Source organism: Schauerella aestuarii, from assembly GCF_009866805.1.
Classification (GTDB): Bacteria; Pseudomonadota; Gammaproteobacteria; order Burkholderiales; family Burkholderiaceae_B; genus Schauerella; species Schauerella aestuarii.
Genome location: NZ_SIZW01000039.1, coordinates 171,665 through 287,007, shown reverse-complemented (window position 1 = coordinate 287,007; position 115,343 = coordinate 171,665). Strand labels below are relative to the sequence as shown.

General features: G+C 64.3%; 99 protein-coding genes, 1 tRNA gene and 2 pseudogenes (2 of these 102 running past the window's edge). 64 read left to right on the top strand and 38 right to left on the bottom strand.

Translation table 11 applies throughout. The features are described from left to right. Positions 1-274: the final stretch of a twin-arginine translocase subunit TatC gene (tatC, locus tag EYW45_RS04375; protein WP_161134593.1), read on the top strand. 467 nt of this gene lie to the left of the window's left edge; only the last 274 of its 741 coding nucleotides appear in the window; its start codon lies off the left edge, out of view; its stop codon occupies positions 272-274. A gap of 273 nt (positions 275-547) precedes the next feature. Next, positions 548-1,012 carry a helix-turn-helix domain-containing protein gene (locus tag EYW45_RS24990; protein WP_161134143.1) on the top strand — a complete coding sequence of 155 codons (465 nt, stop codon included), beginning with the start codon at positions 548-550 and terminating at the stop codon, positions 1,010-1,012. A gap of 109 nt (positions 1,013-1,121) precedes the next feature. On the opposite strand, the gene EYW45_RS04365 is transcribed toward EYW45_RS24990, so the two are convergent. Further along, positions 1,122-2,282 (bottom strand): trypsin-like peptidase domain-containing protein, encoded by a 1,161-nt coding sequence (locus tag EYW45_RS04365; RefSeq protein ID WP_161134142.1) that lies wholly within the window; start codon positions 2,280-2,282, stop codon positions 1,122-1,124. A 20-nt stretch (positions 2,283-2,302) separates the two neighbouring features. On the opposite strand from EYW45_RS04365, the gene EYW45_RS04360 reads away from it, so the two are divergent. Beyond that, positions 2,303-3,079, top strand: coding sequence for a Nif3-like dinuclear metal center hexameric protein (locus EYW45_RS04360; protein ID WP_161134141.1), 777 nt, complete (start codon positions 2,303-2,305; stop codon positions 3,077-3,079). Positions 3,080-3,397: 318 nt separating this feature from the next. On the opposite strand, the pseudogene mscL reads toward EYW45_RS04360, so the two are convergent. Continuing rightward, a pseudogene (mscL, locus tag EYW45_RS04355) lies at positions 3,398-3,829 on the bottom strand (large conductance mechanosensitive channel protein MscL); the annotation flags it as partial. Between the two features lie 141 nt (positions 3,830-3,970). On the opposite strand from mscL, the gene petA reads away from it, so the two are divergent. The 6 genes from petA (at position 3,971) to EYW45_RS04325 (ending at position 8,326) form a co-directional block, all read left to right on the top strand. Beyond that, positions 3,971-4,603, top strand: a complete 633-nt coding sequence (gene petA, locus EYW45_RS04350; protein ID WP_161134139.1) for a ubiquinol-cytochrome c reductase iron-sulfur subunit — start codon at positions 3,971-3,973, stop codon at positions 4,601-4,603. A gap of 65 nt (positions 4,604-4,668) precedes the next feature. Beyond that, entirely contained in the window at positions 4,669-6,054 is a 1,386-nt protein-coding gene (locus tag EYW45_RS04345) for a cytochrome b (RefSeq protein ID WP_161134138.1), read from the top strand. Positions 6,055-6,070: 16 nt separating this feature from the next. Next, positions 6,071-6,934 carry a cytochrome c1 gene (locus EYW45_RS04340; RefSeq protein WP_202444578.1) on the top strand — a complete coding sequence of 288 codons (864 nt, stop codon included), beginning with the start codon at positions 6,071-6,073 and terminating at the stop codon, positions 6,932-6,934. A 150-nt stretch (positions 6,935-7,084) separates the two neighbouring features. Beyond that, positions 7,085-7,696, top strand: coding sequence for a glutathione S-transferase N-terminal domain-containing protein (locus EYW45_RS04335; RefSeq protein ID WP_161134137.1), 612 nt, complete (start codon positions 7,085-7,087; stop codon positions 7,694-7,696). A 16-nt stretch (positions 7,697-7,712) separates the two neighbouring features. Continuing rightward, positions 7,713-8,171 carry a ClpXP protease specificity-enhancing factor gene (locus tag EYW45_RS04330; RefSeq protein WP_161134136.1) on the top strand — a complete coding sequence of 153 codons (459 nt, stop codon included), beginning with the start codon at positions 7,713-7,715 and terminating at the stop codon, positions 8,169-8,171. A gap of 79 nt (positions 8,172-8,250) precedes the next feature. Continuing rightward, positions 8,251-8,326: transfer RNA gene (locus EYW45_RS04325), tRNA-Thr, on the top strand. 14 nt (positions 8,327-8,340) lie between these two features. Here EYW45_RS04325 and EYW45_RS04320 read toward each other — a convergent pair. Both EYW45_RS04320 and EYW45_RS04315 read right to left on the bottom strand, forming a co-directional pair. Continuing rightward, positions 8,341-9,249, bottom strand: a complete 909-nt coding sequence (locus EYW45_RS04320) for a spermidine synthase (RefSeq protein ID WP_161134135.1) — start codon at positions 9,247-9,249, stop codon at positions 8,341-8,343. 269 nt (positions 9,250-9,518) lie between these two features. Beyond that, entirely contained in the window at positions 9,519-10,466 is a 948-nt protein-coding gene (locus EYW45_RS04315) for a phytanoyl-CoA dioxygenase family protein (RefSeq protein ID WP_235938840.1), read from the bottom strand. 345 nt (positions 10,467-10,811) lie between these two features. Here EYW45_RS04315 and EYW45_RS04310 point away from each other — a divergent pair, with 345 nt between their 5' ends. Together EYW45_RS04310 and EYW45_RS04305 are read left to right on the top strand one after the other, a co-directional pair. Then, positions 10,812-12,227 carry a DUF2868 domain-containing protein gene (locus EYW45_RS04310; RefSeq protein WP_161134134.1) on the top strand — a complete coding sequence of 472 codons (1,416 nt, stop codon included), beginning with the start codon at positions 10,812-10,814 and terminating at the stop codon, positions 12,225-12,227. Beyond that, a complete protein-coding gene (locus EYW45_RS04305; protein ID WP_235938839.1) occupies positions 12,214-13,614 on the top strand; it encodes a GTPase/DUF3482 domain-containing protein in 1,401 nt (466 codons plus the stop codon). Before EYW45_RS04310 ends, EYW45_RS04305 begins: the two co-directional genes overlap by 14 nt. A 149-nt stretch (positions 13,615-13,763) precedes the next feature. Here EYW45_RS04305 and EYW45_RS04300 read toward each other — a convergent pair whose 3' ends face one another. From EYW45_RS04300 to EYW45_RS04290, 3 genes are all read right to left on the bottom strand, one after another. After that, complete coding sequence (locus tag EYW45_RS04300; RefSeq protein ID WP_235938838.1) at positions 13,764-14,972, bottom strand: TPM domain-containing protein; 1,209 nt, start codon at positions 14,970-14,972, stop codon at positions 13,764-13,766. A 42-nt stretch (positions 14,973-15,014) separates the two neighbouring features. Then, positions 15,015-15,632, bottom strand: a complete 618-nt coding sequence (locus EYW45_RS04295; RefSeq protein ID WP_161134588.1) for a LemA family protein — start codon at positions 15,630-15,632, stop codon at positions 15,015-15,017. A 62-nt stretch (positions 15,633-15,694) separates the two neighbouring features. After that, complete coding sequence (locus EYW45_RS04290) at positions 15,695-17,299, bottom strand: YdgA family protein (RefSeq protein ID WP_161134133.1); 1,605 nt, start codon at positions 17,297-17,299, stop codon at positions 15,695-15,697. A gap of 450 nt (positions 17,300-17,749) precedes the next feature. Here EYW45_RS04290 and EYW45_RS04285 point away from each other — a divergent pair, with 450 nt between their 5' ends. Genes EYW45_RS04285 through EYW45_RS04270 form a run of 4 tightly spaced genes read left to right on the top strand, consistent with a single transcriptional unit; the run spans position 17,750 to position 22,273 of the window. Further along, positions 17,750-19,261 carry a DEAD/DEAH box helicase gene (locus EYW45_RS04285; protein ID WP_161134132.1) on the top strand — a complete coding sequence of 504 codons (1,512 nt, stop codon included), beginning with the start codon at positions 17,750-17,752 and terminating at the stop codon, positions 19,259-19,261. Positions 19,262-19,276: 15 nt separating this feature from the next. After that, positions 19,277-19,906: a LysE family transporter gene (locus EYW45_RS04280; RefSeq protein ID WP_161134131.1), complete on the top strand. Its 630-nt coding sequence runs from the start codon at positions 19,277-19,279 to the stop codon at positions 19,904-19,906. 28 nt (positions 19,907-19,934) lie between these two features. Further along, on the top strand, positions 19,935-21,548 hold the full coding sequence (locus tag EYW45_RS04275) for a peptide chain release factor 3 (RefSeq protein ID WP_161134130.1): 1,614 nt from the start codon (positions 19,935-19,937) through the stop codon (positions 21,546-21,548). A 29-nt stretch (positions 21,549-21,577) separates the two neighbouring features. Then, positions 21,578-22,273: a hypothetical protein gene (locus tag EYW45_RS04270; protein ID WP_161134129.1), complete on the top strand. Its 696-nt coding sequence runs from the start codon at positions 21,578-21,580 to the stop codon at positions 22,271-22,273. Positions 22,274-22,360: 87 nt separating this feature from the next. Here the strand turns inward: EYW45_RS04270 and bfr are convergent, their stop codons facing one another. The 3 genes from bfr to rpoN all read right to left on the bottom strand — a co-directional run bounded on the left by bfr (position 22,361) and on the right by rpoN (position 25,020). Beyond that, a complete protein-coding gene (bfr, locus tag EYW45_RS04265) occupies positions 22,361-22,840 on the bottom strand; it encodes a bacterioferritin (RefSeq protein ID WP_161134128.1) in 480 nt (159 codons plus the stop codon). Between the two features lie 363 nt (positions 22,841-23,203). Beyond that, positions 23,204-23,485 (bottom strand): (2Fe-2S)-binding protein, encoded by a 282-nt coding sequence (locus EYW45_RS04260; RefSeq protein ID WP_161134127.1) that lies wholly within the window; start codon positions 23,483-23,485, stop codon positions 23,204-23,206. A gap of 71 nt (positions 23,486-23,556) precedes the next feature. Next, complete coding sequence (gene rpoN, locus EYW45_RS04255; RefSeq protein ID WP_161134126.1) at positions 23,557-25,020, bottom strand: RNA polymerase factor sigma-54; 1,464 nt, start codon at positions 25,018-25,020, stop codon at positions 23,557-23,559. Positions 25,021-25,035: 15 nt separating this feature from the next. Between rpoN and EYW45_RS04250 the strand changes: the two genes are divergently transcribed. Next, entirely contained in the window at positions 25,036-25,764 is a 729-nt protein-coding gene (locus EYW45_RS04250; RefSeq protein ID WP_161134125.1) for a hypothetical protein, read from the top strand. Here EYW45_RS04250 and EYW45_RS04245 read toward each other — a convergent pair. Further along, positions 25,754-25,975: a hypothetical protein gene (locus EYW45_RS04245; protein ID WP_161134124.1), complete on the bottom strand. Its 222-nt coding sequence runs from the start codon at positions 25,973-25,975 to the stop codon at positions 25,754-25,756. The two genes, EYW45_RS04250 and EYW45_RS04245, sit on opposite strands and share 11 nt — an antisense overlap. Positions 25,976-26,228: 253 nt before the next feature. Here EYW45_RS04245 and leuA point away from each other — a divergent pair, with 253 nt between their 5' ends. After that, positions 26,229-27,944, top strand: coding sequence for a 2-isopropylmalate synthase (leuA, locus tag EYW45_RS04240; protein WP_161134123.1), 1,716 nt, complete (start codon positions 26,229-26,231; stop codon positions 27,942-27,944). A gap of 213 nt (positions 27,945-28,157) precedes the next feature. On the opposite strand, the gene EYW45_RS04235 is transcribed toward leuA, so the two are convergent. Genes EYW45_RS04235 through EYW45_RS04225 form a run of 3 tightly spaced genes read right to left on the bottom strand, consistent with a single transcriptional unit; the run spans position 28,158 to position 30,174 of the window. Then, positions 28,158-29,450, bottom strand: a complete 1,293-nt coding sequence (locus EYW45_RS04235) for an amidase (RefSeq protein WP_161134122.1) — start codon at positions 29,448-29,450, stop codon at positions 28,158-28,160. A 31-nt stretch (positions 29,451-29,481) separates the two neighbouring features. Beyond that, on the bottom strand, positions 29,482-29,799 hold the full coding sequence (locus EYW45_RS04230; protein WP_161134121.1) for a hypothetical protein: 318 nt from the start codon (positions 29,797-29,799) through the stop codon (positions 29,482-29,484). Between the two features lie 33 nt (positions 29,800-29,832). Next, positions 29,833-30,174, bottom strand: coding sequence for a DUF1840 domain-containing protein (locus tag EYW45_RS04225; protein ID WP_161134587.1), 342 nt, complete (start codon positions 30,172-30,174; stop codon positions 29,833-29,835). Between the two features lie 127 nt (positions 30,175-30,301). Here EYW45_RS04225 and EYW45_RS04220 point away from each other — a divergent pair, with 127 nt between their 5' ends. The 4 genes from EYW45_RS04220 (at position 30,302) to EYW45_RS04205 (ending at position 37,343) form a co-directional block, all read left to right on the top strand. Continuing rightward, positions 30,302-34,084: a phospholipase effector Tle1 domain-containing protein gene (locus EYW45_RS04220; RefSeq protein WP_161134120.1), complete on the top strand. Its 3,783-nt coding sequence runs from the start codon at positions 30,302-30,304 to the stop codon at positions 34,082-34,084. 130 nt (positions 34,085-34,214) lie between these two features. Then, a complete protein-coding gene (argS, locus tag EYW45_RS04215; protein WP_161134119.1) occupies positions 34,215-35,900 on the top strand; it encodes an arginine--tRNA ligase in 1,686 nt (561 codons plus the stop codon). Positions 35,901-35,909: 9 nt separating this feature from the next. Further along, a complete protein-coding gene (locus tag EYW45_RS04210) occupies positions 35,910-36,602 on the top strand; it encodes an SPOR domain-containing protein (RefSeq protein WP_161134118.1) in 693 nt (230 codons plus the stop codon). A 105-nt stretch (positions 36,603-36,707) separates the two neighbouring features. Next, positions 36,708-37,343, top strand: coding sequence for a thiol:disulfide interchange protein DsbA/DsbL (locus EYW45_RS04205; protein ID WP_161134117.1), 636 nt, complete (start codon positions 36,708-36,710; stop codon positions 37,341-37,343). Positions 37,344-37,530: 187 nt separating this feature from the next. Here EYW45_RS04205 and metC read toward each other — a convergent pair whose 3' ends face one another. Both metC and EYW45_RS04195 read right to left on the bottom strand, forming a co-directional pair. Next, positions 37,531-38,724 carry a cystathionine beta-lyase gene (gene metC, locus EYW45_RS04200; protein ID WP_161134116.1) on the bottom strand — a complete coding sequence of 398 codons (1,194 nt, stop codon included), beginning with the start codon at positions 38,722-38,724 and terminating at the stop codon, positions 37,531-37,533. Positions 38,725-38,858: 134 nt separating this feature from the next. After that, positions 38,859-39,545, bottom strand: a complete 687-nt coding sequence (locus tag EYW45_RS04195) for a nitroreductase (protein ID WP_161134115.1) — start codon at positions 39,543-39,545, stop codon at positions 38,859-38,861. Positions 39,546-39,678: 133 nt separating this feature from the next. Here EYW45_RS04195 and EYW45_RS04190 point away from each other — a divergent pair, with 133 nt between their 5' ends. After that, the gene (locus EYW45_RS04190; protein WP_161134114.1) at positions 39,679-40,305 is read left to right on the top strand and encodes a LysE family translocator; all 627 of its coding nucleotides are present in this window, start codon (positions 39,679-39,681) and stop codon (positions 40,303-40,305) included. Between the two features lie 90 nt (positions 40,306-40,395). Here EYW45_RS04190 and EYW45_RS04185 read toward each other — a convergent pair whose 3' ends face one another. After that, positions 40,396-41,460, bottom strand: a complete 1,065-nt coding sequence (locus EYW45_RS04185) for an MBL fold metallo-hydrolase (protein ID WP_161134113.1) — start codon at positions 41,458-41,460, stop codon at positions 40,396-40,398. 76 nt (positions 41,461-41,536) lie between these two features. On the opposite strand from EYW45_RS04185, the gene EYW45_RS04180 reads away from it, so the two are divergent. From EYW45_RS04180 to EYW45_RS04155, 6 genes are all read left to right on the top strand, one after another. Beyond that, positions 41,537-41,926 (top strand): MerR family transcriptional regulator, encoded by a 390-nt coding sequence (locus EYW45_RS04180; RefSeq protein ID WP_161134112.1) that lies wholly within the window; start codon positions 41,537-41,539, stop codon positions 41,924-41,926. 137 nt (positions 41,927-42,063) lie between these two features. After that, positions 42,064-43,242, top strand: a complete 1,179-nt coding sequence (locus tag EYW45_RS04175; protein WP_161134111.1) for an isovaleryl-CoA dehydrogenase — start codon at positions 42,064-42,066, stop codon at positions 43,240-43,242. Between the two features lie 126 nt (positions 43,243-43,368). Beyond that, positions 43,369-44,550 (top strand): acetyl-CoA C-acetyltransferase, encoded by a 1,182-nt coding sequence (locus EYW45_RS04170; RefSeq protein ID WP_161134110.1) that lies wholly within the window; start codon positions 43,369-43,371, stop codon positions 44,548-44,550. 10 nt (positions 44,551-44,560) lie between these two features. Beyond that, the gene (locus tag EYW45_RS04165; protein ID WP_161134109.1) at positions 44,561-46,171 is read left to right on the top strand and encodes a carboxyl transferase domain-containing protein; all 1,611 of its coding nucleotides are present in this window, start codon (positions 44,561-44,563) and stop codon (positions 46,169-46,171) included. Between the two features lie 28 nt (positions 46,172-46,199). Beyond that, positions 46,200-48,323: an acetyl/propionyl/methylcrotonyl-CoA carboxylase subunit alpha gene (locus EYW45_RS04160; protein ID WP_161134108.1), complete on the top strand. Its 2,124-nt coding sequence runs from the start codon at positions 46,200-46,202 to the stop codon at positions 48,321-48,323. 210 nt (positions 48,324-48,533) lie between these two features. Continuing rightward, positions 48,534-49,781 carry an MFS transporter gene (locus EYW45_RS04155; protein WP_161134107.1) on the top strand — a complete coding sequence of 416 codons (1,248 nt, stop codon included), beginning with the start codon at positions 48,534-48,536 and terminating at the stop codon, positions 49,779-49,781. Positions 49,782-49,954: 173 nt separating this feature from the next. On the opposite strand, the gene EYW45_RS04150 is transcribed toward EYW45_RS04155, so the two are convergent. Further along, entirely contained in the window at positions 49,955-51,148 is a 1,194-nt protein-coding gene (locus tag EYW45_RS04150) for an acetylornithine transaminase (protein WP_161134106.1), read from the bottom strand. Positions 51,149-51,380: 232 nt separating this feature from the next. Here EYW45_RS04150 and EYW45_RS04145 point away from each other — a divergent pair, with 232 nt between their 5' ends. Further along, positions 51,381-52,334, top strand: coding sequence for a Bug family tripartite tricarboxylate transporter substrate binding protein (locus EYW45_RS04145; RefSeq protein ID WP_161134105.1), 954 nt, complete (start codon positions 51,381-51,383; stop codon positions 52,332-52,334). 132 nt (positions 52,335-52,466) lie between these two features. Here EYW45_RS04145 and EYW45_RS04140 read toward each other — a convergent pair whose 3' ends face one another. Continuing rightward, positions 52,467-53,597 carry a DSD1 family PLP-dependent enzyme gene (locus tag EYW45_RS04140; RefSeq protein ID WP_161134586.1) on the bottom strand — a complete coding sequence of 377 codons (1,131 nt, stop codon included), beginning with the start codon at positions 53,595-53,597 and terminating at the stop codon, positions 52,467-52,469. Positions 53,598-53,823: 226 nt separating this feature from the next. Between EYW45_RS04140 and EYW45_RS04135 the strand changes: the two genes are divergently transcribed. The 4 genes from EYW45_RS04135 to gluQRS all read left to right on the top strand — a co-directional run bounded on the left by EYW45_RS04135 (position 53,824) and on the right by gluQRS (position 58,649). Next, positions 53,824-54,786, top strand: a complete 963-nt coding sequence (locus EYW45_RS04135; RefSeq protein ID WP_161134104.1) for a TAXI family TRAP transporter solute-binding subunit — start codon at positions 53,824-53,826, stop codon at positions 54,784-54,786. 84 nt (positions 54,787-54,870) lie between these two features. After that, positions 54,871-56,901, top strand: coding sequence for a TRAP transporter permease (locus EYW45_RS04130; protein WP_161134103.1), 2,031 nt, complete (start codon positions 54,871-54,873; stop codon positions 56,899-56,901). A 245-nt stretch (positions 56,902-57,146) separates the two neighbouring features. Next, positions 57,147-57,605: a DUF494 family protein gene (locus EYW45_RS04125; RefSeq protein WP_161134102.1), complete on the top strand. Its 459-nt coding sequence runs from the start codon at positions 57,147-57,149 to the stop codon at positions 57,603-57,605. Positions 57,606-57,614: 9 nt separating this feature from the next. After that, on the top strand, positions 57,615-58,649 hold the full coding sequence (gluQRS, locus tag EYW45_RS04120; RefSeq protein WP_328703591.1) for a tRNA glutamyl-Q(34) synthetase GluQRS: 1,035 nt from the start codon (positions 57,615-57,617) through the stop codon (positions 58,647-58,649). Between the two features lie 59 nt (positions 58,650-58,708). Here the strand turns inward: gluQRS and EYW45_RS04115 are convergent, their stop codons facing one another. Continuing rightward, positions 58,709-61,360, bottom strand: coding sequence for a GDYXXLXY domain-containing protein (locus EYW45_RS04115; RefSeq protein ID WP_161134101.1), 2,652 nt, complete (start codon positions 61,358-61,360; stop codon positions 58,709-58,711). 61 nt (positions 61,361-61,421) lie between these two features. On the opposite strand from EYW45_RS04115, the gene EYW45_RS04110 reads away from it, so the two are divergent. From EYW45_RS04110 to EYW45_RS04100, 3 genes are all read left to right on the top strand, one after another. Continuing rightward, a complete protein-coding gene (locus tag EYW45_RS04110) occupies positions 61,422-64,079 on the top strand; it encodes a DNA topoisomerase III (protein ID WP_161134100.1) in 2,658 nt (885 codons plus the stop codon). A 195-nt stretch (positions 64,080-64,274) separates the two neighbouring features. After that, positions 64,275-65,060, top strand: a complete 786-nt coding sequence (locus tag EYW45_RS04105) for an SDR family oxidoreductase (RefSeq protein WP_161134099.1) — start codon at positions 64,275-64,277, stop codon at positions 65,058-65,060. A 193-nt stretch (positions 65,061-65,253) separates the two neighbouring features. Next, positions 65,254-66,687, top strand: coding sequence for an aldehyde dehydrogenase family protein (locus EYW45_RS04100; protein WP_161134098.1), 1,434 nt, complete (start codon positions 65,254-65,256; stop codon positions 66,685-66,687). A 278-nt stretch (positions 66,688-66,965) separates the two neighbouring features. On the opposite strand, the gene ilvB is transcribed toward EYW45_RS04100, so the two are convergent. Beyond that, positions 66,966-68,828 carry a biosynthetic-type acetolactate synthase large subunit gene (gene ilvB, locus EYW45_RS04095; protein WP_161134097.1) on the bottom strand — a complete coding sequence of 621 codons (1,863 nt, stop codon included), beginning with the start codon at positions 68,826-68,828 and terminating at the stop codon, positions 66,966-66,968. A gap of 94 nt (positions 68,829-68,922) precedes the next feature. Between ilvB and EYW45_RS04090 the strand changes: the two genes are divergently transcribed. Together EYW45_RS04090 and EYW45_RS04085 are read left to right on the top strand one after the other, a co-directional pair. Further along, positions 68,923-69,390 carry an Lrp/AsnC family transcriptional regulator gene (locus EYW45_RS04090; RefSeq protein ID WP_161134096.1) on the top strand — a complete coding sequence of 156 codons (468 nt, stop codon included), beginning with the start codon at positions 68,923-68,925 and terminating at the stop codon, positions 69,388-69,390. A 138-nt stretch (positions 69,391-69,528) separates the two neighbouring features. Further along, a complete protein-coding gene (locus EYW45_RS04085; protein ID WP_161134095.1) occupies positions 69,529-70,029 on the top strand; it encodes an SET domain-containing protein in 501 nt (166 codons plus the stop codon). Between the two features lie 112 nt (positions 70,030-70,141). Here EYW45_RS04085 and EYW45_RS04080 read toward each other — a convergent pair whose 3' ends face one another. Further along, on the bottom strand, positions 70,142-70,711 hold the full coding sequence (locus tag EYW45_RS04080; RefSeq protein WP_161134094.1) for a nucleoside 2-deoxyribosyltransferase: 570 nt from the start codon (positions 70,709-70,711) through the stop codon (positions 70,142-70,144). A 25-nt stretch (positions 70,712-70,736) separates the two neighbouring features. Beyond that, a complete protein-coding gene (gene panE / locus EYW45_RS04075; protein WP_161134093.1) occupies positions 70,737-71,687 on the bottom strand; it encodes a 2-dehydropantoate 2-reductase in 951 nt (316 codons plus the stop codon). Positions 71,688-72,039: 352 nt separating this feature from the next. Between panE and EYW45_RS04070 the strand changes: the two genes are divergently transcribed. The 9 genes and pseudogenes from EYW45_RS04070 (at position 72,040) to EYW45_RS04030 (ending at position 82,251) form a co-directional block, all read left to right on the top strand. Continuing rightward, positions 72,040-73,065: a BMP family protein gene (locus EYW45_RS04070; protein WP_161134092.1), complete on the top strand. Its 1,026-nt coding sequence runs from the start codon at positions 72,040-72,042 to the stop codon at positions 73,063-73,065. Further along, complete coding sequence (locus tag EYW45_RS04065; protein WP_161134091.1) at positions 73,062-74,648, top strand: ABC transporter ATP-binding protein; 1,587 nt, start codon at positions 73,062-73,064, stop codon at positions 74,646-74,648. Before EYW45_RS04070 ends, EYW45_RS04065 begins: the two co-directional genes overlap by 4 nt. Then, positions 74,645-75,712, top strand: coding sequence for an ABC transporter permease (locus EYW45_RS04060; protein WP_161134090.1), 1,068 nt, complete (start codon positions 74,645-74,647; stop codon positions 75,710-75,712). The genes EYW45_RS04065 and EYW45_RS04060 overlap by 4 nt, the downstream gene beginning before the upstream one ends. A gap of 18 nt (positions 75,713-75,730) precedes the next feature. Continuing rightward, entirely contained in the window at positions 75,731-76,681 is a 951-nt protein-coding gene (locus EYW45_RS04055; RefSeq protein WP_202444576.1) for an ABC transporter permease, read from the top strand. Between the two features lie 63 nt (positions 76,682-76,744). Then, complete coding sequence (locus tag EYW45_RS04050; RefSeq protein WP_161134089.1) at positions 76,745-78,031, top strand: amidohydrolase family protein; 1,287 nt, start codon at positions 76,745-76,747, stop codon at positions 78,029-78,031. A 93-nt stretch (positions 78,032-78,124) separates the two neighbouring features. After that, positions 78,125-78,517 carry a hypothetical protein gene (locus EYW45_RS04045; RefSeq protein ID WP_161134088.1) on the top strand — a complete coding sequence of 131 codons (393 nt, stop codon included), beginning with the start codon at positions 78,125-78,127 and terminating at the stop codon, positions 78,515-78,517. A 180-nt stretch (positions 78,518-78,697) separates the two neighbouring features. Then, positions 78,698-79,972, top strand: a pseudogene (locus EYW45_RS04040) (putative DNA modification/repair radical SAM protein); the annotation flags it as partial. A gap of 273 nt (positions 79,973-80,245) precedes the next feature. Next, positions 80,246-81,766, top strand: a complete 1,521-nt coding sequence (locus EYW45_RS04035) for a UdgX family uracil-DNA binding protein (RefSeq protein WP_235938834.1) — start codon at positions 80,246-80,248, stop codon at positions 81,764-81,766. Between the two features lie 89 nt (positions 81,767-81,855). Further along, positions 81,856-82,251, top strand: coding sequence for a response regulator (locus tag EYW45_RS04030; protein WP_161134086.1), 396 nt, complete (start codon positions 81,856-81,858; stop codon positions 82,249-82,251). Positions 82,252-82,303: 52 nt separating this feature from the next. Here EYW45_RS04030 and EYW45_RS04025 read toward each other — a convergent pair whose 3' ends face one another. The 6 genes from EYW45_RS04025 to EYW45_RS04000 form a co-directional block, all read right to left on the bottom strand. Beyond that, on the bottom strand, positions 82,304-83,641 hold the full coding sequence (locus EYW45_RS04025; RefSeq protein ID WP_161134085.1) for an NUDIX domain-containing protein: 1,338 nt from the start codon (positions 83,639-83,641) through the stop codon (positions 82,304-82,306). 20 nt (positions 83,642-83,661) lie between these two features. Next, positions 83,662-84,372 carry an ABC transporter ATP-binding protein gene (locus EYW45_RS04020; RefSeq protein ID WP_161134084.1) on the bottom strand — a complete coding sequence of 237 codons (711 nt, stop codon included), beginning with the start codon at positions 84,370-84,372 and terminating at the stop codon, positions 83,662-83,664. Continuing rightward, positions 84,369-85,157 carry an ABC transporter ATP-binding protein gene (locus EYW45_RS04015; protein WP_161134083.1) on the bottom strand — a complete coding sequence of 263 codons (789 nt, stop codon included), beginning with the start codon at positions 85,155-85,157 and terminating at the stop codon, positions 84,369-84,371. Before EYW45_RS04015 ends, EYW45_RS04020 begins: the two co-directional genes overlap by 4 nt. Next, a complete protein-coding gene (locus tag EYW45_RS04010) occupies positions 85,150-86,016 on the bottom strand; it encodes a branched-chain amino acid ABC transporter permease (protein ID WP_161134082.1) in 867 nt (288 codons plus the stop codon). Before EYW45_RS04010 ends, EYW45_RS04015 begins: the two co-directional genes overlap by 8 nt. Positions 86,017-86,019: 3 nt before the next feature. Continuing rightward, entirely contained in the window at positions 86,020-86,901 is an 882-nt protein-coding gene (locus tag EYW45_RS04005; protein ID WP_161134081.1) for a branched-chain amino acid ABC transporter permease, read from the bottom strand. A gap of 98 nt (positions 86,902-86,999) precedes the next feature. Continuing rightward, positions 87,000-88,154: an ABC transporter substrate-binding protein gene (locus EYW45_RS04000; protein WP_161134080.1), complete on the bottom strand. Its 1,155-nt coding sequence runs from the start codon at positions 88,152-88,154 to the stop codon at positions 87,000-87,002. Between the two features lie 319 nt (positions 88,155-88,473). On the opposite strand from EYW45_RS04000, the gene EYW45_RS03995 reads away from it, so the two are divergent. The 3 genes from EYW45_RS03995 to EYW45_RS03985 are packed head-to-tail and all read left to right on the top strand — an operon-like array spanning position 88,474 to position 89,881. After that, positions 88,474-88,764: an acylphosphatase gene (locus EYW45_RS03995; protein ID WP_161134079.1), complete on the top strand. Its 291-nt coding sequence runs from the start codon at positions 88,474-88,476 to the stop codon at positions 88,762-88,764. Between the two features lie 29 nt (positions 88,765-88,793). Next, entirely contained in the window at positions 88,794-89,462 is a 669-nt protein-coding gene (locus tag EYW45_RS03990; RefSeq protein WP_161134078.1) for a biliverdin-producing heme oxygenase, read from the top strand. After that, positions 89,459-89,881 carry a YbaN family protein gene (locus tag EYW45_RS03985; RefSeq protein ID WP_161134077.1) on the top strand — a complete coding sequence of 141 codons (423 nt, stop codon included), beginning with the start codon at positions 89,459-89,461 and terminating at the stop codon, positions 89,879-89,881. Before EYW45_RS03990 ends, EYW45_RS03985 begins: the two co-directional genes overlap by 4 nt. A 2-nt stretch (positions 89,882-89,883) precedes the next feature. Here the strand turns inward: EYW45_RS03985 and EYW45_RS03980 are convergent, their stop codons facing one another. The 5 genes from EYW45_RS03980 to EYW45_RS03960 form a co-directional block, all read right to left on the bottom strand. Next, positions 89,884-90,885: an Ldh family oxidoreductase gene (locus EYW45_RS03980; RefSeq protein WP_161134076.1), complete on the bottom strand. Its 1,002-nt coding sequence runs from the start codon at positions 90,883-90,885 to the stop codon at positions 89,884-89,886. Positions 90,886-91,063: 178 nt separating this feature from the next. Next, the gene (locus EYW45_RS03975; RefSeq protein ID WP_161134075.1) at positions 91,064-92,008 is read right to left on the bottom strand and encodes a hydroxyacid dehydrogenase; all 945 of its coding nucleotides are present in this window, start codon (positions 92,006-92,008) and stop codon (positions 91,064-91,066) included. Positions 92,009-92,216: 208 nt separating this feature from the next. Next, on the bottom strand, positions 92,217-93,248 hold the full coding sequence (locus tag EYW45_RS03970; protein ID WP_161134074.1) for a Bug family tripartite tricarboxylate transporter substrate binding protein: 1,032 nt from the start codon (positions 93,246-93,248) through the stop codon (positions 92,217-92,219). 221 nt (positions 93,249-93,469) lie between these two features. Then, positions 93,470-94,645, bottom strand: a complete 1,176-nt coding sequence (locus EYW45_RS03965; RefSeq protein ID WP_161134073.1) for a UxaA family hydrolase — start codon at positions 94,643-94,645, stop codon at positions 93,470-93,472. 37 nt (positions 94,646-94,682) lie between these two features. Next, complete coding sequence (locus tag EYW45_RS03960) at positions 94,683-94,964, bottom strand: UxaA family hydrolase (protein WP_161134072.1); 282 nt, start codon at positions 94,962-94,964, stop codon at positions 94,683-94,685. A gap of 150 nt (positions 94,965-95,114) precedes the next feature. Between EYW45_RS03960 and EYW45_RS03955 the strand changes: the two genes are divergently transcribed. The 11 genes from EYW45_RS03955 to EYW45_RS03905 all read left to right on the top strand — a co-directional run bounded on the left by EYW45_RS03955 (position 95,115) and on the right by EYW45_RS03905 (position 108,482). Further along, entirely contained in the window at positions 95,115-95,879 is a 765-nt protein-coding gene (locus tag EYW45_RS03955) for a GntR family transcriptional regulator (RefSeq protein WP_161134071.1), read from the top strand. A 172-nt stretch (positions 95,880-96,051) separates the two neighbouring features. Then, positions 96,052-96,606 (top strand): GNAT family N-acetyltransferase, encoded by a 555-nt coding sequence (locus tag EYW45_RS03950; protein ID WP_161134070.1) that lies wholly within the window; start codon positions 96,052-96,054, stop codon positions 96,604-96,606. A 33-nt stretch (positions 96,607-96,639) separates the two neighbouring features. Then, a complete protein-coding gene (locus EYW45_RS03945; protein ID WP_161134069.1) occupies positions 96,640-98,949 on the top strand; it encodes an FdhF/YdeP family oxidoreductase in 2,310 nt (769 codons plus the stop codon). After that, complete coding sequence (locus EYW45_RS03940) at positions 98,942-99,847, top strand: pirin family protein (protein WP_161134068.1); 906 nt, start codon at positions 98,942-98,944, stop codon at positions 99,845-99,847. Before EYW45_RS03945 ends, EYW45_RS03940 begins: the two co-directional genes overlap by 8 nt. 121 nt (positions 99,848-99,968) lie before the next feature. Then, a complete protein-coding gene (locus EYW45_RS03935; protein ID WP_161134067.1) occupies positions 99,969-101,402 on the top strand; it encodes a phospholipase D family protein in 1,434 nt (477 codons plus the stop codon). Positions 101,403-101,431: 29 nt separating this feature from the next. Further along, the gene (locus EYW45_RS24805) at positions 101,432-102,529 is read left to right on the top strand and encodes a DUF481 domain-containing protein (RefSeq protein WP_202444575.1); all 1,098 of its coding nucleotides are present in this window, start codon (positions 101,432-101,434) and stop codon (positions 102,527-102,529) included. Between the two features lie 159 nt (positions 102,530-102,688). Then, positions 102,689-103,633 carry an NAD(P)-dependent oxidoreductase gene (locus tag EYW45_RS03925; RefSeq protein ID WP_235938832.1) on the top strand — a complete coding sequence of 315 codons (945 nt, stop codon included), beginning with the start codon at positions 102,689-102,691 and terminating at the stop codon, positions 103,631-103,633. A gap of 31 nt (positions 103,634-103,664) precedes the next feature. Continuing rightward, the gene (locus EYW45_RS03920; protein ID WP_161134066.1) at positions 103,665-104,897 is read left to right on the top strand and encodes a pyridoxal phosphate-dependent aminotransferase; all 1,233 of its coding nucleotides are present in this window, start codon (positions 103,665-103,667) and stop codon (positions 104,895-104,897) included. Beyond that, complete coding sequence (locus EYW45_RS03915; protein WP_161134065.1) at positions 104,894-106,594, top strand: thiamine pyrophosphate-binding protein; 1,701 nt, start codon at positions 104,894-104,896, stop codon at positions 106,592-106,594. The genes EYW45_RS03920 and EYW45_RS03915 overlap by 4 nt, the downstream gene beginning before the upstream one ends. Beyond that, positions 106,591-107,298 (top strand): GntR family transcriptional regulator, encoded by a 708-nt coding sequence (locus EYW45_RS03910; protein ID WP_161134064.1) that lies wholly within the window; start codon positions 106,591-106,593, stop codon positions 107,296-107,298. The genes EYW45_RS03915 and EYW45_RS03910 overlap by 4 nt, the downstream gene beginning before the upstream one ends. 251 nt (positions 107,299-107,549) lie before the next feature. Continuing rightward, a complete protein-coding gene (locus EYW45_RS03905; RefSeq protein WP_161134063.1) occupies positions 107,550-108,482 on the top strand; it encodes an alpha/beta hydrolase in 933 nt (310 codons plus the stop codon). 512 nt (positions 108,483-108,994) lie between these two features. Here EYW45_RS03905 and EYW45_RS03900 read toward each other — a convergent pair. From EYW45_RS03900 to EYW45_RS03890, 3 genes are all read right to left on the bottom strand, one after another. After that, positions 108,995-109,549, bottom strand: coding sequence for a fasciclin domain-containing protein (locus EYW45_RS03900; RefSeq protein ID WP_161134062.1), 555 nt, complete (start codon positions 109,547-109,549; stop codon positions 108,995-108,997). Positions 109,550-109,735: 186 nt separating this feature from the next. After that, positions 109,736-110,413, bottom strand: a complete 678-nt coding sequence (locus EYW45_RS03895) for an anti-sigma factor (RefSeq protein WP_161134061.1) — start codon at positions 110,411-110,413, stop codon at positions 109,736-109,738. Beyond that, complete coding sequence (locus EYW45_RS03890) at positions 110,410-110,955, bottom strand: RNA polymerase sigma factor (RefSeq protein WP_161134060.1); 546 nt, start codon at positions 110,953-110,955, stop codon at positions 110,410-110,412. Before EYW45_RS03890 ends, EYW45_RS03895 begins: the two co-directional genes overlap by 4 nt. A 228-nt stretch (positions 110,956-111,183) precedes the next feature. Between EYW45_RS03890 and EYW45_RS03885 the strand changes: the two genes are divergently transcribed. From EYW45_RS03885 to EYW45_RS03870, 3 genes are read left to right on the top strand one after another with little or no spacing between them, the layout of a single operon-like run. Then, positions 111,184-111,807 (top strand): glutathione S-transferase family protein, encoded by a 624-nt coding sequence (locus EYW45_RS03885; RefSeq protein ID WP_235938830.1) that lies wholly within the window; start codon positions 111,184-111,186, stop codon positions 111,805-111,807. Between the two features lie 10 nt (positions 111,808-111,817). After that, a complete protein-coding gene (locus EYW45_RS24800) occupies positions 111,818-113,395 on the top strand; it encodes an amidohydrolase family protein (protein WP_328703590.1) in 1,578 nt (525 codons plus the stop codon). 12 nt (positions 113,396-113,407) lie between these two features. After that, positions 113,408-114,637, top strand: a complete 1,230-nt coding sequence (locus EYW45_RS03870; RefSeq protein WP_161134059.1) for a CaiB/BaiF CoA transferase family protein — start codon at positions 113,408-113,410, stop codon at positions 114,635-114,637. A gap of 103 nt (positions 114,638-114,740) precedes the next feature. Here the strand turns inward: EYW45_RS03870 and EYW45_RS03865 are convergent, their stop codons facing one another. Further along, positions 114,741-115,343 carry the 3' portion of a LysR family transcriptional regulator gene (locus EYW45_RS03865; RefSeq protein ID WP_161134058.1) on the bottom strand. Its footprint extends 375 nt past the window's final position, so the window shows 603 of its 978 coding nt (coding positions 376-978); the start codon falls outside the window, past its right edge; the stop codon is at positions 114,741-114,743.

Sequence of the window (115,343 nt, the reverse complement as noted above, 5' to 3'; positions counted from 1 at the left end):
TGCCTTCGGCATCACGTTCGAAGTGCCGGTGGTGGTGGTGCTGCTGGTGCGCACCGGGCTGGTGACGGTTGAAAAGCTGGCGGCGTCGCGCGGCTACGTGATCGTGGGCGCCTTCGTGATCGCCGCGGTGGTCACCCCGCCGGACGTAGTGAGCCAGTTCATGCTGGCCGTGCCGCTGTGCCTGCTGTTTGAAGTGGGCCTGATCTTTGGGCGCATGATCAAACCGCGCAGTCGCAGCGACGCGGACGCCGCCGAGATCGCAAAACGCGACTAGTCCAGTTGCGGGAGCGACCGTGACAATTTTGGCAACGGGATCACCGCAGCTTGCGGTTGCACTCCTGGCAACCGAATAGCCGTCTGCCGCAACCGCGATCGAATGTTCCTCGTGAAAACGCCGCCTGAGGGCGGCGTTTCGCATGCCAGCGGGTGCCCCGCCGCAGGCCAGCCACATGCGCGCTATATGCGCGCCACATGCATGCCACGTACGAGCCATATACGGGACTGATTCACCCTTGAGTCCATGGGCGATGTAATCCTACATTGCCGTATGACCTTAGCAACTCGCTTGCGCGCCCGAATGCGTTGGCGCGGTATCACCAGCCAGCAGGAACTGTCCCGAATCTCGGGCGTGGCGCAATCCTGCATCCATCGGATTCTCACGCGTGGGGAGGGCTACAGCCCCAAACGCAACACGTTGATCGCCCTGGCACGCGCGCTGGATACCACGGCAGTCTGGCTCAGTGACGGCATCGAGTTCGCCAATCCCATGCCACAACCGTCGCGCACGAACGTGGCGTTGAACGATGTGGATGGCGGCGCAGGATACGCACACATTGCCTGCACGACTGCGGCATCGGCCGATGCACTGCCCCTTACCCCCCGCGATCGGGAGCATGCAGAAATCGATCGATTGGTGCGCACGCTTGCGCCCGCTGAGCGCAGTGCGTTGCTGGCCATCGTGCGGCTGATCGCCAGAGGGCGAACGCACAATGCGACGCCCGCATCGTCGTGACGATCACTGCCCGCATCGCCATCTTCACCCGCCGAGGCGGCCGTATGCCGCACCGGCAACCACGCTCGAATGGCTCAGGCGTGATCCCCAGGCCTCGCTCCCCAAACCGTCAATTGGGACGTGCGGGCCGCGTACCGACCTTCACGCGAATGGTGCGTTCCTTGCCCGCACGAATCACGGCAAGCTCGGCGGTGTAGCCAGGCGGCAATGCCGCGATCATCGACAGCATCGACGTGGTGTCGCGCACTCGCGTGTTTTCGATCGCGATCACGATATCGCCCACTCGCACACCTGCCCGGCCGGCCGGGCCGTCGCGGATGACGCCGGCGATGATCACGCCCTGGCGATCCGCCAACTTGAACGAGCGCATGAGTTCGGCAGTGATGTCCTGCGGCTCCACGCCCAGCCAACCGCGCTTGACCGAGCCGTTGGTCACGATCTCTTCCATGATGCTGTGCGCCGCATCGATGGGGATGGCGAACCCGATGCCCAGCGATCCACCCGAAGGCGAGTAGATGGCAGTATTGATGCCGATCACGCGCCCTTGCGTGTCGACGAGCGCGCCGCCAGAGTTGCCGGGATTGATGGCGGCATCGGTCTGAATGAAATTCTCGTACGTGTTGATGCCCAGCCGATTGCGCCCGAGCGCCGAAATGATCCCTTGCGTGGTGGTCTGGCCCACGCCGAACGGATTGCCGATGGCCAGCACGACATCGCCCACGCGCGACTCACGGTTGCGCGCCAGCGTGGCCAGGGGCAAGGGTGCGTCGGTTTCCGGCAGCTTGAGCACCGCCAGATCGGTTTCAGGATCGGCGCCCACCACGGTCGCGCTCAAGGCGCGGCCGTCGGCCAACGCCACCTCGATCGAATCGGCCGCTTCCACCACGTGATAATTGGTGAGCACGTAACCGTCGGCATTGATGATCACGCCCGACCCCAGGCTGGTCGACGAGTGATGCCGCGGCGCATCCGGCATCTGACCCAGGAACTGGCGCAGGATCGGATCCCCGGGCAGCGGCGTGCTCGGCAAATTGACCGTTTTGGTGGTGTAGACGTTGACCACCGAGGGTGCGGCCAGTGCCACCGCGTTTGCATAAGACGTGACATTGACGGCGCCCGCAGGTGCGACGAGCGGCGCAGGCGACACCTGCGTCTCGGGCAAGGCAGCCACTTGCGGCCCGACCCACTGCGGCCGCAAGGTCGAGACCACGAATAGAATGGCAAGACACACGGTGACCGCTTGCGCAAAGATCAACCAATAGCGGCGCATGTTTCCAACCGGGCAGGAAGATGAAAGACGTTACCGCACAAGACCTCGCGCATTGGCTCGACGCCACGCTCGCCACCGCGCGTTTTAAGGATTACTGTCCCAACGGCTTGCAGGTCGAGGGCACGCCCACGATCCGCCGTATCGTGACCGGCGTGACCGCCAGCGAAGCACTGCTGCGCGAAGCGATTGCGCGCGACGCCGATGCGGTGCTGGTGCACCACGGCTGGTTCTGGAAAAACGAGGACCCCCGCGTACGCGGCCCGCGCCGCACCCGACTGGCGCTGACGTTGGCGCATGATCTGAATCTGTTCGCCTATCATCTTCCCCTCGATGCCCACCCCACACTGGGCAACAATGCTCAACTGGCACGCATACTGGGCTTGGAGCCGCTGCGCGACGATGCGGGCAAGCCGCTGTTATGTGGTCCCGACAATCTGATCTGGCTGGGTAGCGCACCCGGCCTGAACACGCTCGCCGACCTGCAGCAGCGCGTGACCCAAACACTCGCCCGCACCCCCCTGGTGATAGGCGATCCCACACTGCCGCTCGGCCGCATCGCCTGGTGCACGGGCGGCGCGCAAAACATGATGGCCGACGCCCTGGATGCCGGCGCAACGGTCTACATCACCGGTGAGGCGTCTGAACAGACCACTCACCTTGCACGTGAAACCGGAACGGGCTTCATCGGCGCCGGCCACCATGCCACGGAACGTTATGGCGCCCAGGCGTTAGGTGAAGCCGTCGCCGCGCAATTCGGAATCGACGTGATCTTCGTGGACATCGACAACCCAGTCTGACGGGCCGCGCCGGAACGTCGCGATCGACCAGCGCGTTCCAACAGGTTGCCGTCTCTCAACCCACCGACAAGCACGTCATGCAATTGGTCTGCCGCCCAAACGCCCGAACGCAGGTGCCGTCAGGCGATCGATCGACCTTCAAAACGACGTCAAAGCAGCCCAGACAGCGCGCGGCGCCGCCCGGAACGGGTGAACGGGCATGTCACTGTGGCAATCAGACAACAGCGGCATGCCCTGCAGGGCCCGTTAAGGCGTCAGCGGACGACCGGCAACCGGGGTGGCGGGCGTACCCGTAGCCGGTGCCGACACGACCGTATTGCGGTTCTGCAACGAATCGCGGATCTCACGCAGCAGCACGACGTCTTCAGCCGGGGCCTTCGGCGGCGCTTCGACTTCCGACTTGCGGCGCGCGGAATTCACGAGCTTCACCATCCAGAAAATGATGAAGGCGAGCAGCACGAAGTTGATGAGGATCGTGACGAAGTTGCCCCATGCAAAGAGCACCGCACCCGCTTTGGTGAGGTCGTCATAGGTCATGGCGCCCGAATATCCCTCAGGCATTCGCAACACAATGAACTTGTTCGAGAAATCGACGGCTCCCCCGATCAAAAAGTTGACGACCGGCATGACAACGTCTTTCACCAATGAATTGACGATCTGTCCAAAAGCGGCGCCGATGATGACACCGACGGCGAGATCGATCACATTGCCTTTGACGGCAAAGTCGCGGAATTCCTTAACGAAGGCCATAAGTGCTCCTGTGTATGACGTTACCCACGGCGGGCTCAAGCTATAATACGCGGTTGTAGAGTAGTTAAAAATCCCAGCAAAACGGATGCAGTACGCCGGAAGCACCTAGCATCTTGGCCGCATCGCAAAGGAAAGAGGATGATGAGACAAGATACTCTGGTGCACGACGACGACGGAGCGGTTGCCCTTAACCTGCCGCCCGATCCCTCTCGACGCTTTTGGCTGACCACGACCTGTGCGATCGGCGGTGTCGCCGGGGTAGCAACAGTCGTGCCCTTCGTCAGCACCTTTGCCCCGTCCGCCAAGGCCCGCGCGGCCGGCGCACCGGTCGAAGTCGACGTCGGCGATCTTGCTCCCGGGCAGATGCGCACCGTCGAATGGCGCGGCAAACCGGTGTGGATCCTGCGCCGCACCGAAGCCCAACTCGCCGGCATCAAAAAAGGCGACGCATTGATGGCCGACCCGCAGTCGAATCGGCCTGGGTATACCCCCGAATACGCCAAAAACGAATACCGCTCGCGCAAGTCCGACCTGTTCGTCTGCGTCGGCATCTGTACCCATCTGGGCTGTTCGCCCACAGCCGACCTCGGCGGCAGTCCGGCCCTCCCAGGCGGCACCGGCGGCTTCGTCTGCCCCTGCCACGGCTCCACGTTCGATCTCGCAGGGCGCGTGTACGCAAATAAACCCGCGCCCGACAACCTTGAAGTTCCGCCATACGAGTATCTCAGCGACACCCGCATCATTGTGGGCGTCGATGAGAACAACAAGGCCTGACGCGGATCCGCGCAGACTCCATACGAGACTTAGAGCTTTACGCCGAGAATAAGAGGAGCCGTTTCATGGCTGGCGAGAAAACCGTCGAGACGACAGGGCTGATGGGTTGGCTGGACCGGCGCTTTCCGGTGACATCCACCTACAAAGCGCATCTGTCCGAGTATTACGCCCCTAAGAATTTCAATTTTTGGTATTTCTTCGGATCGCTCGCACTACTCGTGCTCGTGCTCCAGATCGTGACCGGCATTTTTCTGGTCATGCATTACAAGCCCGATGCCGAACGCGCGTTCCAGTCGGTCGAATACATCATGCGCGAAGTGCCATGGGGCTGGCTGGTCCGCTACATGCACTCCACGGGCGCCTCGATGTTCTTCGTCGTCGTGTACATGCACATGCTGCGCGGGCTGTTCTACGGCTCGTACCGCAAGCCGCGCGAACTGGTCTGGATCTTCGGCGTCGCGATCTTCCTCTGTTTGATGGGCGAGGCCTTCTTCGGCTACCTGCTGCCCTGGGGCCAGATGTCGTATTGGGGCGCACAGGTGATCGTGAACCTGTTTTCGGCCATTCCGTTCATCGGTCCCGAGCTCTCCATATGGATTCGCGGCGACTATGTCGTGTCGGATGCCACGCTCAATCGCTTCTTCGCTTTCCACGTCATCGCCATTCCGCTGGTCTTGGTCGGTCTGGTCGCCGCGCACCTGGTGGCTTTGCATGAAGTGGGATCGAACAATCCCGACGGCGTCGACATCAAGAAACACAAGGACCGATTCGGCCGTCCGCTCGACGGTATTCCGTTTCATCCGTTCTACACCGTGCACGACATCATGGGCGTCGCAGGCTTCCTGCTGATCTTCGCGGCCATCGTGTTCTTCGGACCCGAAATGGGCGGATATTTCCTCGAGTACAACAACTTCCTGCCGGCCGATCCGCTCAAGACGCCGCCGCACATCGCGCCGGTGTGGTACTTCACGCCGTTCTATTCGATGCTGCGGGCGACCACCGATCAGTTCACGTGGGTGCTGGCAGGGGCGGCCGTGCTGGGCGCGATCTTCGTTGCACTCAAGAGCAAGCTGCCCACGCTGTGGCGCATCTTCTTTACCGTGGTGCTCGTGGGCACCGCTGTGCTGTTGCGCCTGATCGACGCCAAGTTCTGGGGCGTCGTGGCCATGGGCGGCGCGGTCGTCATCCTGTTCTTCCTGCCGTGGCTCGATCATTGCCCCGTCAAGTCGATCCGCTACCGCCCAACGTGGCACAAGGCGTTCTACGGCATTTTCATCGTCAACTTTCTCATCCTGGGTTTCCTGGGTACGCAACCGCCCAGCGATGCGTACAACCTGACCTCCCAGATCGGCACCCTCATCTACCTGGGCTTCTTCTTCGTGATGCCGGTGTGGAGCCGTCTGGGCACCTTCAAGCCCGTGCCGGAACGCGTGACGTTCCATCCCCACTGAGCCCTGGATGCCGACAATGATCATGATCAAAAAGCTGATGGGAGCCGCCGCAATGTTGCTGGCGTGCTCCGCCGTTCTGGCCGCTGAAGGCGGTGCGCCGCTGGACCGCGCGCCCAACCATGTCACCGATATGGCCTCGTTGCAAAACGGCGCCAAACTCTTCGTCAACCACTGCCTGAACTGTCACAGCGCCGTGGCCATGCGCTACAACAAGCTGGCCGAAATCGGCCTGACCGACGCGCAGATCAAGGAAAACCTGCTGTTTACCGGCGAAAAGGTGGGCGATCTGATGACGATCGCGATGAAACCGGCCGACGCCAAGAAATGGCTAGGCGTGGCGCCGCCCGACCTGTCGCTCATTACGCGCGCCAAGTCGGTCAACGCCGGCCCGTCAGGCGTGGATTACGTGTACACCTACATGCGCACGTTCTATCGCGATGCAGGCCGGTCGACCGGATGGAACAACCTGGTTTATCCCAACGTGGGCATGCCGCACGTCATGTGGGAAGACCAGGGTCCGCGCGAGTTGACTACCGTGGCCACCCGTCCGCTGGCGGCCAAGGAAGGCGATACCGGCCATCCCGGCTGGGAAAAGGTCACCACGGTGTATGACGCCCAGGGGTATGCGACCGTCAAACGCGAACCTTTGGCCGAATACCACGGCCACGCCACCTCCGAATCGAAGTTCAAGGCGCTGGACCCCGCCCGGGCCACCGCCTACGAAAGACAGATCGCCGACCTGACCAATTTCATGTCCTGGATGGCCGAGCCGGTGCAGCAACAGCGCAAGACCCTGGGGGTGTTCGTCCTGCTTTTCCTGGGTATTTTCTTCCTGGTCGCATGGCGTTTGAACGCTTCTTACTGGAAACACGTCCGCTGATGTGATAGCTCTCGTGGTCCCCGGCCTCGCTTTTTAGGGGTCGGGTCGGTTACGATAGACGTCTTGCCTCATCGGCCCTGACACTTGGGCCAGCGCCCAGCCTATTGGCCGCCGCTGGCCTTTCGCTTTTTATACTAAGGAATCTCCGCCATGATGGTGCTCTATTCCGGGACCACGTGCCCTTTTTCGCAACGCTGCCGCTTCGTGTTGTTCGAGAAAGGCATGGATTTCGAAATTCGCGACATTGATCTGTACAACAAGCCGGAAGATATTTCGGTCATGAACCCGTATGGACAGGTGCCCATCCTGGTCGAGCGCGATCTGGTTCTGTACGAATCCAACATCATCAACGAATACATCGACGAGCGCTTTCCGCACCCGCAATTGATGCCGGCCGATCCGGTGATGCGTGCGCGCACCCGCCTGTTCCTGTACAACTTCGAGAAGGAACTGTTCGTTCACGTTTCCACGCTCGAAGATCGTAACGGCAAGCCCGACGAAAAGCGCCTCGAACGCGCCCGTCAGAACATCCGCGACCGCTTGGCCCAATTGGCGCCCATGCTGTTGAAGAACAAGTTCATGCTGGGTGAAGAGTTCTCGATGCTTGACGTGGCGGTTGCCCCGTTGTTGTGGCGTCTGGATCACTACGGCATCGAACTGCCCAAGAACGCCGCACCCCTGCAAAAATACGCCGAACGCATTTTCTCGCGCCCGGCCTATATCGAAGCATTGACGCCTTCCGAGAAAGTGATGCGTCGATAATCTGGAGGTCAGATCGATGGGTGAGACATCAACCAAACCGTATTTGATCCGCGCACTGCATGAATGGTGCACCGATAACGGCTACACGCCGTATATCGTGGTGCAAGTCGATCACCACACGATGGTGCCAATGGGTCACGTTCAGGAAGGTCAGATCACCTTGAACGTTGGCACGTTGGCCACCAACAGCCTGGTGCTCGGCAACGAAGCGATCGAGTTTCAGGCGCGCTTCGGTGGCGTCACCGAAAACGTGTACGTGCCGGTGGGTGCCGTCAGCGCGATCTACGCGCGCGAAACGGGCGCCGGCATGGGATTCGAAGTCGAGCCCTACGAGCCTGCGGCTCAGGATGAGAACGATGCGGGTCTGGCGGTAGCCGACGACGGCAACGCCGTGGCAGCCGAAGCGCCCGTCGTGGCCGACACCACGACTGCCGACGCCGATGGCAAGCGCCCGCACCTGACGATCGTGAAGTAAACCGGATCTGGGTGGACAATCCGCCCAGATTCACTACAATTCAGTCCCCCGCTCGCCACGTTCTGTGTGCGAGCATCGTGCCGGTGTAGCTCAGTTGGTAGAGCAGCTCACTTGTAATGAGAAGGTCGAGGGTTCGATTCCTTTCTCCGGCACCATCTCCCCTGACGTCTCAATCCTTCAATACCTGCGCGGTCGTCGACCAATCGCTTTGGCGTGAAAAGCGTGCCAATTGCGTCGCCACGTCGATGCCGTAGGGGCTGAGTTTTGGTGCCCATGCGCGGGCATTCGCGGCCAGCTGGGCATCGTCGGGCAGCGGCCCATTCACCGCGAGGATCACGCGATTATTGGCGCGCAGGTTGAAGAACGTGCCGAACACATCCGCGTACGTCACCGACTCGCTGTCGTAGCGATCGCTGGACGTGAAGGTGTTGGCCGCCAGCACGCCACCGGGCGGCAACAGCTGGCGAACCGTTTGCACGAACTCGCGCGTCATGAGGTGCTTGGGGATGTAGTCGATATCGAACGCATCGAGCATGACGATGTCGTAGCGTTTGCCTTCCCGCAGCGCCGCCTCGACGTACGCGCGACCGTCGGCGGTGATGATGTGCTGCTGCGGGCCGGTGCGAAATCCAAAGTATTGCCTGGCCACGTTCACCACCGCGGGGTCGATCTCGACGGTGTCGATATTGGCTTGCGGCAATACCTCGGCCAGTGCCTTGGGCAATGTGCCGCCCCCCAAACCCACGATCAGGATGTTGCGCGGCGCCGGTTGCACGAAGAGCGCACTCATCATCATGGGCGTGTAGTTGAACACCATGCGCTGCGGCGCGGCCAGGTCGATGCACGACTGCCGGCCAAGCGCCTGCACGCTGCCGAACGTCATGCACCGCTGGTTGTCGTTTTCATACACGACGACGGGTGAGAACGCAGATGCTTCGGTATGGATGATGTTCGCGGCAAGCGCCGCCGCCGGCGCGAGTACCGCGCTCGCAAGCAAGGCCGGCAGGAGCGCCGCAAGTCGGGACGCAAAGGACCGGGAGGCGGCAAGACGGCTGAAAAAAGCGGGCGAGGGTTTCATGAATCGAGTGTATCGCCAATGGCAAGACACAGCCGAAGGCTGAGCGCCCTTTGCATTGGCAGGCAGAGCGGCGCGCGCTCGACACAGATTGCAGCCGCGCTCGTAAGAATCGGCGACACGCTCAGCGCATTCAGCCGCCACCTTGAGCCAGGCACCTTCAGCCGGGCACCTTAAGCCACGCCCGAATCCACGCCCCCGCGCCATAACGACAAAAGACGGCACAGGAGGGACTGTACCGTCTTTCATTCAGCCCGCGCAGGCGTTGAGCTTTACTGCTGCGCGCGACCTCGGCTGAAGAGTTTGCTCCATGCGCGAATGAACGCCCATGAGAGCCAGCGGCCGCTGGTGAGACGCGCACGCGGCAAGCGGCGCTTCACTTCCACCATCCACCCGCCTTGACGATGCCAGACCTTCTTGCGGTTCTGACTATCGGTACGGCGGCCGATCAGCCACGGGAACGTGCGCAGACCGGGTTTGTACACGGGCGGCACGTTGAAGATCAGGATGTAGGCCAGGCGCGTCGAATCCGACGTGTTGGGCCCTGTATGGTGCAACGTGCGCATGTCGTGCACCGTGCAGTCGCCGGCTTGCAAAGGCACCGGGATCGCCTGGCTGCGGTCGAAGTCGCCGATGCATTCGAGGGGGTGCAGCGTCTTGTCGCCACCGGGCGATTGATGCTCCAGCACGGGTCCCACTTGCGAGCCCGAGATGAACTGCATGCAACCGCTTTCTTCCGTCACGGGTTGCAGCGCCAGCCAGATGCTGAGCTCGCGGTATTCAAAATCGGGCGAGCGGAAAGCTTCGTCCTGATGCCAGGGCGTGGGAGGCCCCACGCGTGCCGGCTTGAGCAACGCATGCTCGCCGTAGCACGCGGCGTCTTCGCCGAGAAGCTGGCGCGCCACAGCGGTCGCGCGAGCGAAGAATTGCGTCTGCGTGAGCTCCGGCGCGTAGTGGCTGGGGTCGTGCAGGCTCGGGAACGATGCGGGTTTGCCTTCTTCGTCGCGTTGCGCAAAGTCGTACTGGGCACCTTCGTCGTAACCCGTGCGCTGCTCGAACATTTTGAGCAGGGTGCGACGAATCATGGCCACCTCGTCGGGTGGGCAAAGCGAACCCAGCGCCACATAGCCCTGGGAACGATAGGTGCTCTCCGCCAAAGGCGAAATCAGCATTTCATCCGATCGCGCAGAACTCGTGCGCAACAACGCTGTAAGGGACATGGCAAATCTCCCGCGGGGGTATGCCCGTAAGGGCAGCAAATGGGGTGAGACGTATGAGGGGTCTGGTTGAACGCTCTATGGCGTGCTGTGACATAAAGTATCCTGGCGCCCGTCCTGCCGGAATCCGCCCGACGCACTACGGCGCGACGGCATCCTAAATCGCATTTCGTAGACCTTGCAGGTGTCGAAGTAGGGAGATTCGGTTGAGCGGATGAGATAAGCATTAGGTCGATGCGTGGGTACCTTTCGCTGCCATCCCTCCTCCCCGATCGGCCCACTACAATGCACATCCACCGATGACGCCGCCCTTCCCATGTTCATCCCGCCCCACATGACGATCCCAGCATGACGCCGACGCAACATCAAGCGCCGCTGCGCGACTACTGGCTGGCCGAGGCCATCCGCTTGCGCGAGGCACATTGGGGTCCGCTGGCCGACGCCGATGCCGTGCGCGCTGCCCGGCAAGGCCCCGACGATTTCGAGCAACGCATTCTGCTGCGCGCGCAAGCGTTGGCGGTCGTGACGCCATTGCCGCGCATGATCGAACGCTGGCGTCAGGGGGCGCTCGCCGCGCTGACCGGGCTGCTGTTGCTGGCCGCGATGACGGGCGCGCTCACGGCGCTGGGCGCATTGGGCGACGGCACACGTGCCGTAAACATCCTGTGGGCGCTGGGGGCGTTGCTGGGTTTGCATGTGGTGATGGGCGTGCTCTGGCTGCTGAGCTTTTTCATCCGCGCACCCGACGGAGCTGGCGGGCTGGGCCGGGTCTGGCTATGGCTCAGCCGCAAGTTCGCACGCGGCCCCGACGCCGCGCTTGTGCCCCATGCCTTGTTCAATCTGCTCGCGCAACGCGGTGCCCTGCGCGCCTTGCTGGGCGCGGTCACGCACGCCATCTGGTTTACCGCCCTGACCGTGGCGCTGATCACGCTGCTGGTGGTGCTGTCCACCGCCAGCTACCGTTTCATTTGGGCGACCACGTTGCTGGCGCCCGACACCTTCGTCGCCCTCACCCGCGCCATCGGCTGGCTGCCGGCGCAGTTCGGCTTCAACCTGCCCGATGCCGCGTTCGTGCGGGCCAGCGACGGCACGCAAGCGTTGCCGGTAGAGGCGCAGATCCAATGGTCGATCTGGCTGATGGGCACCGTTGCCGTTTATGGCGTGTTGCCTCGATTGCTTGCCCTGGTGGGCTGCGCGTTCGTGGCGCTGCGCGGCATGCGGCGCCCGGCGCTGGATCTGACCCTGCCCGGCTATGCAGGGTTACATGACAAACTGCTGCCACGCACGGAGACCATCGGGATCGATCGACCCGCCGACGCTGCTGCGGTCACGCCGATCGCGGCCCACACGGCCGCCCACCGCACGGCCGATCTCGGGGGCCGAGCCGTGATCGTCGCGCTCGAAGTACCCGCCGATATCGCCTGGCCTCCGGTACCGCTGCCCACTGCTGTGCACGATGGCGGCGCGCTCGATACGCGCCAGGATCGCAACCGGATGCTCGACGCTCTGGCGCGCACGCCTGCAGCGCGCCTGTTGATCGCCTGCGATGCCCGGCAGACGCCGGATCGCGGCACGTTGTCGCTGATCGCTTCACTGGCCAAGCACGCGGCGCACACCGCCGTCTGGCTCTTGCCATCCGAAGCGGCGCCGCGCCGCCAGGCGTGGGTCGACACCCTGCGTGATGCCGGACTGGATGGCCAAGCGATCGTCGTCGACGCCAGCGACGCCGCCCGGTGGTTGGAGACCGAGCATGCCGATGCCTGACCTTGCTGCCGCCCTTCCCGATGCCCCCATCCGCATTGCCGTGGTCGGACATACGAACACCGGCAAGACCTCGCTGCTGCGCACCCTCACGCGCAACAGCCGCTTCGGCGTGGTGGCGGACCGGCCTGGCACCACCCGGCATGTGGAAGGCGCCCGCCTGCTGCTCGATGGCAAGCCTGCGATCGCCTGGTACGACACGCCCGGTATCGAAGACAGCATTGCATTGCTCGAGTATCTGGACGACCTGGCGCGCGATGAACGGCTCGACGGCCCCGCGCGGATCCGGCGGTTTCTCGACACGCCCGAGGCGCGCGGAAGGTTCGAGCAGGAAGCCCGAGTACTGGCGCGCATGCTCGACTGTGACGCCGCGTTGTATGTGATCGATGCGCGCGATCCCGTGCTGGCCAAGCATCGCGACGAGCTCGAGATTCTCAATGCTTGCGGCCGGCCGCTGTTGCCGGTGCTCAATTTCGTCAACGCGCCCGACCACCGCGTGGCGGAATGGCGCGACGCCATGTCGCGCCTGGGACTGCACGCCACGGCCGAATTCGATACGGTGTTGCCCGCACTCGACGGCGAGGCACAGCTTTATGCCCGCCTGGCGCTGCTGCTGGATCGAGAGGCCGATCTGCTGCGTCGGTTGGCCGAAGATCTTGCGCAACAGCGCCGCGAGCGGCACGAGGCGGCTTACCGCATTGGCGCCGAAGTGCTGGTCGACGTGGCGGCGCTCCATGTGCAAAGCGGCAACGATGCGGCGGCACTGGCTGCCAGCGGCGAGCGCTTGCAGACGAGCGTGCGGGTGCGCGAGCAAAGCGGGATCGATGCATTGCTTGCGCTCTACAACTTCAGCCGTGACGATTACGCCGCCGAGCTGTTGCCGCTGGAGGGCACGCGCTGGGGCATGGATCTGTTTCACCCCCAGACAATCAAGGACATGGGTGTGCAATTGGGGGCTGGCGTGGCCGCCGGCGCGATGGCGGGCGCGGCCGTGGATGTGTTGACGGCGGGTTTGAGCCTGGGCACCGGCATGCTGATCGGCGCGGCCGCAGGCGGCATGTGGCAAGGCGTGGAGCGCTTCGGCAAGCGTTTGGCGGGCCGCGTACGCGGTTACCGCGAGTTGAGCGTGGACGATGCCGTGCTGCGTGTTTTGGCGTTGCGTCAGCGCGCGCTCATTCACGCGCTCGAGCGCCGCGGGCATGCCGCGACCGCCCCCCTGGAACTGGCGGCGGCGCAAGATGAAAAATGGCGCAAGGCGGCGTTGCCGGACGGGTTGAAGGAGGCGCGCAGCCGGCCGGAGTGGTCAGCGCTGGCGCCGGGTCATGATGATGACGCCCGCCGCAAAACAGTGGTGAAGCAGTTGGCGCAGGATCTCGCACGCGCCGAATGATTATCGAGGCGGATGAGGGGCCTGCGGGTCGAAGGCCGCAGCCCGCCGCTGCCGTACGTGCGCCCCGAGCCTTAACCGCTTGTGTCGTCGGACACAGTGGGCGATGGCGAAACGTGTGCGCGCATGGCCGTCGCCACGGCCACCGGCCGCTACCAGCGCCCGGACGCGCCGCCCCCGCCGCTGCGTCCGCCGCCACCGCCGAAACCGCCTCCGAATCCACCGCCACTGCTGCGTCCGCCGCCCATCGAGCCGCCGCGCAACCCGCCGAGGCCGCCCAATATGGCGCCGGCGCGACGACCACCGCCCCCGCCGCCGCCCTTACCGCCCCCTTTGCCACCGCCGCCCTTGCCCCCGCCCTTGATACCCAAGGCGTGAAGCACCACCGTCAGCACAAGCGCCAGTACGGCGGCCACGCCCGCCACCCAGAGCATGCCCGTGGCGGTGTACGCCGCCACGGCGACAGCCGCCACGCCTACCAGGGTGGGCAACACCAGCACCATGATGACGCCGACGATAAGCGACGTGGTCAAGGTGGGAAGATTCACCGACATCTCGTTGGGCGCCCCTCGCGAAGCCGGTGGCGGCAACGGCTCGCCGTCCACCAATGCCGCGATGCTTTTCACGCCCGCATCGATGCCGCCGGCGAAATCGCCGGACGCGAAGCGCGGCACGATCTGTTCATTGATGATCTGCGAGGCCCGTGAATCGGGAATCGCACCTTCAAGGCCGTATCCCACCTCGATACGCAGGGTGCGATCGTCCTTGGCCACCAGCAACAACACGCCGTCGTCGGTATTTTTCCGGCCCAGCTTCCACTGGTCGAATGCCCGCGTTGCATACTGCTCGATGGATTCAGGCTGGGTCGTGGGCACGATCAGCACCGCGACCTGCGCGCCTTTGCGGGCTTCGAGCGCCGCGAGTTGCGATGTGAGTGCACTGCGCGTTGCCGCATCCAGCGTGTTTGTACGGTCGGTAACCCGTTCCTGCAATGCCGGCACGGCCGCGTCCCCGGTATCGGGGGACGGCGCACGCGGCGCGGACGATGGCGGCGCAGGCGCCGGTGCGCGCGGCGTCGACGGGGGCGTGGCCGACGAAGGCACCGACGGCGTGGGCGCGGCGGGTGACGCCGAGGGCGGCACATCGGCGGGCGGCGCGGGATTGATCGTGATGTAGCCGGGCGCAGGTTCGCTGGCCGCCAACAGCACGGGTCGCGCATGACGTCCCTGGCGCGCCGGCCCGTCGGCAAATGCGGACACGCCAGCCCCATGCCGCGCGCCGGCGTCGTCGTTCATCTCAAGCGCCTTCGCACGCAACGGCGCCGCTGCGAAGGCCGTCGCCGTCAACAAAACGGCGAGCATCGCTGCTCGCCGGAGGTCATTCATCACAGACATGTCGGAAACCTAGCGTGCTGCGGGCACAGGAGCGGGCGCAGCCGGCGGCGTTGCGCCGCGCGTGTTGCTGAACTCGATCGCCGGCGCACGCGAGATGGCGGCTTCGTTTTCAACGCTGAAATTCGCCTTGGGCGCATAGCCCATGATCTTGGCGGTGATCACGCCCGGAAACTGCCGGATGAGCGTGTTGTAGGCCTCCACCTGCTGCACGTATCGGCCCCGCGCCACCGCGATGCGGTTTTCGGTACCGGCAAGCTCAGCCTGCAGATCGCGAAACAGCGCATCGGCTTTCAAGGTGGGATAGTTTTCGGTCACGACCAGCAAGCGCGACAACGCCGACGACAGCGAGCCTTGTGCTTGCTGGAAGCGTTCCATGGCTTGCGGATCTTCGAGTTTATCGGTGCTCATCTGCGCGCTGCCCACGCGGGCGCGGGCCTCGGTCACTTCCTTGAGCACGGCACGCTCGTTGGTCATGTAGGCATCCACCGACTTGACCAGCGCAGGGATCAGGTCAGCGCGGCGTTGGTACTGGTTGAGCACCTCCGACCACGCCGCCTTCACCTGCTCGTCGCCGGCCTGCATGGCGTTATAGCCGCAGCCTGCCAGCAACGTCACCCCGAGCGTCATGACCACGAGGCGGCCGAGACGGCTCACACTGCGCGAGAACAGGTCGCTCAGGGAGGCTGTCATTACGGCTTGACCCGGGTGGCCGGTTCGGCGGGAACGGCTTCGTCGGCAGGCGCTTCTTCCAGCTCGTCCTCGTTCTCTTCCTCGTCGTCCATGTCGCCGCCGGAGAGGCCCATGTTCGCGCCGGAGCCGAGCACCATGCTGAAGACTTCGCCTGCAAACTCTTCCACCGGCATCTTCTTGCCGTTGAAATCGACCTGACCGGCTGCGTAGTTCAGCGTCGAGGTGATCTTGTCGCCTTCCACCTTCACCACGCCGGCCTGTGCACCCATGCCGGCCACGAGCTCGGACTGCATCGTTGCCATTTGCGCGGCTTGCGCGGGATCGGCGCCTTCCTGCGTGGCGGCGATCGTGAAGATCTCGGCCAGCATGCCCTTGGAGACGACCAGCTTCGCGTCGAGCGTCTTGATGGTCTCAAGGATCATCGCGTCGATCGAAGCGGCCTTGTCGGAGGGCTTGGTCAGGCTCAGATTCAGATTGAACGTGCTTTCGCCCTTGGACGTCTTGATCAGCAACGGATCGATCGACAACGTGGGGTTGCCGGCCAGCAGCGCCAGCATCGCACCCTGCATCGCCTGGGCTTGCTCGGGCGTCATCTCGGGCAGTTCTTCCTCGCCCTTGGATCCCATGCTCTTGAGCGCGCGCACGTACATGTCGCGGTAAAGATCGTTCAAGGTTTTCAGGGCGACCGGATCGAGATTGCCGCCCTTCATGACGAACTGGCCGCCCCCGACGTCCTTGCCCTTGAAGTTGACACCGCCGACTTCATAGCCAACCACCACATTGAGCTTCTGATTCTGCTCCCCCAGATCGGCGCGCTGCACCAGATCGCGCAACACGATCATCGGCTTGTCCTGTGCTTCGGCGATCGTGAGCGACTTGGTCGTCATCGAGTACTTGCCCAGGTACATATCGGCAATGCCTTTCGACATGTCGCTATCGAACGACACACCCTTGAAGTCCAGCGCCAGCGGCTTGCCGTCGGCCTTGCTCAAGGTGGTGGCCACGATCGACTCGATCAAGCCCGAAACCTTGACCGATTCGCCGTTCTTGCCCACATCGGCGTTGACGTCCAGACCGGAGAAGTTAAGCTTGCTGTCGCCTTCGGCGTATTCGGCCGGCGCCAGGCGCACGACGCCCGTGGACGAGCCACCGTAGCCGAGGCTGAACGTGGACGACACCGGCGGCACATCCTTCGTCGCCACGAACCAGGCGTCGAGCGTGCCGTTCTTTTCGAGCTTGGCATTGCTGGTGGCCATCATGGGCGCCAGCTTGCCGGTCTTCACGCGCGACCAGGGAAAAGGACCGTGTTCGATATGGTCCGACACCAACACTTCAATTGGCGCGGGAGCAGGCTTGCCTTCCTGGGCGGGCAGGCTCAACGTGGCGGTGTAACGCGCATCCGAAGAGAACACGCCACGCTCGAAGGATGCCAAGGCGAACTTGATGCCGGGAACCGGCATGACCTTCGCAAGCTCGACGTTGGCTTTGTCGATCGAGGCGATCAGTTCCTTCTCAACCTTGGTGCCCGTGTAATACGCTGCACCTGTCCAAGCGATCCCTGCGACCACGACGACGCCGACTACCGTGCCGACAACCTTGCTCATAATTGATTCCTATCCTGAATTGGGCGTTAAGCCGGGCGATTATAGAGAGCGCGCACTGTCGCTGTTACGATTTTGGGTGCGAAACCATTGCCAATTGTGACAAGTTATCGGGTAACCCAGCCGACGCTTGGATCGGTGGTATAGCAGCGGCGCACGGTCCCGGGGCGGGCCGACGTTATAGCAATATCAGCCATTCCAGATGTGTGCGATGCCCATTTGCCGCGGCATCTCGCGCAGATTCGGGGTTTTTTGCAGCTTTTCCCCGGAGATCGGCCTTCATCGGATACAATCTTTCGCTTGGGCTGTACCAATCCGCCCAAGCGTCCCTGTGACGGCGCCGCCGTCACCTCGCAGGGCTGGTCCGCTACGACCCGCCTTCTTTTCTCCTGACGCGTCTGCCTCGATTGGAGTCCTCTGACCTAGAGCGACAGGCTGCCGCTGGAGCTGTACTTGACTTCCCCCATTACATTTGCCGACCTTGGCTTGGCCGAGTCGTTGCTGCGCGCTATTGCAGATACCGGTTACACCGCCCCTACCCCGATTCAAGCGAAAGCCATTCCCCTGGTGCTCAAGGGCGGCGACCTGCTCGCCGCAGCCCAAACGGGCACCGGCAAGACCGCCGGCTTTACGCTTCCCATCCTGCATTTGCTGGAAACCCGCCCCGCCCCCGATACGCGCAAGCCGGGCCGCCCGCGTTGCCTGATTCTCACGCCCACGCGTGAACTCGCCGCTCAGATCGAGGAATCGGTCCAGACGTACGGCAAGTACTCCAAGCAGAAAGCGATGGTGATGTTCGGCGGTGTGAACATCAACCCGCAGATCGGCGCGCTGAAGCGCCCGCTCGACATCTTGGTCGCCACGCCGGGCCGTCTGCTCGACCATGCCGGTCAACGCACAGTGGATCTGTCGGGCGTCGAAATCCTGGTGCTCGACGAGGCGGACCGCATGCTCGACATGGGCTTCATCCGCGACGTGCGCAAGATCCTGGCTTTGCTGCCCAAGCAACGCCAGAATCTGCTGTTCTCGGCCACCTTCTCCGAAGAAATCCGTGCGCTGGCGCGCGGGGTGCTCAACAACCCCGGCGAAGTGTCGGTCACGCCGCGCAATACGGCCACCGAACTCGTGCACCAGACGGCGCACATGGTCGACCAGGCCCACAAGCGCGACTTGATCAGCCACATCATCAATGAAAGCGGCTGGCATCAAGTGCTGGTGTTCACCCGCACCAAGCACGGCGCCAACCGCCTTGCTGAAAAGCTGGTGAAAGACGGCTTGTCGGCTGCTGCGATTCACGGCAATAAGAGTCAGGCCGCACGCACGCGTGCCCTGGCCGGCTTCAAGGACGGCTCGGTCGCCGTGCTGGTTGCAACGGATATCGCTGCGCGCGGGATCGACATCGATCAATTGCCGCAGGTTGTGAACTTCGAACTGCCCAACGTGCCCGAAGACTACGTGCACCGTATCGGCCGCACCGGCCGCGCGGGCTCGACGGGCTCGGCCGTGTCGCTGGTGGATGCCAGCGAGGTCAAGCTGCTCAAGGCCATCGAACGCCTGATCGGCAAGACGATCGAACGTGTGCCGGTAACGTCCGACTGGACGCCTCCCGTGGGTGCCGCACTGGACGTGGATGCTCGCGAAGAGCGCACCGAACAGCGTCGCTTCGGCAACAGCAACCGCGGCGGCAACGGTGGCGGCGGCAATGCCGGTCACAGCAAGAGTCGCAACAACGGCACGGGTCCCACGCGTGGATCGCCCGTGCGTGCCGGCGGTAACGGCAACGGCCGTCCCGCCAGCGCCGGCGCTGCCAAGCGCCCGGAAGGCGACGCGGCCCGCCGCCACAGCGAGCCGCGCGGCGATCGTCCGGCTGCAGCCCGTCCGGCAGCACCGCGTTCGGGTGATGCACCCCGCTCGGCCGCTCGCGGCAACGACGGCCGCCGCAGTGGCGTGCTGTTGGGCAAATAATCCGGAGCACAGGCGATGAGTGTGTCCACCTGGCTGACGTTCATGCTGGCTTCCTGGGCCATTTCGTTCTCGCCTGGCGCCGGCGCGATCTCCGCCATGTCGGCTGGGCTCAAGCACGGCTTTCGCCGCGGGTACTGGAACACGGCCGGCTTGATCGCCGGCATCCTGTTCCAGTTTGTCGTGGTCGGCGTCGGACTGGGCGCGCTCTTGGCCACGTCTGAAACGGCCTTCACGGTCGTGAAGATGCTGGGCGTGGCGTACCTCGTTTATCTGGGCGTGAAGCAATTCCGCACCGACGCCACGCCGGTTGCCGTGGAAACGGGCAATCTGGCGCTGGAGCCGATTCGCACGTTGATCCTGCGCGGCTTTTTGATCAATGCCAGCAATCCCAAGGGCACGGTGTTTCTGCTCGCCGTGGTGCCGCAGTTTGTGGACCCCGCGGCAGCGCTCGCACCGCAGTACGCCGCCATGGCATTCACGCTGGCATTTACCGATACCGTTGCCATGGGGGTGTATACCCTTTTGGCGGCCAAGGTGCTGCGCCTGTTGCGCAGCCCGCACCACATCCGCTGGATGAACCGCAGCTTCGGCGCACTTTTCGTACTCGCCGGGGCCTTTCTGGCCACTTTCCGGCGCGGCGTCTGAAGGCGCGCGGCTGTAGAATTCGCACATCATGACGATCAAAGAAGAAGTTGCGCGTCGCCGCACATTTGCCATCATTTCCCACCCCGATGCGGGTAAAACCACGCTGACCGAAAAGCTGCTGCTGTTCGCGGGCGCGATTCAGATCGCCGGCAGCGTGAAGGCGCGCAAGGCGACTCGCCACGCGTCGTCGGACTGGATGGAAATCGAAAAACAACGGGGCATTTCGGTCGCCTCGTCCGTGATGCAGATGGAATATCGCGATTGCGTGATCAATCTGCTCGATACCCCGGGCCACGCCGACTTCTCCGAAGACACCTATCGCGTGCTGACGGCGGTAGACGCCGCATTGATGGTGATCGACGCCGCCAATGGTGTCGAACCGCAAACCATCCGCTTGCTTCAGGTGTGCCGGGCCCGCAACACCCCCATCATCGCGTTCATCAACAAGATGGACCGTGAAGTGCGCGATCCGCTCGATCTGCTCTCCGAGATGGAGGCTCATCTCGGGATGGATGCCGTACCCTTCTCATGGCCGGTAGGCATGGGCAAGTCGTTTGGCGGCGTCTTCGATATCCGCCGCGACCGTATGCGCATTTTCCGCGCGGGCCAGGAGCGCCGCGGCGCGGACGACGACATCATCGACGGGCTGCAGAACCCCGAAATCGCCAAGCGATTCGGATCGGCCTTCGAGCAGGCCAGTTCGGAAATCGAACTCATCACCGCCGCCTCGCCCGCCTTCGACCACGACGCGTTTCTCGCCGCAAAGCAGGCCCCGGTCTTTTTCGGATCGGCGGTCAATAACTTCGGCGTGCAGGAAGTGCTCGACGCCCTGGTCGATCTGGCCCCGCAGCCGGGCGCCCGCCAGGCGCTGCAACGCGAGGTCAAGCCCGACGAGCCCAAGTTCACGGGCGTGGTGTTCAAGGTGCAGGCGAATATGGACCCGTCGCACCGCGATCGTGTGGCGTTCGTGCGCGTAAGTTCGGGCAAATTCGATCGTGGCATGCGTTTGAAGGTGTGCCGCACCAATAAGGAAATGCGTCCGAACAACGTCGTGTCGTTTCTGTCGCAACGGCGCGAGTTGCTGGACGAAGCCTACGCGGGCGACGTGATCGGCATTCCCAATCATGGCGTGTTGCAGTTGGGCGACGTACTGACCGAAGGCGAAATCCTGCAGTTCACCGGCCTGCCCTTTTTCGCGCCCGAGCTGTTCCAGGCCGTTGAAGTGAAAGATCCCCTGCGCATGAAGCAGTTGCGTACCGGTTTGGCCCAGTTGGGCGAGGAAGGCGCCATTCAGGTTTTCCGGCCCGTGGCCGCCGGCGGCGCGTTGCTGCTGGGCGCGGTCGGTCAGCTGCAGTTCGAAGTGGTGGCTCATCGCCTGAAAACGGAATATGGTGCCGACGCGCGCCTGATGCCGTCACGCTACACAATGGCCCGCTGGATCACCTCGGATGACCCGAAAGCACTACGCAAGTTCATGGATGCCAACGCTGCCCATATCGCCTATGATGTGGTGGATGCTGCGGCCTTCTTGATCGGCTCGTCGGCGCAGCTCCGGGTGGCTGAGGAGTTGTACCCGGACGTGAAGTTCCACGCGATGCGTGAGCATGGCGGACAGGTGTTTAGCGAAAAGATGCGCGCCTGAGCGGATCTCACAGGTATACGAGGTTAGGGATGTCTTGGCGGTTCTTGTTAGTCGTACTTTTACTGGCGCTTGGCGCATCCGCATTCGGCGGCATGCGGCTGGGCGACTGGCTGGTCGAACACGCGCCGCCGGCCACGCCGGCACCGGGCCAGGACGAAAACGGCGCGCAGCCGGTTCTCGACGCGAACGGCCGCGCCTTTGTGGCACAACCGCCGCAACCTCGCGTCGATGGCACGCTGGGTATTCCCGACAAACCGGCCGACCTGAAATGGAACGTGCAGATGGTGTCGTTGTTCGACACCGTCAAGGATCCTTCGATTTTGCTGTCGAAATCCGGCATGACGGCCGAGCAAGCGCGTGAAGTTGCGGCTGCCGCCCAAACGACGTTGCCGGGCGGCTCGGATGTCAGCACCCTCGATCTGATGCCACCCGTACCTGCCGCACCGGTCGCACCGCCCATTCGTGGGCAGATTTCGGTGTCGAGCGGTTATGGTGGTGCCGAGATGGTGCAGCAAGCGCCGCAAATGGCTTACGCGCAGGCCCGTCCGGCTCCCGCCACGGGTGCCAATGGCTGGCAAGGGGCCTTGCGCCAGGAACTCGCGCAGTGCGCCAATGCAGGCTTCTTCGAACGCCCCACGTGCTCGTGGAACGCGCGCAACAAATACTGTGCGCCCAATCAAGCGTGGGGCTCGATCCCCGAGTGCCCGCGTCGGCCGGGCGAATAGGCCTAGCTCAGTGCATCGCACGTGATGCGACGCGCAGAATGAAAAAGGCACCCGAGGGTGCCTTTTCTACGTCCGTCGATACGCGACTCAGCCGCTATAGACTTCCATCTGCGATTGCAGGTAATTTTGCACGCCGACCTTGTCGATCAGATCGATCTGGGTTTCCAGATAGTCGATGTGCTCTTCGGTGTCGTCCAGGATGTCCTGAAACAAGTCGCGCGACACGTAATCGCGCACCGATTCGCAATGCGCGATCGCTTCCTTCACAGTGGCTTGGGCACCTTGCTCGACCTTCAAATCACAGGCCAGCAACTCGGGCACGTCCTCGCCGATCAGCAACTTGTGGAGGTCTTGCAGATTGGGCAGGCCGTCGAGCATGAAAATGCGTTCGATCAAACGATCCGCATGCTTCATCTCGCCGATGGACTCTTCGTACTCGTGCTTGCCGAGCTTCGTGAAGCCCCAATGGTTCAGCATGCGGGCATGCAAGAAATACTGGTTGATGGCCGTCAGCTCGTTGGTGAGCTGCTTGTTCAGAAACTGAACAACGATGGGATCGCCTTTCATGGGGTGTACTCCTGATGGGTCTGGCAAGCGCCGCCAGAACACCGCATGAACGAAGCGGTTGGGCGCTGCAACCCGCAGAGGCTAACACCGAGCACAGGGCGCGCACCAGCCTGTGACTGCATTTGGTTAACCGCTACGCGAGCGCGAGCCGAAAGCGTCAGGATAATGAGTATGAATATCGATGGCAAAGCGGCTTGAGGGCACGTCGCGCTATGCGGTGCTCTTGGCGGGTTTGCTGCTGCGAAAACACGGCTGCGGCGCCCGAAGAACGGGACGCAAATGCTGCCATGAACCGGCAAACGCCACCTGACGCCATGCACGCTCGAAATAGACGCCGTTGCAGTCATGCAACGTGCGCGCTACTCAAGCGGCGGCGACCAGGCGAATCGGGAACGTATTGGCGGCGTGCGTGGGCGGCAGTGCGGGGCGGGTATGCGGCACTGGGTGGCCTATCGCGCTATCGTGACCAGCGCAGACACTGGAGCAGCGTCCGCCGGGCAGATATTCCAATGCCGTATCTGCACAGCGACCGCAGCAGCTCGCAACGCCCAGCTCGAATTGAAGATCTTCGAGGGACGTCGCACCGCGGTCCACGCTGGCGCGGACCTGACGTTCGGTGATTGCATTACATACGCAAATGTACATGAGAATAATTATCGAAAATTATTCGCATTAGCGCAAGCGCCCTTTTGTGACAGCGGCCTCGGCCTGATAGCCTAGGCCGGCCGGCTCATGGAAGCCTGCGCGCGGCGCAACGAAGCCGGTGCGATGCGTAGCGATTCGCGGTACTTGGCAACCGTTCGACGTGCGATAACGATTCCCTGCTCAGCCAGCTTTTGCGTGATCTGGTTGTCGGACAGCGGTTTGCTCCGATTTTCTTCCGCCACAAGTTGGCGAATGTGCGCCTGAACAGCGGTGGCCGATGCCGAATCGCCGTCGTCGGTCGCCACGCCTGCGCCAAAGAAAAACTTGAGCTCCAGGGTGCCAAATGGGGTGAGCATGAACTTTTGCGTGGTGGCGCGAGAGATCGTCGATTCGTGCAAGCCGAGTTCGCCGGCGATGTCCTTGAGGATCAGCGGCCGCATGGCAGCGGGCCCTTTGCTGAAAAAGCCGCTCTGGCGATCGACGATGGCTTGAGAAACGCGAAGGATCGTGTCGAACCGCTGCTCGACGTTCTTGATCATCCAGCGCGCCTGCTGCAATTGCGATTGCAACCCGGCGTGGTGCGACTCGCGTTGATTGCCCAGCATCTGGGCATAAAGCGCATTGATGCGCAGTCGCGGCATGGCCGCCGTGTTCAGCGAGACCTGCCACCCTTTGCGCGTACGGCGCACGATTACATCAGGCACCGCAAAATCGGCCGCCGGCACGGACCATCGTCGGCCCGGACGGGGGTCGAGCTTCAGGATCAAGCCGTGTGCGGCCCGCAACGTCGCGTCATCGCAACGCAAGAGCTCTTTCAAGCGCGGCGCATTGCCCGCCCCCAAGAGAAGCAGGTGGTCGGCACAGATGGCGCGCGCGCATTGCAGCACCACGGGCCGCGCGGCATCCGGCATGGTTGTCAGGTCGGGTTGTCGCAACTGCAACAGCAAACAGTCCGCCAGCGTGGTGGCCCCCACGCCTGCCGGATCGAAGGACTGCAGAAAGGTGAGTGCGGCGCGCAGTTCATCGAGATCTGCATCGATCTCGGGCGGCAACCAGCTCAGCACCTCCTCGAGCGGCGAACCGAGGTAGCCGTTTTCGTCGAGTTCGTCGATCAACAGACCGATGAGCGCCATGTCGCGCGCACTGACGCGCGTGACACCCAACTGATTGAGGAGATGCTCACGCAAGGTTTCCTGCCGCGTCGACTCCGGCGGGCCGCTGTCCTCGTCATCGCCTTGTCCGCCGCCGCTGCCGTACGACTCGCCGCTGAAGTCCTCGCCGCCCGCGGCACCATCGTCGTGCTCACGCTCATCTGCAGGCGCATCGGCGGCCTCGCCCGGCTCGTCGCCGGCCGCCACAGGCTCGTCGCCCGGAAAGTCGTCTTCGCGCTCGAGCAAGGGGTTGTCCGAGAGGGCTTGCGAGATCTCCAATTCGAGTTCGAGCGTCGACAATTGCAACAATCGGATCGACTGCTGCAACTGCGGAGTCAGCGTAAGATGCTGACCAGGACGAAGTTCTAACGCTGGACGACTCATAGGACGCTATTTTGCATGAAGACGCTCACTTCACCTGACCGCATTAAGCAGGATTGCCGGTCGATCAACCAGACGGTGCTCAAATTATCCGGTCCGCGCTTCATCATGCGCGCGGTGGTGCTCGTCATTGCCTTCGTGGTGTGGCTGTTCGTGTCCTCCCGCCTGTTGGCATTTGGACGAACGCTGGATTACAGCGCATTTGCCGCGATGGGACAGCAAGCTGTCGACTTAATGGTGCGCATCAATCCTTACCTCTGGTGGGTGGTCGTGGCCATCTGGACGCTGATCGTCTTTTTCGGCGTTCGATCATGGCTTAACGGCAGTATCGCCGCTGGGCGTGCCACGCCGGTCGCCGCCGACGTGCTCGCGGATCTCGTGGCCGGCCTCTCCGAAGGTGTCGTCGACGTCATGCAATGGGTGTGGAACCCGCGCGACGAACCCCTCACGATCGGCGACCTGCGTCGTACAGTACAAGAAACCCGCCACGGACGCATCGAGAAGATCGAACTGGTCCGTGAACAGGAAGCGGTATTGCGCGATGAAGCGCGGCCCGCAGCCGCCCTGCGCCGCAAGACTGCCGGCGGACCCGTCGACGTCGCGCCCACGCCTGACCGCGGCCGCACGACGCGTCCGGCGATTGCGCCTGCCGTCGATCCCACCGGCCGTCACGATCAGGAACCCACGCTGGGCGGCAAGCCGCGCAGCGTCAATGCGGGTCGCGCCGAACCGGGCATCACCCGCTAAACCGTTTTCGGCGCCCCCCAAGGTCGAGCCGCTCGACAAAAATAATTTGCGCGGCGCCCGAAAATGTGTTCGACTTACATCCTATGTCCACCGCCCACATGTCCATTTCCTCGACAGTCGGTTGCGATTCCATCGCAACCGGGGCGGTCGCGTCTGCTTCCATCGCATCGGCTTCGTTCGATGGCTCGCGTGCCTTCTCCGGGCGCGCCATGGTCGCACAAGCTGCTGCGCAACGTTCGGCCGCACGCGCCGCACTACTGCTATCGCTACCGATCGGTCGCCGAGCCTAGCGCTCCGTGGTAGCTCGGCAACCACGCTTGCCACACGTAGATCTCCGCAGTTTCTGTCTTACCCCTGACTAACGCTTTTGTCTCACCGATCGGCTGAGCCCGCGACGTATCCGTCGACTGTGTGCTCGCCTGAAAGACGACCCGCGTTGGCTGCACCCCTAAGGACACATCGACATGTTTGCCAATCCCGCTCAAAAATACATTCCGTTCAAACCGTTCACCGCCGACTTCGCCGAACGCACCTGGCCCAGCCGCCGCATCACGACGCCGCCGATCTGGATGAGCACCGACCTGCGCGACGGCAATCAGTCGTTGATCGAGCCGATGAGCGTGGACCGCAAGATCCGCTTTTTCGACCAGTTGATCAAGATCGGCTTCAAAGAAATCGAGGTGGGTTTCCCTTCGGCCTCGCAGACGGACTTCGACTTCGTCCGCAAGCTCATCGACGAAAACCGTATTCCCGACGACGTCACCATCATTGTGCTTACCCAGGCCCGCGAGGATCTGATTTCGCGCACCGTTGAATCGGCGGCTGGCGCAAAGCAGGCCATCGTGCATCTGTACAGCGCGTGCGCGCCCGCATTCCGCAAGATCGTGTTCAACATGACCTGCGACGAAATCAAGAACCTGGCCGTATCGTCGACGCACATCATCAAGAAGACGATGGCGAAATACCCGAAAACCGAGTGGCACTACGAGTACTCGCCGGAAGTCTTCAGCACGACCGAGCCCGAGTTTGCGCTGGACGTGTCCAATGCGGTGGCCGAAGCCTGGGGTGCCACGCCCGACAACAAGATCATTCTGAACTTGCCGGCGACGATCGAAGCGACGACGCCCAACATGTACGCCGACCAGATCGAATGGATGCACACGCATCTCGACCGTCGCGACAGCATCGTATTGAGCGTGCATCCCCACAACGATCGCGGCACCGCCGTCGCGGCGGCCGAGCTTGCCGTGATGGCCGGCGCCGATCGCGTCGAGGGTTGCTTGTTCGGCAGCGGTGAGCGTACCGGCAACGTCGATCTGGTGACATTGGCCTTGAACCTCTACACGCAGGGCGTGCACCCGGGCCTGGACTTCTCCGATATCGACGAAGTGCGCCGTTGCGTGGAGTACTGCAATCAGTTGCCGGTTCATCCGCGCCACCCGTATGTGGGCGACCTCGTCTTCACCGCGTTTTCGGGTTCGCACCAGGACGCGATCAAGAAAGGCTTTGCGCAGCAGAAGGCCGATCAACCGTGGGAAGTGCCGTACTTGCCGATCGACCCGGCCGATCTCGGCCGCAGCTACGATGCCGTCATCCGCGTGAACAGCCAATCAGGCAAGGGCGGCGTGTCGTACCTGCTCGAACAGGAACACGGCCTGGTCTTGCCGCGCCGGTTGCAGATCGAATTCAGCCGCGCCATTCAGCGCCACACCGACGAAACGGGCCGCGAAGTCACGGCGAGCGATGTGTTCGATATTTTCAATAGCGAGTATTTGACGCAACGTACGCCCTGGTCGCTGGTGCGCCACCGCATCGAGGGCGATCCCGCTGCCGGTGAAGGCCGTCACTTCGCGATCACGGCCGACGTGATGCATGAAGGCGACAAGCGCACGGTGACCGGCGTGGGCGACGGCGCCATTTCCGCCTTCGTCGACGCCATGGCCTTGCCTGTACGCATCATGGATTATCACGAGCATGCCATCGGTACGGGTACCGACACGCGCGCTGCCTGCTACGTGGAAGTGCGGTTGGGCGACTCGGCCACCGGCTTCGGCGTGGGCATCGACCGCGACATCGTGACGGCCTCGTTCCAGGCACTTCTGAGCGCCATCAATCGCCACGCCAAGAACGGTGTGGAAAGCGATCCGCAAGCCATCGAATCGGAAACGACGCCGGCGTAAAACGTCGCGGCAATACACACGGCGTGCCGTGTGTGTTGGCCCCTATGCAGTGCATGCCGGGCAGTTGCGGATGCCATTGCGACGAAAGCGATAAAGGGTGGCCCTCAGCCGAGGGCCACCCTTTTTCTATGTCGCGAACATCGATCGCGCGCGGTCGCGGCGAGAGCATTACCTGGTGGATCGGAGAATGACGGCGCCTTCGTCTTCAGCGCATCACGCGGCCTGGTCCTGCAGCAACGGATGCACCCAGCGGGCGGCCGCCATCAGGTCGACGTCATGACCGATGCGGCCGATCGCCTGCAATCCCACCGGCAATCCTTGCGGGCCCTTGGCGAACGGCAAGTGAACGCACGGCACACCCAAGAGTGTCCACAGGCGGCAGAAGAGCGGGTCGCCTGTGCCCTGATCGGCGAACGGGGCTTCTCCCGTTGCGCTGGGCGTCAAGAGCACATCGCACTCGCCGAACAAGCGCTCGACGCGTCCGCGAATGTCGGCCGCCTGCGCCAGATTGGCCAGATGCTGCGCACGCGTGATACGCGCACCGCCATCCAGGATCGCGGCCAACGCCGGACTCAGGCGGTCGGCATGACGCCACCGCTCGAAAGCCAATGCGCCCACGGATTCGTAGGCCATGATGTCGGCCTGCAACTGCATCAGTGCACAGTGGGCATCGGGCAGCGGCGTGTCCACCACCTCCACCCCCGCGGCCTTCAGCCGTTCGGCGGCCGTCGTGAATGCCTCGCGCGTTTCCGGCGCGGCATGACGCCAATGCAGACTGCGATACATGCCCACGCGCGGTGCGGCGTCGCGGCGCGCGGTCAGCATTGCCGGCTCGCGCATCAATACCGAGGCCAGGAGCGCCACGTCATCGATGCTGCGGCCAAAGCCGCCCAAGGTGTCGAGCGAATCGGCCAAAGCTTTGCATCCGGCGCGCGGTACCGCGCCAAAGCTGGGTTTGAAGCCGACGATGCCGCAGTAGGCTGCCGGGCGAATGATGGAGCCGGCCGTTTGGGTGCCCAAGGCGAGCGGCGTCATGGCGTCGGCCACCGAAGCGGCCGAACCGCTCGACGACCCGCCCGGCGTATACGCCGTATGCCAGGGGTTGCGCGTCGGCGGCCGTTGATAACTGGCGAACTCGGTCGTTACGGTTTTGCCCAGAACGACGGCACCCGCCGCGCGGCACAGTGCGACGGCTGCGGCATCCTGCGCCGGTCGATTGCCTTCGTAGATCGGCGATCCGTAGCTCGTGGGCAGATCGGCCGTGTCGAAAATATCCTTCACCCCCAGCGGCACGCCATGCAAGGGCCCGAGAATGGGCCCGGCATCCAGGCTGCGCGCCTGCGCCAGGGCGTAATCGGGATCGATGTGCGCCCAGGCGTGAATCTCGCCGTCGCGCTGCGCAATGCGCGCCAGACACGCACGCGTCACCTGCTCGGCAGTAAGCGCACGGCTTTGCAACTGCGCGGCCAGGTCGACGGCGCTCAAACGATTCAAATCGGCAGTCATGGCAACCGGCGCAAAGGAAAGGATGAAGGCGTCAATAACCGACCGTGAGGCCGGGCAGATCGACGGTGATGCGCGGCTTGCCGAGCGCGAGCGCTGCGTGCTCCGCAAAGGTCTGCGCCTGGGCCGCGTCGGTCGAGAGCACGTCGTACCCGAGCGCATCGGCGACGCCCATGATGCGATCGAGCAGCAGCACTTTGCCGCTGGGCCGCAACGGCTCGCAGCCGAGCGTGTCCCAGGCGGTATCGAACCACTGGCGGGCCGCATCGGCGCTGGTTTGCGTGGGTTCGACTTGCGCCGCCAGATCCAACCGGCGGCGGGCATCGAAAATGATCGTGACGTCGCTGCGCATGAGCACTGATCTCCAGATGGAATAAAGTCGCCGTCAATAGGGCGAAGCGGATTCCCACATGACGTTGTCGCCCGACGCTTGCGCACGGCGCATCAGGTCGATCAGCGGAAAGGCGCGCTGGCGAAGGCTGACGGCGCGCTCCATGGCCGGTACCGGCGGCGCATCGTCGTCTTCGTCCTCATCGGCCAATGCCGGCGCACCGCGCACCAGGGTTTCGAGGCCTTCGATGGCGCTGGGCAGTTGCTCTTTGGTGAAGACCCCGCGATCGGGCAAGCTCCCGTCGAAATGCTTGCCGGCGGCATGCAGCAGAGGCAAGGCATGCTCCGACAGCATCAGAACATCGGCAGCGGCGTTGGAGCTGAACGTGATCAACATATTGTTATATCCCTCAATAGATAGGTTCATACACTACCCGATCGTCAGACGCATGCCAACTTGCATCATGCCCCGAGCGTGGCGATGGACGCCACCTAGGTAACCGCCGACAGGCGACGGGGATGCGATGCAAGGGTACGACGCGATCGTGGTGGCTGGAACGACCGCCACGGCCATGGGCCTGCGGTGGGGGCTGCGGTGGGCGATGTTGTGGACGCTGGCGCTCGGGGCCACGGGCGGTGTTGCAAACGCGCAGGCCGCGGGATGCGGCCCCAGTGAGATCGGCGCACCCTGTCCCGATCGCGCCGATGGGCCGGCGCCGAATGTGGGCATCGGCAACCCGGTGCATGCCGTCACAGGCAACAAATACCAGCGGGAAACCGACCTGCCGAGGCTACCAGGCACGGGAGGGCTGGCGCTCATCCGCCACTTCAATAGCCGCGATCCTCGGCCCGGGACGCTGGGGCGCGGCTGGGCACTGGATCTGGACGACCGCCTCTATCTCAGTGGCACCCGGGCACAGATCGTCGCAGCCGATGGCACGCGGCACACCTTCGATTGCCCCCTGCAGAGCGGCGACTGCCTTGCGGTACGCGGGGCGGCCGGTACGCTGCAACGCGCAGGCCCGACCTCGCACTGGCAACCGCTGCCCGGCAGCGTCATCCGCTTCGACGCGGGCGGGCGTACCGTGGCGATGGCTGGAAACGGCCGGGCCCTGACGATCGAACGGGAGATCGGCGCCGGCGCATTGCGCGGCGAGATCCTGGCGGTGCGAGGCGCCGATGGCGCTTCGCTCATCTTTCACTATGATCTGCACGCCCGCGAGGCACGTCTTGCCGCCATCGACACCCCGCATGGGCAATTGACCTACGAATATGCCGGTGGCACCGGCGCGCGCGCGCCTGACCGTCTGGAAACGATGACGCGTCCCGATGGCATGCAACGGCGCTATCACTACGAGTCTGCCTTTCAAGCCGGCGATGCACACCGCTTGACCGGGATCAGCATTGTCACCGCCGAGGGCGTCGCGTGGCGCCAACGCAGTTGGCGATACGACCGCTACGGACGGGTGATCCGTGCCACGCGTGGCGCGCCCGACGACGCCGCCACCGCAACCGCGATCGCCTATGTCCGCACGCCCCTGGGCGATGGCGACGTCGGCCTCACCGAGGTACGGGAGCCCAGCGGCGCCACGCAGGTGCATACCGCGCAGGTGGGCGACCGCTTCGTGGTGACGCAAGTCGAGGGCGCAGGCTGTACCGGCTGTGCACCACCCGGGCTGCGACTGGCCTACGACCGAGATGGCCGGCTCGCACGGGCGAACGACGTGACCTTGACGCGTGACGCAGCCGGCCGCATCCGCGACATCGCCGTCGACCATCCCGGCTGGCCCGGCCTGCGGCAAACCTTCGATACCCATGGACGGCTGACGGCGTGGTACAGCACGGCCACCGGCCGCGAAACGCGCCGCTACGACGTGGCAGGCCGATTGGCCGGCCGGCTTTTCGCCAACGGCGACCGGCTGCAGATATCGCGCGATGCTGCAGGTCAGACGATCGATCTGCTGGCCACGACGCCGCGCTCACCGTACGCCCTGCGCACGCGCATCGCGTGGCGCGACGGATTGCCAGCCTACATCGGCCATCCGTATGAAACGGAATACCGCGAGTACGACGCCCGCGGCAGACTGACGGCGCGCACGGCCATTCGGCCGGCAACGCTCGCTCAGGTGCTCGGCAAGCCGCCAACGCCGCCGGCGCCACCCGGTATCGGTGCCGCCACCCGCATCCGTGCGGGCAAGGGTGCCAAGCTTTCGACCGTCGGGCAAGCCCGTACCGTGCAGTATCGCGATGGGTATGTGTGGGACGATGCAGGGCGATTGATCCGCCACGATCTGCCCGAAGGCGGGGCGCTGCATTACACGTGGATGGGTGACTCGCAAACCGCCGCCACCATTACCTGGACCGATGCCGAGGGCACCACATGGCCGGTGTGGCCAGCGACCGATCCTGCCGCATTGGACGCAAGTGCAAACGCGCAGGTTCATCTGGATGATGCGGGCCGCGTCATGCGCGAAACGCACCGCCTGCGGCCCGGCTGGGGCCGCGCCTACGTGTACGACGCCGCCTCGCGTCTGGTGGGCGCGCGAGTCACGGCGCACTCGTCTACGAACACGACAGCAGCGGGCGCAGTCGCAGGGCTAACGGACCCCGGCGCCGGCCAGTACTGGTATGCCTGGCAACGCACGGGGGCAGCCGCAGGCACGCTCGATCCTGCGGGCAACGCGCTTGCCGCCATCGCGCGCGACGCCAGCGGACTTCCCTTGCACGTGGGCCCGCGCACGTTGATCTACGGCCCCGATCGCCGTCTACAACGGGTACAGGTGGGACAACACACCGAAGCCACCTACGCACACAATGCATTCGGCGAACAGATCCTGGCGCGGTTCGGCGATCGCACGGCGCATCGCCTCTATCACGGCAATCGCTGGGTGGCCGATGCGCAAGCCACGCCGGCGGGCCTGCGTGTGCTGCGGCGTGCCATTCATGCCGGTAGCCAACCTGTGGGCTGGATCGTGTACGACATCACGTCAACGGGCACGCCTGCAGCAGGGCGCCTGATGCGCGTCGAGGCCGACGCGGTCGGTGTGCCATGGCGATTGACCGACCGCGCGGGCCGCGTCGCCTGGGAGGGCGACCACAGCCCCACGGGCGCGTTGATCGCCGCCGCCGGAGCCCTCGACATGCCGCTGCGCATGCCCGGCCAGCGGGCCGATGCCGTCACCGGATGGCATGACAACTATCTGCGCACCTACGATCCGGCGGCGGGTCACTATCTCGAACCGGACCCCATGGGACCGCTTCCGGGCAACAGCGTTTACGGCTACGCGGCACAGCAACCCCGGCGCTTCGTCGACCCCCTTGGATTGCTGTTGTTTGCGTTCGATGGCACGCGCAACGATCCCGTCACGCAGACCAACGTCATGCTGTTCGCCCAACATTACACAGGCGGCGACGTGTTCTATCACCGGGGCCCCGGGCGGCGCGACCGCATCGACTGGGACGGTATCGCCGCCTCGTCGGCCAGCGAAATTCTGGAAAAACAATGGAATCACCTGCTCGATGCCCTGAGCGCCCACCAGGATGCCGGCGGCGCAGGCGCCTTGGCGATCGATCTGGTGGGCTATTCTCGCGGCGCGGCACTGGCGCGGGAGTTCGCCAACCGCATTGCCGCGCGCGTGCGCGACGGCCGGTTTTTCCTCGACGACGGCGAGCGCGGCATCATCTCGGCATGCGTCGACCTGCGGTTCATCGGCCTCTTCGACAGCGTGATGCAGTTCGGTCTGCTGGGTGCCGACGACCGCGACTTCAATATGGCAATCAAAACCGCATGGCGCTGGGTGGCGCATGCCGTCGCCCTGCACGAGCGTCGCATGATCTTCCCCGTGACGTCACTCATCGGCGCGGGCGGCAATACCGTCGAAGCGCCGTTCCTGGGTGCGCACAGCGATGTGGGTGGCGGCACCCGGACGGCAACGGGCGGCGATATCTCCAACGTGGCATTGCAATGGATGGCCTGGCAGGCGCGCGTAGGCGGCGTCGACCTCGCCCCCCTGGCGCACCAGCTGCGCCAGGTGAGCACCCCCTTGCTGCACGACAATCGTGTGCCCCGCCCGGTGTTTCAGGATTTCGACAGCGGCGACCGAACCGTGCAGGATACCCATGGCCTGCCCCTCTACCAGCAAGAGCGGGATCCCCTGCTGGGCGGCGTGCAGCGCCGCGAGGTCGAACCGTATATCGACCGTCGGGCACCCGGCACCGATCGGGACGGGCCGGTGGCCGGCACGGTCGACATGCGCGGCTACCGGCTCTGGCTGCGCGACACGCTGGGCTTGCAGATCGGACGATGACCCCGCTCGCGCAAGGTGCGGATCGGCTATGATGCAGGGCACATTTCGGGCCATTCCCGACAGCCGCCGCCGCACCCACGGCCCGAGCGCGCGCCTCCTTTTTCCACTTCAGACTTTTCCCGACCGCCTCATGCTCCTCGAGCAACAAGACTCCCTTATCGCCCTGATTTCCGCCGCCGTCCGGCAGGTTTTGCCCGACGCGGCGCCCACCATTGCGCTGGAGCGCCCGAAGGTCGCCGCGCACGGCGATCTGGCCTGCAACGTCGCCATGCAGTTGGCCAAGCCCGCCCGGCGCAACCCGCGCGAACTGGCGCAGGAAATCGCCGATGCGCTGCTGGCGCAGCCCGGCGCACGCGACGTGCTGGCAGCGGTCGAGATCGCCGGTCCCGGATTCCTCAATTTCCGCGTAACGCCTGCCGCCCGCCAGGCCGTGCTTGGCGCCATCGCCGCGCAAGGCGGCGCGTTCGGCCGCGCGGCACCGCGCACCGACAAGGTCCTGGTCGAGTTCGTGTCGGCCAACCCCACCGGCCCGCTGCACGTCGGCCATGCCCGCCAGGCGGCGCTGGGTGACGCACTGTGCCGCCTGTTCGACGCGCGCGGCTTCGATGTCACGCGCGAGTTCTATTACAACGACGCCGGCAATCAGATCGCCAATCTCGCGATCAGCGTGCAGGCGCGCGGCCGCGGCATCACGCCCGATTCGCCCGACTATCCCGCCGACGGCTACAAGGGCGAATACATCGGCGATATCGCACGCGATTATCTGGCTTGCGCCACGGTGCAATGCGCCGACGGCGAGCCGGTGCCGGCCAAAGGCGACATCGACGACCTCGATGCCATCCGGCGTTTTGCAGTGGCCTATCTGCGCCGGGAGCAGGATCTCGATCTTCAAGCCTTCGGTCTGAAGTTCGATAATTACTATCTCGAAAGCTCGCTCTACACCTCAGGCCGCGTCGAAGATACGGTGACCAAGCTGGTCGCCAGCGGTCACACGTACGAGCTCGACGATGCGCTGTGGCTGCGCACCACCGAACTCGGTACCGGTGACGACAAAGACCGCGTCATGCGCAAGCGCGAGGGCGGCTACACCTATTTCGTACCCGATGTGGCGTATCACATCGCCAAATGGGAACGGGGCTTTCATCACGCCATCAACATCCAGGGCAGCGACCACCACGGCACGGTGGCGCGCGTGCGCGCCGGCTTGCAGGCGCTGAACGTCGGCATCCCCAAGGATTTCCCGGCCTACATCCTGCACAAGATGGTCAAGGTGGTGCGCGGTGGCGAAGAGGTCAAGATTTCCAAGCGCGCCGGCAGCTACGTCACCCTGCGCGACCTGGTCGACTGGGTGGGCCAGGACGCCGCCCGCTTCTTCCTGATCCAGCGCCGCGCCGATACCGAGTTCGTGTTCGATGTCGATCTGGCCTTGTCGAAGAGCGACGAAAACCCCGTCTATTACATTCAGTACGCCCATGCGCGCATCTGCACCATGGTGTCGCAAGCCGGCGAAACCGAGGCTGCGATCGCAGCAGGCGACGTGTCGCTTTTGACGGCGCCCACTGAGTTCGCGCTGATGCAGCGGCTCTCGGGCTTCCCGGCGGTCGTGGCGCTGGCTGCCGACGAATTGTCGCCTCACCTGATCGCGTTCTGGCTGCGTGATTGCGCGGCCGATTTCCATGCCTGGTACAACGCCGAGCGCGTGCGCATCGACGACGTCGCATTGATGCGCGCCCGCCTGCAATTGGCCACGGCCACCCGTCAGGTGATCGCCAATGGCCTGGCCCTGCTGGGCGTAAGCGCTCCGGAACGGATGTAACATCACTCTATGGCAACAAAGCGAAAACCCGTCAAACGCAAAAGCGAACGCGGCAGCACGCTTTACGGCGTTCTTGCCGGACTGCTGATCGGCCTGGTGGTGGCGGCCGGCGTGGCGTTTTACGTCACGCAAGCGCCCATGCCCTTCGTCGATCGCGCCTCGCGCGAGAAGCAGCAAGCGCAACTGCCCGATCCGCGTCAGGCGCCGGACCCCAATGTGGCGCTGTACGGCCGCGATGGTCCCGCCGGCACGGCGCCCAGCGGCCCCACCGATACCGCACCTGCCCCGCTGCCGGGCGTGCAACCTGCCGCACCGCCCCCGGCCGCTGCCGGCACGCCACCGCCCTCCACCGGCGACGATCTGGGCGCGCTGATCGCCAGCCTGCCCAATCCGCCCAGCGCTGCGGCAAACGCCAAGGCGCAGGCCACGCCGCGTGCGCCCGCGCCGCCCGCAGGCGCACCCGCACCCCCCGGATCGTATTTCCTGCAAGCCGGCGCCTACCGTGGGCTCGAGGATGCAGAGTCGCTGCGTGCCCGCATTCTGCTCATCGGATTGCCGGTGGCCATTCAACGCGCCGAGGTCAACGGTGTGCAGATCAATCGCGTGCGCGTCGGGCCATTCGCCCGGCTCGACGACATGAACCGCGCGCGTTCGCAACTGGGCGAAAGCAAGATCGACTCGGCCGTGGTGCGCCAGCAGTAGCGATCGCCGGCCTGTTCATCGGGCCGGCCGGTTGAACTCTTGCCTCGCCCCGCTGTCCGTACCTTATCTTTTTTGTACTTCCTTTTTCTGATTGGAACTTCACCAATGAACTCGACGTTTACCCGCGCACTGGCCGCCCTGGCTTTGGCGGCTTCGACTTTCCTGATGCCGGCGGCACACGCGCAAAGCGGCCAGCCCTACCTCGAACTGAACCCGCCGATGCCCTCGGACACCCCGGGCAAGATCGAAGTGCTCGAGTTTTTCGCCTACACCTGCCCGCATTGCGCCGCCATGGAGCCGATGCTCGAAGAGTGGGAGAAGAAGGCTCCGCAAGACGTGCAACTCAAGCGTGTGCCGATCGCGTTCAACGCCAGCATGCAGCCGCTGCAGCAAATGTTCTACGCCTTGGCCGCCATGAATCGCCTGGATCTGCATCCCAAGGTGTTCCTGGCCATCCATAACGAGAAGAAGCGTCTGTTCGACAAGAAGGCGCTGGTGCAGTGGGCCGCCGACCAAGGCGTGGACAAGACGCAATTCGAATCGGTGTTCGATTCGTTCAGCGTGCAAAGTCAGGTTCAACGTGCCAACCAGCTCGCACAAGCGTATCGCGTCGAAGGCACGCCGTCGCTGTCCGTGGGCGGCAAGTACCTGACCTCGCCCGTGATGGCCGGCAACAGCTACGCCGGCGCGATCCAGGAAGTGGACAAGCTGATCCCGATGGTGCGCAACGCCGCCAAATAAGCGACTGCGCATAAGCAAAAAAGGCCACTTCGAAAGTGGCCTTTTTTTTTACGTCTCGACTGCGTTGATTCGCGGCCCGCCTGTTCTCCGCCAGCGTGTTCTCGATGCGCGCCCTCTCGGCGGCGCCGCTTCTCGATCGCGCTTCGTCTACCGCCTCACAACGGGATTCGGCGCTTTCAACCGGTTCCTAGGCCGACGCGCGATCCAGGGCCTGCGTGAGATCGTCGATGATGTCCTGCGTGGCCTCCAGGCCGATATGCAGGCGCACGAGCGTCTCGGTGGCGTGATTCCAGTACCGGTGCGGCGTGAGCGTGGAAGGCTCCACGTACTGCACCAGGCTCTCGTACCCGCCCCACGAAAAGCCGATGCCGAAAAGCGTGAGCGCATCCACGAACCTGCGCGCGCGTTCGGCATCGAGCTTGAGCGCCACGGCCAGCATGCCGTTGGACCCCGTGCAATCGCGCTGCCACAGCGCATGTCCGGGATCCTTGGCCCAGGCCGGATGATGAATACGTGCCACTTCGGGCCGCGACTCAAGGAACGTGCATACCGTCAACGCACTTGCCGCGTGATGCGTCATGCGGATCGGCAAGGTACGCACGCCGCGCAAGGCCAGCCAGGCATCGTCGGCACTGACCGCATAGCCCATGGCGTATTGGGTTTGATTGAGCTTCTTCGCGATCGCTTCATTGGTCGTGACGACGGCACCGAGCATCAGATCGGAGTGGCCGCCCACGTACTTGGTGCCTGCAATCACGGACACATGCGCGCCCAATTCGAGCGGCCGGTAGATGTAACCCGAGCCCCAGGTGTTGTCGGCCGCCAGCACCAGACCGTGCCGATTGGCGAACGTGGCCAGCGCCGGGATATCGAGCATCTCGAACAGCAGCGATCCTGGCGACTCGACGTACAGGAGCTTCGTATTGTCCTGACGCAACGCCTCAAGGTCGTCCTGCGACGAAAAATACGTGATCGAAATGTTGAGACGCTGCAGCACCGTCTGATCGAGATAACGCACCGGTCCATAGACGTTGTCGGACACCAGCGCATGATCGCCGGCGGACAGCAACGCGAGCATCGTCATCGTCACCGCCGATAGACCGGACGGCGCCAGATAGCAATGCGTGCCGCCTTCGAGTTGCTTGAACACATCCTCGAGCGCCGCGTTGGTATCCATTCCCATGCGGCCGTACGTCACCACGCGGTCACCCGCCGCCTTGCGCTTCTGCGCCACGTCGAGTGCTGCCAGATCCTTGAAGCGCACCGTGCTGGTGCGCATCGGCGGCAACGCCACCGGCGCGGCGCCCGACACCTCGTCGAAGGCTGCGGTGCCAGTGTGCTGCAAAAGCGTGTCGATATGCGTGCGGGTCGAAGAAGCCATGAAACGGATCGCCGAAAAAAGAGTCGAGCGTTATGTTAACGGCTGCGCACCATGCACGTCGCGGATGTGGGCGCAACGCCGCAGCGATGTACCCGCTCGTTCAACGCGCAGCGGGCTTGAGCCATGCCATCTGGCTACTCGTCCTGCCAAGTGACGACCTCGGACAATGGCGCGCGGGTGGTGCGATACGTGGCCGAGGCGTGCGTGGGATCTTCGAAGCCGAACGAGATGGCGCAGACGACCTTGCGGTCTTCTGCCAGGTTCAACTGCTCGCGCAACACCTCCGGATAACTGGCCAGCGCGGCCTGGGCGATCGTGGCGACACCATTGGCCTGCGCGGCCAGCATGAAGGTCGACACATACCCACCGCAATCGATGGCACCGTAGATACCCAGGTCGGCTGGCGAGGTGACGATCGCCACATGCGGCGCGCCGAAGAGATGAAAGTTCTGCAACGACTGCTGGCGATAAGCGGCCTTGTCGCCGCGCACCACGCCCACCGCGTCATACAACTGAAAACCGCATTCGCGCCGGCGCGCCAGATACTGGTCGCGATAAGCGGCGGGCCACGCAAAATCGGGCTGGGCCGGTAGATCGCTCTCGGCGCGTGCGACCAGGGCCGCGCGCAACCTGTCGCACGCCGCACCGGAGGCGATCGTGACCTCCCAGGGCTGCACGTTGTTCCAGGATGCGGTGCGCTGGGCAAGGGTGAGGATGCGTTCGATCGAAGCGCGCGGCACCGGATCGGGCGTGAACGCGCGGCAACTGCGGCGGCCGCGCAGCCAGGTCTCGAGCAGCGTATCGTCTTGGGCAATCGTCATGCGGGGTCTCCTTCAAACAATCGTCGTATCATGCCGCAACGACGGGCCCGCCCCACTGCAGGGGGCACGCAAGCGCCGTCTACGGACGGTTCAGAGGTTGGGGACAAACAATGCATCATCAGGCCGCACACATATGATCAGTCTGGATACGGCACTGGCCTTTTTCGGTCTTTCGGTCTTGCTCGCGCTTGCGCCCGGGCCGGACAATATCTTCGTGTTGCTGCAATCGGCCCGCTGGGGACCGCGCGCCGGATTGGCGGCGGTTTCCGGATTGTGTTCGGGGCTGGTGGTGCATACCGCAGCCGTCGCGCTGGGCGTGGCCGCCGTGATTGCTGCGTCGGCCACGGCGTTTACGGTGCTCAAAGTACTGGGCGCGATGTACTTGCTGTATCTCGCGTGGCAAGCCTGGCGTGCGTCGGGCAACAGCACCCTCCAGGCGGCACCGGCCGCCGCCCCGCTGGGCGCCCTGTACCGTCGCGGCATCCTGATGAGCGTCAGCAATCCCAAACTGTCCATCTTCTTCCTCGCCTTCCTGCCGCAGTTCATTCGCCCTGAGCAGGGATCGGTTGTGATGCAAACGGTCGAGCTGGGACTGCTGTTCATGCTGGCGGCATTCATGGTGTTCAGCGTGATCGCGTTCTGCGCCGGCAGCCTGGGCCGCGCAATGGCGCGTTCGCCACGCGCCGAGCGCAACCTGAATCGCATCGCCAGCCTCGTTTTCCTGGGGCTGGCAATCAAGCTGGTGACGGCGTCGCGATAGCGTATCAGTAGCTGTGGCTGTGGCTGTGGCTGTAACTATGGGCGGTCAGGCGCATCGCACACGGCATGGCGCCCGCCAAACCGCCGTGCCTCACACCGCCGAGAACCGCAGCACGCCGTCATCGCCCATGGCACGCGTGAGCTTGCCTTGATGCATCAGCATGTTCAAGTGCGCCAGCGCCTCGCCCATGGCAAACGTCATCTGATGCATGTCGAGCTTGCGCAAAAACATGATCGGCACGATATCGCTGGTGGAACGCGGGGCTTCGCGGCAAGCCACCATCACTTCTTCGAGGCGCGCAGCGTGATGCTCATGTTGCTGCCGGATGCGCTCGTGCAGGCCCTTGAAGGGGCGGCCGTGTGACGGCAGCACGAGCGTCGTTTCCGGAATGCCTTCATAGCGGTCGAGCGAGTTGAGGTATAGCTGCAGCGAGTTGGCATCAGGCTCGTAGTCGAACACGCTGATGTTGGTGGAAATGCGCGGCAACACCATGTCGCCCGAAATCAGCACACCCAGGTCATCGCATTGCAAGGAAATATGCTCGGGTGCATGGCCGTATCCCACGATGGCGCGCCAATCGCGCCCGCCGATGCGCACGCGATCGCCGTCCACGATGCGGTGATAGGTGGACGGCACGGCGGGCACCAGATCGGGGTAATACTTTGCGCGCTCGCGCAAAAATGCCTGCGATTCGGGATCGGTCAATCCATGACGCATGAAGTGCTGCACCGCGGCTTCGCCGGCCGGCCCACCGCCTTCGGTTGAGGGCTGCGAAAAGTACCGCGCGACGAAGTAGTCGGTCATCGTCATCCACAAAGGCGCCTGCCAGCGGTCGCAGATCCAGTGCGCCAGCCCGATGTGGTCGGGGTGCATGTGGGTGACTAGCACGCGTACCACTGGCAAGCCTTCCAGCGCATGTTCGAACACCTGCTCCCACTGCGCCTTGAGGTTGTCGCGCGTCACGCCGCAATCGACCACCGTCCAGCCGTCGCGCCCGTTGAAGGTGTCGCGCAGCAGCCAGACGTTGACGTGATCCAGCGCGAACGGCAACGGCAGCCGCACCCACTTCACGCCCTCCGCCACATCCAGGGCCTGACCGGGCTCCGGCAGCGTGTCGCCCCAGGGGTATTGCAGTTTCTGCTCGTTCGGATTCATTTTTGCCATCACTCCACACTTGACGTTGCTTTGATGTCATCATAACTTTACGTTTACGTAAACTGCTAATCGCCGCATGCCTACCAAGAACTGGACCATTTCCGATCTCGCCCGCGAGTTCGACGTCACGCCCCGCACGATCCGGTTTTATGAGGATCAGGGCATCGTCAGCCCGAGCCGCGACGGTCGCAATCGTGTCTATGCCACACGGGATCGCACGCGTTTGAAACTCGCGTTGCGAGGCAAGCGGCTGGGTCTGCAGTTATCGGAAATTCGTACGCTCATCGACATGTATGACGGTCCGGGCGATACCGAACCGCAGTTGCGGCAGTATTTGAGCGTGCTGCACCAGCATCGCGAAACGCTGGCGCAACAACGTCGGGATATCGATGATGCACTCAGTGAAATTGAAGTTCAGGAGCGTCAGTGCGAGGTGCTGTTGCAGCAGTTGCAACGGTCGACGTAGCGCGCACACGATAAGCGTCTGCCCGATGAGGACCCGAAGTAAGCGCCGGCACGAGACCCGCAATTGATCATGCAGGCGGCACGCCAGAAGCCCTATCCCGAATAACGAAAAGCCAAGCAGTACGTCAGGAGACAAACATGGACATTCCCGGTCTGAATTTCGATCTGGGCGAAGACCTCGATATGCTGCGCCGCGCTGTGCAGGACTTCGCGCAAGCCGAAGTCGCCCCGCGCGCACAGGAGCTCGATCGTACCGATCAATTCCCGATGGATCTGTGGAAGAAATTCGGCGACCTGGGCGTGCTGGGTATGACGGCCAGCGAGGAATACGGCGGCACCAATATGGGCTATCTCGCCCATATGATCGTGATGGAAGAACTGTCGCGCGCCAGCGCCTCGGTGGCCTTGTCTTATGGTGCGCATTCGAACCTGTGCGTGAACCAGATCAATCGCAACGGTACGCCGGCGCAGAAAGAAAAATATCTGCCCAAGCTGATTTCGGGCGACCACGTCGGCGCCCTGGCGATGAGCGAGCCGGGTGCGGGATCCGATGTGGTGAGCATGAAGTTGCGCGCCGACAAGAAGGGCGACCGCTACGTGCTCAACGGCACCAAGATGTGGATCACCAACGGCCCCGATGCCGACACGCTCGTGGTGTACGCCAAAACCGACGTACAGGCCCACCAGCGCGGCATCACGGCGTTCATCGTCGAGAAATCGTTTGCCGGTTTCTCGGTGGCGCAAAAGCTCGACAAGCTGGGCATGCGCGGCAGCCATACCGGCGAGCTCGTTTTCCAGGACTGCGAAGTGCCGGAAGAAAACGTGCTCGGCCAGGTGAACGGCGGCGTCAAAGTGCTGATGAGCGGTCTGGACTACGAACGCGCCGTGCTCGCCGGCGGGCCCCTGGGCATCATGCAGGCCGTGATGGATGTAGCCGTGCCGTACGTGCATGAACGCAAGCAATTCGGCCAGGCCATCGGTGAATTCCAGCTCATTCAGGGCAAGATGGCCGACCTCTACACCACCATGCAGGCCAGCCGCGCGTTCTGCTATGCGGTCGGCAAGCAGCTCGACAAACTGGGTGCGGGCCATGCGCGCGAAGTGCGCAAGGATTGCGCTGCGCTCATCCTGTATTGCGCCGAAAAGGCCACGTGGATGGCGGGCGAAGGCATCCAGCTCCTGGGCGGCAACGGCTATATCAACGATTACCCCACCGGACGCCTGTGGCGCGACGCCAAGCTGTATGAAATCGGTGCCGGCACCAGCGAAATCCGCCGCATGCTGATCGGCCGCGAGCTCTTCAACGAAACGGCTTGAGGGCCGAGTCCGGCAGGACTTGCTAGGCACCAGTCTTATTTTTCGAACGCTCGCGGCGCCCCCTAAGGGCCCTGCCTGCGTTCGCCGTACATTCAATCTTCCTTCTATCGATTCAGGAGTGTCACCATGTCCGATCCCGTCGTCATCGTTTCCGTTGCCCGCACGCCCATCGGCGCCATGCTCGGCAACTTGTCGGGGCTGGCCGCGCACGAGCTCGGCGCCATTGCCATCAAAGCCGCCGTCGAGCGCGCCGGTCTGAAACCCGAGCAGGTGCAGGAAGTGATCATGGGTAACGTGCTGCAGGCCGGTCAAGGCCAGGCGCCTGCCCGTCAGGCCGCACTCGGCGCGGGTTTGCCGCTGGGCGTGTCGTGCACCACGATTCACAAGGTGTGCGGATCGGGCTTGAAGGCCGCGATGTTCGGCCACGACATGATCCTGGCAGGCACGAGCGAGGTCGTCGTGGCCGGCGGCCAGGAGAGCATGAGCAACGCGCCGTACCTGCTCTTGCGCGGTCGCCAGGGCTACCGCTATGGCCACAGCACCGTGTATGACCACATGGCACTTGATGGCCTGGAAGACGCCTACGACAAGGGCAAGGCCATGGGCGTCTTCGCCGAAGACTGCGCCTCGAAATACAGCTTTACCCGCGAAGAACAAGACAACTTCGCGCTCGAATCGTTGAAGCGCGCGCGCGCCGCCAGCGACGACGGCAGCTTCGAGTGGGAAATTGCCCCCGTGACCGTGGCCGGCCGCAAAGGCGATACCGTGATCGACAAGGACGAAACGCCCACCAAGGCGATGCCGGAAAAAGTGCCCACGCTCAAGCCCGCGTTCAAGAAGGACGGTACGGTTACTGCGGCCACCTCGGCTTCGATTTCCGACGGCGCGGCGGCAATGGTGCTGATGCGCGAATCCACCGCCAAGAAGCTGGGCGTGACGCCGCTTGCCCGCATCGTCGGCCACAGCCAGCACTCGCAAGAGCCGGGCTGGTTCACGACGGCCCCCATCGGCGCCATGAAAACCCTGTTCACCAAAACCGGCTGGCGCGCTGAAGACGTCGATCTGTACGAGATCAACGAGGCGTTTGCCGTGGTCACGATGGCCGCCATGAAGGACTTCAATCTGCCGCATGAGAAGGTCAACGTGCACGGCGGCTCCACCGCCCTCGGCCACCCCATCGGCGCTTCGGGCGCACGCTTGATGACCACGCTGATCGGCGCCTTGCGCAAGTCCGGCGGCAAGAAAGGCGTCGCGACGTTGTGCATCGGCGGCGGCGAAGCCGTGGCGATGGCTGTCGAAATGATCTGAGGCCAATCCCATGCCCATTATCGAGACCCGCATCAACGCGCGTTCGCAAGGCTTCGCCGATAACGCGCAAGCCATGCAAGCGCAGCTTGACGACCTGGCGCAGCACATCGGGCGTACAGCGCTTGGCGGTGGCCAGGCAGCACGCGACAAGCATCTCGCACGCGGCAAGCTGTTGCCGCGCGACCGCGTCGAGCAACTGCTCGATCCGGGCACGCCCTTTCTCGAGTTCTCGCCGCTTGCCGCGCAAGACATGTACGAGGGCGCAGCACCGGGCGCGGGTCTCATTACGGGCATCGGCCGGGTGGCCGGCGTCGAATGCGTGATCGTCTGCAACGACGCCACGGTCAAAGGCGGCACGTACTATCCGCTCACCGTCAAAAAGCACCTGCGGGCGCAGGAAATCGCGCTCGAAAACCGGCTGCCGTGCATTTATCTGGTCGACTCGGGCGGCGCCAACCTGCCGCAGCAGGATGAGGTGTTTCCGGATCGCGATCACTTCGGTCGCATCTTCTACAACCAGGCAGTGATGTCTTCGCAAGGCATCGCGCAGATTGCGGTGGTGATGGGATCCTGCACCGCAGGCGGCGCATATGTGCCGGCCATGAGCGATGAGTCGATCATCGTGCGCAACCAGGGCACCATCTTTCTGGGCGGCCCGCCGCTCGTCAAGGCCGCCACTGGTGAGGAAGTCACGGCCGAGGATCTGGGCGGCGGCGACGTGCACACGCGCCTCTCCGGCGTGGTGGATCATCTGGCCGCCAACGACACGCATGCACTGCGGCTGGCACGACAATCGGTCGCCCGCTTGAATCGCAGCAAACCCGATCACGGCATGGCCTGCGTCGCACCGCGCGAGCCCCTTTACGATCCTGCCGAGCTCAATGGCATCATCCCGGCCGATACCCGCAAGCCTTACGACGTGCGCGAAGTGATTGCACGCATCGTGGACGGCTCGGATTTCGACGAGTTCAAGGCCCGCTTCGGCACCACGCTCGTCACGGGCTTTGCGCATATCCACGGCATGCCGGTGGGCATCGTGGCCAATAACGGCATCCTGTTTTCCGAATCGGCACAGAAGGGCGCTCACTTCATCGAGTTGTGTGCGCAGCGCAAGATACCGCTAGTGTTCCTGCAGAACATCACCGGCTTCATGGTGGGCCGCAAATACGAAAACGAGGGCATCGCGCGCCACGGCGCCAAGATGGTCACGGCGGTCGCCACGGCGGCCGTTCCGAAGTTCACGATCATCATCGGCGGTTCGTTCGGCGCCGGTAACTACGGCATGTGCGGCCGGGCGTACTCGCCGCGCATGTTGTTCATGTGGCCCAATGCCCGCATTTCGGTGATGGGCGGCGAACAAGCGGCCAGCGTGCTCGCCACCGTGCGCCGCGACGGTCTCGAAGCCCGCGGGCAGACGTGGTCCGACGCAGACGAACAGGCGTTCAAAACGCCAATCCGCGAACAATACGAACGCGAGGGGCATCCCTACTACGCGACCGCTCGGCTGTGGGACGACGGCATCATCGCGCCGGCCGATACCCGCCGCGTGCTGGCCCTGGGATTGTCCGCCGCCCTGAACGCGCCTATTGGCGATACACGCTTCGGCGTGTTCCGCATGTGATCGGGCAACCGGTTCGAGAGGAGACACTGTGTTTTCGACCATATTGATTGCCAACCGCGGCGAAATCGCCTGCCGCGTCGCCGCCACCGCGCGTCGCATGGGACTGCGCACCGTCGCCGTCTATTCGGATGCGGATGCCGATTCGCGCCATGTCGCAGCGTGCGACACCGCGATTCACATTGGCGGCTCCGAACCCCGTCAAAGCTATCTGCGCGGCGATGTCGTGCTGGCGGCTGCGCTCGCAGCGGGTGCCGACGCCATCCATCCCGGGTATGGATTTCTGTCGGAGAACGAAGCCTTCGCCCAAAGCGTGGCAGATGCGGGCTTGATCTTCGTCGGGCCGCCCCCCTCTGCCATCGCCGCCATGGGCAGCAAATCGGCGGCCAAATCGCTGATGGAAAAAGCGGGTGTGCCTTTGGTGCCGGGCTATCACGGCGACGACCAGGATCCCGCACTGTTGCATCGTGAGGCCGATCGCATCGGATATCCCGTACTCATCAAAGCCAGCGCGGGCGGCGGCGGCAAAGGCATGCGGGTGGTGGAAAACACGGCTGCATTCGCCGATGCGCTCACGTCGTGCAAACGCGAGGCGCAGGCCAGCTTCGGCGACGACCGCGTACTGATCGAACGCTATCTGCAAAAGCCGCGTCACATCGAAATCCAGGTATTTGCCGACACGCACGGCAACTGCGTGCACTTGTTCGAACGCGATTGCTCGGTACAGCGGCGCCACCAGAAGGTGATCGAAGAGGCGCCCGCGCCCGGCATGACGGATGAGCGCCGCAAGGCCATGGGCGATGCCGCCGTGGCCGCTGCGCGCGCCGTCAACTACGTGGGCGCCGGGACGGTGGAGTTCATCGTCGAGCCCGATGGCCGGTTCTACTTCATGGAAATGAATACGCGGCTGCAGGTCGAGCATCCGGTCACCGAGTTCATCACCGGTACCGACCTGGTCGAGTGGCAACTGCGAGTGGCCGCAGGCGAACCCTTGCCCGCCACCCAGGAGATGCTGCAGATCCACGGCCACGCCATCGAAGCGCGGCTGTACGCCGAGAATCCAGACAACGGGTTTCTACCCTCCATCGGCACCCTGGCGCACCTGGCCCTGCCGCCGCATACCGCCTTTACCCTGGGCGAGCTGCGGGTGGACGGCGGCGTGCGTGCAGGCGACACGATCTCGCCCTTCTACGATCCCATGATCGCCAAGATCATCGTGGCCGGCGCCGACCGTGATCAGGCGCGCCAGCGCATGATTCAGGCGCTCGCCGCCACCCAGGTGGTGGGCGTGCAAACCAACGCTGCATTCTTGCTGCGCCTCATGCGCGACGAAGCCTTTGCCGCTGCCGATCTCGACACGGGCTTGATCGAACGCCGCCGCGCCACGTTGCTGCCCGAAGCGGGCACGGTGGCCACCAGCCAGGACGATCTGCTGCTGGCCGCGATCAGCCAGATCGCGGCGCCCTTGCGCGACGGCGCGGCCGCTGCACCCACAGGCACGGCCGTGCACGCGGGCGGCCATGCCGCCACGGGCGCCGCCTCGACGACGCCCCAGCGCGGTGCCTGGGCCGATCCCTGGGGTGCCAGCGACGGCTGGCGCGGTCAATCGGCGTATCGCCGCAGCTTTACGTTCGTGGACCGCGATCACCCCACCACCGTTATCGCCACCCGTCATCATGGGCAGTGGCGCATCGGCGCGGACAATGTGACGGACGGCGCCGCAGTTGCGGTGACGTTCACCACCGAAGCCGCAGCCGACGCGGCCGATCCGCGCAGCATGACGGTACACGCGCATTTGCCGGATCGGCGAGTACGCGGCACCGTGATCTGGCAAGGCGAGCGCGTGGTGGTGTTTCGTGAGGGCAACACAACGGCGCTTACGTGGCGCGATCCGCTTGCGCATGCCGACGACGACGCGGGCGACCATGCCGGCAGCCTTACGGCGCCCATGCCCGGCAAGATCATTGCGGTCCACGTGAATGCAGGCGACACCGTCGAGCGCGGGCAGGCACTGCTGGTGATGGAAGCCATGAAGATGGAGCACACGATCACCGCGCCCGAAGCGGGCCAGGTGGGTGAGGTGTTCTTCAGCATCGGCGACCAGGTCACCGATGGCGCCGTGCTGCTGGCGATCGAGGCCAAAGCGGCCGCATAACAGCGCGGTCGTTGCTGCGGTAGCGCCGTTGGGCTGCCGCAGCAACCGTGGCAGCCACCGTACCTGCAGCAAAGGTGGCAGTAACCGTGGCAGCCACTGCAGCAGCCGCAGCAGCCGCAGCAACCATAGCTGCCGCAGCAGGTGTCGGGGCCGCGCCTCTGGTCGCCCGACTTCAAGCAGTCGTAAGCCCGCCCCAGGTACGATCCGCCGATGCCTCCTTCCGCTCCCACTCTGTTTGCTGCGCACCCGGCGTTTGCGCGCTTTCTCGTTGCGCGCTTCGCCTCATCGCTGGCCTTTCAAATCGTGTCGGTGGCCGTCGGCTGGCAGGTCTATGACATGACCGGGAGCGCGTTCGATCTGGGCATGATCGGGCTGGCGCAGTTTGCACCGATGGTGATCCTCACCTTGGTGGTCGGCCATGCGGCCGACAAATTCGATCGGCGCAAGATCGTGGCCTGCTGCCTGGCGCTCGAAGCCATCGCCACCACCGTGCTGGCCGTGGCGTCGCTTACCGGGCATGCCGACAAGCTGCTGGTGTACGCCACCATCATCGCCCTGAGCGCCGCGCGCGCCTTCGAGGCGCCCACGCTTTCCACCCTCATTCCGGCTGTCGTGGCGCGCGAGTGGATTCCGCGCGCCACGGCATTCGCGGCATCGAGCAATCAGGTTGCGCAGATTGCCGGGCCTGCTCTGGGCGGGATCGGCTATGGTTTTGGCGCAGGCGGCATCTACCTGGCCGCTGCGGCCATGCACCTGACGGCATTGGCGGCGATCGTGTCGCTGCCCATCCAGCGCGCGCCGGCCAAGCGCGCTGCCACGACCTGGCGCACCATCTTTGCCGGCCTGTCGTTCATCGCGCGCCGCCGCATCCTGCTGGGCACACTCTCGCTGGATCTATTCGCCGTGCTGCTGGGCGGTGCCACGGCATTGCTCCCCGTGTTTGCCAAGGATATTCTGCATGCCGGCCCCTGGGCGCTGGGCTTTTTACGCGCGGCACCGGCGTGTGGCGCGGTGCTGATGTCGTTGGCCTTGGCGCGCAGCGGCGGGCTGGAAGGCAATATCGGCCACAAACTGTTTGCCGCGCTGGGGATGTTCGGCCTGGCGACGGTGGTGTTCGGCCTGTCCACCTCGATTCCGATCTCGGTGGCGGCCCTGGTGGTACTGGGCGCCGCCGATGCCATCAGCGTCGTGGTGCGCTCGTCGCTGGTGCAACTCAATACGCCTGACGAGATGCTTGGGCGGGTGAGCGCCGTCAACACCCTCTTCATCGGCACGTCCAATCAATTGGGCGAGTTCGAATCGGGCGTGGTGGCGGCCCTCGTCGGCGCCGCACCGGCCGTCGTGATTGGCGGACTGGGCACGATTGCCGTCGCAGGGATATGGATGTGGCTGTTTCCGGAGTTGCGCAACCTCAAGTCGCTGCACCCCGACGAAGAGCCGGTCGCGCGGCCGGCCTGACGCTGGCGTTGTCGGAAGTGCCAACCTGACGTCTGCAATGTCGGCGCTGCCAGCGTCCAACATGGAACGTCGAGCGACACCGACCCTGCCGCCGAGGTGGCTATGCGCTTCCGATCGCCTCACGTCGTCGTTTGGCGACATGACGAAATGAGGCGATCTCGGTCGCGCGGCGATCAACCCTTGCGAACCGCCGTAATCAGCTCGTCGAGCTGCTTGAGCATCGTGGCCACTTCCTGCTCGGTCACGTTCAGGGCCGGCATGAAGCGCAGCAGATTGGGACGCGGCGCATTCAGCAGCAGACCTTCGGGTGCACGGGTGCGCGCCGCCTCCACGATGGCAGGACCGTCGTCGCGATCAAGGATCAACGCACGCAAGAGACCATGCCCGCGTTCGCCACCCATGCCATGCTTGCCGGAAATCGTCATCAGGCCCTTCTGCAACTGCTGGGCACGTGCCTTGACGCCGTCCAGGAAGCCCGGGGCCGCCAACGCATCGAACACCGCCACGCCCACCGCCGTCGACAACGGATTGCCGTTGTACGTGCCGCCCTGGTCGCCATGCGAAAACACGCACACGTCCTGGCGCGCCAGGAGCGCGGCCAGCGGCACACCGCCGCCGATGCCTTTGCCCAGCGTCATGATGTCCGGCACCACGTCCGACAATTGATACGCGAACATCGTGCCGCAACGGCCCATGCCGGTTTGCACTTCGTCCACGATCAACAGCAGATTGTGCGTGTCGGCCAGACGGCGCAGGCCTTGCATGAATGCCTTGGTGGCGGGGATCACGCCCCCCTCGCCCTGTACCGGTTCGAGCATGATGGCGACCGTCTGGTCGTCGATCAACGCCTCGACGGAGGCCAGGTCGTTCAGATCGGCCTTCGGGAATCCGTCCACCTGCGGGGCGAACATCGTGCCCCAGCCCGGTTTGCCCGACGCCGACATGGTGGCGAGCGTACGGCCGTGGAAGCCGTGGTCCATCGTGATGATCTTGTAGGCGCCGTTGCGCTTGACGCGGCCCCATTTGCGGGCGAGCTTGATCGCGCCTTCATTGGCTTCGGCGCCGCTGTTGGCGAAGAACACGCGATCGAAACACGACGCCTGCGTGAGACGCAGCGACAGCGCGATCGACGGCTCGTTGTAGAACGCCGGCGACGGATTCATGAGCTTATCGGCTTGCGCGACGAGGGCCTGCTTCATCTCGGGCGCGCTATGGCCCAGGCAGTTCACGGCCCAGCCCTGAATGAAATCCAGATATCGCTTGCCGCTGTTGTCTTCCAGCCAGGAGCCCTGGCCCTTGACGAAAACGAGGTCGGGACGCGAGGTGATGTCCATCAAAGACGAGACATCGTATTCATTCAAGGCCATGTGCAGTTCCTGAAACGGCAAGAGTAAGACCACCGATGTGGCGTAACCACACAATTTAGCATCGCAGGGGGATGGTATTGTGACGCCCGTCGTCAAAAATGCTCGCGGCATGCCCACAAGGTGCGTCAGACGAGTCGACAGGGGCCTGACTCGCGGCCCCTGCAATGCCGTCTTCGCCCCTTGTACCGATTTCCGCCGGCATCGCCCGCGCTTATATTTTCGAGACCTTGCAATGAAACGTCTTCTTCTCGGCCTGTGCCTGGCCGTGGCCAGCACTGCTGCACTCGCAGCGTATCCCGACCGCCCCATCCGCCTGATCGTGCCGTTCCCGCCGGGACAGGCGACCGATATCTTCGCGCGCGCCATGGCCGAGCGCCTGGGTCCGATCATCAAGCAGCCGATCATCATCGAAAACAAGGCCGGCGCCGGCAGCAATATCGGCCTGGAACAGGCCGCGCGCGCCGATGCCGACGGCTACACCTTCGTGATGCCCGCCAGCGCCGCAGCCGTCAACCGCACGCTGTACACGTCGCTGCGCTACGACCTGAAGACGGACTTCACGCCGGTGGCCAGCGTGTTTTCGGTGCCGCTCGTGTTTCTCGCCAATCCCCAGTCGGGCATCAATTCGATCGCCGATCTGGTCAAGGACGCGCGCGCGCATCCCGACGAACTGGCGTACGCCAGCGCCGGCGTGGGCGGCACGCAGCATCTGTCGGCCGAGATGTTCAAGGCGGCCGCGCAAATTCAGATCCGCCACATTCCCTATCGCGGCAGCGGCCCGGCACAAGCGGATTTCCTGGGTCACCAGGTGCCTTTGATGGTGGATTCGGTGACGGCGGCGATGACCAGCTTGCAGTCCAAACGCGCCATCGCTCTCGCGGTGACGTCGGCGCAGCGCATTTCGCAATTGCCCGACGTGCCCACCGTGGCGGAGTCCGGCTATCCCGGCTTCGAGGCGATCGGCTGGGCCGTGGTGCTCGCGCCGGCCGGCACGCCGCCCGAAGCGGTGACGTATATGAACGAGGCCATCGGCCGCGTGCTTCAGCAACCGGACATGGCGCAGTTCCTGCGGGATCGCGGCGCCGAGCCGATGATCAAGACGCCGGCCGAAACCGGCGCGTATATCGACAGCGAAATCGTCAAATGGGGCGATGCCGTCAAGCGTTCCGGCGCGCAGCTCGACTGATGCAGATCATCGAGGCGGCGGCCGCAGCGCCGCTCGCCTTTCAATTGCTGGCCTTGCTGGATGACTGATCCCGTTCGTTGCTGACCCTGCCAGCCGCTCGCCACGGCGTCGGCGAGCCTCAATCGGGCGCAACTAGCGGCTCAATCCCCGAGCCGCGATCGCCCACAAGCCTTCGACCCGACCGCCGCGCACGGCCACGACCGTATCGTGCAGATTGAAGGCCGGGTCCACGTGGGGCACCACGAGCGCCAGCTTGTCGCCCAACGCGGGCGCGGCACCCGACTCGACCGCCACCACGGCATGTTCATCGTTGACCTGCGCCACGCGCAAGCCCGCGCGGCCCAGCACGCGGGGCAGGCCCGACTCGATCGTCATCGATTTCAGTCCGGCATCCAGCACCGCGCGGCCCGGCGTGGCCACGCTCATTACCGTGCTCAACAGCGTGAGGCTCACGTCGAACGCCAGTACCTCGTCCCACGCGTTGCTGCCGTAATCCACATCCATGAAGGCGTAGCTGCCGGCCTGCAGTTCGGTATAGAGGCCATTGCCCGCATCGAATTGCGCCGAGCCCGTGCCGGCGCCGCTGATGTCGGCGCACGCGAGCCCGCGTTCGTTCAAATGCGCGACCACCGCCTGGATACGCGCGGCGACCTCCCTGCAAATGGCCGCGCGTGCCGCCGGCTCGCGTACGTGCTGTACCGACCCGTGATAAGCCTGCAAGCCGCGAAACCGCAGGCCCGGCGTGGTGGCGGCATACTGCGCCAGGGTCCATGCGCCCGCCGCATCGGGTACGCCGCAACGCCCCTGCCCCACATCGATCTCGACCAGGATATCGATGGTGGTACCGGCATGCTGCATGGCCGCTGCGATATCGGCAAGATTGCCCGCATCGTCCACGCAAACGGCCATGCGGGCTTGCGACGCGAGCCGGGCCAGCAACGCCAACTTCGGCGCGCCCACCACCTGGTTGCTGATCAGAATATCTTCCACGCCAGCTTGCACGAACGGCACGGCTTCAGTCACTTTCTGACAGCAGATGCCCACTGCCCCCAGCGCGATCTGCCGCAAGGCCACCTCGGGACATTTGTGCGCCTTGGCGTGCGCGCGCAAGCCCACCCCGTGCTTTGTGGCCCACGCCTGCATGCGTGCCAGATTGGCGTCGAAAACATCCAGGTCCAGCACCAGCGACGGCGTGTCGATGTCCGAGGCCGCATCGCCCACGCGCGCGGGGGGCGGCACCTCGATGTCGATAAACGCATGCATGGCGGCATCATCGGTAACGTCGAAAGTCATGAATCCGTTTCTCCTAGTTGGGGCAAACCATGATGCCGTAAGCGTTGGCTTGAGATACATCGCGTGCCAAACTGACACAGGCAAGCCATTATCACACCGCATCACAGACGGTTCATGGCTTGCGCTGCATCGTGCGCCTGTCTGAGGGGACAGGTGCTCACGTCACGTCATCAAGCAGTCCTTTGGAGAAGCCGTCATGTCGTTGAATACCTGGGTCAAAACACTGTCGCTTGCCGCCATGCTCGCCACCGCGGCCACCGGCGCGCAGGCACAACAGTTCTTCCGCATCGGCACGGGCGGCACGGCCGGCACGTACTACCCGGTGGGCGGCATGATCGCCAACTCGGTCTCGGTGCCGGGCAAACTCATCGCCACAGCCGTCGCATCCAATGGCTCGGTGGCCAACATCAACGGCATCCAGGGCGGTTCGCTCGAAGCCGGCTTCACGCAGTCCGATGTGGCCTATTGGGCCTTCACCGGCACCGGCACCTTCGAAGGCCGGCCAAAGGCGGAAGGGCTACGCCTGATTTCCACCCTATATCCCGAAAGTATTCATCTGGTGACGCGCAAAGGCGCGGGCATCAAATCGGTGGCCGACCTGAAAGGCAAACGCGTGTCGATGGACGAACCCGGATCGGGCACGCTCGTCGACGTACGGTTGATCCTGGGCGCGTACGGCATTACCGAAAAGGACATCAAAGCGGAATACCTCAAGCCCAACCAGGCGGGCGACAAGCTCAAGGACGGCGGGCTGGATGCGTTCTTCTTCGTGGGCGGCGCGCCGGCCGGGGCCATCGCCGAGCTCGCATCGAGCGGCGGCGGCATCGAACTCGTACCGTTGGTCGGCCCCGAGATCGACGGCCTGCGCCAGAAGCAGGAGTTCTTCACGCCCGACACGATTGCGGCGAATACGTATCAGGGCGTGGGCGAGACGAAGACCATCTCGGTCAATGCGCAGATGGTGACGTCGGCCAAGATCCCGACGGACGTGATCTACGAAATGACCAAAACGCTCTACAACGATGCGACGCGCAAAACGCTCGATAGCGGTCACGCCAAAGGCAAGATGATCACGCGCGAAAACGCCGTCAAAGGTGCCGGCATTCCGTTTCATCCCGGCGCCGAGAAGTACTACAAGGAAGTCGGCCTGTTGAAGTAAGGCAGGCGCCACGCGGCTTTTCCTTTACCGGCGGTCTCGTGCATATCGAGGCCGCCGCGATGCGTTCTTGCGATGGTGCTTCTCATGCAAATCGATCTAGAAAAATCCCAGCAACTCGCCGAAAAATTCGATCCCGAGATCCGCTTTCGTCCATTGCATCGATCGGCCGCCATGCTGGTTTCGTTCCTGCTGGTGATGTTGTCAATCTTCCACTACTACACGGCGGGCTTCGGCTTGCTGCGTGAAGCCACTCACCGAGGCGTTCACCTTGCCTTCGTCCTGAGTCTGATTTTCCTGGTGTTCGGATTCAGCAAGGCCCATTACGAACGCGAGCCGCGCAACACATGGTGGACACCCGGCGGCGTGCCGCTCTACGACTGGGCCATCGCCATCGCGCTCGCGCTGACGGTCCTCTACATCCCCTATATCTTCGATGACCTCGCCTTTCGCGTCGGCAATCCCGATACGCTGGACGTGGTCATGGGTACGATCCTGATCATCGGGCTGCTCGAAGCCACCCGCCGCGCGATGGGCTGGCCGCTCACTATCATCGCATTGGTGTTCATGGCCTACGCCATGTTCGGGCAGTTCTTCCCCGGCTTGTTCCAGCATGCGGGCAACACGTGGTCGCAGTTGGTCAACCACCTGTATCTCACAAGTCAGGGCGTCTATGGCATCGCCGTGGGCGTGGTGGCCACCTACGTGTTCCACTTCGTGCTGTTCGGCGTGCTCGCCACGCGCATCGGGCTCGGTCAGCTCTTTCTGGATGTGGCCTCCACCGTTGCCGGGCGGTATGCCGGCGGGCCGGCCAAAGTGTCGGTATTCGGCTCGGCGATGTTCGGCATGCTGTCGGGATCGTCGGTGGCCAACGCCGTCACGGTGGGTTCACTCACCATTCCCGCCATGATCCGCACCGGCTATCCGCGTCACTTCGCCGCGGCGGTCGAAGCGGCCTCGAGCACCGGCGGGCAGATCACGCCGCCCATCATGGGCGCGGCTGCGTTCCTGATGATCGAGTTCCTGGGCATCCCCTACCAACAAATCGCCATCGCCGCGATCTGCCCGGCCGCGCTGTACTTCTTCGGCATGTTCATGCAGGTGCACTTCGAAGCCAAGCGCCAGGGCCTGCGCGGCATGACGGCCGAAGAAATGCCGCACCTGGTGCAGTCGTTCAAGCAACGCTGGCCCACCCTGATTCCGCTCATCATGCTGGTGGGCGTGCTCGCCAGCGGCCGCACGCCTTATCTCGCCGCTTTCGCCGGCATCACCGGCTGCATCGTCGTGGGGATGCTCAACCCGGCGCAGCGGCTGAAGTGGCGCGATCTCTACGACGCCTTCGAAACCGGCGCCAAGTACGCGCTGGCCGTGGGCGCGGCCGCCGGTTGTGTGGGCATCGTGATCGGTGTGGTCACGCTTACAGGCGTGGGCTTCAAGATCTCCAGCATCGTGATCAGCGCGTCGCAAGCGCTGGCCTTGGGATTTCAAGCCATCACGCCCGACTTCCTGGCCGCCCTCACGGATACGCAGTCGATCACGCTGTTGATGGCCCTCATCATGACGGGCTTCGTGTGCGTGTTGATGGGCTGCGGCATTCCGACCACGGCCAACTACATCATCATGGTCACCGTGGCCGCGCCCACACTGGTGCAGTTGGGGGTGCAGCCGATCGCCGCACACTTCTTCGTGTTCTATTTCGGGTTGCTGGCCGATATCACGCCGCCGGTGGCCCTTGCGGCGTATGCCGCGGCAGGCCTGGCGGGCAGCGATCCCATGGCCACCGCCAACACCGCCTTCAGGCTGGGCATCACCAAACTCATCGTGCCGTTCGTATTCGTGTTTTCGCCCGCACTGTTGATCTCGGTGCAAGGCTTTACGTGGCCCGACTTTTTCGTGACCTTCATCGGCTGCGCAATCGGACTCGTGCTGCTATCGGGCGCGCTCTCGAAGTACCTGCTGACCGCCATGACGACATGGGAACGGGTGCTGTGCGTGGTCGGCGCATTGCTCATCATCAAGCCGGGCATCACCAGCGGTGTGATCGGCGTGCTGATCGCCCTGCCCGCCGTCTTCAGCCAAATGGCGCGCATGCGCCGGCAGACGGCGCTGGCGGTATAGGACCGAGGGAGGATGCCACCGCACCCAAGCCCGCTAATTGAACGAAGCCATCGAGGCCGTTTGATTCGCTGGCGCTTCTGCCGCACAATAGGGTCTCAGTTCGTTTAACCGTTAACCTGAATATCGCCACCGTCTGTTTGTTACGCAGTTGCCGCTCGCTTCAGATGAGCGTAACTTGAATTTCGTGTCTGCTGGTTTGCCGATACGCGGGCCAACTGTGCAGGCAGGCTCACTTACTGCGACTTATGTTCGATATCCTGGTTTACCTGTTCGAGAATTACTACACGCCGCAAGCATGTCCCGCGGCAGATGTCCTCGCAAAGCGTCTGGCTGCGGCCGGCTTCGAGCACGAGGACATCGACGATGCCCTGGGCTGGCTCTACGGCCTGGCGGAAACCACTGAGCGCTGCGTCGATCTGGCGCACGTGCCCAGCTCGGGCACCCGCATCTACACCGATAGCGAGTACCAGCAAGTGGGCACCGAAGCCATCGGCTTCGTCGCTTTCCTCGAGTCCGCCGGCATCCTGCCCGCTCCCCTGCGTGAGATCGTGCTTGAACGCGCCTACGCGTCGCCGGAATCGCCGGTGCCGCTGGCCAAGATCAAGATCATCGCGTTGATGGTGCTCTGGAGCCAGGAAGCCGAGATCGACAACCTCGTTCTCGAAGAGCTGCTGGACGACGAGGGCGTGCGCCGCCTGCACTAAGGCGTCGTGGTGTCGCTTATCGTCGGGGGCCCGCCCCCTGCCTACGTCGGCCGATTCGCGCCCAGCCCCAGCGGCCCGCTGCACGCGGGATCGCTGGTGGCGGCCATGGCCAGTTTTCTCGATGCTCGCGCCCATGCGGGCCGGTGGTTGCTGCGCATCGAAGATGTCGACCTCCCTCGCACCGTACCGGGCGCGGATGCGGTCATTCAACGTCAACTGCACAACTTGCACATGCACTGGGATGGCCCGGTGATGCGGCAATCGCAGCGCGATGCGCGCTACGAGGCGGTGATGGCCAAACTCGCCGAACGTGGATTGATCTACGGCTGTGGCTGCACCCGCCGTGAAATCGCCGAGGCCGCGGCCAGGCGCAGCGCCACACCCAAGGTGAACGGCAGCGGCACGGTCGCCGGTAGCGGTAACGGCAACGTTAACGGTAATGCGACCAGCAACGGCAAGGTCAACGTCAACGCCCCTGCAGCCCCCAACACTACCGACAGCACCGAACGGCCCTACACCGGCACCTGCAGTCACGGCCTGGCGCCCGGACGTGCTGCGCGCGCCTGGCGCGTTCGCGTGCCGCCGGGCGTCGACCGGTACAACGACCGTTGGCTCGGCCCGCAATCGCAGGATGTGGCCCATGAAGTGGGCGATTTCGTGATCAAGCGGGCCGACGGACTCTGGGCATACCAGTTTGCCGTGGTGGTGGACGATGCCGATCAGGGCGTGACGGATATCGTACGCGGCGCAGACCTGCTCACGTCCACGTCCCGTCAGCGCGCCCTGCAGCGGCTGCTGGACGTGCCGAACCCGCGGATGATGCATGTGCCGCTGATCGTGGACGCCGCAACCGGGTTCAAGCTCTCCAAACAAAACAACGCGCCGGCGCTGGAGGTGTCCGCACCGGTGGCCACGCTCAATGCCGCCTGGCAGGCCTTGGGCTTCGCCTCGCTGCCCGCGCGCGACGCGGCGGATTTCTGGGTGCGCGCGGTGCCGATATGGTCGGCACGTTTTGTGGCAAAGCGGTCGGCGCCGATGGTCTGACGTCGTCGGCATCGCACCATTTTCAGACTGCATCGTCGGCAAACCATGATCATCTTCGTCTAAAGCGGGTTCAAATCGCCGTCCCGCAGCTTGACCAGCAAGCCGGTGCCTTCGGCGCTGACGCGCAATTCGCCAAAGCGCGCCGCCTCGAAATGCTTGGCCTCGCCCTCTGGGAAGAAGAATGCATTCGTGACGATATAGGTTTGGTCGTTGCGGATGCGATAGCGCAGCAACGTTTCGCCGGTATTCAGTGGGGTACGTGCAGGCTGGATGCGCACCAACTGCGCAATGCCGTCGCGATCGAGTTCCAGCACCAGATACCCATCCAGGGCGGGCCGTTCCCCAGGCGGTGTGCCCGGATTGGCCGACGCTGCCTCGGCGCGCGCCTTGTAGCGCGCGCGCTCGACCTGACGCGCGACGTCAAACCGCAGCGCCATGTAGTCGCCTTGCAGCAACGCCCGCGGATCCACGGGCGCCAACTGGAGCATCACCGTACGGCCCGTGGCCAGGATGGTTTCGTAGCGATAGATGCTGGCGTTGGCCAGCGTCAGGATGACGCCCAGACCGCCCAACACCGCCACGCGCCAGTAGCGGTCGACGATATCGGCAGGCGCGGCTGCCGTGCCGCGCGCCGCCCGCCGTGCTCGCATCCACCGCCACAGCGTGGGCGCGGCGCCCACCAGCCATATGGCGGCCCCCGTCGCAAGCAGCAGATGCGACTTGGCGAGCAGCGGCATGCCCAGATCGTAATAGAACATCCACAGGAAGGTCGCCATCATCGCAGCGCCGAACGCCTGCCATATCGGGCGGCCCCAGGCGAATCCGGCCAGAATCCATGTCACGGCCAGTGCCGCGCCCGGTACGAATGACAACGGCCATGCAAACGCCAGCATGATCGTCGGCAAGGCGATGGCAAGCCGCCGGTCGAACGCACGTCCAGGTTGCGTCACGATCACCAGCGCCATCAGCGTCGGCAATAGCGCAATGGCGTAATACGCGCCCATCATCCATTTGACCCACGCCATGGCGCGATCGCTTTCCAAATAGACAAACCCTTGGCTGTAGTCGCCGAACGCCACCACCACGTGCGCCCCGATCGCCAGGGCCCATGCCACCGGCAGGACTTTTACATAGCCGAATCGCAAGGCGGCGATCAACAACAGCCCGGCACTCACGCCGAGCGCGAGCACGGCCAATATCGGCACGCCGTTGTCAAACACGACGAACACCGTGATGCCTGCGGCCAGCACCAGCCCGCTCACGAATCGCCACACCGGGTCGTCCGCCAGCACGATCAGGACGACCGCCACCACGGTCATGATCAGCCCGGTAGCGACGGGCCCCTGGGTCATGACCAAACCCGTGGTCAATAACGCCTGCCCTGCCACCCCGAATGAAATGGCCGCCTGCCGCATGAAGGCGCCAGGATTGCCTTTCAGCACCAACAGACCCAACAGGGCGGCAATGGCACCCACCGTGATCGACGTTGCCTCGCTGTCCACCAACCCGCTGAATACCAGTACGGCGGCAATCAGCCCCATCGATAACCAGGCACTTACGCCGAGCACGGCCTGCACGATCCCATTGGTGTGAGCGTCGTGGTTTGCCGGTTGGGAGGCCGTGCCAGCATGGATTGCCGACGTAGGCGCCGATCCGTTTTTGCCTGTTTCGAGCGAGGCATTCGTACGCACGGCATCGTCGGCCGATAGCCCGTGGGCGGGCAATGACGATTCCGCAGACGACGCCGCAGCGGACGGCGTTGGCGTCGCTGCCGGCGCAGGCCGTGACACGGGCAGCGCTTTCAACCACCGCGCAATGAGCACCGACTGACCGATCACTATCACGGCCAGCACGAGCAGCATGAGCACTTCGTCCATCCGCGGCCCGAGCAGATCGAACAGAATGCGCAGCGACATGGCCATGGCGCCCAGTGCCAGGAGGGCCAGAATCGAACGATCGAGACGCTGATAACGGTAGTAAGCACCAGCACCCAGGGTGACGAATACCCACAGCGTGATCGAGAATCGGCCTTCGCCGCTATAGAGATGACTGCTGGTGAGCGCGCCGGAGGATGCGCTCACGATGCAAACGGCCGCCACCATCGCGATCATGGCGTGGGTGGCCGGGGTAGGCCGCGCCATTTTGCTGCGCAGCGCGAACTCCCAGCCGGCCACCAGCACCAGATTGACGCCCGCCAGGAAAATCCCCGGCACGCTGGAATCGAGCAGGCTGAGCGGCCCGTTATCGCGCGTGCCCCACCACATGATCGCCGCCACGTTGACGATTGCGCACCACAAAAGCCACACGCCTGGGGCTCGCGCGGCGGCCGCCCAGGGCAGCAGCAGGACGGCCCAGCCGGCGAACAACATCCAGGAATCCGCGCCTGTCTGATACGCTTGTCCGATGACAGCCAGCAAACCCCCGATCGCCACGCCGCCCAAACCGAGCAAAATCGCCGGCACCGCCTGGCGTACGCCAGCCGCCCGCGCGCATCGCGGATAAGCCGCCAGCGCTGCCCCCACCAACAAGAGCAAAACGACTTGCACGCCCCCCAACCGCATGGTTTTCGTCATCTGGGCCCAGTTGGCCGCGATGAAGCAAACCAGGCCGCTTGCGAGCAACACGGCGCCCAGGGTCAGCGCGAATCGCGCCAGAAATGTCACCCAACTGTGTTGTTCCGATCCGCCTTCAATAGCGACTTGGACTTGCATCTCACGAAACTCCGCTCGTATCATCCGCGCTATTGCGGCTGACCGCCGCCACTGGATTCCGATGAATAAAACGCTGATTATTGCCGAGAAGCCCTCGGTCGCTCTCGATATCTCCCGTGCTTTGGGGGGATTCGCGCGCGAAGGCGACTATTTTGAAAGCGAACGTTACGTACTGGCATCGAGTATCGGTCATTTGCTCAGCCTTGTCGCCCCCAATGATCCGGTCAAGGGCAAATGGAGCTTTACCCACCTGCCCGTGATCCCGCCCGAATTCGAGCTTGGCCCTACCGACAAGAAGTCGGCCGAGCGGCTGAAGCTGCTGGTTCGGCTGGCCAAGCGCAAGGATGTGGATGCCATCATCAATGCCTGTGACGCGGGCCGCGAAGGTGAACTGATCTTCCGCTACATCGTGCAATACGCCGCGGTGAAGAAACCGATCCAGCGCCTGTGGCTGCAGTCGATGACGCAGCAGGCCATTCGCGACGCGTTCGACAACCTGCGCGACGACAGCGTGCTCAAGCCGCTCGAAGCCGCCGCCCGGTCGCGCGCCGAAGCCGACTGGCTGGTGGGGATCAACGGCACGCGCGCCATGACGGCGTTCAACAGCAAGGATGGCGGGTTCTTCAAGACGCCGGTGGGCCGCGTGCAAACGCCGACGCTGGCGATCGTGGCCGAGCGTGAAGAACGCATCCGCCGCTTCGTATCGCGCGACTACTGGGAAGTGCGCGGCACCTTCGTCGCCGCCCAAGGTCTGTACGAAGGCCGCTGGATCGACCCCGAACACAAGAAAGACGAGCGCGATCCCGAAAAACGCGAAACCCGCCTGTGGTCGCACGCCGCCGCCTTGAGTGTGGTGGCAGCCTGCCGCGATCAGCCGGGCACCGTCACCGAAGAGTCCAAGCCGTCCACCCAGGCCGCACCGGCGCTCTACGACCTGACGTCGTTGCAGCGCGAGGCCAACGGCCGTTTCGGATTCTCGGCCAAGACCACGCTTTCCCTGGCGCAAACGCTGTACGAGCGCCACAAGGCGCTGACGTATCCACGAACCGATTCGCGCTACCTGCCGGAAGACTATGTGCCCACGGTAGGCGAAACGATGAAAGTGCTGTCCGGCAGCCGCACCGGCCCGGCCGGTGCCTTGGCGCGCCATGCCGCGAAAGTCGTCGAACAAGGCTGGGTCAAACCGAACCGTCGGATTTTCGACAACAAAAAGGTCTCGGATCACTTTGCCATCATCCCCACGCTGCAAGTGCCCGAAAACCTCAGCGAGGCCGAAGCCAAGCTGTATGACCTGGTGCTCAAGCGCTTCCTGGCCGTGTTCTTCCCATCGGCCGAATATCGCATCACGACCCGCATGACGGCGGTGTCGGGGCACCGCTTCCGTACCGACGGCAAAGTGCTGGTCGTGCCGGGCTGGCTGGCCGTGTACGGTAAGGATGCCCAGGACGACGACGCCAATCTGGTCGCCGTGGCCGATGGCGAAACGGTGCGCACGGAGGACGTGGAAGCCGTCGGCCTGGCGACCAAGCCGCCGGCCCGCTTCAACGAAGGCACGTTGCTGTCGGCGATGGAAAGCGCCGGCAAGCTGGTCGAAGACGAAGAGCTGCGCGAAGCGATGTCCGAGCGTGGATTGGGCACGCCGGCCACACGCGCATCCATCATCGAAGGCCTGATCAACGAGACCTACCTGCGCCGCGAAGGGCGCGATCTGGTGCCCACGGCCAAGGCGCGCCAGTTGATGACGTTGCTGTCGGGTCTGGACGTAAAAGAGCTCACCTCGCCCGAACTTACTGGCGGCTGGGAACACAAGCTCAAGCAGATCGAACAGGGCGGGCTGGATCGCGCGGCCTTCATGCGCGAGATCGCGCAGATGACCCAGATCATCGTCAAGCGCGCCAAGGAATACGAACGCGACACGGTGCCCGGCGACTATGCCACCCTGACCACGCCGTGCCCCAAATGCGGTGGCGTCGTGAAGGAGAACTACCGCCGCTACGCCTGCACCAATTGCGACTTCTCGATCGGCAAGCACCCGGGCGGCCGCACGTTCGAACTGCCGGAAGTGGAAGAGCTGCTGGCCAAGCGTGAGATCGGCCCGCTGCAAGGCTTCATCAGCAAGATGGGCCGGCCGTTTGCCGCCATCCTGCGCATCACGGCCGAGGACAAGCTCGAGTTCGACTTCGGTCAGAACGACGAGGACGACAACGAACCGGTCGATTTCTCCGCCCAGACCACGTTGGGGCCCTGCCCCAAGTGCCAATCGCGGGTGTTCGAGCATGGCATGAGCTTCGTGTGCGAGAAGTCGGTCGGCCCTGAAAAAACCTGCGATTTCCGCTCGGGCAAGGTCATCCTGCAGCAGGAAATCTCGCGCGAGCAGATGTCGAAGCTGCTGAACGAAGGCCGGACCGATCTACTGGACGGTTTCGTCTCCAGCCGCACGAACCGCAAGTTCAAGGCGTTCCTGTCACGACAGGAGAACGGCAAGGTCGGCTTCGAGTTCGAACCGCGTCCCGAAAAGCCCGGCCGCAAAACGGCAGGCGCACCGGCCAAGGCCGCCACCAAGACGGCGGCGAAGAAAGCCCCGGCGAAGAAAGCAGCCGTCAAGAAAGCGGCGACCAAAACGCCGGCAGTGAAAAAAGCGGCCGTCAAAAAGGCCGCGGCCAAAAAGGCGCCGGCCAAAAAAGCGGCTGCCAAGAAGGCCACCACCACGGCCGAGTGATTGGCCAAGTCAGCGGTCTGCTCATTGGCGGACCGATCGGCTCGGCGGCATGAGCTGCTGCGCCATCCATCGCGATCCGCGTGCCCTGCATGCCGGATCGCGAGCCGCCCCACCCTCCGGGCGGCGTGCTGCGCTATCCTGTACGGCTAATACGCACGCGCGCATCCCGACGCGCACGGCACAGGAGATCGCAGCATGGCCGGCGGCCCCCCGCACATTCTCGATGGCTTCGCGTTGCAAGGACGCGTGGCGCTCATTACCGGTTCAACCCGCGGTCTGGGACTGTGCATGGCACGCGCGCTCGCGCAGTGCGGGGCACGGGTGCTGATCAACGGCCGCCGCGAGGATGTGGTGCAGGCCACCGTCACGCAGCTGCGTGAAGAAGGCCTCGCAGCCGATCCCCTGGTCTTCGACGTGGCCGACGACGCCGCACGCGATGCCGCGTTCTGCGCTATCGACGCCGATGTCGGCCGCCTGGATATCCTGGTCAACAACGTCGGCGCGCGGCATCGGGCACGCTTGCGCGATATCGATCTGGGCGCCATCCGCGCATTGATCGATACCGACCTCATTGCAGGCATTGCCCTTTCGAAGCTGGCTGCCGAACGCATGCGCAAACACGGCTGGGGCCGCCTGATCGCGGTCACCTCCATCGTGGGCGAACTGGCACGCGACGGCGATGCCGTCTATCCCGCGGCCAAGCAAGGATTGACCGGACTGATGCGGGCGCTCGCCACCGAATACGCCACGTTCGGCATCACCAGCAACGCCATCGCGCCGGGCACGTTCGCCACCGAGGCGAATGCGCAGATGGTGGCCGACCCCGCCATCGGTCCGCAGATCGCCGCCCGCAATCCGTTGCGGCGCTGGGGCGAACCGCACGAGATCGCGGCCGCCGCGGTATTTCTGGCGTCGCCTGCCGCCTCTTACGTCAACGGCCACGTGCTGGTGGTCGACGGCGGCCTGTCGGTGCAGTTCTGATGCCGCATCGCCGTCAGCGCCTGTGGTCTCGTCACAGCCTGCCGCTTGCCGCACGTCGTTCGCACCCGTCGGTCTGCATCTTTTGGTGCACGTTCGCCTGCATCCTTTCGCGCACGTTGGCCTGCCGCTTTTTTTCGTCTGAATCTCTCTTCCTTCCGAACCCCCGCCAGATTTTGAGGAGCGTTGCTTCGTCATGAAAACGCATTTCATCGCCAACCAGTCCGTGTCGCCTGCCAGCGGCGAATCGATTGCCGTCGTCGATCCTTCCGACGGCCAGACGTTCGAGCACATCGCCCGCGGCAGTGCGCAGGATATCGACCGCGCCGTACGCGCCGCCCGGACCGCTTTCGAAGGCGACTGGGGCCGCCTCACCGCCGCCGAGCGCGGCCGCCTGCTCCTGAAGCTGTCGCTGGCCGTGTTGGATAACGTGGACGAGCTCACCGCGCTCGAATCGCGCGATTGCGGCAAGCCCACCCGCCAGGCGCGCGCCGACGTGATCGCCATCGCCCGCTACTTCGAGTTCTACGGCGGCGCCGCCGACAAGCTGCACGGCACCACGATCCCTTATCAGAACGGCTACACCGTGCTCACGATCCGCGAGCCTCACGGCGTGACCGGCCACATCGTGCCCTGGAACTATCCGCTGCAAATTTTCGGCCGCAGCGTGGGCGGCGCGTTGGCGGCGGGCAATGCCTGCGTGGTCAAACCCGCCGAAGACGCCTGCCTTTCGCTCCTGCGCATCGCCGAGATCGCCGCCGAAGTGGGCTTCCCCGCCGGCGCGATCAACATCGTCACCGGTTACGGCCATGAAGCGGGCGACGATCTGGTGCGCCATCGCGGCATCGATCACATCTCGTTCACCGGTTCGCCGCGCGTGGGCGTGCTCGTCACGCAAGCCGCCGCCGAAAACCACACGCCGGTCACGCTCGAGTTGGGCGGCAAGTCGCCGCAGATCGTCTTCGCGGATGCCGACATCGATGCGCTGCTGCCTGTGGCGGTCAACGCCATCATCCAGAACGCCGGTCAGACCTGCTCGGCCGGCAGCCGTTTGCTCATCGAGCGCAGTGCCTACGATCAGGTACTTGAACGCCTGGGCGCCGCGTTCGCCGCCCTGCGCACGGGACCGGCAACGATGGATCTGGATTGCGGTCCGCTGATTCGCCAGACACAGCAGACGCGCGTGGCGGGCTTCCTGGAAGACGCCAAAAAAGCCAACATCGGCACTGTGGCACAAGGCAAGCTGGCCGACGGTTCACCGGCGTCCGGTTTCTATCAGGTGCCGACGCTGCTGCGCGACGTGCCGGTCGATCATCGCCTGGCTCAGGAAGAAGTATTCGGTCCGGTGCTGGCCGCCATGCCCTTCGATGACGAAGCCGATGCCGTACGGATCGCCAACGCCACCGAATACGGCCTGGCAGCAAGCATCTGGACGCGCGACGGCGGCCGCCAACTGCGACTGGCGCGCAAGGTGCGCAGCGGCCAGGTATTCATCAACAACTACGGCGCAGGTGGGGGCATCGAATTGCCGTTCGGCGGCGTGAAAGCCAGCGGCCATGGCCGCGAGAAAGGGTTCGAGGCGTTGTACGGGTTTACGGTGCTGAAGACGATCTCGATCAAGCACGACTGATCGGTGCGAAGGTGGCGCAGCAGACCTGCGACGCCACCGATCGATAACAAAACGGCGACTGTGCATCAGTCGCCGTTTTTACTTATCGCTGCAACGTCGCTGTCTACTTATCGCTGCAGCTTCGCCGTCTACTTATCGCTGCAACGTCGCCGTCTACTTATCGCAGCAACGTCGCCGTCTACTTATCGCTGCAACGTCGCCCTACTTATCGGTGCAACTCGCCGCTACCGGTTACTGCGGCACCGTCACCGCTATTGCGTGCTGCGGCACGCTGGCGCTCAATCCGACGTGGTCACATCCTCGTACCACTCGCCGGCCGACAGCATGATGCGGTGATGGCCCACACCAGCCGGCATCATCGGAAAGCAGTTCTCCTGCTCCGCCACCGACACATCCAGGAAGAACGGCCCCTCGTAATCGAGGCACGCCTGCAATGCCGCATCGAGCTGGTCGGGGTGCTCGACACGTGCCGCGCCCCAGCCGAAAGCTTTCGCCAAGGCCACGAAATCCGGCAGCGATTCGTTATAGCTGTGGCTGTAGCGCCCGCCGTGGATCAGCTCCTGCCATTGCCGCACCATGCCCATGTAGCCGTTGTTGCACAGCACGACCTTCACGGGCACACGATGCTGCATCGCGGTGGACAGTTCCTGAATATTCATCAGCACCGATGCGTCGCCGCTCACGCACACCACCGTGCGCTCCGGATGGGCGATCTGCGCGCCGATCGCAGCCGGTACGCCGTAGCCCATCGTGCCGGCGCCGCCCGAGGTCAGCCAACGGCCGGGTTGGTCGAAGCGAAGGTGTTGCGCGGCCCACATCTGATGCTGGCCCACGTCGGTGGACACGACCGCATCGCGGTCCTGCAGCAGCGCGTTCAGGCGCTTCATCAGATCCTGCGGCAGGATGCGGTCGGCCTCAGGCGTGACGCTCAAGCAGTCGCGCTCGCGCCAGCGCGCCACCCGCGCCCACCACGCATCCAGACGAGCGGGATCGAAACCGTCCGGGCCCACCTGCTCGTGCACCGCTTCGCGCAGCGCCGTCACCATCGGCAGGCAGTCACCCACCAGCGCCACGTCCACGCGGATCACCTTGTTGATCGACGACGGATCGATATCGATATGGATCTTTTTGGCATGCGGGCAGAAATCGGCGATCCGACCAGTGATGCGATCGTCGAAACGCGCCCCCACGCAGACGACCAGATCGGCGTTGTGCATGGCGAGATTGGCCTCGAGCGTGCCGTGCATCCCCAACATGCCTACGAATTGCGGATCCGAGGCCGGAAACGCGCCCAGGCCCATCAGGGTAAGCGTGCACGGCGCGCCGGTATCGCGCACAAGCTGGGTGAACACGGCGCAGGCCTCGGCCCCGGCATTGATCAACCCGCCACCGCCATAAAACACGGGCCGCCTGGCCTGGGCGATCAACGCGGCCGCATTGCGCAGCGCGCCTGCCGGCAGGCGTGACGGGCTGCGGTCGGCCTGGCGGCGCGCACGCAGGGCGGCGCGGCTGGTGACGGCAGCCGCCGCCTCTTCGGATTCGGGGTCGACCGACGGCAACGGTGCAAGCTGCACATCCTTGGGGAAATCGATCAGCACGGGGCCCGGACGGCCGGAGCGCGTGAGCGCCAGCGCACGGTGCACGATATCGCCCACATCGCCGATATTATGGATTTGCGCGTTCCACTTGGTCACCGGGCGCGAGATGCCGATGGCATCGCATTCCTGGAACGCATCGGTGCCGATCGCCGACGTCGCCACCTGTCCGCTGATGCACAGCACCGGAATCGAATCGCACATGGCATCGAGCAGACCGGAGGTCGTATTGGCCACCCCAGGTCCGGATGTCACGATCACGACGCCGGTACGTCCGGTGGAACGCGCATAGCCTTCGGCGGCATGCACGGCAGCCTGTTCGTGGCGCACCAGTACGTGGCGCAACCGCGGCTCGGCGTGCAGCGCGTCATACAGCGGCAGCACGGCCCCACCGGGATAACCGAAGACGGTGTCCACACCTTGCGCAATCAGGGTGTCGAGCAGCAGCGAGGCGCCATTGCGGGGCGCGCGGTCGGGTTGCGTATCGGGGCGAGCGTCGAGCTCGGTGACGGCTTGGGCGTGGAGTCGGTCATTCATGCTGACCATATTAAGGGGATTTGTCGAGAATATTTGTCCTATTTTTCTGGAAAATAGGCACGCTTGGAGTAAATTTATCTTCATATCCCCGAAGGCGAAGAAAATGAATCTCGACAAGTTCGATCTGGCCATTTTGCAGGTCCTGCAACGCAATGCGCGCGCGAGTCTGGCCGAGATCGGCGCTGCCGTCGGGCTATCGTCCACACCCTGCTGGAATCGCATCAAACGCATGGAAGGCGCCGGGGTCATCCGCGGCTACACGGTCGACATCGATCCGGCGAGCCTGGGATTCATGGATACGGTGATCGTGCATGTGACGCTCGAGAGCCACAGCGACGAAACGCTATATGAATTCGGCAAGGCCTTGTCGGCCATCCCTGAAGTGCTGGAGGCGTTCCTGGTGTCGGGCGACTACGACTACTACATTCGGATCGCCGTGCGCGATACACGCGACTACGAACGCATGCTGCGCGAGCAGCTTTATCGCATCCCGGGCATTCGGCACAGCAAATCCTGCTTCGTCTTGCGGCGGCTGAAGGAAACCTTGCTGCCGATCGCGCACAGCGGTTAGACGTGCATGCGGAGTTGCCTGCCTAAGTGCCGGCGCGTGTGCGATTGGCGCACGCCACACATGCGCTTTCGCGCTGCGCCGATATAATCCGGTCTCTGCGGCGCGTCGCGCCCACTGTCGCAACACCGCCCACACGCAATGACCCTCGTCACCGAAAAGCCCTGGTACACCGTGCGCCGCTCCAAGCTGCATGGCAACGGCGTCTTCGCCGCCCGCAAGATCCCCGAAGGCACCCGCATCATCGAATACGGTGGCGCACGCATTTCACCCGAGGAAGCGGATCGGCGGCATCCCACCAATCCGGACGATCCTTTTCACACGTTTTTCTTCGCATTGAGCAGCGGTCAGGTGATCGATGGCGGCGACCAAGGCAACGATGCCCGCTGGATCAATCATGCGTGCGCCCCCAATTGCCAGACTGAAGAAGGCCGGCACGGCAAGCGCGTGTATGTGGTCGCCTTGCGCGATATCCCGCGCGGCGAAGAGCTGTTTTACGACTACGGCCTGGTGATGGAAGACAAGATCACCAAGCAGATGAAGCGCGACTACCTGTGCCTGTGCGGCGCGGCCACCTGCCGCGGCACCATGCTGGCCTTGCCCGAAAAGAAAAAGAAAAAGGCGAAGACCGCCGAGGCTTGATCGCGGGCGATCGACCCGTCAGCTGACGGGCGAAGCGCCGCGCAACGTCGATCGACCTGTACGACGGCTACGCTCGCGCATCGCTTGCGAGGCCGTCGTCACCGCCGGTCGATCAACGTCCCAACGTTCCCCGACGCACCATGGCGGCCAGGCAATCGAAGACATCGCCGGGCACGATGCGCCCCGCACACGCGAGCATCAGATTGCGTGGCAATCCGAAGTCTTCGATCGTATAGCCTTCAGCGTCCACCTTGCGGTGAGCGTCGTGTGGGTCCGATTGCCCCGGTACCTGATCCACGATGGCGGCGTCGCCGTCCATATACATCCACACCGGTTTGCCAAGCGCGGTCGCATAGCCGATCTCGAACGCGGTGCCCGAATCGGGTTCGTAACCGCGAAACGCGTTGACGTTGGCCAGCACGGCATCGGCGCGGCGGATCAGCGCCACATTGCCTTCGTAGATCCACTCGGCCAATGCCGGCCCGCTCACGTCAGCGGGCGCGGCATTGTCCAGCGGATACAAGCCCTCGAAACCGTGCTCGGCGCACGCCGCCTTCAGCCGCTCGCCCCACGCCACCGCATCGGCGCGAAACACGTCGAACCCCGCGAGGTACAACGTGGGCCGCGCAGACGCCGGTGCGCCGGCGCCAATGGAAGCCTGTGAGCTTGCGGAGTCGTTCATCGTGGCACCCTTTCTCGCATGCGGATCAAGCCGTTTTCTCGGCAGCCTGCGCCTGCTTCGCGCGCCGGTTCTGGTACACCTGCAAATGGCAATACGCCGTGCGCAGATACGGTGTTTCGATGCCCAGCGTGCGCGCCCGGGCCGCCATGTCGCCCACGATGTGATCGGCCTCGACTTGCTGGCCGCCCTGCAGATCGCGGAACATCGAGGCCGTCATCGGCGAATTCGGATCGAGCATCATTTTGCTGGTGCGCGCGTCGGCTTCGGCGCTTACCGGATGCGTCATGGCGGTGGCCACCGCTTGCGTTTCGGCGATCAGGCCGCGCAGGATGTCCAGGCCATCTTGCGTAGAGGCGATCTCGCCCACCGTACCGCGCATCAGGCAGGTCGCCGCCGCGAGTGAGGTCAGAAACGTGAACTTCTCCCAGATCGCCTGGTAGATATTCGCGCTGTTGGTGAGGTCGAAGCCCGCCTGGCCGAGCGCGGCCACGATGGCCTGGCTGCGCGCGCTGTTGTGGTCGCCGGTGCGCTCGCCAAAGGTCATGGCCGCGCCCTTGTTCAGATGACGCACCACCCCACCTTCGCCCAGCGTGGCACTGATCTGACACAGGCCGCCCAGCACGCGATGGGCGCCGAATCGCGTATCGAGCACCTCGTAATGCGCCACGCCGTTCATGATCGGCAAAATGGTGGTGTGCTCGCCGACAGCCGGTGCGATGGCTTCGATGGCGGCATCCAGGTCGTAGGCCTTGCAGCTCAGCACCACAAGATCGTAATCCTCCTTGAGTTCGTTCTGCGTCACGATCTTGGGATGAACCACGGCATCACCCAGCGGGCTCTCGATGCGCAAGCCTTCTGCACGCAACGCCTGCGCACGCTTTTCGCGCACGAGGAATGTGACGTCGGCGCCGGCCTGTGCCGCCCGTCCGCCGAAATAGCCGCCCGTGCCGCCGGCACCCAGGAACAACATACGCATCGCTCAATCTCCAGGAGTGACCGCTGGACGCACGCCTGTTGCAGGCGACGGCAGCGATCTTATGTGAAGCGTCATTATGCGCGCGTCGGCCGACACGCCGAACGCCCTATAATGGCGCGCTTTGCAACGCTCATGCCCCAACTTGGGGCGCGTTGTGCAACCTTGCATCAAAAGAGTGCAACGTCCTCCGCCTTCCATCTCGGAGTGCGAATAGACGTTGTAATGGCATACATTTTGCATGATCGTAAGCCCTGCGCGCGCCATCCTTGACGTGCCGAAGACATCCGCGGTATGCCACCCCTGGCGCTGCTTGCTCATTCCTAGCTTTCGATCCGAAAAGGACCTTGTCACCATGTCATTCGTCTCCCGCTTTCCGGCCACCCTCGCCGCACGACGCCACGCCCTCAAGCTCGGCGTGGGCGTGATTGCCGCCTTCGCCCTGAGCGGTCCGGTCCATGCGCAAGCGGCCAAGACGCGCGTTGCCGCCGTCTACACCGTGCCCGTCGAGCAACAGTGGGTGTCGCGGATTCACACGGCCCTTAACGCCGCCAAGGCGCGGGGCGAGATCGACTATGTGTATTCGGAAAACGTGACCAATGCCGACTATGAACGTGTGGTGCGCCAGTACGCCGAGCAAGGCAACAAGCTGATCGTGGGCGAAGCGTTCGCCGTGGAAGCGGCTGCCCGCAAGGTGGCGCGCGACTACCCCGATACCGGCTTCCTGATGGGTTCGTCGGGCAAGCCGCAGAAGCCCAACTTCTCGGTGTTCGACAACTACATCCAGGAACCTGCGTATCTCACCGGCATGATCGCAGGCGGCATGACCAAGACCGGCAAGATCGGCTTGGTGGGGGGCTATCCCATCCCCGAAGTGAACCGATTGATGAACGCCTTCATCGCCGGCGCGCGGGAGACGCGACCCGACGCCACCTTTACCGTGAGCTTCATCGGCTCGTGGTTCGATCCCCCGAAGGCCAAGGAAGCCGCATTCGCCATGATCGACCAGGGCGCGGATGTGCTGTACGCCGAGCGCTTCGGCGTGTCGGACGCGGCCAAGGAACGCGGCAAGCTGGCCATCGGCAACGTGGTCAATACGCAAAGCCAGTATCCGGATACCGTGGTGGCCTCGGCCTTGTGGGACATGCAGCCCACGATCGACCTCGCGCTCAAGCAAGTGCGCGAAGGCACGTTCAAGCCGGCCGAATTCGGCGAGTACTCGATGATGAAATACAAGGGTTCTTCGCTGGCGCCGTTGGGCACATTCGAATCCAAAATCCCGGCTGAATTGAAGGCCCGCGTCGACGCCAAGCAAAAAGCCATTCTGGATGGCTCGTTCGAAGTCAAGGTTGTGGACAGCGAGCCCAAGCCCGCAAAATGAACGCCGCTTCGCCTGCCGCCGTCGCACCGGCACTCGCCCTGCGCGGCATCACCAAACGCTTCGGCACCCTGACCGCCAACGACGATGTGTCGCTGACGGTGGCACCCGGCGAAGTGCTGGCGCTGCTGGGCGAAAACGGCGCGGGCAAATCGACGCTCGTGTCTATCCTGTTCGGCCACTACATGGCCGACGCAGGCGAGATCGAGGTGTTCGGCCAGCCGCTTGCGCCCGGCAAACCCGAAGCGGCGCTGGCCGCCGGTGTGGGCATGGTGCATCAGCATTTCACGCTGGCCGATAACCTGACGGTGCTGGACAACGTGATGGTGGGCACCGAATCGCTGTGGCGGCTCGCCTCGCGCCGCCGCCAGGCCAGCAAAAAGCTGGTCGCACTCGGTGCACGGTTCGGTCTGGCCGTGGACCCGAAAGCGCGCGTCGCCGATCTCTCGGTAGGCGAAAAGCAGCGGGTCGAAATACTGAAGGCGCTGTATCGCGGCGCCCGAATTCTGATTCTGGATGAACCCACGGCGGTGCTCACCCCGCAGGAAGTCGATGGCCTCTTCGCCACCTTGCGCGGCTTCATCGCCGAGGGGCTGGCCGTAGTGTTCATCTCGCACAAGCTCGATGAAGTGATGGCGGTGTCGCACCGCGTGGCGGTGCTGCGCCGGGGCAAGCTGGTGGCCGAACGCGATACGCGCGCCACCTCGCCCGCCGAACTGGCCGAGCTGATGGTGGGCCGCAAAGTGGTCCTGCCTCGGGCGCAAGCGACGATGCGCGCCGAACAGGCCAGCCCTGTCGTCACGCTGTCGCAAGTGACCGTGCGCGGCGGCCGCGGTGCCGCACCCAAGCTCGACGCCGTGGATCTCACCGTGCACCGGCATGAAATCGTGGCGATCGCCGGTGTGGCGGGCAACGGCCAGCATGCGCTGGTGTCGGTGCTGACCGGCATGGCACGTCCGCATGACGGCACGATCCGTCTTGGCCCTGAGCATGCCCCCGCGCCGCAGACACCGGCGCAATGGACGGCCGCCGGCGTAGGCCGCATCCCCGAAGACCGTCACCATGAAGGTCTGATCGGCGATAACCCGTTATGGGAGAACGCCATCGTCGAAGACCTGCACGAATCCCGCTTCGCCCGCTTCGGCCTGATACGCGCCGGTGCCGGCCGCGCCTTTGCGCAATCTTTGGTTGAGCAGTTCGACGTGCGCGCCGCCTCGCTGGACGTGCGCTCGCGCAGCCTGTCCGGCGGCAATATGCAGAAACTGATCCTTGGCCGTGCCTTGTCGCGCGAGCCGCGCCTGATCGTCGCCGACCAGCCCACGTGGGGCCTGGATGTGGGTGCGGTCGCTTATGTGCGTGAGCGCTTGCTCGCTGCGCGCGAACGCGGCGCCGGGATTCTGCTCGTCTCTGAAGATCTGGACGAGATCTTTGCCCTGGCGGATCGAATCGCCGTGCTGTGCGCCGGCCGACTGGTGGCCGATCGCCCGGTGGGCGACTGGACGCCCGCTACCGTCGGCCTGGCCATGACGGGTGCCCTGCCCGACTTCGCCGCCGTTTCTCATTCCGACCTGACTGCCGCCGTATGAAGTACTCGCTCGAGCGCCGCCCCGAACCCAGCCGGGTTGCCATGGCCATTGCCCCGTTGGCTGCCGTGGCGTGCACCCTCATCATCTGCGCCCTGCTCGTCGCCTGGGCCGGCGCCCCCGTGGGCCGCACGTATGTGCTGCTGTTCGAGGGCGCATTCGGATCGCGTTTCGCCTGGGCCGAGACGCTCACGCGCGCCACGCCCATCATGCTCACCGGTCTCGCCTGCGCCGTGGCCTTTCGCGCCCGGTTCTACAACATCGGCGCCGAAGGCCAACTCTACCTGGGTGCCTTGGCAGCCGTGGCCGTGGGCGGCATGCATGGCGGCGTAGGGCTGGATGTGCCCCTGCCCGTATTGGCCGTGGGCATGATGCTGGCGGCCGCGCTCGCCGGCGCGCTATTGCTGTTGATCCCGGCTTTATTGAAGACGCGTCTGGGTGTGGACGAAGTCGTCACCACACTCCTGGGCAACTTCATCGTGCTGCTGTTCGTGTCGATGCTGCTGGATGGCGCCATGAAAGATCCGATGGCCATGGGCTGGCCGCAGTCGGTCGCGCTCAACCCCGATCTGGAGTTCAGCAAGCTCATCGCACGCACGCGGGCCCACACCGGGCTGCTATGGGCTGTGGGCCTGGCGATCGCGCTGTGGCTCATCAATCGCTACACCGTGTTTGGATTCAAGATGCGGTCGGTAGGCGCCAATGCGCATGCCTCGCGGTTTCTGGGATTGCCGGTCACGCGCGTGATGCTCGGCACGGCCATGCTGTCGGGCGCGCTCGCCGGCCTGGCAGGTGCCATCGAGGTGGCGGGCCGCACCAGCTACGTCACGCTCGATATGTCGCCCGGCTACGGCTACACCGGTGTCGTGGTGGCCATGCTGGCCGGCCTGCATCCGCTGGGCGTCATTGCCGCGAGCGTGTTCGTGGCGGGCATGCTCGTGGGTGCCGACAGCATGAGCCGCGCGATCGCGGTGCCCAATTACATTGCCGACGTCATCGTGGCGGTATCGCTCCTCACGATGCTGGTCGCCACCCTGTTCGCGCAATACCGCGTGCGGCGCGGCTAACGGCCAAGGACGAACATCATGGAATGGATGGATCTACTGGGCTCGAGCGCATTCTGGATTGCCGTCCTGCGCCTGGCCACGCCACTGATTCTGGGCACCCTGGGCGTGCTTCTGTGCGAGCGCGCCGGCGTGCTAAACCTGGGGATAGAGGGCATCATGGTGGCGGGCGCCTTCACCGGCTGGCTCGCCGTGTATCTGGGCGCACCGCTCTGGCTGGGCGTGCTGGCCGCTGCGTTCACGGGGGCAATATTCGGGCTGTTGCATGCGATTCTGACGGTGCCCCTGGGCCTGTCCCAACACGTGTCGGGGCTTGGCATCACGCTGCTGGCCACCAGCCTCTCCGCATTCGCTTATCGCGTCAGCCTGCCCAGCGTCACCACGCCGCCCACCATCACACCGTTTGGCGAAATGCATTTTTTCGACGCCATCCCGGTCATCGGTCCCATCCTCGGCGCGCAGACGCCGTTGACCTTGCTGGCGCTGCTCGCGGTGCCGCTCATCGCCTGGATGCTCAACCGCACACCGGTGGGCCTGGCGCTGCGTATGGTGGGCGAGAATCCGGCCGCCGCTGAAGGCCAGGGCTTATCGGTCACGCGCCTGCGCATGGGTGCCATCGTTGCCGGCTCGAGCCTCATGGGCATCGCCGGCAGCTTTCTCACCCTGGCGGCCTTCAACGCGTTCTTCTTCAATATGGTCAATGGCCGCGGCTGGGTGTGCGTGGCGCTGGTGGTGTTTGCCTCGTGGCGGCCGGGCAAAGCCTTGCTGGGCGCCCTGATTTTTGCGTTTTTCGACGCGCTCCAGCTGCGCGTGCAGCAGGGCGCGGGAAGCCTGCCCGGCATTCCCGAACTGCCGTACCAGGTGTACCTGATGCTGCCCTATGTGCTGTCGATTCTGGCCCTGGTGGTGATGGCACGCCGTGCGGCTTACCCGCAGGCACTGATGAAACCCTATCGCAAAGGTGAGCGCTAGCGCGCCGCCCAGCCGGCCGCGCCCTCTGCGCACGGCCGGCGTCCCGTTCAAGGTGATGAAACGATGTTCGATCTGCTTCTGAAACACTGCGTGCTGCCCGACGGCCGCACCGATATCGATATCGGCGTGCGCGATGGCCGCATCGTGGCCATCGACCGCAACATCGCCGCGCAAGCCGGCGAGATCGTCGATGCCGCCGGCTGCCTGCTGAGCGCGCCGTTCATCGACGCGCATTTCCATATGGACTCCACGCTCTCCTATGGACTGCCGCGGGTCAATCAATCGGGCACCCTGCTCGAAGGCATCGCGCTGTGGGGCGAACTCAAACCCCTGCTCACGCAAGACGCGTTGGTCGAACGTGCGCTGGCCTACTGTGATTGGGCGGTATCGCGGGGCCTGCTGGCCGTGCGCTCGCATGTGGACGTTTGCGATCCGCGCCTGCTCGCCACCGAGGCCTTGCTGCACGTGCGCGAAAAAGTGAAGCCGTATCTCGATCTGCAATTGGTCGCGTTTCCGCAAGACGGCATCTTGCGCGCGCCCGGTGCCATGGCCAATCTGGTGCGCGCGCTGGACATGGGGGTGGACGTGGTGGGCGGCATCCCGCACTTTGAGCGCACGATGGCCGATGGTGCCGAATCGGTACGCCTGCTGTGCGAGCTGGCCGCCGAACGCGGCCTGCGCGTGGACATGCATTGCGACGAGTCTGACGATCCGATGTCGCGACATATCGAGACGCTGGCGTTTCACACGCAACGTCTGGGATTGCAGGGCCGTGTCGTGGGCTCGCATCTGACGTCAATGCATTCGATGGACAACTACTACGTCTCCAAGCTGATTCCGCTGATCCGCGAAGCAGGCGTGGCCGCCATCGCCAATCCGCTCATCAACATCACATTGCAAGGCCGCCACGACACGTACCCGAAGCGTCGCGGCATGACGCGCGTGCCCGAACTGCTGGCGGCCGGCGTACCGGTGGCCTTCGGTCAGGACTGTGCGATGGATCCCTGGTACAGCCTGGGATCGGGCGACATGCTGGAAGTGGCGCACATGGGCTTGCACGTGGGCCAGATGACGAGCCGCGATGCGATGCTCAGTTGCTTCGAGGCCGTCACCACGACGCCGGCCACCATCATGGGGCTCACCGAAACGGGTCTGGAGGTCGGCCGCCGCGCCGACTTCGTGTTGCTGCATGCCCGCGATCCGATCGAAGCGATTCGCCTGCGCGCAACGCGCCTGGGCGTGTGGCGTGCCGGCCGCCGCATCGCGTCGACGCCCGCGCCTGTCGCGAAATTGGACCTACAGGGCCGCCCGGCAAACGTCGACTTATTGGCACCACAACGACCCGTCTAAATGCTGCTTACGCGGGGATTAGAAGGACAATCCTAGCAAAGCGACTAGACCCGGTCGCTAGATTGAATCTTTCCGTTGAAAAAGGAGACGCTCATGACGGCGATGATGGTGTTGGAAGCAAATAGCAAAGTTATACGCTCTGAAGTCAAAACCGCGCTGGAACTGGCAGGTGTGCCGCATATTGCGGAAGATGATGAAGGCTTGTTTGGCGAGTTTGCTGCTTCCAAACTGTACGTTGCAGTCAATGATGTAATTTGGCGACCTGAGCTTTCAATGCTCGACAACCGGCCCCCGTGGCCAGTCGCGCTGCAGATGGTGTGCCATTTCGCTCCCGGTCAGCTCGAAGCCGGCATGAAGGATATTCGTGCCTTCGTCGAAGCCCTCGCACCGGCGACTCACGGCGCATTCGTCGTCCATTACGGCCGCGAACATATTTGCGCATGCTCCAACGACGAGACCGGACTGCACTGGTACGGATTGGCGTAGCACCGCAACGCAGGCCGCCCGTGCAAGGCGCCTGCGGTGGCGGCTGCCCCACTGCACGCTCTGGTCACGACCTGGTGACGCCCTGGTGATGCTCTCCCAGCCCGGCCTGCAAGCCATGTCCTGCCGCATCCAGGATGGACCAGGCCTGCTTGCTTTTCCGATTTACTGTATATTTGTACAGTGACTTTAAATCGAAAGTTAGCCATTCTTGCCGACGCGGCCAAATACGACGCGTCGTGCGCCTCCAGCGGGTCGTCCAAGCGGGATTCAGTGGGCGGCCGGGGGATCGGCTCGACTGAAGGAATGGGTATCTGCCACAGCTATGCGCCCGATGGCCGATGCATTTCGCTGCTCAAGATCTTGCTCACCAACTATTGCCTGTACGACTGCCAGTACTGCGTGAACCGCGTGAGCAGCAATGTGCAGCGCGCGCGCTTCACGGTTGAAGAAGTGGTGCAGCTCACGCTGGATTTTTACCGGCGCAATTGCATCGAAGGATTGTTCCTCAGCTCCGGCATCATCCGCGATTCCGATTACACGATGGAGCAGGTGGTCGAAGTGGCGCGCAGCCTGCGGGAAGATCACGATTTCCGCGGCTACATCCATCTCAAAACCATTCCCGACGCCAGCGACGATCTGCTGGCGCGCGCCGGTAAATATGCGGATCGGTTGAGCATCAACGTCGAGCTGCCCACCACGCAAAGCCTGCACGCGTTGGCCCCCGAAAAAGACAGCGCCGGGATTCGGCGCAGCATGGCGCGATTGCGCGTGCATATCGATAATGCACGCGATGACGCCCGCAGTGCCGCCCAGCCGGCCACCGCGTCCACCTCGCGCCCGCAAACGCCACCCCGGCGCGCCGCCGCGCCGCGCTTCGCACCGGGCGGCCAGAGCACGCAGATGATCGTCGGTGCCGACGCGACCGACGATCGCACGATCCTGACGGCAAGTGCCACGCTTTACGGGTCGTACCGCTTGCGGCGGGTGTACTACTCCGCGTTCAGCCCGATTCCGGATGCCGCGCGGGCGTTGCCACTGGCGGCGCCGCCGATGATGCGCGAGCACCGGCTGTATCAAGCCGACTGGCTGATGCGTTTCTACGGCTTCGAACATCACGAAATCGTGTCGGCCGGCGACGGCATGCTCGATCTCGATATCGATCCCAAGCTGGCCTGGGCACTGGCGCATCGCGAGAAATTTCCAGTCGATCTCAACCGCGCGCCGAAGGAATTGCTTTTGCGCGTGCCGGGCCTTGGGGTCAAAACGATCGAGCGGCTGGTGCAAACGCGCCGGGTGCGACGCTTGCGCCTGGATGATCTGTCCCGGCTTCATGTGTCGCTGAAGAAGATCATGCCCTTCATCTGTGTGCTCGATCACCATCCCGGCCGCACCCTCGATGCGGCCGATCTGGCGCAGCGGTTGCGTCCGCCACCGGCACAAGGCGGGTTGTTCGACGAGCGGGAAGCGGCGCCGGTGTCCGGGTCGGATGGCGACGGCGGGCCGGAACCCGATGCCGGTCTGTGGGCCGCGCTCCCTGAAGAAAAACGCGTGCCGTTCGCGGCGGTTGATCGGCCTGCCCCGCGCGCCGAGTTTCGAACGGCGCAACAGGCGACTGGCCCGGCGTCCCTGGCCCCGCGCGTAGCGACGACGCCGGCTCCTGCCCAGCGCGGCCTGTTTGACGACGTGCCGGCGCGGCGCGAGGCCGTCACCGCTTAGCGTTGAGTCGAGATGTCCCAGGCCCCGTTACCCATCCCCTCACCCTCGATGCGCACGGCCGTGCTCGAGAGTGCCACCGATCTTGCCGGCTTTCGGACCCAAGCCCGCGCGTTGCTCATCGCCGAAGTGCCGCCGCAGCAGGTAACGTGGATGCTTGCCGAGGGCCGCACTGGCGATCTGTTTGCCGCCGGGCCCGACACCCTGCCCGCCGTGCCGGCCGATAGCCCCGTGCCTGCAAACGCGCCCCGCGTGCCGGCATTCTTTCTGCAATGGTGCGAGACCGTGATTCTGCATCGCGAACCGCATCGTTTCGCCTTGCTGTACCGGATGTTATGGCGGCTCGTGCACCAGCCTTCCCTGCGCGAAGACACGCTCGACCCCGACCGGCTGCGCCTCGAAGACATGGCTCGCGAAGTGCGCCGCGACCTGCACAAGATGAAAGCTTTCGTGCGCTTTCGCCCGATCGCCGATCCCGATGGCGGCGAACCGGTGCATGTGGCGTGGTTCGAACCCTTGCATCACATCGTGGACGCGGTCACGCCGTTCTTCCAGAAGCGTTTCACCAGTATGCGGTGGGCCATCATGACGCCCGAGCGTTGTGTGCAATGGGACACGCATACGCTGTCGTTCACGGGCGGCGCACGGCGCGATCAAGCACCGGAGGCCGACGCCGGCGAGCAGTTGTGGCTCACCTATTACAAGCACATCTTCAATCCTGCGCGCTTGAAGGTGAAAATGATGGAAAAGGAAATGCCGCGCCGGTATTGGGCCAATCTGCCCGAGGCCGTGCTGATCGCACCGCTCACCGCCGAGGCCGCCCACCGCACGCAGGACATGATCGACCGCGACGCCACCGTGCCCGCCAAACGCCGACCGCGCAACGGTCCGGCGATCGCCGATGCCTCGACGATCCACACGCAGCCGTTGGGCGATGACGTGGTGATCGAAACGCTCGCGGCCTTGCGCCATGCCGCCGAACGTTGCCGAGCCTGTCCCATCGGCGAGCACGCGACTCAGGCGGTCTGCGGGGAAGGACCCGATCAGGCACGGCTGATGATCGTGGGCGAACAGCCGGGCGACCAGGAGGATCTGCAGGGCCGCCCGTTCGTGGGACCGGCGGGCAAGCTCTTCGATCGCGCGCTGGGCGAGCTGGGTTGGGATCGCAGCGTGATGTACGTCACCAATGCGGTCAAGCACTTCAAATTCGAACCCCGCGGCAAGCGGCGGATTCACAAAACCCCCACCCAGCACGAAGCCGCCGTGTGCGCCGACAATTGGCTCGAACGTGAAATCGCGCTGGTCAAGCCCGCCGCCATCATTGCCATGGGGGCCACGGCCGCGCGCGCCGTCGTCGGCCGGGCGGTGGCGGTCACCCGCGAGCGCGGCACATGGATGACGCGGCCCGATGGCGTGCCGGTGCTCATCACGTTTCATCCTTCCGCACTGCTGCGAGCGCCTGAGGAATCCAAGCCCGACGCCTACGCCGCCTGGGTACAGGATATTGCGCTCGCAAGCGAATACGCAACAACGTAACCGGGCGCATCAACCCTCTCGTTCCGGCTCGCCGATTGCTATGCTGTCGTTCTCCTGCAATCCGCACCCCGCATTCGATAGGCGTCTCAATGAGTCAGATTACCCCCACGAAAACGATTACCGTCCTGGCTGTCGAGGACGAAGATGCGGTTCGCGAGCTGCTGGCTGAATTCCTGCAGGAACTGGGCCACGCCTCGATCCAGGCTGCCAGTGGCGAGGAAGCGATCACCCACCTGGGCGACAAAGCCGGTGTCGACCTATTGGTGACCGACGTGCGCATGCCGGGCATGAGCGGCCTGGACATTGCCTGGCTGGCGCGCAAGAAGCGTCCAGACCTGCCGATCGTGTTCGTGACGGGGTATGCGCCGGAGCTCAACGATACGGGCCTGGCGCAAGAGCCGTTCACCGCCGTGCTGACCAAGCCATTTACGCTCGACCGCCTGCGCGGCGCAGTGGAAAAGGCGCTGGGCAGCAACCGAGCCTGAGCGATTCAGGGCACCGGCCGATCGCCGCGCCCATCGTCTCTGGAGCGCCGCGCTAGCCGAATACCGCCAGCGGCGCCCACACCGGCGCCGGTCGCGGCATTGCCAGGAAATGCTCCAGGATCAGATAATGGTCGTCGAGAAAGCGATCGGCATGGCCCGCGAGGTCGGCGATCGGCGTCCAGTGCGCGGCCATCGCATCGTCGGCGCCCTCCACTTGCGGCAGGGGCCCATCGCCTAGATCGAAGTAGTGCGCGTGCGTGACCGTGCGCCCCCGTTGGCTGCGATCGGGCCGATCGAAGACCGCAACGCCACGATAGATCGCGTCGACCGCCGCCATGTCGAGCGTCAAGCCGGTCTCTTCGCAAAGCTCGCGCACCGCAGCGTCAAACACCGTTTCCGAAGGCTCCAGAAACCCGCCCGGTACGGCATAGAGTCCCTTGCCGGGATGTTGGCCGCGTTCGACGAGCAACACGTGACCCGCGCAATGCACCACCGTGTCCACCGTCACGAAGATGGGCGGATAAGGCGCCACCGACCAGGCCTCACGATATCCGCGCAAGACACGCCACTCATCGGCGATCGCGGCGAAGGCCGGCGTCTGCATCCAGTGCGTCAGCGGCAAGTGTAACGGCGCGGGCACGTCGGCCACGACCGCATCGGGCAAGGTGGCAGGTGCAGTACACCCTCGAGGAACTGGATCTGCGTCGAAGAGCACATCGCGTAGCGCTGCTTCGATCGTGGCCTCGACGATGCCGGCGTTCGATGCACCCCTGGTTGCAGCGGAATCCGGCGCGACGGGCACATGCTCGGCATGCAACGCCACCGCCAGCTTGCCGATATCGTGCAGCGTCGCGATCTCGGCGGACGTTACCAGCACCGGGCGCGTATCGTCGTGCCACAGGTCCAAGTCTGCCAAGGTGCGCTGCAACGCGGCGCGCCACAAGCTATCGGTGTCTTCATCGCGCAGCGGCAGCACGCTCAAGCATGCCCGCTCTTCTGCCGAGAGCCCTTGCGCCAGCAGGGCCGCCACCATGGGCCAGTCGAACGGCTGGCGCGGCGATGGCGCCTGGTGGCTGCCGGCCAGCACCACGATGCCGCCCGCGCCCCGCGCTGCCATGCGCCGCAGAACGGCGAAGTCTGCTTGCGTGGGCGGCTGAAAGCGGCCGATGTAAATAGCAGGGGTGTTTACGGCAATGGCAGAGGGGTTTGCCGCGATGGCAGGCGTATTCACTACGGTGTTCTCGGAAGTCGGGGCAAGAGGGGATTCTGATTCGCTGGCAGGCCCGCTGCCGGACGAACGCCCTGCGGCGTTGGCCGCCGGAATTGAAAAATCGCCTGCGGGCGACAGCACCACAGGCGATTCGAGAATAACGGAACGATGAGGCGTCATGCCGCCAAGGATACCCGGGATCAACCGCCCAGATAGGCCTCGAGCACGCGCGGATGACCCAGCAAACTGCGGCCTTCGCCCGACAGCGCCATTTCGCCGTTTTCGAGCACGTAGCCTTGCTGTGCGATCTTGAGCGCCTGACGCACGTTTTGTTCAACGAGGAATAAGGTGAGTCCGTCGCCATTGATGGCGCGCAGCGAGCGGAAGATGTCCTGCACGACGATCGGCGCCAGGCCCATCGACGGTTCGTCGAGCAACAGCAAACGCGGTTTGGCCATCAGCGCACGGCCGATGGCCAGCATCTGTTGCTCACCGCCCGACAGGTTGCCGGCGATGCCGTCCAACCGCTCTTTCAAGCGCGGAAACAGATGAAACACGTATTCGAGATCGGTGCCGGCGTTCTTCAAGCCGCGGCGATACGCGCCCAGCTCCAGATTCTCACGCACGGTCATCGTGGTCAGGATCGCGCGGCCTTCGGCCACTTGTACGATGCCACGCGCCACGATCTGGTGCGGTGCCAGCTTGGTGATGTCTTCGCCTTCGAACAGCACCTTGCCGCGCGCCTTGGGCAACAGGCCCGATAACGCCAGCAGCGTGGTCGATTTGCCCGCGCCGTTGGCGCCCACCAGCGCCGTAATGGCATTGGCGTTCAGATCCAGGTCGATGCCGCGCACCGCTTCGATGTGGCCGTAATTGACTTCCAGCCCACGAACTTCCAGCATCGCGCTCATGCCTGGGCTCCCGTTGTTTCCATATCGTCTTCATCTTCTCGGCCCAGATAGGCCTCGATGACTTCCTCGTTGCTGCGGATGGCATCGGGGCCGCCACACGCGATGATCTTGCCGAAGTTGAGCACGGCGATCTGCTCGCACAGGCCCATCACGAACCGCATGTCGTGCTCGATCATCAGGATCGTGTAGCCGCGCTCGCGGATCGCGATGATTTCGCGCATCAGTTCGGCGCGTTCGCCGGTGTTCATGCCGGCCACCGGCTCGTCGAGCAACAGCAGCTTGGGCTCGGTCGCCAGGGCACGCGCGATTTCGAGACGGCGCTGTTCACCGTACGAGAGGTTGTCGGCCAGGTCGTTGGCCTTGTGCTCCAGACGCATCCACGTCAGCAGCTCAAGCGCACGCTCGCGCGCCCGGCGCTCTTGCTCGCGATAGCCCGGCAGGCTCAGCAGCAGGCCGGCGATCCCGTAATTCATGTGCCGGTAGGCACCCACGACCACGTTCTCGAGCAGCGTCATTTCCTTGAACAGGCGAATGTTCTGGAACGTGCGCGCCACGCCCGATCGCGTGATGCGGTGCGGCCGCTGACCCAGCAAACTCGTGCCTTGAAACTCGATCGATCCTGCCGTGGGGGCCAGCAGCCCGGTGATCAGGTTGAACACCGTGGTCTTGCCCGCGCCATTTGGGCCGATCAGGCCGAAGATCGAGCCTTCCGGCACCGACAGGTTCACATCGCGCAGCACGTGCAACCCGCCAAAACTCTTAGAGACGCCTTTCAACTCAAGCATGGCCTTTGCCTCCCTTGCGCATCCAGCGCTTGAAGCGCACCGGATCCCAGATACCTTGCGGCAAGAACAACACGATGAGAACGAGGATCACGCCGTTGACTACCAGGCGGATATCGCCGAAACCGCGCAGCATTTCGGGCAGCACCGTGACGATGGCACTGCCGAGTATGGGGCCGGTGAGGCCGCCGATACCGCCCAAAATTGCCATCGTCAAGATTTCCACGCCGCGGTCGAAACCGTATTCGCTGGGGCCGATGAAGAACGTCAGATGCGCATTGAGCGCGCCTGCCAGACCGGCGATGGCGCCGCCCAGTACGAACGCGGCCATCTTATTGGCGCGCACGTCGATGCCCATCAGGCTGGCGGCCGTTTCGTCGCCGCGAATGGCGTCGAAGGCCCGGCCCACCTTGGAGCGGCGCAGGCGCCATAGCACGAGCAATACCAGCACCACGGCCAGCAGCACATGCCACCACTGCGTCGACTGCGGAATGCCGTTCAGGCCGAGCGCGCCGCCGGTCACCGATTCGGTATTCAGAATCGTCACCCGCACGACCTCGCCAAACCCCAACGTGGCCATGGCGAGATACACGCCCGATAATCGGATGGTGGGCAGCCCGATGAGCGCCGCCACGATGGCCGGGGCGATCATGCCGCCCGCCAGCGCCACGGTAAAGGGCGCGTCGTAGTTCATGGTGAGCAAGGCGGCCGCGTAAGCCCCGATGCCCATGAAGGCGGCATTGGCCAGCGCCAGCATGCCGCACGCCAGCGTCAGCCAGATCGACAGCGCCAGCAAGGCGTTGGTGCCCAGCGTGAGAACCAGGTTGCCGTAAATGGCCCAGAAAGTATCGAATCCACTCATCACTTATGCCTTGCGCTGAACGACTTTGCCGAACAAACCTTGCGGACGAATCAGCAGGATGAGGAACAGCAGGCCGAACGCCACCGCGTCGCGCATCGTCGAGCCGATATAGGCCACCGACAGCACTTCCGCAAAACCCAGGAACAGGCCGCCGATCATGGCGCCACGAATATCGCCCATGCCGCCCAGGATGATGACCGCGATGCCTTTGTGCAGCATCGGCTGGCCCATCAGGGGGAAAAGCGCGTTGGAGTACAAGCCGATCAGCACGCCGGCGATGCCGCCGAGTGCCGACGCGGTGAACGAAGTCACCAGAAACAACCGTTCGACGTTGATGCCCAGAAGCGATGCCGCGCGCGGCGATTCGGCGATGGCGCGCAGGGCGCGGCCGAACTGCGTACGGTGCATCACGAACATCAGCACGGCCATGAGCGCAAACGACACGAAAATGATGCCGAGCTCGATGACGGTGACGTGCAGGCCTGCGATCTCGAGCGCCGTCTCGGGCACCGTGCCGTGCGGAAAGCGCAGGTTGCTGGCGCCGAAGATGCCCTGGATGCCGTTATTGATGATGATGCCCACACCGATGGTGGCGATCATGGGAATCAGGTGAGGCGCATTGCGACGGCGCAGGGGCTTGAGCACCAGCACGTCGATGATCACCCCGACCACACCGGCCACCACGCAGGCCACGACGATCGCCGCCCACAGCGGCAGGGCGAAGTTGTTGATCACGCTGAGCGCGGCGTACGCGCCCAGCATGAACACCGCGCCGTGCGCCAGGTTGATCACGCCGAGGACGCCGAACACCAGCGTGAACCCCAGCGCGAACAGCGCATACACGCAGCCTAACGACAGCGCGTTGACGAATTGTTGTTGCAACATGATGGCCTTCCAAAATCAAAAGCGCCTTGCGGGCGAGCTCGAGGGCGTCGTCCGCAAGGCGCACCCCCGCGGCCGCGGGAATGCTGTCGTGCGCGTGCTTATTGCTCGATCACGTACTTGCCGTCTTTCGTCACGCTGACGATCGGCTTTTGCTGCGCGTCGTAACCGGCGGGTTTGCCGGCACGATCGGTGGCTTGACGGAACTCGAAGGCACCCGTGGCGCCGGTCCACTTCACCGACGGCAATGCATCGCGCAAGGCCAGACGATCGGCGTTCAGGTCGCCGGTGCGCTTGGTGGCCTTGAGCGCCTGCGCTGCGATGTACATCGCGTCATAGGCTTGCGCGGCGAACTGGTCGGGCGAGTTGGTGTACTTGCCCTTGAACGCCTCGATGAACTTGGTGTTCTCGGGCGCTTTGTTTTCGATCGACCAGGGGCTGCCGATCCACAGATTGTTCGACGCGCCGCCGGTGGCGAGATCGAAAATCTTGACCGAGTTCATGCCGTTGCCGCCGATGACCGGCACATTCAGGCCGACCTGACGCGCCTGCACCATGATGGGCGCGCCTTCAGCCAGCAGGGCCGACAACACGAGGGCATCCGGGTTGGTGCCCTTGATCTTGGTGAGCTGGGCCTTGAAATCGACGTCGCCCTTGGCGAAGGTTTCCGTGGTCGTGACCGGAATCTTCTGATCGTCCAGGGCCTTCTTGAAGTTGTCGTAGCCGCTCTTGGTGAACACGTCGTCGTTGCCGTACAGCACGGCGACCTGCTTCAGACCCGTCTTGCGCTTGACCGTTTCGATCGTGGCCGGCAGCACGTCGGCTTCGGTGACCGAGTTGCGGAAAATGAAGTTGCCGATCGACGTGATGCCGTCAGCCGTATTGGAGGTGCCGAACGCGACCGTCTTGGCGGCCTGGGCCACGGGGTGCGCGGCTTGTGCCGAGTTCGACAGCGTGGGGCCGAACACCATCAGCACGCGATCCTGAAAAATCAGCTTTTTGAAGACGTTGATGGCTTCTTCTTTCTTGCCTTGCTCGTCTTCGACGACCAGCACGATCTTGTCGCCGTTGATGCCGCCTGCGGCATTGATCTCTTCCACGGCCAACTGGAAGCCATTGCGGATCGACGCGCCATATTGGGCGGCGCCGCCCGAGAGGGCTTCGGCCACACCGATCTTGATATCGGCGGCGTGTGCAGCGGGCAAGATGCCAGCGACGGCCAAAGCCATCAGCGAACGTTTGAACAGCATATTCATGGTTGTCACCACCCTTTCGGTCAGGCTATTTGTATTGTCTCCACCAGGTGCTCCCCGGCGTACGTGCGCAATTATTACCTCTTTCGTATCGCTCTGATACCTTCGGCACAGATTTGTGCGATGTAAACAGTGAAAATAGCTGCATATGCGCGAGAAGACACGACATTTCTCTGCTGCACCACGGCAATTCGGCCTTCTCCAGCCTGCTGGCGCGTTGCGCCGACAACACGTTCCAGGCGCGTCGGCGATACCGAACCCACCCCCCGGGCACGGCGATGGCTTTAGAATCGGCCCTTGAATCCTCCGTCTTACCGATGCCATGGCGCTTCCCGATCCCAATGTAGAAACCGTCTCCGTTCACGTTACCGGCCGCGTGCAGGGCGTGGGCTATCGCGCATTCACCGTGCGCCATGCCCGTCTGGTGGGCGCATACGGCTGGGTATTGAACGATGAAGACGGCACGGTTCGCGCCATGGTGCAGGGCACACCGGATCAGGTCGACCGGATGCTTGAATTCATGCGCCGCGGCCCGCCAGGTGCCTTCGTGCGCGAATTGACCAGCACCCCCGAGTACATCGACCGCCGTTTCGCGCGGTTCGAACAGCATTGAGCCTCCGCTTCCCTTTCGCCCACACCGCCATGACTGCGTCCCCGACTTCCGCTGCGTCCACGCTGGCCGCCAACGTACCTGCTGCAGCAACAGATCCGTCAACGGCAGCGCCCCCCGCATCAGCGGCATCGGGCGCAGCGCCCGTGCTGTCGCAGCGGTTGCGCACAGAGACCGCCACGCAGCATGAGCGCATGCACACGTTGATGGCCGAGGGCAAACCGTTCGCCGATCGGGAAGCCTACGCGCGCTTTGTGGCGGCGCAATATGAATTTCAGCGCGACGTCGAACATCTGTTTGCGGCGCCCGAACTCCGCGCTGCCGTGCCGGATATCGACATGCGCGGTCGCCAAAGCGCCTCGCAAGCGGATCTGGCCGACCTGGGCGCCGCCGTGCCGACAGGCCCGCTGGCCACTCAACATATCGGCATGCCGGAAGCGCTCGGGTGGCTGTATGTGTCGGAAGGCTCGACGCTCGGCGCCGCGTTCCTCTTCAAGGAAGCGCAATCCGCCCTCGGCCTGACGGCCGACTTCGGTGCGCGCAACCTGGCGGCCTATCCGGAAGGCCGGGCCCGCGCGTGGAAGCAATTCGTGGCGGCGCTGGACGCGACGCCGCCCGACGTTCATGACGGTGCCATCGCCGGCGCCAATGCCGCCTACGACCGGTTCGGCGCCCTGCTTCGGCATCATTTCGATCTATGAGCACACCGGGCGACCGAACGCCCCCGCCGGTCGCCTCCGGCCCCTTGCGTTGGCTCTATGGCGCGCTCGCCGTGCTGTGCATCGTGCTGGCCGTGATCGGTGTGATTCTGCCCGGCATGCCCACCACGGTATTCGTGATCGGCGCGGCGTGGGCGGCCACCCGCAGTTCACCCCGGCTACATGCCTGGCTGCTCGCGCACCGCATCTTCGGCCCCAGCCTGCGCAACTGGGAAGATGGCGGGCGCATGACCCGACGCGCCAAATGGGCCGCCACGATCGCCATGAGCGGTGGCGCGGCCGTGATCTGCTGGACGATACGCCCCGTGTGGGCGGCCGCCGCGCTGATCGCCGTCATGGCGTGCGTGCTGGCGTGGCTGTGGCACCGGCCGGAGCCTGAGGCGGCCACCCCGCCGGGTTGACGTCAGGCCGCCATGGCCCGCAGTTGCGCCAGCAGGGCTTCCGGCACCTCCACGCCTTCGGCGTGTGCGCGATCGCGCAAGGCCCGCCGCCGCTCACCCGGCAAGCGCACGCCGTCATCCTCGAGCATGGCGGTCAGCAATGTCTCGACGCGTGCCAGATAGGTTTCCCGGCCCGCAAGCGCCGCAGGATCGATCGCGATGAACGCCTGGCCGATCCGGGTGGGACCGCCCGCGTCTTCGAAGAACGACGCCGTCTCGAATCCGAATTGCGAACCGGTAAGCGCCACCACGAGCAGCTCCACGATCAGCGCCAGCATCGCGCCTTTCACCCCGCCTGCCGGCAACATGCTGCCAGCCAGCGCGGCACGGGCATCGGTGGTGGGCCGGCCATCGGCATCGATGGCCCAGCCTTCCGGAATGGGCTTGTTGTCGCGGGCGGCCATCATGATCTTGCCACGTGCCACCTCGGATAGCGACAGATCGATCAACAACGGAGCGCCGTGAGCACGTGGAAAAATGGCGGCGATCGGATTGGTGCCGAAAAGCGCCCGCTTGCCGCCCCAGGCCGGCATGGCGGCCGGCGAGTTGCTGATCGCCAGCCCGACCAGGCCCGCATCCGCCAACGCCTCGAGGTGATAGGCCGCCGCGCCGAAGTGATGACTATTGGCGATCCCCGCGCAGGCAATGCCGTATTGCGGCGCGCGTGCAATGCATTCCGCGATCCCCATGGCGCAGGCTGAAAACGCCAGCCCTGATCCCGCATCCACCAGCACCGTGCCGCCCCGCTGATTGGCAATGCGCGGTTGCGCCGACCCGATCGCACGCCCTGCTTTCAGATGCCCGGCATAAAACGGCACGCGCGACACGCCGTGCGAGGCCAGCCCATCGCCTTCGGCATACACCAAGGCCCGCGCCGTGGCCTCCGCCATCGCGGGATGGGCACCGCTTTTGGCCAGCGCGGCTTGCGCCAGGGCATGAAGTTCGGGCAACACGATCTGCGTCATGATCCGTCCTGGAAGTTTTGCCACGCTGCAGGCGTGACGAGAGGCGGTGGCGTGTCTCGGTGCCACCGTCGGGTAAATGCGGGAACGCGCATGGCCGCAAGGGCCACGGCAGCGGCAATGACGCAAGCCCGGGTCAAGACGATGGCGCAAGCCGTCGCCAGACCCGCGGGGCGATCGTTCAGTTCGCTGCGACCAGGCTCAGGGCATCGGCCACGCGCTCGGCCACCAGGCCCGATACACGCACGTTGGCCTCGGCCGTCAGCCCCGCGATATGCGGCGTCAAAATCAGATTGGGCGCGCCCACCAGGGGGCTGCCGGCCTTCAGCGGTTCGTCTTCGAACACATCCAGCGCCGCGCCGCCGAGCGCACCCGATTTCAGCGCTTGCGCCAGGGCATGCTCGTCGACCACGCCGCCACGCGCCGTGTTGATGAGGATCGCGCCGCGCTTCATGCTGGCGATACGGGCCGCGTCGAGCAGATGACGGGTGCCGTCGGTGAGCGGCACATGCAGCGTGACCACGTCGGCCTGCGCGAGCACGTCTTCCAGTTCGCCGCGCTGCACGCGACGTTGCTGCCAGCGTTCGTCGTCGGCGCTGATGGCCGCATCGCTGGCAATCACGCGCATCCCCAGGCCATGCGCCAGTTGCGCGACCAGTCGCCCGATGCCGCCGAAGCCCACGATGCCCATCGTGCGCTCGCTGGCTTCGAGCCCGTTTGAAAGTTCATTGCGCGGCCATTTGCCCGCCGCCACGTCGGCCGACGCGCCGAACGCGCCGCGCAGCAGCACCAGTGTGGCCGTGATCACATACTCGGCCACGGCCCGCGCATTGGCGCCGGTGGCGGGATGCACCGCCACATTGGCCGCGGCGCACGCCGGCATATCGATGTTGTCCAGGCCCACGCCCAACCGTCCCACCACCCGCAATCGTTTCGCGTGCTTGAGCAATTCGGTGTCGACCTGCGTGCGATTGCGCACGATCAGGCCCTCGGCATCGGCCACGGCGGCGAGCAGCGCCGCCCGATCGTCCACGAGTTCGGGCACATAACGCACCTGAAATTTGTGGCGCAGCAGGGCCACGGCGGCCTCGTCCATGAACTCGGAAATCACAATGGTGGTCGTCATTTTGTCATCCTCTGTTTTATGCGCGCCGGTTGCCGTGAGGCACGCCGGCAGATCGCCTGGTCGTAGGTACCGCGATCGCCGGATGCACACCTGCCGCATCCACGTGTCGAGACCCGCGTCATGACAGTACTCCGCAATCCGGCGTTTGCGTAGTCATCCCTGCGGGCCGGGCGATCGCGCGAGCATCGGCGGCACCCCTGCGCAGGGCTCACGACGTCGTAATGTTCGCTTCCTTGATGATGCCGCGCCAGCGCGTGACCTCACCCGATAGATAGGTGCCGAAGGCTTGGGCATCGCGCGGTTGCGGCATGAAACCCAACTGCATCAGCGACTGGGCCATGGCGGGTTTGGAGAGTTGCGCCACGATGGCCTGGCTCACGCGTGTGACGATCGCCGGCGGCATGCCGGCCGGCCCCATCACTCCGGTAAAGTTTTCCACCACCAGATCGGGCAACCCCACTTCGGCCACGGTGGGCACGTCGGGCAACTCCTTGGTGCGCGTCTTGGTGGTCACGGCCAGCGCGCGCAGCTCGCCGCTCTTCACAAAAGCCAACGACTCGGGATAGTTCGAGAACACCACGTCCACATGGCCGCCGATCAGATCGGTGAGCGACGGTGTGCCGCCTTTGTACGGCACGTGCATGAGCTTGGCGCCCGTGATCCTTTGATAAAGCGCCATCGTCAGATGCGGCGGCGTGCCGTTGCCGCTCGAGCCTGTCGACAGCGCCTTCGTCTTGGCGGCCTCGGCCAGATCCTGCATCGACTTGATCGGGCTTTTCGAGCTCACCACCACCATGATCGGCGATGAGGCCAGCCCGGCGATCGGCGTGAGATCTTTGAGCAGTTCATAACCCGCCCGGCCCTCGAAAAGGGTGGCATTGGCGGCATGCGACAAGGTCATGGCCAGCCACGTATAGCCATCGGCCGGCGCGCGGCTCACAAACGCCGCACCGATGTTGGCGTTGCCGCCGGGCTTGTTTTCGATCACCACGTTCCATTTTTCGGCGTCGCTCAGCGCCTTGGCGACCTGGCGCGCGGCCACATCGGTGAGGCCGCCGGCCGGAAACGGCACCACGTAGTTGATCGGCCGGTCGGCTGGCCACGCGGCGCCGGCCGGGGCGGCGCGTGCGTCGTGGCCGAAGCCTGCGGCACTCAACCCTGCAGCACTAAGGCCTGCAGCACCGAATGCGGCCAGAACACGCCTGCGGTGTGCATCGATGGGGGTATGCGAATGGCTCATGAACTGCTCCTCCGGTGGATGGTGGCCCGTTGAAGGAGGCTTACCCGCTCGGCTGCCGCGAGACTGACCTCAAGGCCTTGTTTTTGTTCTGCTGCCACGGCACATGCACGTCAGACGATTGGCGAGGGCGTCATCGTCCAGGCGCACATGCGAAAAGTAGATGCGATCCGATACCGGATCGCGATCGAGCGCCGCAGCGCCCGACCGCCTCGTTCAGCGTCTCAGGCGCTTTCGAACAGTCGCGTCAACACGAACTCGCGATGCCCCAGGGCTTCCGCGGCCGTCCAGCGCCCATTAGCCGTGGCGAGCATGCATTCGAGCAGCTTGTCGCCGGCCTGATCCAGATCGATCTCACGCTGCAGCAAAGCCGACGTGTCCACATCCACGTGCTCGGACATCGTGCGTACCGTGCGCGGATTGGCGCAGATCTTGATCACCGGCAGAATCGGATTGCCGATCACATTGCCCTGGCCCGTGGGAAAGAAGTGCACCACGTAGCCCGAGGCGGCGCAGAGGGTGACCATCTCGGCGGCGGCCGATGACGAATCCATGAACCAGAGTCCCTTGCCATCCGGGATCTCGGCCTTGTCGATCACACCGTCGACTTTGCATTGCTTGCCGATCTTCTGGATGTTGCCCAATGCCTTTTCTTCGATGGTGGTCAGCCCGCCGGCGATGTTCCCCTTGGTGGGCTGCGATTCCGACAGATCGCTGGTCTTCCAGCGATCGATCATGTCCTGGTAGCGATTGAACATGAACATGAACTTCTCGCGCACAGCGTCGGTGGCGCAGCGATCGGCCACGATGTTCTCGCCACCGGTCAGTTCGGACGTCTCGCCAAACACCAGCGTATTGCCCGTGGCGTACAACTTGTCGAACGCGTTGCCTACCGTGGGGTTGGCACCGCAACCCGACGTCGTATCCGACTCACCGCATTTGGTCGACACCCACAGTTCTTCGATCGGGCAGGTTTCGCGCGTCAAGGCGGTGGCGAAGTGCACGTATTCCTTGGCTTGCTTGGACGCCCGCATGATGGTGTCGTGGTCACCATGCAATTCGATGCTGAAGCCGGCCACCGGCTTGCCTGTTTTGGCGATGCCGTCAACCACGCGCTTGGTCCAGCCTTCTTCGATGCCGATCACGATCACGGCGGCCACGTTGGGGTTTGACCCCGTGCCGATCAGCGTGCGGAAGTGCAGTTCGAGATCCTCGCCAAACTGCAGGCGGCCATAAGGGTGCGGCAACGCCATCGTCCCCTTGATGTTGTTGGCCACGGCCTCGGCGGCGGCATTGGAGATGTCGTCCACGGGAAGCACGATGACGTGATTGCGCACGCCGACGCGGCCGTTCTCGCGGCGGTAACCCTGGAAAGTCGTTTGAGCGGTGATGACAGGCATGAGTGTCCTTTGAGCGTAGGGGAGAAGGCCGTGCGGCTTACCAGCGCTTGGTCTTGATGTTGTGCACGTGGGCGTGCTGGCCGGCCTTGATGGGCGCGACGACCTTGCCGATATCCACCCCGTACTTGAAAACCGTGTCGCCCTGCGCCATGTCGCGCATGGCGACCTTGTGCCCGATCGGGATGTCCTGCAGCGCTTTGACCTGGATGACGGTGTCGTCATCCATGATCCACGCATTCATCTCGGTGCCCGCCGAGACGCCTTCGACCACCGCCACGGCAACGGTGTCCTTCGCATCGTGCAAAACGGCATGAATCATGTCTCTTCCTTTTTTCTGGTTTGCGATTCGTGGGCAAATCTTAAGACCACAAAAATCACATGTCAACTAGGTCATATACATGATTGATATGAATTGCAGGGATGACGCCGGCCCCGCTACAATTCGTGCTCTGCAACACTGTGCTTCGTCATGACTTCATCGCCCTCTACCGCCGTGCCGCTGGGCACCCCGCTTTACCTGCAAGTGAAGGACGCCGTGCTGGCGGCCCTGGCGCAGGGCGAGTGGAAACAAGGCGATGCCATCCCGTCCGAGAAATTGCTGTCGGAGCGCTTCGGCGTGTCGATCGGCACGCTGCGCAAGGCCATCGACGAGCTCGCGGCCGAAAACATCCTCACGCGTCATCAGGGGCGGGGCACCTATGTGTCGGAGCACACCCGCAATCCACACTTCTTCAAGTTCTTCCGTATCCAGCGCAACGACGGCCACAAGGCCTACCCCACGACGCGGCTGGTGCGTTTCAAACGCGTCCGCGCCAACGCCGCCGCGCGCGAGGTGCTGGGGCTGCCTGCCGGTAGCCATGTGTTCGAGTTTCTGAATGTGCTGGCGCTCAACGGCGACGTGGTGCTGGCCGATACGATCGCGTTGCCCGAAGCCCTGTTCAGCGGCATGACGGATGCCGACCTGCGCGACCGCTCGAGCACGCTGTACCGCTTCTACCAGGAACGCTTCGGCGTGAACGTTATCGCCACCGACGAACGCGTGCGCACCTGCCGCGCCGAAGCGCCGTTTACCGAGCTGCTCGATGTGCCGGAAGGCGAACCGCTGCTCGAGATTCGGCGCGTGGCGTTCTCGTATCACGGGCAACCGGTCGAGTGGCGCGTATCGCGCGTGAATACGGCACGCTACGACTATCTGGGCCAGGAGCCCGGCGCAATGGTCGGCAAGGCGGGCTGACCGGGGCCGGCCGATGTGAGCGGTCCAACACGGGTGATCTGACACGGGCGGGCAACAACGCGCGGCCGGTTAACGGGTACGATGGCAAGCACAACCTCACCCCTGCACCGGAGCGCACAGCCTGTACGCCGCCCTGCACCCAACCGCTCGCCCGCACCCGATTCGAGATGCCATGACGCCGCTGACGTTGCTCGACGATGAAGACATTGTCGTTCGCCCGCTGCATATGGACGAAGCCGACGCCCTGTGCGAGGCGGTCGTGGCCTCGTCGGCCGAGATCGCACCGTGGCAAAGCTGGTGCACGCCAGACTTTGCGGTGCGCGAAGCCCGCGCCTTTCTCCAGAGCAGTGTGCAGGAGCGCGCCCGCCGCCGCGCATTCGACTTCGGCATTGTCGAGCGCACCACGGGGGCCATCCTGGGGGTGGTGTCGATCAACGGCATCGATGACGAACATCGCGTGGGCAATCTGGGCTACTGGGTGCGGTCTACCGTTGCCGGTCACGGCCTGGCCACCCGGGTCGCCCGCCGCGTGGCGAGCTTCGGCTTTTTCGAGCTGGACCTGAACCGCATCGAAATCGTCGCGGCCACCGGCAACCGGGCCAGTTGCCGCGTGGCCGAGAAACTTGGCGCGCAGCACGAATGCGTGGCGCGCCACCGCTTGATGCTGCATGGCGAGGCCATCGACGCGCACGTGTACGCCCTGCTGCCGGGCGACCTCCAAGCGTAGAATTCCAGGCATCGAGCTAAAGAGGGCACAGGGATGAGTCAAGACCGAGATGATGTTCCCGGCGTGGAAGACTACGCGGGTCCTGCCGGAGGGTGGGGCGCATTGGGCGCGGTGGCGAAAGCGCTGCGCCGGCAAATGGCGGTCGGCAAAGATACGCGCATGCTGCTGAAGGTCAATCAGCCCGACGGCTTCGACTGCCCGGGCTGTGCGTGGCCCGATCCCAAGCACACCTCGTCGTTCGAGTTTTGCGAGAACGGCGCCAAGGCCGTTTCATGGGAAGCCACGGGCAAGCGCACCACGCCCGACTTCTTCGCCGCGCACACGGTGGCCGATCTGTGGCAATGGTCGGATCACGCGCTCGAGGATCAGGGCCGTCTCACGCATCCGATGGCCTACGACGCCGCCACCGACAAATACGTGCCGGTATCGTGGGCCGACGCCTTCGACGGCATCGGCGCCGCGCTGCGCGCCCTGCCCGACCCCAATATGGCCGAGTTCTATGCGTCGGGCCGCACCTCCAACGAAGCCGCATTTCTGTACCAGCTCTTCGTGCGCGAGTACGGCACCAACAACTTTCCCGATTGCTCGAACATGTGCCACGAGGCCACGAGCGTGGGTTTGCCGGTCTCCATCGGCGTGGGCAAAGGCACCGTCACGATCGATGATTTCGATCATTGCGACGCGATCTTCTGTATCGGGCACAACCCCGGCACCAATCATCCACGCATGCTCGCCACGCTGCGTGAGGCGTCGCTGCGCGGCGCCCCCATCATCGTCTTCAATCCCTTGTCCGAGCGCGGACTGCAACGCTTTACCTCGCCGCAGCACGCCAAGGAGATGATTGCGCGCCAGTCCACCCCCATCGCCACCACGTATTACAAGGTGAAGATCGGTGGCGACGCGGCCGTGCTCAAAGGGATGATGAAAGCCTTGCTGGTGGCCGATGCCGAATCGCAGGCCCGCGGCGCCGGCGAGATCGTCGACTGGGATTTCGTGGCCGCACACACGGCCGGCTTCGATGCCTTGCGTGCCGATCTGGACGCCACCGCCTGGGACGACATCGAACGCATCTCGGGGCTGTCGCGCGCGGAAATCGAAAGCGCAGCGGCCGTGTATGCCAAGGCCAAGCGCGTCATCATCTGCTACGGCATGGGCATCACACAGCACGTGCACGGCACGCGCAATGTGCAATACATTGCCGACCTGCTGCTCATGCGCGGCAACATCGGCCGCGAAGGCGCCGGTATCTGCCCGCTGCGCGGCCACTCGAATGTGCAGGGCGACCGTACCGTGGGCATCACCGAGATCCCCAACGCCGCCCTGCTGGAGGGCATCGAACGCCGCTTCGGCTTCAAGCCGCCCACCGCGCACGGTCATGCGGCCGTCGAAAGCATTCGTGCGATCCATGAGGGCCGCTCCAAGGCGCTGGTGTGCCTGGGCGGCAATCTGGCTGTGGCGATGCCCGATCCGCAGAAAACCTTCGAAGCGATGCGGCGTCTGGATCTGGTCGTGCACATTGCCACCAAGCTCAACCGCTCGCACCTGATCGCCGCGCGCGCGTCGTATCTGCTGCCGTGCCTGGGGCGCACCGAGCTCGACGTGCAAGGCGGCGTGGCACAGTCGATCACGGTGGAAGACTCGATGTCGATGGTGCATGCCTCGCGCGGCACGCTCAAACCGGCATCCGAGCATCTGCTCTCGGAGCCCGCCATCGTGGCCGGCATGGCGCAAGCCACATTGCCGCAGACCAAGGTCGATTGGGCCGGCTTCATCGCCGATTACGCCACCATTCGCGATGCCATCGAAGCCGTGTTTCCGGACTTTCGCAATTTCAACGCGCGGGTCAAGGAACCGGGCGGGTTCCGCCTGACGGTGGCCGCAAGCGACCGCGTGTGGCGCACGCCCAGCGGCCGCGCCAATTTCATCTCGTACCCGGGGTTGAACGAAGATCCGGTCGCCGCGCCCGACACGCTGCAGCTCACCACCCTGCGCAGTCACGACCAATACAACACCACCATCTACAGTGCCGACGATCGCTATCGCGGCATCACCAATCGCCGCGACGTGGTGTTCATGAACGTCGACGACCTGACGGCGCTCGGCTTGAAGCATGGCGATCGGGTGGACGTCGAAGCGTTCGCATTCGACGCGCAGGACACCGAACCGCGCCGCATGACCGGCCTCACCGCGGTGGCCTACGACATCGCGCGCGGTTCCACTGCCGTGTATTACCCGGAGGGCAACGGGCTCGTCGCGCTGGCGCGGCACGACCCGCAAAGCGGCACCCCGGCCTATAAATCCATTCCCGTTCGAGTGACTGCCTCGGAGGCCGTTCATGGCTGAGTTGATCATCGCCGCCCGCCAGGGCGACCTGGGCCACGGCCTGACCGTGCAACGCATCCTGCCGTACCGCAAGCGGCGCATGGTGGGCCCGTTCATCTTTCTGGACCACGCGGGTCCCGTTACCCTGCCTGCGGGCATCGCACGAGAAGCCGATGTGCGCCCCCATCCGCACATCGGCCTATCCACCGTGAGCTACCTCTTCAGTGGCCGCATCACCCATCGCGACAGTCTGGGCGTCGAGCAGATCATCCGGCCCGGTGAAGTGAACTGGATGACGGCCGGCCGTGGCATCAGCCACTCCGAGCGCTTCGAGGATCCCTCCGCGTTCACCGAGCCCGGCCTCGAACTGCTGCAGTCCTGGGTGGCCCTGCCGGCCGAGGATGAGGAATGCGCCCCCGCGTTCGAGCACTACGATGCCAGCGCCTTGGCCGAGGCCGAGGATGACGGCGTGTGGATGCGGGTGGTGGCGGGCAGCGCCTACGGGCTTACGAGCCGGGTCGCCACGCGCTCGCCCCTCTTCTATGTGCATGCCGTGATGAAGCCCGGCAGCCGCATGAGCCTGCCCACGGGCCACGCCGAGCGCGGGGTTTATGTGGCGCACGGCAGCATCGAGGCCGACGGGGCAACCGTACCGGCCGGCAGCATGGCCGTGTTCGGCGCGGGCGAATTTCCCACGATTGCCTCGCAAACGGGGGCCACGCTGATGCTTTTGGGCGGCGAACCGTTGGGAGAACGGCATATCTGGTGGAATTTTGTGTCATCCCGCAAGGAACGCATCGAAGCCGCCAAGGCCGATTGGGTCGCCGGCCGCATTGCGCTGCCGCCGCACGATCATGATGAATGGATACCCTTGCCGGGCGATTCGGTCGATCCGCCCAAGCCCCAGCCGCTGTCGTAAATCGCGCGGATTGACGGTGTAGCGGGCACATATCCCGTTACACCGCTCCCTTTGGTGCATGGCACCATGCGGCACCGCTTTTGGAACGTTCCAAAGCTGCTCATCCAAAAGGGAAATCCGTTTGGCGCCGCCCTTCGCGCTCCACTCGCTCGACACCACCTTGCACGCCCTGATCGCCGACCATCCCGGCGAGACCGGTGCCATGCTGCTGGACGACAATCTCGACGCCTTCGCTGCGCGTGCGCTCAGCGTGCGCGCGGCGACCCGCACGCTCGACCTGCAGTACTACATGTGGCATCCCGACATGACCGGCCGGCTGCTGGGGCGGGAAATGCTCAAGGCTGCCGCCCGTGGCGTTCGGGTGCGCCTCTTGATCGACGACATCAAGCTGCATGGCCTGGACGACACCATGCTCGCGCTGGATCGCCATCCCGGCATCGATGTGCGGATCTTCAATCCGGGACGCGTGCGCAAGCATGCGATCGGCCGCGTCATCGACATGCTGTTGCGCGCCGTGCGCATGAATTGCCGCATGCACAACAAGCTGTGGCTCGCCGACGATACGGTGGCCATTCTGGGCGGCCGCAATATCGGCGACGAGTACTTCGATGCCAGTAAGGTCGCCAATTTTCATGATGCCGACGTGCTGGCCGTCGGCGCCGTCGTCGCCGAGTGCCGACTGGCCTTCGAGCGCTATTGGCATTCGCCGCTGGCGGTGCGCATCGCGGATCTGCACCCCGGGCAGCACACCGAGCCCGACGCGCCTGACGACGTGTTCGATGCCCTGGCCGAGCAACCCGATGCGCATCCCTATCTGAAGCGCGTCGAAGCCGACGAGAGCGTGCGCGCCTTGGTGACCGGAAAGCTGCCGCTCCATTGGACCGCCCACGCCCGCCTCGCCGTCGATCCGCCGGACAAGCGCGACCGCGCGCTCACCGACGCCTGGATCGTGCACGACGTGGCGCGCGCCATCGAAAGCGCGACACGCGACGTCTTCATCATCTCGCCGTACTTCGTGCCCGGTGACCGGGGTGTGGCGCAATTGGCGGCGCTCACCGCCCGTGGGGTCAGCGTCACCGTGCTGACCAACTCGTTGGCCGCCACGGACGTGGCGGCCGTGCATAGCGGCTATGCCCGCTACCGCGAAGCCTTGCTGCGCGCTGGCGTCGCACTTTTCGAGCTCCGCCCGGATGCCAAAACGCGCCTGCGTCTCTTCGGCTCCAGCACCGCCAGCCTGCACACAAAAGCCTTCACCGTCGACGACCGCATCGCGTTCGTGGGGTCGTTCAATTTCGATCCGCGCTCCGTGTCGCTCAACAGCGAGATGGGTCTGTTTTTCGATCAACCCGCGTTGCTTGCCAGCCTGCGCGCCCGCGGCATGGCGCAAACCGCGCCCGGCAACAGTTTCCGCGTCACCCTGGATCAGGGCCGCCTGCGGTGGCAAAGCGATGCCTCGGCCGACGGCCGGGTGTGGCGCCGTGAGCCCGAGGCAGGCATCGGACGCCGGCTCCTGGCCGCCTGTTTACGCTTTCTCCCGATTACGTCGCAACTCTGACGTCTTTCTCCTTTCTATCAGGACATCTTGTGATTTCGCACTTTCCCAAAACCGCCACGCGACGCCGCACGCCTTTCGTGCTGTGCCGTGCGGCGGGCGCCGTGGCGCTTGTGCTGGCCGGTGCCCCCTTGGCACACGCCGATGTGGTCTACATGAAAAACGGCGATCGCCTGACCGGCAAGATCACGCTGCTGGACGACGGCAAACTCATTTTGAATACCGACTACGGCGGCAGCATGACCCTCAAATGGGCCAGCGTCGAAACGCTCGAAAGCGACGAGCCGCTGATCCTGAAAAATCAAAAGCTCAACCGCGAAGTGAGCGCGCGGCTGCGCCGGTCGGACGAGGGCAAGGTGGTCGTGGCCAATCCGACGCCGGTGGATGCCGCTACCGACATCGGCACGCCGGCCGCCGCGCCCTCGCGGCAAGTGGCGTTGACCGACGTCGATCAGGTGATCCGGCCCAAGCCCTTTCTGCGTGACTTCATGTGGAAAGGCAATGCCGACGTGGGCCTCGCCTACAAAACCGCCTCGTCGCGCAACGAGGACTACACCGTGGCGGCCAGCACGAAGATGCGGCACGGCATGTGGCGCCACAATCTGGACGGCGGCTACGACCGCGACAAGGAAGACGGCAACCTCACCACGCACAATCTGAACGCGGCCTACGCGCTGGATCGGTTCATTACCGAGAAGGCGTTCTGGCAGGGGCGGGTGCTGTACAAGCGCGACTGGGTGGAAGACTTGAGCCGCGAAACGTCGATCGGCACCGGCCCCGGCTATCAGTTCTGGGACGACGAGCAAGGCGCCTTCTCGTTGACGGGCCTGCTCTCGCGCGTGGAGTATCACTATTCCGACGGCGCCTCGGATCGCTTCCCGCAGGCCAGCATCAAGTGGGATTACCGCCGCTTCGTGTACGGCAAGCAGCTTGAGATGTTTACACAGGGCGAACTGGGCCGGCCGCTGGGCAACGAGGCCAACTACAGTCTGGATGCCGGTGCCGGCTTGCGCTACAAAGTCACCGACTGGGCGTCGCTTTATGTGCGCTACGCCAAGAATCAGGTCAGCGGCGCGCGCGGTGGCGTCAACGAGACCACCTGGACGACGGGGCTTGGCGTGACCTGGTAACAGACGCGACGCGATGGTGGTGTGTACCCGCACGACCAACAGCGCCGCCATGCTGTTTAAGCATCTGTATACAGCACTTTATTATTGTCCGGAATGCAGCACAGTGTTACGCTTGAATCACTTTTGCGTTTCCACTGCTGCATCACGGAGATCTGCCATATGTCCGCCACTTCGGCCACGGGCGCCCTGCGCGCCGTTTTCATCGACGCCAACCCCACCCTCGGCGCCGTAGCCGAACGATTGCACACCAGCAACGACTTCGAGCTGGTCGTGAACGGCCAGCCCGACATCACGTCGGCAGACATCCCGGCCGTGCTGGGCGATGCCCAGGTGGCCATCATCGATCATACGCACCTGCCGACCGACATCGCTCGCCAGTGCAAGGGCTTGAAGCATGTGGTGTTTCTGGGCACCGGCCCGCGCAGCTACATGAATCCCGAAGAACTCGCCGAGATCGGCATCACCGTGCACATCATCAAGGGCTATGGCGACACGGCCGTAGCCGAGTGCGCGTTCTCGCTCATGTGGGCGGCGGCGAAAGGCTTCGCCAAGATGGACCGGGGCATGCGCGCCGGCAACTGGCTGCGCACCGAAGCCGTGCAACTGACGGGCAAAACCATCGGCCTGATCGGCTTCGGCGGCATCGCGGCTGAAATGGCCCGCCTGGCCAATGGCGTGGGCATGAACGTGCTGGCCTGGAACCGTACGCCAAAGCAACACCCGGGCGTGGAATTCGTCGAGCTCGACGCCCTGCTGGCCCAAAGCCAGGTGGTGTCGATTCACCTCACGCTCAACGACGAGACGCGCGGCATGATTTCGCGCGAGCGGATCGCCGCCATGCAGCCCGGCAGCATCCTGATCAACACGGCGCGCGGCGCGGTGGTGGACGAGGACGCGATGGTCGAGGCGCTCAAGTCGGGCCACCTGGGCCACGCCGGCCTGGACGTGTTCACTGTCGAGCCGATGCCGGCCGGCCACGTGCTCACCACGCTGGACAACGTCACGCTCTCGGCACATTCGGCGTTCCGCACGCCCGAAGCGAACGATAATCTCGTCGGCGCTGCCATTGCGCATTGCCAACGTATCGCCGCGACCGGCGCCTGAATCACATCGCATCCTCCCGTTGGACATCATCATGACGCAAGCTACTGTCACCGAAGACGCACCGTTCACCATTGCCTCGCGCATCGCCGCGATCGAGGTTTCCGAAATTCTGCGCATCGGTCAAAAGGCCGCCGCCGCTAAGAAAGCCGGCCGCCCGGTCATCGTGCTGGGTGCGGGCGAGCCCGATTTCGACACGCCCGACAACGTCAAAGCCGCCGCCATCGCCGCGATTCACGGCGGTCAAACCAAGTACACGGCCCTGGACGGCACCGCCGAGCTCAAAGCCGCGATCGCCGCCAAGTTCAAGCGCGACAACGGCCTGGACTACGCCCCCAACGAAATCATCACCGGCGCGGGCGCCAAGCAAATTCTGCACAACGCGTTTCTGGCCACATTGAACGAAGGCGATGAAGTCATTCTCGCCGCGCCGTACTGGACGTCGTATGTGGACATCGTCGGCATTGCCGGCGGCACGCCCGTGACCGTGAAGTGCAATGAAGAAAACGGCTTCCGCCTGGATGCCGCCGATCTCGAAGCCGCCATCACGCCCAAGACGCGCTGGCTGCTGCTGAACTCGCCGTCCAACCCCAGCGGCGCCGCCTACTCGGCCGCCCAGCTGCGTCCCATCCTCGACGTGCTGCTGCGTCACCCTCACGTCTGGCTGATGTGCGACGACATCTACGAACACCTGCTGTATGACGGTGCGGAATTCGTCACCGGCGCGCAGCTCGAGCCGCGCCTGAAGAATCGCACGCTCACGATCAACGGCGTATCCAAGGCGTATGCCATGACCGGCTGGCGCCTGGGCTACGGCGCCGGCCCCAAATCGCTGATCGGCGCGATGGCCGTGGTGCAGAGCCAGAGCACGTCCAATCCGTGCTCGGTGAGCCAGGCCGCCGCGATCGAAGCCTTGAACGGCCCGCAGGAAGTGCTGGCCGAACGCCGCGCCGCCTTCCAGCGCCGCCGCGACATCGTGGTCGAGCGCCTGAACGCGATCGACGGCATCACCTGCCGCAAGCCCGAAGGCGCGTTCTACACGTTCGCCAGTTGCGCCGGCATCATCGGCCGCAAGACGCCCGACGGCGTCACGATCGATAGCGACAGCGCCTTCTGCAAATACCTGCTCGATACCGTCGACCTGGCCGTGGTGCCGGGCAGCTGCTTCGATCTGGCACCCTATTTCCGGATTTCCTATGCCGCGTCGGAAGCGGATCTCATCGAAGCGTGCGACCGTATCGCACGCGCCTGCAAGGCGTTGACATGACCTCTACAACAAAAACGAACGAGACAACGGCACTGGCCCCGCGCACCGGCGGGCAAGTGTTGATCGACCAGCTGGTGCGTCAAGGCGTGGATCGCGTCAGTTGCGTGCCGGGCGAAAGCTACCTGGCCGCGCTCGACGCGCTGCACGACAGCCCGATCGACGTGGTGATCTGCCGCGCCGAAGGCGGCGCCGCGATGATGGCCGAAGCGTACGGCAAGCTCACCGGCCGTCCCGGCGTGTGCTTCGTCACGCGCGGCCCCGGTGCCACCAACGCCAGCCACGGCGTGCACATCGCCATGCAGGATTCCACGCCGATGTTGCTGTTCATCGGCCAGGTGGATCGCAGCATGAAGGAGCGCGAAGCGTTTCAGGAAGTCGATTACAAGGCCTTCTTCGGCTCGATGGCCAAGTGGGTCGTCGAAATCGATCGCGCCGATCGCGTACCCGAACTCATCGCCCGCGCATTCCGCGTGGCCATGCAAGGCCGGCCCGGCCCGGTCGTGATCTCGTTGCCGGAAGATATGCTGGTCGAAACGTGCAGCGTGCTCGATGCGCCGTACGTCGAGCCGGTTCGTGCCGCGCCCGAACCGGCTGCCATGACCGAACTCGGCAAGCTGCTGGGCCAGGCCAAGCGCCCGATCGCCATTCTCGGGGGTTCGGCCTGGACGCCCGAGGGCGTCGAGGCCTTCCAGCGCATCGCCGAACAGCACAATCTGCCGGTGGCCACCTCGTTCCGCCGAGCGGCACTCTTTCCGGCCAAGCATCCCAACTACGCCGGCGAATTGGGCATCGGCCCCGATCCGCGTCTGAAAAAGCGTATCGACGAATCCGATCTGATCCTGTTGATCGGCGGTCGGTTGTCGGAAATGCCGTCGCAGTCGTACGGCCTGCTCACGATTCCGCAGCCGCAGCAGCCTTTCGTCCATGTGCACCCGGGTGCCGAGGAACTGGGCCGCGTCTATCAGCCCACGCTGGGCATCCAGGCCTCGCCTGTGGCATTTTGCGCCGCACTCGAAGCCCTGCCTGCCACCGGCACGGCCGATCGCGCCGCACAAGCCAAGCAGGCGCATACCGACTACATCGACTGGACCGAAACCCCGCGCGATCTGCCGGGCGACTTCCAATACGGCAAGGTGATGGCGTGGTTGCGCGACCGTGCCCCCGAAGACACGATCGTCTGCAATGGCGCGGGCAACTACGCCGGCTGGCTGCATCGCCACTACCGCTTCAACGCCTTCGCCACGCAACTGGCGCCCACCAGCGGCTCGATGGGCTATGGCGTGCCGGCGGCGGTGCTGGCCAAGCGCCAGTACCCCGAGCGCATGGTGATCGCCTTTGCCGGTGACGGCTGCTTCCTGATGAACGGTCAGGAGTTCGCGACCGCCGTGCAATACGGCGCGGCGCTGATCGTGATCGTGGTGGACAACAGTCAGTACGGCACGATCCGCATGCACCAGGAGCGCGACTATCCTGGCCGCGTGGTGGGCACGCAATTGCACAATCCCGACTTCGCCGCCTACGCCCAGGCCTTCGGCGGCCACGGCGAGCGCGTCGAGAAAACGGCCGACTTCGCGCCCGCTTTCGAGCGCGCCGTGGCGTCGGGCAAGCCTGCGATCCTGCACTGCATCCTCGATCCGCGCGCGCAATCGCATGCCCGCGATTTCACGGGTGTGGACAACAGCAAGGCTGCGCAATGATGATCGCCACGCCGCCCGCCGAAACCACCGTCGACAGCATTGTCGACCGCGTTCACGGTCAATTGAGCGCCATGGCCATCGGCTTCGCGTTCAAACCCGGCGAGCGGCTCAACGAAGTCGCGTTGGCCAAGCAGTTGGGCGTGAGCCGCACGCCGTTGCGCGAAGCGCTCAACCGCTTGAACAGCGAAGGTCTGCTGCGCTATCTGCCCGGCAAAGGGTTCTTTTGCCGCGACCTGGATGTGCAGGAGATCTTCGCGCTCTACGAGCTGCGCAAGGCGATCGAGGTGGCTGCGGTGCGGCTGTCGATTGCGCGTGCGCAGGATGCCGAGATCGCCGCGCTGCTGGCGTTTCTGGATGCCACCGGCCCCGATCCCGGCGAGCGCAACCCCGTGGAGCTGGTGGAGCTCGACGAAGCGTTTCACGAAGGCTTGATGCATCTCTCGGATAACGCCGAGATGGTGCGCGTGCTGCGCAACGTCAACGCCCGCATCCGCTTCGTGCGCTGGATCGACATGGATCGTGGCGACCGCCGCCATACCCAACTCGAGCATCGCGAAATCGTGCAGGCCCTGCAGCGGCGCGATGAAGCCACCTGTGCGGCGTTGCTCGAAAAGCATATCGACCGGCGCGTGGATCAGATCACATCGGCCATCAAGGAAGGCTACGCGCAGATCTACATGAATGGCGTGGCGCGGCACGGCTGAGCCACGCAAAACGCGCACGTTCGACGTCGCGCTCACGGCGCGGCCTTCGAACATTCGATCCCGGAACGCGCCTGCAGACCGGAGACGCGCCCACGAATCCGACCTAATATAATAAGAATCACTTCTATTCACGCAGTGGTTCCCTTCATGGTCTTCAAGGATTTGCGTCGGGCGGCATCCGCCCACCCCTCAACGTGCTTCAAGCGCGCCACGTCGCCGGCCGCAACGCGCGGCAATTGTCCTGCGCTGCCATGGCATTGGCAGGGCTGCTCAGTGCGAGCTTGCTTACCGGCCCCGTCCGCGCGAGTGAACCGTCAGCCCCTCAAGCGTCCGCCCAAGCCGCAGCCCAGACCGGGCCGCGCGGTCAGCGGGCAATTGGCGACACCATCGCCGATCATCCCTCAAGCGTGTACCGATTCGAACGCCACACGCTCGACTCGGCCGATGGCAACCGGCATTACCGCATCGAGATTGCGATCCCGAAGGTAGCCGCTCCCGCAGCAGGCTTCCCGGTCCTTTATATGCTCGATGGCAATTCGGCGATGGCCACGCTCACGGACGACGATCTCGCGCTGCTGGCGCGCACGCGTCCCACCGTCCTCGTGGCGATCGGCTATGACGTCGATACCCGCAACGATGTGGTGTCGCGCGCCTACGACTACACGCCGCCGGCTGACGACAACGGCAAACGCGCGCCGCCGGTCGTGCGCGGCCGCGTGGGTGGCGGGGCCGACGTGTTTCTATCGCTCATTCAATCCCGCATCGTGCCGCTGGTGCAGGCGCGCGCCCCTGTGAACGCGACGCAGGCTTACCTGTGGGGGCATTCATACGGCGGCCTCTTCACCCTGCACACGCTGTTTACCCAACCTGACGCCTTTGCCCGTTACATCGTGGGCGATCCGTCAGCCTGGTGGAACGACGGCGCGCTCGTTCAAGAATGGCAGGCCTTCCAGGCCGATCGTGCTGCCGGCAAACGCATCGGTATTTTCGTGGGCACCAAGCCGCGCGAGACGCCCCGACCGGCGGCAGGGCCCACCGATCAACGCGCAGCGGTGGCCGACATGGCCGAAGGCTTGCGCGCCGCCGGTGCCCGAGTCAGCTACGAGGCATTCCCGCAGTATGGGCACGGCGAGATGATCCGTGCGTCGCTCGAGCGTGCGTTGCAGATCGTCATCGAACCCTGATCGCTAGCGCCCGGCACTGCGCAGGCAAAAAAAAGGCCCCCATGCGCGGGGGCCTGTCGGCCTATGACTCCACAACGGAGGGAGATCCATTGCAGGCCGAAAAGCAAAACGGTTCGTTCACGGTGCGCTGCTGGAACAAAAAGCTCAAAGCCCGCTACCGTGAACGGTTCGTTTTGATCTACGAAGCATCAAAAGCACGACGAATCATCAAACGAACAAACCTCTTTATCTGCAGTCCATCCTTCGACTGCGGGACTTCCCTGCATCGAGGCGCGGCCTTGCGGCTGCATGCACGATGCGGCGCTGCACACTGCCCTGTTTGCTGCTCACTGCGGTACTGCTCACTGCGGCACTGCGGTACTGCGGTACTGCCACCTGGACACTGCGGTACTTCAGTACAACGCTTCCGTACTACCCTTCGGTACTCACCCTGCGGTACTACCCTGCGGCACTTTCCCGTTCGTCCGCACATCCGAAAATATGCGAACTGTTCCCTTCGTCTCTCAAGCCGATCAGTTCGGCATCAACACGCTATCGATCACGTTGATCACGCCGTTCGACTGATACACGTCATACGTGCTGATCGTTGCCACGCCACCCTTCTCGTCCTTGACGGTCAGGTTGTGTTTGCCGTTCATCATCACCACCAGCTTGCCGCCGCTGACGGTCTTCAATTCGGTCATGTTCTTGCCACCCTTCTTGATGCGCGCAGCCAGCGTGTCGAAATCGAGCTTGCCCGGCACCACGTGGTACGTCAGGATCTTGGTCAACGTGGCCTTGCTTTCAGGCTTGACCAGCGTATCGACCGTACCGGCCGGCAGTTTGTTGAACGCGGCGTTGGTCGGCGCAAATACGGTGAATGGGCCCTTGCCTTGCAAGGTTTCCACCAGGCCGGCAGCCTTTACGGCAGCCACCAAGGTCGTGTGATCGGCCGAATTCACGGCGTTATCGACGATCGTCTTGCTGGGCAACATCGATTGACCGCCCACCATGACCGCATCGGCGGCGTGGGCTACGGGAAAAACGAGTGCTGCGGATACGAGGGCAATGGATGCCAGAATTTTCATGACGATCTCCTTTTGGTGGGCCTACACCTGGAGATACGCACGAGCTCGGCAAACGGATGCAGCATATCGGCTAGGGACAAACCCTAGGCGCTGAAAAGCGAAAAGGACCCGGGAGGGTCCTTTCGCTTTCAACCACCATCACGTCATCCGACGACACCGGCGCGGCTGCCGGCGCAGCGCGATCCTTTAGATCACCGTCCCGGTAAACACGACCGGACCTGTCGGCTGGCCGGTCGGCGATCCGCCGTCCGGCTCCAGACTGATGGCCAGCGTGTCGCCACGCGTAAACGGCGCCTTCGGCACGATCACGGTATCGCCGCGTGCGGCGACCAGGCCCAGCGAACGCGGTTTGCCGCCGGGCGAGATGGCCCAGAGTTCCAACGTTCGGCCATCGGCCAGTGCATTCAGATCCTGCATGGCCTGAATCGACAGTCGGCTATCCGGCAAGCGGTTGACGACCAGCGACGACGGCGCCTTCTCGCTGCCCAGCACGGCCAGCGTTTGGGTGCGGGTATCGGCGAAGTACGGCTCGATCACGATGAATGCCAATGCGGCCACGGCAATGGCCAACCCGGCGCTCACCGTGCGCCACAGCGCCAGACCGCTCCAACCCCAGGCCGGTCGGGCGGCAGACTTGGCCGCCGTACGACGCTCGATGGCTTGCCAGACGCGGGCAGGCGGCATTTCAGGCGGCAGCGCATAGACCAAGGGCAGGAGCCGCGTTTCCCAGGCCGCCACCACGCGACGCAGCAGGGCGTCGTCGCGCATCAGCGTTTCGAAGCGGCGGCGCGCGCCGCCCCGCAGGGTGCCGGCCACATAGGCGGCGGCCAGATGGTCTTGAAGATCGGGGTGCCGATAGTTCATCCCAGGCACTCCTTAAGACGGGCCAAGCCACGCCGCACCCAGCTTTTGACGGTGCCCAACGGCGCCGCCATGCGTTCGGCCACCTCGGGATGGCTGAGATCGTCGAAGAACGCCATGGCGATGGCCGCTCGCTGTTGTCCCTCGAGGGTCTGCATGCAATCGGCCAGCCGCTTGCTCTCCTGCGACGACTGGAGCTGCGACATCGGACCCGGCGCATCGTCCGCCCAGGCAGCCGCAATCTCGCCGTCCGGGTCGGACACTTCGAGGTCGGGCCGGCGCAAACGGTCGATGCAGCGGTTGCGCACGATGCGCGTCATCCACGTCATGACCTGGCTTTGCTCAGCCGAATATTGGGCAGCGCGCTGCCAGATCGTCACAAAACACTCCTGTAGGACCTCCTCGGCCCCTTCTTTACTCCTCAACATACGTTTGGCTAACGGAAACAGATGCGGCGCCGTCAAACGATAGAGTTCGGCGAGCGCCGGCTGGCGCTGGCGCGCACAGTCGGCGAGCAGGGATTCGAGGTGTGCGGGATCGGCCATAAAGAGGAGAGCAGGTCTGTGACAGCGCCTAGAGTACCCGGCGGCGCGCGGCAGGGGAAGCGGCATAGCTGCTTTGTTGCGCTGCACATACCCGCGCCCGCGGGCGCTCGGTAAGATCGGTCGCAAATCAAACGAAAAAGACACGAGACAACGTCCCCTCAGGCCACGGTGCACCGGCGGCATTGTCAGTGGCTTTTTCAGCCACTTTTCACCGCGAGGTACGCCGCCATGATGACCCTGCACTGGTCCCCCAAATCGCCGTTCGTGCGCAAAGTAATGATCGTATTGGCGGAAACGGGGCTGACCGACGACGTTCGTCTGGTGCGCACCCCGGTCGCCATGAGCCGCGTCAACCTGGATCTGCTGGCCGACAATCCGCTCAGCAAACTGCCCACGCTCGTGCTGGACGACGGCACGCCGATCTTCGATTCGCGCGTCATCGTGGACTATCTCAGCACCTATGCCGAGAGCCAGATCGTGCCCACGCACGATCCAGCGCGCCTGCTGGCCTTGCGCCGCCAGGCCCTGGGCGACGGCCTGCTCGACATGCTTCTGCTGTTCCGGCAGGAGCGCAACAAACCTGCCGAGCGTCAAACCCCCGAGTGGCTGACCGGGTTTCAGGTCAAGCTCGACGCCACGCTCGCGCACCTGGAAACCGAAGCGCCCAAGCTCGACGCCGCGCCGTTCGATATCGGCGTGATCGCGATCGGATGCGCGGTGTCCTACCTCGACTTCCGCTTTCCCGAAATCGACTGGCGCGCTACCCATCCGCAACTGCGCGACTGGCTCGCCCGCTTCGACGCCCACGCGTCGGTGGCCCGCTATGCCCCGCAAGACGATCAACCTGCCTGAAGGAACGCCTGTGAGCCGTATTCCCTTGCCCACGCCCGAGACCATGTCGCCTGCCCAGTTGCAGGTGTACGAGAAGATCGTGAGCGGCCCGCGCAAGCGGCTGGTGGGGCCGCTGCGCGCCGCCCTGCACAATCCCGAGCTGGCCGACCGCTGGCAGCAACTGGGCGCCTTGCTGCGCTTCGGCACGAGCTTGTCGCCCCGCTTGAACGAGCTCGCCATTCTGGTCACGGCCCGCCGGTGGAACAGCCAGATCGAATGGCACATCCATGGCGAGGCGGCCCTGAAGGCCGGGTTGCCGCAGCAGGTACTCGATGCCATCCGCGAAGGCCACACGCCTGAATTCGATGATGCGGACGACGCACTCGTCTATGCGTTTTCGCGCCAATTGCAAAGCCATGGCGATGTGGACGCGGCGCTTTACGCGCGTGCCGTCGAACGCTTCGAACCGGTGGGGGTGGTCGAACTCACTGCCGTGGTGGGGTACTACACGATGGTGTCGATGACGCTGAACGTGCATGCGATCCCGATGCCCGACGACATCGCGCCGCCGCTCGAGGTGCCGATGGCCGAGGGTCGGGCGCAACTGAGCGCACTGCCAGCGGCCGCGATCGAAGCAGCGGCTCAAGCGACTTCCGCGATCCCACCTTCAGTGCCGTCGCAAGCCCGCACGAACGCCCCGGCGCCCACCCAGACGCAAGCGTCGTACATCCCCGAGACGGTGGAAACGCCGCGCATGCCGCAGGCGCCCAAGCAGGCGCTGCCGGCCAACGCCTGCGATACGCATTGCCATGTCTTCGGCCCCTACGACCAGTTTCCGCTGCACCATCGCGCCAGCTATGCCTCGCCCGATGCGCCGGTCACGCGGTACCGCACGATGCTGCGCACCATCGGCGCCGCGCGCGGCGTACTTGTGCAGCCGGCGCCCTACGGCACCAATGCCTCAGCCATTCTCGATGCGCTGGCGGCCGATCCGCGCGCACTGCGCGGCATCGCGGTGGCCACGCCCGATATCGACGACGCGGCGCTCAGGCGCTTGCGCGATGCCGGCGTGATGGGCCTGCGTTTCGTGGAAGCGCGCGACCCCGCGGGCAATCTGTTCGCCGGCAGTGTGGGCTTTGAGCACGTCGATGCGCTTGCGCCGCGCCTGCGCGCGCTCGGGATGCACGCGCAACTCTGGTCACCGTGCGACGCCTATCTCCAGCATCTGCCCCGGCTCGCCCAACTGGGCATCCCCATCGTGCTCGACCATATGGCAAGCCTGGTGCCGTCGCGCGGTCGTGACGACCCGGCGCGCGCACTGGTGCGCAAGCTGCTCGCCGACGGCCGCGTGTGGGTCAAACTCACCACCTGCCGCGTTCCGCACGACGACAACGATCCGAACGGTGTGCGTGCGCTGCACGACGAGTTGCTGGCCGCCAACGAAGATCAGGTGTTGTGGGGCTCGGACTGGCCATTTGTGCGCATGGGCGCCCGCGCGCCGGATGTGGGCACGCTGATCGATACGGCCCATGCGTGGCTGGGCACCGATGCCCGCCGCCGCAAGGTGTGGACCGACAACCCCGCCCGCCTGTACGGCTTCGACAACTAGGAGATGCATTCCATGCCGCAATCGACAGGGCCGCTTTCGCACGTCCGCGTGCTCGACTTGAGCCGCATCATGGCCGCGCCGTGGGCCTCGCAGGCGCTGGCCGACATGGGCGCCGACGTCATCAAGATCGAACGCCCCGGCGCCGGCGACGACACCCGCGCCTGGGGGCCGCCGTATCTCAAGGATGCCGACGGCCAGGATACGCAGGAGGCCGGGTACTTTCTATCGGTGAATCGCGGCAAGCGCTCGGTCACCGTCGCGCTGGATCAGCCTGAGGGCCAGGCCATCGTGCGCGAGTTGGCCAAGCAATGCGACATCGTGCTGGAAAATTTCAAGGTGGGTACGCTTGCGCGCTATGGCCTGGACTACGAGGCCCTGCGCGCGGTCAATCCTGGCATCATCTATTGCTCCGTGACGGGTTTCGGGCAGACCGGACCGCGCAAGGATCAAGCGGCCTACGACTTCCTGATCCAGGCCATGGGCGGCTTGATGAGCGTGACCGGCGAGCGCGACGACAAACCCGGCGGCGGCCCGCAGAAGGTAGGCATCCCGATCGTCGACTTGATGACCGGCATGTACACCGCTGTGGCCGTGCTGGCGGCGCTGTCGCATCGCGAGCGCACGGGTGAAGGCCAGTTCATCGATATCGGCATGCTCGATGTGCAAGCCGCCGTGCTGTCGAACCAGGCGCTCAACCATCTGGTATCGGGCAAGACACCGCAACGCAATGGCAATGCACATCCCAATATCCAACCGCAGGATGTGTTCGCCTGCGCGGATGGCGAAGTGATTCTGGTGGTGGGCAACGATGGCCAGTTCGCCAAGCTTGCAGCTGCTGTGGATCGTCCTGACTGGGCCACCGATGCGCGGTTTGCCACCAACGCGCAACGGGTGCGCAATATCGATGTGCTCAAGCCACTGATCCTCGAGGCATTTGCCACGCGTACGCGCGCCGATCTCACCACGACGCTGGACCGCGCCGGCGTGCCGTGCGGCCCCATCAATGCCGTGCCCGATGTATTCGCCGATCCGCAAGTCGTGCATCGCGGCATGCGCATCGACCTGCCACATCCGGCGGGCGTCGATGTGCCGCTCGTGGCCAGTCCGATGAAATTCATGGGCACGCCCCTGACGTTCGAACGTGCGCCACCCACGCTGGGCCAACACGTGGACGATGTGCTGGGCGGGATCGGCTACAGCGCCGAGCGCATCGCGGATCTGCGTACGGCAGGCGTGGTGTAGCTGGCGTGGTGCAGCCGGCGTGGTGCAGCCGTTCTGCCGGGCCGTCCGCGTTGCTACGCAGCAGGCCGCCAGCCCGCGAATAACCCGCTGGCCGGCGCCGCACCTAACTGTCGTGCCCGATCCGATCGGTGTGCCAGATGCCTTCGGCGCCGATCTCGCGTGTAAGCGCCTCGATCTGCGACGCCACTTCCATCACCGTGCGGCCAGGTCCCTTCGCGCGTGCGAAGGCCATCGAGATGATGCGTTCCAGCGAAGGATCGACGAGCTTGGTGGCCGCCAGCTTGCCTTCCCGCACCTCCTGCCACACCGCATGCAGCGGCAGCACCGTGTACATGCGCTCGGTCTGGCAGACGGTTTTCATGAGCGGTAACGAATCCGCTTCGATCAACGGCGTGATTTCGATTTTCACTGTGCGCGCCATCGCATCCAACGCATTGCGCAAACCATTGGGCGAACCCGGCAGGATGAACGGCAGGCCGTCCAGCGCGCTGAACGGCAAGGTGGGGGCTTGCAGAAGCGGATCGTCCGCCGCCCCGATCAAACACGAATCCACATGTGCCAGGGCTTGCTCGCCCACCGGCGCCTTATCGCTGTAGCGATAGAGGATGGCAATGTCGACGCGAGCGTCGGTCAGCCACTCTTCGAGTTGCCCGCTCGAGCCTTCGAGAATTTTCAGATGCACGCGCGGAAACACCTGCCGCAAACG

Coding starts and splice junctions, on each gene's coding strand:
- EYW45_RS24990 (WP_161134143.1), top strand. CDS start 548: ATGACCTTAGCAACTCGCTTGCGCGCCCGAATGCGTTGGCGCGGTATC.
- EYW45_RS04365 (WP_161134142.1), bottom strand. CDS start 2,282: ATGCGCCGCTATTGGTTGATCTTTGCGCAAGCGGTCACCGTGTGTCTT.
- EYW45_RS04360 (WP_161134141.1), top strand. CDS start 2,303: ATGAAAGACGTTACCGCACAAGACCTCGCGCATTGGCTCGACGCCACG.
- petA (WP_161134139.1), top strand. CDS start 3,971: ATGAGACAAGATACTCTGGTGCACGACGACGACGGAGCGGTTGCCCTT.
- EYW45_RS04345 (WP_161134138.1), top strand. CDS start 4,669: ATGGCTGGCGAGAAAACCGTCGAGACGACAGGGCTGATGGGTTGGCTG.
- EYW45_RS04340 (WP_202444578.1), top strand. CDS start 6,071: ATGATCATGATCAAAAAGCTGATGGGAGCCGCCGCAATGTTGCTGGCG.
- EYW45_RS04335 (WP_161134137.1), top strand. CDS start 7,085: ATGATGGTGCTCTATTCCGGGACCACGTGCCCTTTTTCGCAACGCTGC.
- EYW45_RS04330 (WP_161134136.1), top strand. CDS start 7,713: ATGGGTGAGACATCAACCAAACCGTATTTGATCCGCGCACTGCATGAA.
- EYW45_RS04320 (WP_161134135.1), bottom strand. CDS start 9,249: ATGAAACCCTCGCCCGCTTTTTTCAGCCGTCTTGCCGCCTCCCGGTCC.
- EYW45_RS04315 (WP_235938840.1), bottom strand. CDS start 10,466: ATGTCCCTTACAGCGTTGTTGCGCACGAGTTCTGCGCGATCGGATGAA.
- EYW45_RS04310 (WP_161134134.1), top strand. CDS start 10,812: ATGACGCCGACGCAACATCAAGCGCCGCTGCGCGACTACTGGCTGGCC.
- EYW45_RS04305 (WP_235938839.1), top strand. CDS start 12,214: ATGCCGATGCCTGACCTTGCTGCCGCCCTTCCCGATGCCCCCATCCGC.
- EYW45_RS04300 (WP_235938838.1), bottom strand. CDS start 14,972: ATGCTCGCCGTTTTGTTGACGGCGACGGCCTTCGCAGCGGCGCCGTTG.
- EYW45_RS04295 (WP_161134588.1), bottom strand. CDS start 15,632: ATGACGCTCGGGGTGACGTTGCTGGCAGGCTGCGGCTATAACGCCATG.
- EYW45_RS04290 (WP_161134133.1), bottom strand. CDS start 17,299: ATGAGCAAGGTTGTCGGCACGGTAGTCGGCGTCGTCGTGGTCGCAGGG.
- EYW45_RS04280 (WP_161134131.1), top strand. CDS start 19,277: ATGAGTGTGTCCACCTGGCTGACGTTCATGCTGGCTTCCTGGGCCATT.
- EYW45_RS04275 (WP_161134130.1), top strand. CDS start 19,935: ATGACGATCAAAGAAGAAGTTGCGCGTCGCCGCACATTTGCCATCATT.
- EYW45_RS04270 (WP_161134129.1), top strand. CDS start 21,578: ATGTCTTGGCGGTTCTTGTTAGTCGTACTTTTACTGGCGCTTGGCGCA.
- bfr (WP_161134128.1), bottom strand. CDS start 22,840: ATGAAAGGCGATCCCATCGTTGTTCAGTTTCTGAACAAGCAGCTCACC.
- EYW45_RS04260 (WP_161134127.1), bottom strand. CDS start 23,485: ATGTACATTTGCGTATGTAATGCAATCACCGAACGTCAGGTCCGCGCC.
- rpoN (WP_161134126.1), bottom strand. CDS start 25,020: ATGAGTCGTCCAGCGTTAGAACTTCGTCCTGGTCAGCATCTTACGCTG.
- EYW45_RS04250 (WP_161134125.1), top strand. CDS start 25,036: ATGAAGACGCTCACTTCACCTGACCGCATTAAGCAGGATTGCCGGTCG.
- EYW45_RS04245 (WP_161134124.1), bottom strand. CDS start 25,975: ATGGCGCGCCCGGAGAAGGCACGCGAGCCATCGAACGAAGCCGATGCG.
- leuA (WP_161134123.1), top strand. CDS start 26,229: ATGTTTGCCAATCCCGCTCAAAAATACATTCCGTTCAAACCGTTCACC.
- EYW45_RS04235 (WP_161134122.1), bottom strand. CDS start 29,450: ATGACTGCCGATTTGAATCGTTTGAGCGCCGTCGACCTGGCCGCGCAG.
- EYW45_RS04230 (WP_161134121.1), bottom strand. CDS start 29,799: ATGCGCAGCGACGTCACGATCATTTTCGATGCCCGCCGCCGGTTGGAT.
- EYW45_RS04225 (WP_161134587.1), bottom strand. CDS start 30,174: ATGTTGATCACGTTCAGCTCCAACGCCGCTGCCGATGTTCTGATGCTG.
- EYW45_RS04220 (WP_161134120.1), top strand. CDS start 30,302: ATGCAAGGGTACGACGCGATCGTGGTGGCTGGAACGACCGCCACGGCC.
- argS (WP_161134119.1), top strand. CDS start 34,215: ATGCTCCTCGAGCAACAAGACTCCCTTATCGCCCTGATTTCCGCCGCC.
- EYW45_RS04210 (WP_161134118.1), top strand. CDS start 35,910: ATGGCAACAAAGCGAAAACCCGTCAAACGCAAAAGCGAACGCGGCAGC.
- EYW45_RS04205 (WP_161134117.1), top strand. CDS start 36,708: ATGAACTCGACGTTTACCCGCGCACTGGCCGCCCTGGCTTTGGCGGCT.
- metC (WP_161134116.1), bottom strand. CDS start 38,724: ATGGCTTCTTCGACCCGCACGCATATCGACACGCTTTTGCAGCACACT.
- EYW45_RS04195 (WP_161134115.1), bottom strand. CDS start 39,545: ATGACGATTGCCCAAGACGATACGCTGCTCGAGACCTGGCTGCGCGGC.
- EYW45_RS04190 (WP_161134114.1), top strand. CDS start 39,679: ATGATCAGTCTGGATACGGCACTGGCCTTTTTCGGTCTTTCGGTCTTG.
- EYW45_RS04185 (WP_161134113.1), bottom strand. CDS start 41,460: ATGAATCCGAACGAGCAGAAACTGCAATACCCCTGGGGCGACACGCTG.
- EYW45_RS04180 (WP_161134112.1), top strand. CDS start 41,537: ATGCCTACCAAGAACTGGACCATTTCCGATCTCGCCCGCGAGTTCGAC.
- EYW45_RS04175 (WP_161134111.1), top strand. CDS start 42,064: ATGGACATTCCCGGTCTGAATTTCGATCTGGGCGAAGACCTCGATATG.
- EYW45_RS04170 (WP_161134110.1), top strand. CDS start 43,369: ATGTCCGATCCCGTCGTCATCGTTTCCGTTGCCCGCACGCCCATCGGC.
- EYW45_RS04165 (WP_161134109.1), top strand. CDS start 44,561: ATGCCCATTATCGAGACCCGCATCAACGCGCGTTCGCAAGGCTTCGCC.
- EYW45_RS04155 (WP_161134107.1), top strand. CDS start 48,534: ATGCCTCCTTCCGCTCCCACTCTGTTTGCTGCGCACCCGGCGTTTGCG.
- EYW45_RS04150 (WP_161134106.1), bottom strand. CDS start 51,148: ATGGCCTTGAATGAATACGATGTCTCGTCTTTGATGGACATCACCTCG.
- EYW45_RS04145 (WP_161134105.1), top strand. CDS start 51,381: ATGAAACGTCTTCTTCTCGGCCTGTGCCTGGCCGTGGCCAGCACTGCT.
- EYW45_RS04140 (WP_161134586.1), bottom strand. CDS start 53,597: ATGCATGCGTTTATCGACATCGAGGTGCCGCCCCCCGCGCGCGTGGGC.
- EYW45_RS04135 (WP_161134104.1), top strand. CDS start 53,824: ATGTCGTTGAATACCTGGGTCAAAACACTGTCGCTTGCCGCCATGCTC.
- EYW45_RS04130 (WP_161134103.1), top strand. CDS start 54,871: ATGCAAATCGATCTAGAAAAATCCCAGCAACTCGCCGAAAAATTCGAT.
- EYW45_RS04125 (WP_161134102.1), top strand. CDS start 57,147: ATGTTCGATATCCTGGTTTACCTGTTCGAGAATTACTACACGCCGCAA.
- EYW45_RS04115 (WP_161134101.1), bottom strand. CDS start 61,360: ATGCAAGTCCAAGTCGCTATTGAAGGCGGATCGGAACAACACAGTTGG.
- EYW45_RS04110 (WP_161134100.1), top strand. CDS start 61,422: ATGAATAAAACGCTGATTATTGCCGAGAAGCCCTCGGTCGCTCTCGAT.
- EYW45_RS04105 (WP_161134099.1), top strand. CDS start 64,275: ATGGCCGGCGGCCCCCCGCACATTCTCGATGGCTTCGCGTTGCAAGGA.
- EYW45_RS04100 (WP_161134098.1), top strand. CDS start 65,254: ATGAAAACGCATTTCATCGCCAACCAGTCCGTGTCGCCTGCCAGCGGC.
- ilvB (WP_161134097.1), bottom strand. CDS start 68,828: ATGGTCAGCATGAATGACCGACTCCACGCCCAAGCCGTCACCGAGCTC.
- EYW45_RS04090 (WP_161134096.1), top strand. CDS start 68,923: ATGAATCTCGACAAGTTCGATCTGGCCATTTTGCAGGTCCTGCAACGC.
- EYW45_RS04085 (WP_161134095.1), top strand. CDS start 69,529: ATGACCCTCGTCACCGAAAAGCCCTGGTACACCGTGCGCCGCTCCAAG.
- EYW45_RS04080 (WP_161134094.1), bottom strand. CDS start 70,711: ATGAACGACTCCGCAAGCTCACAGGCTTCCATTGGCGCCGGCGCACCG.
- panE (WP_161134093.1), bottom strand. CDS start 71,687: ATGCGTATGTTGTTCCTGGGTGCCGGCGGCACGGGCGGCTATTTCGGC.
- EYW45_RS04070 (WP_161134092.1), top strand. CDS start 72,040: ATGTCATTCGTCTCCCGCTTTCCGGCCACCCTCGCCGCACGACGCCAC.
- EYW45_RS04065 (WP_161134091.1), top strand. CDS start 73,062: ATGAACGCCGCTTCGCCTGCCGCCGTCGCACCGGCACTCGCCCTGCGC.
- EYW45_RS04060 (WP_161134090.1), top strand. CDS start 74,645: ATGAAGTACTCGCTCGAGCGCCGCCCCGAACCCAGCCGGGTTGCCATG.
- EYW45_RS04055 (WP_202444576.1), top strand. CDS start 75,731: ATGGAATGGATGGATCTACTGGGCTCGAGCGCATTCTGGATTGCCGTC.
- EYW45_RS04050 (WP_161134089.1), top strand. CDS start 76,745: ATGTTCGATCTGCTTCTGAAACACTGCGTGCTGCCCGACGGCCGCACC.
- EYW45_RS04045 (WP_161134088.1), top strand. CDS start 78,125: ATGACGGCGATGATGGTGTTGGAAGCAAATAGCAAAGTTATACGCTCT.
- EYW45_RS04035 (WP_235938834.1), top strand. CDS start 80,246: ATGTCCCAGGCCCCGTTACCCATCCCCTCACCCTCGATGCGCACGGCC.
- EYW45_RS04030 (WP_161134086.1), top strand. CDS start 81,856: ATGAGTCAGATTACCCCCACGAAAACGATTACCGTCCTGGCTGTCGAG.
- EYW45_RS04025 (WP_161134085.1), bottom strand. CDS start 83,641: ATGACGCCTCATCGTTCCGTTATTCTCGAATCGCCTGTGGTGCTGTCG.
- EYW45_RS04020 (WP_161134084.1), bottom strand. CDS start 84,372: ATGAGCGCGATGCTGGAAGTTCGTGGGCTGGAAGTCAATTACGGCCAC.
- EYW45_RS04015 (WP_161134083.1), bottom strand. CDS start 85,157: ATGCTTGAGTTGAAAGGCGTCTCTAAGAGTTTTGGCGGGTTGCACGTG.
- EYW45_RS04010 (WP_161134082.1), bottom strand. CDS start 86,016: ATGAGTGGATTCGATACTTTCTGGGCCATTTACGGCAACCTGGTTCTC.
- EYW45_RS04005 (WP_161134081.1), bottom strand. CDS start 86,901: ATGTTGCAACAACAATTCGTCAACGCGCTGTCGTTAGGCTGCGTGTAT.
- EYW45_RS04000 (WP_161134080.1), bottom strand. CDS start 88,154: ATGAATATGCTGTTCAAACGTTCGCTGATGGCTTTGGCCGTCGCTGGC.
- EYW45_RS03995 (WP_161134079.1), top strand. CDS start 88,474: ATGGCGCTTCCCGATCCCAATGTAGAAACCGTCTCCGTTCACGTTACC.
- EYW45_RS03990 (WP_161134078.1), top strand. CDS start 88,794: ATGACTGCGTCCCCGACTTCCGCTGCGTCCACGCTGGCCGCCAACGTA.
- EYW45_RS03985 (WP_161134077.1), top strand. CDS start 89,459: ATGAGCACACCGGGCGACCGAACGCCCCCGCCGGTCGCCTCCGGCCCC.
- EYW45_RS03980 (WP_161134076.1), bottom strand. CDS start 90,885: ATGACGCAGATCGTGTTGCCCGAACTTCATGCCCTGGCGCAAGCCGCG.
- EYW45_RS03975 (WP_161134075.1), bottom strand. CDS start 92,008: ATGACGACCACCATTGTGATTTCCGAGTTCATGGACGAGGCCGCCGTG.
- EYW45_RS03970 (WP_161134074.1), bottom strand. CDS start 93,248: ATGAGCCATTCGCATACCCCCATCGATGCACACCGCAGGCGTGTTCTG.
- EYW45_RS03965 (WP_161134073.1), bottom strand. CDS start 94,645: ATGCCTGTCATCACCGCTCAAACGACTTTCCAGGGTTACCGCCGCGAG.
- EYW45_RS03960 (WP_161134072.1), bottom strand. CDS start 94,964: ATGATTCATGCCGTTTTGCACGATGCGAAGGACACCGTTGCCGTGGCG.
- EYW45_RS03955 (WP_161134071.1), top strand. CDS start 95,115: ATGACTTCATCGCCCTCTACCGCCGTGCCGCTGGGCACCCCGCTTTAC.
- EYW45_RS03950 (WP_161134070.1), top strand. CDS start 96,052: ATGACGCCGCTGACGTTGCTCGACGATGAAGACATTGTCGTTCGCCCG.
- EYW45_RS03945 (WP_161134069.1), top strand. CDS start 96,640: ATGAGTCAAGACCGAGATGATGTTCCCGGCGTGGAAGACTACGCGGGT.
- EYW45_RS03940 (WP_161134068.1), top strand. CDS start 98,942: ATGGCTGAGTTGATCATCGCCGCCCGCCAGGGCGACCTGGGCCACGGC.
- EYW45_RS03925 (WP_235938832.1), top strand. CDS start 102,689: ATGTCCGCCACTTCGGCCACGGGCGCCCTGCGCGCCGTTTTCATCGAC.
- EYW45_RS03920 (WP_161134066.1), top strand. CDS start 103,665: ATGACGCAAGCTACTGTCACCGAAGACGCACCGTTCACCATTGCCTCG.
- EYW45_RS03915 (WP_161134065.1), top strand. CDS start 104,894: ATGACCTCTACAACAAAAACGAACGAGACAACGGCACTGGCCCCGCGC.
- EYW45_RS03910 (WP_161134064.1), top strand. CDS start 106,591: ATGATGATCGCCACGCCGCCCGCCGAAACCACCGTCGACAGCATTGTC.
- EYW45_RS03905 (WP_161134063.1), top strand. CDS start 107,550: ATGGCATTGGCAGGGCTGCTCAGTGCGAGCTTGCTTACCGGCCCCGTC.
- EYW45_RS03900 (WP_161134062.1), bottom strand. CDS start 109,549: ATGAAAATTCTGGCATCCATTGCCCTCGTATCCGCAGCACTCGTTTTT.
- EYW45_RS03895 (WP_161134061.1), bottom strand. CDS start 110,413: ATGAACTATCGGCACCCCGATCTTCAAGACCATCTGGCCGCCGCCTAT.
- EYW45_RS03890 (WP_161134060.1), bottom strand. CDS start 110,955: ATGGCCGATCCCGCACACCTCGAATCCCTGCTCGCCGACTGTGCGCGC.
- EYW45_RS03885 (WP_235938830.1), top strand. CDS start 111,184: ATGATGACCCTGCACTGGTCCCCCAAATCGCCGTTCGTGCGCAAAGTA.
- EYW45_RS03870 (WP_161134059.1), top strand. CDS start 113,408: ATGCCGCAATCGACAGGGCCGCTTTCGCACGTCCGCGTGCTCGACTTG.